The following is a 112,978-nucleotide window of genomic DNA, read 5'->3' on the forward strand; positions in this document are numbered from 1 at the left end:
CTACAAGGCCAAGACGGTGATCGTGAACAAGCGAAGCATGGCCGCGGGCTACGCGGGGCTGGACAACGAGCTGTTCTACATGGACAAGACCATGATGGTCTTCGGCGACGCCAAGAAGGTGGTCGAGGACATGGGCAAGGCGATCGAGTAGAGCCACCGCACACGGCCGCGATCAATCGCCCCCCGGCCCAACCGCGAGACCGTGGCGACACGGTCTCGCCGCATTTTTTCAAACCAAGAATTTCGCTTGAGGAGACTCACTGTGACTGATCGCCCCTGGCTCGGAAGCTACCCGCAAGGCGTGCCGGCCGACATCGATGCCTCGCACTATCCATCGCTCGTCGCGCTGATGGAGGAAAGCTTCACCAAATACGCCGACCGCACGGCCTACAGCTTCATGGGCAAGGACGTGACCTATGCCGAGGTCGACCACCAGAGCCGCGCTTTCGCCGCCTACCTGCAGGGTCTCGGCCTCGCCAAAGGTGACCGCGTCGCGGTCATGATGCCGAACTGCCCGCAATATCCGATCTCGGTGTCGGGCCTGCTGCGCGCCGGGCTGATCCTGGTCAATGTCAATCCGCTCTACACGCCGCGCGAACTAGAGCACCAGCTCAAGGACTCGGGCGCCAAGGCCATCGTGCTGATGGAGAACTTCGGCACCACGCTGCAGCAGTGTCTCGCGAACACGCCCGTCAAGCACATCGTGCTGGCCTCGATGGGCGACCGGCTGGGCTTGCTCAAGGGCGCGATCGTCAATTACGTGGTGCGCAACGTCAAGAAGATGGTCCCGGCGTTCAGCCTGCCCGGTGCGGTGCGTTTCAACGACGCGCTCGAGAAGGGCGCGACGCGCACGGTTCAGCCCGCAGCCATCGGACCCGACGACGTCGCGGTCCTGCAATACACGGGCGGCACCACGGGCGTGTCGAAGGGCGCGGTGCTGCTGCATCGCAATGTGATCGCCAACGTGCTCCAGTCCGAAGCCTGGAACGATCCGGTGATGCAGAAGGTGCCGGCCAACGAGCAGCCGACCAGCGTGTGCGCGTTGCCGCTGTATCACATCTTCGCCTTCACCGTGAACATGATGCTGAGCATGCGCACGGGCGGGAAGCTGATCCTGATCCCGAATCCGCGCGACATCGCGGCCGTGCTCAAGGAGCTGTCCAAGCACACCTTCCACAGCTTTCCGGCGGTCAATACGTTGTTCAACGGCCTCGCGAACCATCCCGACTTCAACACCGTGAACTGGAAGAACCTGAAGGTTTCCGTGGGTGGCGGGATGGCGGTCCAGGGTGCCGTGGCCAAGTTGTGGCTGGAGAAGACCGGCTGCCCGATCTGCGAGGGCTACGGCCTCTCGGAAACCTCGCCCTCGGTCACTTGCAACCCGACCACCAGCATCGCCTACACCGGCACCATCGGCGTGCCGTTGCCGAGCACCTACGTGAAGCTGCTCGATGACGACGGCAACGAGGTGCCGCTGGGCGCCGCGGGCGAAGTCGCCGTCAAGGGGCCGCAGGTGATGGCCGGCTACTGGCAGCGGCCGGACGAAACGGCGAAGGTCATGACCGCCGACGGCTACTTCAAGACTGGCGATATCGGCGTTGTCGACGAGCGCGGCTATTTCAAGATCGTCGATCGCAAGAAGGACATGATCCTGGTCTCGGGCTTCAACGTGTACCCGAACGAGATCGAGGATGTGGTGGCGCAGATCCCCGGCGTGCTCGAATGCGCGGCGGTGGGCATTCCCGATGACAAGACCGGTGAGGGCGTGAAGCTCGTCATCGTCAAGAAGGACCCCGATCTCACGGAAGCCGCGGTGCGCGAGTTCTGCCGCGCCAACCTCACCGGTTACAAGCAGCCGCGGGTGATCGAATTCCGCACCGACCTGCCCAAGACCCCGGTCGGCAAGATCCTTCGCCGCGAACTGCGCGACGTCAAGAAGTAACAGTAAGGGTTCCGCCGAGGACGCGAGCCGGCATCGCTCTTGCATATTGGGGATGAATGTTCCGATTCATCCTCACCCGAGCGAGCCTCCTCGTGCCGACCTTCATCGGCATGACCCTGCTTGCCTTTTTCATGATCCGGCTGGTGCCGGGCGACCCCATCGAGACGCTGGCGGGCGAGCGCGGCATCGACCCCGCCCGCCACGCGGTACTGCTCAAGGAGTATGGGCTCGACAAGCCGCTCTTCACGCAGTACGGCATCTATATCGGCCGAGTACTTCATGGCGACCTGGGCAAGTCCATCATCACGCAGGAGCCGGTGATGAACGAATTCCTCGCGCTGTTCCCGGCTACGGTGGAGCTTGCAGTCTGCGCGATCCTTTTCGCGCTGCTGCTCGGCATCCCGGCGGGGATTGTCGCGGCGGTGAAGCGCAACTCGCTGTTCGACCACGGGGTGATGGCGACCTCGCTCACCGGCTATTCGATGCCCATCTTCTGGTGGGGTTTGTTGCTGATCCTGTTCTTTTCGGTGCAACTCGGCTGGACGCCGGTGTCGGGCCGAATCTCCGTGCAGTACTACATCGAGCCGGTCACCGGCTTCCTGCTGATCGATTCGTTGCTTTCCGATGACAAGGGCGCCTTTCTTTCGGCCGTGCAGCACCTGATCCTGCCGGCGATCGTGCTCGGCACCAACCCCCTCGCCGTGATTGCGCGGATGACGCGCTCGGCCATGCTCGAAGTGCTCGGCGAGGACTACATCCGCACAGCGCGCGCCAAGGGCCTCGCGCCGCTGCGCGTGGTGGGCGTGCATGCCCTGCGCAATGCGCTGATCCCCGTGATCACGGTCATCGGCCTGCAGGTCGGCGTGCTGTTCACTGGTGCCATCCTGACCGAGACCATCTTTTCGTGGCCCGGCGTCGGCAAGTGGCTGATCGAGGCCATCGGCCGGCGCGACTATCCGGTGCTCCAGGGCGGCATGCTGCTGCTCGGCGTGATCGTGATGCTGGTCAACGTGCTGGTCGACCTGGCCTACGGATTCATCAATCCGCGCATCCGGCAGTCACGATGAGCGCCGTCACCGCTTCCACCGAAAAACAATCCGCGCCACCCGGTCCGTGGCGCGAGTTCTGGACTTCGTTCTCCGCCAACCACGGCGCGGTGATCGGGCTCGGCATCATCGTCTTCCTGCTCCTGGTGGCGTTGTTCGCGCCGTGGATCGCGCCGCATGCGCCCAACCAGACCGACAGCACGGCCTTCCTGCTGCCGCCTGCCTGGCAGGACGGCGGCTCGGTGACGCATTTCCTGGGTACCGATGCCATCGGCCGCGACGTTCTCTCCCGGCTCATGTTCGGCGCGCGGCTTTCGCTGTCGATCGGGGTTGCGGTGGTGGCGATTTCCGTCGCCGTGGGCATCGCGCTGGGCCTCGTCGCCGGCTTCCTTCGCGGCGTGCTCGAGATCGCGATCATGCGGTTCATGGACGTGATCCTCACGCTGCCGAGCCTGCTGCTCGCGATCGTGATCGTCGCGATCCTCGGGCCGGGCCTGATCAATGCCATGCTCGCGGTCGCGATCGTGGTGCTGCCTCACTACGTGCGCATTACGCGGGCGGCCGTCATCTCCGAGATTTCGCGCGACTACGTGACCGCCGCGCGCGTGAGTGGTGCCGGCATCTTGCGATTGATGTTCCGCGAGGTCCTGCCCAACTGCGCTGCGCCGCTGATCGTGCAGGCGTCGCTCGGCGTGTCGACCGCGATCCTCGATGCGGCGGCGCTCGGCTTTCTCGGCCTCGGCGCGCAGCCGCCGTCGCCCGAATGGGGAACGATGCTGGCGGACGCGCGTGAATTCGTGCTGCGCGCGTGGTGGGTTGTCACCTTTCCGGGCCTTGCGATCCTCGCGGCTGTGCTTGCATTCAACCTGCTCGGCGACGGCCTGCGCGACGCCCTCGACCCCAAACTGAAGCGCTGACATGCCGTTGTTGGACATACGCGATCTGCATGTGGAATTCCCCACGCAAGGCGGCACGCTGCATGCTGTCGATGGCGTGAGCCTGCGACTGGAGCAGGGCGAGGTGCTCGGCATCGTCGGCGAATCGGGCTCGGGAAAGAGCGTCACGATGATGGCGCTGATGGGACTCATCGGCTGGCCGGGGCGCGTGCGTGCCGAGCATCTGCGCTTTGCAGACCACGATCTGCTCGGCATCTCCGACAAGGCGCGGCGCGGTCTGGTCGGCAAGGACGTCGCGATGATCTTCCAGGAGCCGACGACCAGCCTTAATCCGTGCTTCACCATCGGCTGGCAGTTGATGGAGACCTTGCGCCTGCATCTGAATCTCGACAAGCGCGAGGCGAAGAAGCGCGCGACCGAACTGCTCGAACAGGTCGGCATTCCGGCAGCATCGTCACGTCTCGGAAGCTATCCGCATCAGCTCTCGGGCGGCATGAACCAGCGCGTGATGATCGCGATGGCCATTGCATGCAACCCGCGTCTGCTCATCGCCGACGAGCCGACCACGGCGCTCGACGTGACCATTCAGGCCCAGATCCTCGACTTGCTGCGCAGCCTCCAGAAGGAACGCGGCATGGGCTTGGTGCTGATCACGCACAACATGGGCGTGGTGAGCGAGATGGCGCAACGCGTGGTGGTGATGTATGCGGGACAGGTGATGGAAGAGCGCGACGTTGCCGATCTCTTCGCAGCGCCGCAGCATCCATACACATCGGCGCTGCTTGCGGCGCTTCCGGAGCGTGCGGCCGGCGAAGGGCGCCTCGCGACCATCGCGGGCGTGGTGCCCGGCGTGCACGACCGCCCGGAAGGCTGTCTCTTCGCGCCGCGCTGCACCTATGCCACCGCGCATTGCCGCGCGGAGCGGCCCGCGCTGCGCGAGTGGATGGGCGGACAGGTGCGTTGCCACTACCCGCTCGGCGACCTCCATCGCGATGAGGCGCGGGCGCGAGACGGTGCGCAAGTGGTGGAGTTCGTGCGATGAACGACATCGTCGTCGAAGCGCAAGGCTTGCAGCGGGTCTACGCCGTGCGGCGCGGGCTGTTTCACGCCCCGGCGCACCTGCAGGCGGTCGGCAACATTTCCTTCAGGCTCGAAAAAGGCCGCACCCTCGCCGTCGTCGGCGAATCGGGCTGCGGCAAGTCGACGCTCGCGCGCATGGTCGCGCTGATCGAGAAACCGTCGGCGGGTTCGCTGACGCTGGTCGGTACCGATGCCGTCAACCCGCCGCCCAGCCGCAAGCGCGAACTGCGACAGGCGGTGCAGCTCGTGTTCCAGAACCCCTACGGTTCGCTGAACCCGCGCAAGAAGATCTCGGCGGTGCTCGAGGACCCGCTCGCCATCAACACCACGCTGGGCAAGGCCGAACGCGCGTCAAGGGCCCGCGAGATGCTCGCCCGTGTCGGCCTGCGTCCGGAATACGCCAACCGCTATCCGCACATGTTCTCGGGCGGCCAGCGCCAGCGCATCGCGATCGCGCGGGCGCTCATGCTCGACCCGCGCCTGCTGGTCGCCGATGAGCCTGTGTCGGCGCTCGACGTGTCGATCCAGGCGCAGGTGCTGAATCTGCTTGCGGATCTGCAGGCGGAGCTGGGGCTGTCGTATCTCTTCATCTCTCACGACCTCGGCGTGGTGCGCCACATCGCGCACGATGTGCTGGTGATGTACCTCGGCCATGCGGTCGAGCAGGGCCCGAAGGCGCGCATCTTCGCGCGGCCGCTGCATCCGTACACACAGGCGCTGCTCGCGTCGACGCCGGGACTCGCCACCGAGCGGATCGTGCTCAAGGGCGAGTTGCCCTCGCCGCTGGCGCCGCCGCCGGGATGCGTCTTCAACACGCGATGCGCGCACGCCACGGAGCGCTGCCGTTCGGAGCGGCCGCTGCCGCGGCTGCTCGACGAGCGCGCGGTGGCCTGCCACCATGCCGAGAAGTTTCTTTCCCCGCCCGCGTCCGCGCGGCCACAAACCTGAAGGAGTCGAGTCCATGTCCCCCACTTCCAAACTCACGCGCCGTCTTCGCGCGGCTGCGCTGCTTGCTCCGGCGGCGCTGGCGCTGGCCTGCGGCGCCGCGTCGGCAAAGACGCTGGTTTTCTGCTCCGAGGGCAGTCCCGAGAACTTCTATGCGGCGGTGAACACCACGGGCACGTCCTTCGATGCCACCACGCAGGTCTACGACAACCTCGTCACATTCGAGCGCGGCACGACCAAGGTCGTCCCCGGACTCGCCGAAAGCTGGACCATCTCGCCCGACGGCCTGGAATACACCTTCAAGCTGCGCAAGGGCGTGAAGTGGCACAACACCTCGAAGAGCTTCAAGCCGACGCGCGACTTCAACGCCGACGACGTCATGTTCATGATCGAGCGACAGTGGAAGGAGGATGACCCGTTCTACAAGGTCACGAGCACGAACCACTCCTACTTCAATGACATGGGCATGCCCAAGCTGCTGAAGTCCGTCGACCGCATCGACGACTACACGGTGAAGTTCGTGCTCAACAAGCCGGAAGCGCCCTTCCTGGCCAATCTCGCGATGCCCTATGCCGGCATCCAGTCGAAGGAATATGCGATCGCGATGCTGAAGGCCGGCACGCCCGAGAAGATCGACCAGGACCCGATCGGCACCGGCCCGTTCTACCTCGTGCAGTACCAGAAGGACGCGATCATCCGCTTCAAGGCCTTTCCGCAATACTGGGGCGGCAAGGCCAAGATCGATGACCTGATCTTCGCGATCACGCCCGATGCCTCGGTGCGCTGGGCCAAGCTGCAGAAGGGCGAATGCCACGTGATGCCCTATCCCAATCCGGCGGACCTCGACGCGATCCGCAAGGATCCGAACGTGCAGGTGCTGGAGCAGCCGGGCCTGAACATCGGCTACCTCGCCTACAACACGCAGAAGAAGCCCTTCGACGACGTGCGCGTGCGCAAGGCGATCAACATGGCGATCAACAAGAAGGCGATCATCGACGGCGTCTACCTCACCACGGGCGTCGCTGCCAAGAACCCGATCCCGCCGACGATGTGGTCCTACAACGACGCGATCAAGGACGACCCGTACGACCCCGAAGCCGCGAAGAAGCTGCTGGCGCAGGCCGGCTACCCCGATGGCTTCACCACCGACCTGTGGGCGATGCCGGTGCAACGTCCCTATAACCCGAACGCCAAGCGCATCGCCGAGCTGATGCAGGCCGATCTCGCGAAGGTCGGCGTCAAGGCCGAGATCAAGTCCTTCGAATGGGGCGAGTACCGCAAGCGCATGCAGGCGGGAGAGCATCAGATGGGCATGCTCGGATGGACGGGCGACAACGGCGATCCGGACAACTTCCTCTACACGCTGCTGGGTTGCGCGTCGGCGCAATCGAACGGCAGCAACGTCGCGAAGTTCTGCTACAAGCCCTACGAGGATCTGGTCGTGAAGGCCAAGAACGTGCCCAAGCAGTCCGAGCGCGAGGCGCTCTACAAGCAGGCGCAGGTGATCTTCAAGGAGCAGGCGCCGTGGTTCACCATTGCACATGCCGTGCAGCTGAAGCCGGTGCGCAAGGAAGTCGTCGACTTCAAGCTCAGCCCCTTCGGCCGCCACACCTTCTACGGCGTCGACATCAAGCAGCCGTGAAGTCATGATCGCCATCGTTGCGGCGATGCATGAGGAGTTGGCTGCGCTGCTCGCGCTGATGCCCGACGAGCAGCGCATCCCGGTCGCCGGTCGCGACTTCTGGGCCGGCCACCTTCACGGGCAACCCATCGTTGCCGTTCTGTCGCGCATCGGCAAGGTTGCAGCGGCCACGACTGCGACGGTGCTGCTGGAGCGCTTCGGTGCAGAGGCGATCATCTTCACCGGCGTCGCGGGCGGCCTGGCGTCGGGCGTGGAGGTCGGCGACGTGGTCGTGGCCACCAAGCTTCTCCAGCACGATCTCGACGCCTCGCCGATCTTTCCGAAATACGAGGTACCCTTGACCGGCCACGCACGCTTCGCGGCCGACACCGCGATCAGCGATGCGTTGGCGGCCGTCGCCGCCGACGTGCTGCGCGATCCGGTGGCATTGCTGGGCCAGAAAGTCGCCGAGGACTTCGACCTGACTGCACCGAAGGTGCATCGCGGCCTGCTGGTGAGCGGCGACCGATTCGTGTCGACCGCCGCCGAAAGCGACGCGTTGCGCCGCGCGCTGCCCGATGCGCTCGCGGTGGAGATGGAGGGCGCGGCGGTGGCGCAGGTGTGCCACGACTTCGGCGTGCCCTTCGCCGCGGTGCGGACGATTTCGGATCGTGCCGACGACGAGGCTCACGGCGATTTCACGCGCTTCGTCTCGGCGGTGGCGAGCCGCTATAGCCTTGCCCTGGTCAGCACCTGGCTCGCGACGCTCTCACAGGAGTAAGCACCACCCCGTTTCCCGTTCCAGAGCACCCGAGGAACCGGCTTCGCCGGGCCGCCGGGTGCGCCCCCTTGAGGGGGAGGCGGCTACACGAAGTGAGCAAGCAACGGGGGTGGGCTATTTCAACCAGCCCCGCCGGCGGAAGTACCACATGGGCACCAGCGCGCTCGCGACCATCAGCACGATCGCGTAGGCGTATCCATAAGTCAGGTCGAGTTCGGGCATGAACTTGAAGTTCATGCCGTAGACGCTGGCGATCAAGGTCGGCGGCAGCAGCGCCACGCTCGCGACCGAGAAGATCTTGATGGTCTTGTTCTGGTTGATGTTGATGAAACCGACGGTCGCATCCATCAGGAAGTTGATCTTGTCGAAGAGGAAGGCCGTGTGGCTGTCGAGCGACTCGATGTCGCGAAGAATCTGCCGGGCCTCTTCGAACTGCTCGGCATTGAGCATGCGGCTGCGCATCATGAAGCTCACGGCGCGGCGCGTGTCCATCACGTTGCGGCGGATGCGGCTGTTCAAGTCTTCCTGTCGCGCGATGAGGCCGAGCACCTCGCCGGCCAGTTCGTCGCTCACGTTGCCCGACAGCACCTTCTTGCCGGCGGACTCCAGCTCGTCGTAGATGTTCTCGAGCGTGTCGGCGGAGTATTCGGCGTCGGCGTCGAACAGCTTCAGCAGCACTTCCTTCGCGTCCTCGATCAATCCCGGGGCGCGGCGCGCGCGCATGCGCACCAGGCGGAATACCGGAACGTCCTCGTCGTGAATCGAGAACAGCACGCCGCGGCTGCGCAGTTCGGTGTTGTGCTGGTTGAGGATGAAGGCGACGCGGACCGAACGGGGGTTTTCGTCGTCGTCGATCAGGAAGTCGCTGCGAATGTGAAGTTCGCCGTTGTCTTCCTCATAGAAGCGCGCCGACTCCTCGATGTCTTCGTCCATCGCGTCTTCCGGGATGGACAAGCCGTAGTACTGCTTGACCCAGCGCTTTTCCTCGACGGACGGCGACTCGAGGTCGACCCAGATCGGCTGGAACTTGGACAGCTCTTCGAGGGCCTCGATCTCTTCCTGGACGAGGCGGCCGTTGGCGAGCGTGAAGATGTTGAGCATGGCTCACTTCCTGAAATGTCTGGCGGTGGGGGCGAGGGGATGGGGCGCTTTCAATTCCCTCGTCCACGGCGCGTCAGAAGGGAAGTGAAAGCTGCCGAGACGGGACGATTTCCAAGGTGGTTTCTCCGGTTTGCAGCGAGGCGCGATTATGTCATTCGGGCCTGTCGGGATCATGTCTTCATCTGGATGGACATCCAGTACAGTTGCAGCGATGCACAGTGTTGCGACACCCGTATCCAAGAATCCGGCGGAGCGCCTTGCCGCGGCGCTCGCACAACTCAACGACGAGCAACGTGCGGCGGTGCAGCATGGGCTCGATGCCGCCATCGGCGGAACGCCGGAAGACGAGCGGCCCCTGCTCGTGATCGCAGGGGCAGGCTCCGGCAAGACCAGCACCCTCGCGCACCGTGTGGCGCACCTGATCGCCAGCGGCACCGATCCGCAACGCATTCTGCTGCTGACGTTCTCGCGCCGGGCGGCGCAGGAAATGGCGCGCCGCGCCGGGCAGGTGGTGGTCCGCGTGCTGGGGCTGGCCTCCGATGCGCCGCCGGCGCTGCCCTGGGCGGGCACCTTCCATGGCGTCGGCGCACGGCTCTTGCGCGAATACGCCGCGCAGATCGGGCTCGACGAGAACTTCACGATCCACGATCGTGGCGACGCGGAAGACCTGATGGGCCTGGTGCGCAACGACATCGGACTGTCCACGACGGCGCGGCGATTTCCGATGAAAGGCACGTGCCTGTCGATCTACTCGCGCACGGTCAATACTTGTGCGCCGCTGGCAGACGTGCTCAAGCAGGCCTTTCCCTGGTGTGCCGAATGGGAAGCCGAACTCAAGCGGCTGTTCGGCGCGTATGTCGAGGCCAAGCAGCAACAGCATGTGCTGGATTACGACGACTTGCTGCTTTATTGGGCCGAGATGATGGGCGAGCCGACCCTGGCCCGGCAGGTCGGCGAGCGCTTCGACCATGTGCTGGTCGACGAATACCAGGATACGAATCTGCTGCAGGCCGCCATTCTGCGTTCGCTCAAGCCCGATGGCCGCGGCGTGACGGTCGTGGGGGATGACGCGCAGTCGATCTACGCGTTCCGCGGCGCGACCGTGCGCAACATCCTCGACTTTCCGCAGCACTTCAGCCAGTCGGCGCGCATCGTCACGCTCGAACGCAATTACCGGTCGACGCAGCCGATCCTGGACGTGTCCAACGCAGTCATCGCCGCGGCCGCGGAACGACACGCCAAGACGCTCTGGACGGACAAGCCCTCGGCCGGACGGCCCCAACTCGTGCTGGTGCCCGACGAGGCCGAGCAGGCGCGGTGGGTGGCCGACCGCGTGCTCGCGCACCGTGAGGGCGGGCTGGCGCTGAAATCGCAGGCCGTGTTGTTCCGGACGTCGACGCACAGCGCGGCGCTCGAACTGGAATTGGCGCGGCGCAACATTCCCTTCGTCAAGTATGGCGGCCTCAAGTTTCTCGAAGCCGCGCACGTCAAGGACATGCTCGCCGTGCTGCGTTTCGCGCAGAACCCGCGCGGGCGCATGGCGGGCTTCCGCGTCACGCAGCTGATTCCGGGCATCGGTCCCGTGACCTCCACGCGCTTGCTCGACGCGATGGCCGAGGCGTCCGATCCGGGCGCGGTCGTGCAGTCTTTCGTACCGCCGGCGCCCGCGAAAGACGAGTGGGCGCGATTCGCCGGCATCTACGCGGCGCTGCGCGACCCCGCGCTGGCCTGGCCGGCGGACATGGACCTGGCGCTCGAGTGGTATCTGCCGCATCTGGAGCGGCTCCATGACGATGCCGGCCTGCGGCGCGGCGACGTGGAGCAACTCGCCCGGCTGGCCGCCGGCTACGCGTCGCGCGAGCGGTTCCTGACTGAACTCACGCTCGATCCGCCCGAGGCCACGAGCGACCGGCCTGGCCCGCCTTTGCTCGACGAGGACTACCTCATCCTTTCCACCATCCACTCGGCCAAAGGCCAGGAGTGGACGTCGGTGCACGTGCTTAACGTGGTCGACGGCTGCATTCCGGCCGACGTGGCCCAGGGCGCGCAAGAACTCGAGGAGGAGCGGCGGTTGCTCTACGTGGCGATGACCCGCGCGCGCGATCACCTGCATCTGCTGGTGCCCCAGCGCTTCTACGTCACGCAGCAGGCCGCGCGCGGCGACCGGCATCTGTACGCGGGGCGCACGCGTTTCATCACGGCGGCCGACGCCCAGCGCTTCGATCGGCAAACCTGGCCGCCGGCACCCGAGCGGGCGCCGCACGTTCCACCGCCCGCCGCCACGATCGATCTCCTCAGCCGCATGCGGGCTGCCTGGCGCTGAAAGCCTTCACGGCCCTCTCGTCGGCGGGGTCGCCCGGGCGTTCTTGACATGCCGGACGGAGTGTCGATGCGATCGGTCACGCCTGTACTGCGGGCGCCGAGTGCTATCAGATCGATAGCGATTCCACGTCGTGAATTGGCCTGCCACAAGGGCCAACCTCAAAGTGATTGCAATTCGATGACAGCATGGGCATAGTGAACCGACCTTCCCGCATTTCCCTCTCTCATTTCCCTCTCTCTTCTCTCCCTTTCTCTCCCACTGCCTTGATTCCCCGGCCACGCTTCTCTACCAAGGAGGCGCGGCTATTTCCCCAACCGTCAATTCCAGGAGGTCATTCATGAATTTGACGATCAGCGGTCATCACCTCGACGTCACCCCCGCCCTGCGCAACTACGTTACGAGCAAGCTGGACCGGATCACCCGCCACTTCGACCAGGTCGTCGATGTCAAGGTGATCCTCACGGTGGAAAAGCAAAAGGAAAAGGAACGCCGGCAACGAGCCGAGTGCAATATTCACGTCAAGGGCAATGACATGTTCGCGGAGTCGAGCCACGCTGATCTCTACGCTGCTGTCGACGAACTGGTCGACAAGCTCGACCGGCAGGTCGTTCGCCACAAGGACCGCCTGCAGGATCACCATCACGAAGCGCCCAAGCGTGTGATGTAGTTCCACACTTCGGGCAAATACTCTTGCGGGCCGCTTTCGAGCGGCCCTTTGCTTTTTGCGGGGTGGGTGCATAATCGCCCCCGCCCCGCATCAACATGAACCGACTCGCGTCCATCCTGCCGCCCGCTCAAGTGCTCGTGAGCGTCGACGCCACCAGCAAGAAGCGTGCTTTTGAAGAAGCCGGCCTGCTGTTTGAAAACCTGCATGGCCTCGGCCGCGCCCTCATCACCGACAGCCTCTTTGCGCGCGAGCGCCTGGGCTCGACCGGCCTGGGCCACGGCGTTGCCATCCCGCACGGCCGCATCAAGGGGCTCAAGTCTCCAATGGCCGCCGTGTTCCAGCTTGCCAACCCGATCGGGTTCGACGCGCCCGATGAGCAGCCCGTGGTCTTGCTCATCTTCCTGCTCGTGCCCGAAGCGGCAACCCAGAAACACCTCGAAATACTTTCCGAGATCGCCGAGCTCCTGAGCGACGCCAACCTGCGCGAGCAGATCAAGTCGAGCACGGACGCCGCGGCGCTGCATGCCCTGATCGCAGGATGGCAGTCCGCCCAGGTCGCCTGAAGCGGTCAAGCGCAGGACGGGCCGGGCCATGAAGCCGACCGTCATCAGCGCCGACGCGATGTTCGAGGAGTTCCGCGGGTCGCTCCGGTGGGAGTGGCTTGCCGGACTAGGCGCGTCCGAGCGCCAGTTCGACCCCGACGTCATCAGCCGCGCCCAGTCGGCCGCCGACCTGGTGGGCTATCTCAACTACATCCATCCGTACCGCGTCCAGATCCTCGGCGCCCGCGAGGTTGCCTACCTGACGCGCGGAACCCCGGACGACTGCGTGCGACGCGTCGCGCGCATCGTCACTCTCGAACCGCCGATGCTCGTGCTGGCCGACGGTCAGCCCGCGCCGGACGCGCTGCTGTCGATCTGCGAGCGTGCGCAACTGCCGCTGTTCGCTACGCGCGAGTCGTCGGCCTTCGTGATCGACCTGCTGCGCGCCTATCTCTCGAAGCATTTCGCCGAGCGGACCTCGATGCACGGGGTCTTCATGGACATCCTGGGTCTGGGCGTGATGATCACGGGCGAATCCGGGCTCGGAAAAAGCGAGCTCGGCCTGGAACTGATTTCGCGTGGCAACGGCCTGGTGGCCGATGACGCGGTCGATCTCTACCGCATCAACCAGACCACGCTGGAAGGCCGCTGCCCGGAACTGTTGCAGAACCTGTTGGAAGTGCGCGGAATCGGCCTCCTGGACATCCGCGCGATCTTCGGCGAGACGGCCGTGCGCCGGAAGATGCGGCTCAAGCTGATCGTGCACCTGGTGCGGCGGGACAGCTTCGAGCGCGACTACGAGCGCATGCCGTCGGCACCGCTGACGCAGGACGTGCTCGGCATTCCGGTGCGCAAGGTGATCATTCAGGTCGTGGCCGGCCGCAACATCGCCGTGCTGGTCGAGGCCGCCGTGCGCAACTCGATCCTGCAATTGCGCGGGATCGATACCTATGCCGATTTCGTCGCTCGCCACCACAAGGCGATGGAAAGCGCACGAGAGGATGACTAGCTCGCCCCCAGGTTGCCCGGCACTTTGTGTCCGGGCGCCCACCCCCTACCGGGGGCGCAGTCAGCGGCCCGGCGAAGCCGGTTCCGCGACTGCCCACGAAGGGGCGCGCTTCGCGCAGCCGAAGAAAAATACAAAACGCCTGTTCCCTCGGCCAGCGCAGCCAGGCCCGTTGGTGAAACACCGCGGAACCGGCTTCGCCGGGCCGCTGGTGTTGCCCCCGGTAGGGGGTGGGCGCCCGGACACAAAGTGCCGGGCAACCTGGGGGCGAGCAAGCTAGCGCTTGCTGACGCAGTCGCCGCAAAGGCCGTAGAGCGACATCGCGTGGTCTTGAAGGATCCAGCCCTTGTCCTTGGCGATCATCTGCTGGCGTCGCTCGATTTCGGCGTCGTAGAACTCCTCCACCTTGCCGCAGGACGTGCAGACCAGGTGGTCATGGTGCTTGCCTTCGTTGAGTTCGTAGACCGCCTTGCCACTCTCGAAGTGGCTGCGCTCCAGGATGCCGGCCTGCTCGAACTGCGTCAGGACGCGGTAGACCGTGGCCAGGCCGATGTCGGAGTGGTCGTTGAGCAGCACGCGGAATACGTCTTCGGCCGTCATATGGCGCTGGCCGCCGTTCTGAAAGATCTCGAGGATCTTGAGGCGCGGCAGCGTGGCCTTCAGGCCTGTGTTCTTCAGTTCGTCGATGTTGGTCATGATGTTTCGTGCGCCGTCCCTTCGGTCCTCGCGGAAAGGCCCCACAGAGGGCAACCGCTACAATGATTCGATCATATCGTCCATCCCTTTCCTCATGCCCGCCTTTCCACAACGCCGTCATTGGCTGCTCGCTGGCGCCATCGCGGCGAGCCTGTGCCTCGGCGCTTGCAGCAGCATCGGCAACAGCACGCGCGGTGCGCTGACCGCCGTGACGCCCTACAAGGTCGAGGTGGTCCAGGGCAATTTCGTGTCCAAGGAACAGGTCGCGGCGCTCAAGCCCGGCATGTCGCGCCAGCAGGTGCGAGAAATCCTCGGCACGTCGCTCCTGACCGATGTTTTCCATTCCAATCGCTGGGACTACGTCTTCACGATCCGGCGCCAGGGCGTTGAGCCTCAGCAGCGCCGCTTGACGCTTTTCTTCAACGGCGACGTGCTCGACCGCTTCGAGGGCGATCCCATGCCGAGCGAGGAAGAATTCGTCGCCACGCTCGACACCCGCGCACACAGCGGCAAGGCGCCGCCGCTTGAAGCGACGGAAGACCAGCTCAAGAAGTACGATCCCAAGGACAAGGACAAACAGTCCGAAGACGAGACCAAGGCGCCGCCGCCGTTGCCCGCAGCCTACCCTCCGCTCGAAACGCGCTGAGCGCGCGCCGGCCGGTTCGGCCGGCGTGCTTTTTTTGAATTCCGCATTTCCCGAGGCTGAAACGCGTGACTGACTCTTCCTCCCCCACCTCTTCCACCCCCCGGCGCGTCGCCATCGCGGGTGCCTCCGGGCGCATGGGCCACATGTTGATCGAAGCCGTGCGGGAGGCGCAGGACTGCTGCCTCGCCGGCGCGCTCGACATTGCGAGCAGCGCCGCTATCGGCACCGATGCCGCTGCGTTTCTGGGCTTCACGAGCGGCGTGCCGGTCGTGGCAGACCTGCGTACCGGCCTCAAGGACGCGCAGGTCCTGATCGACTTCACGCGGCCCGAAGGCACGATGGCGAATCTCGCCGCTTGCCGCGAACTCGGCGTACAGCTCGTGATCGGCACCACCGGCTTCAGCGATGCGCAGAAGGCCGAGATCGCCGCGGCCGCCAAGGACATCGCGATCATGCTGGCGCCCAACATGAGCGTCGGCGTCAACGTCACTTTCAAGCTGCTCGAAATGGCAGCCAAGGCGCTGTCGACCGGCTACGACATCGAGATCATCGAAGCGCACCATCGCCACAAGGTGGACGCGCCTTCGGGCACTGCGCTCAAGATGGGCGAGGTCATCGCCGAGGCGCTGGGCCGCGACCTCAAGACCTGCGCTGTGTATGGCCGCGAAGGCATCACCGGTGAACGCGATCCGTCGACCATCGGCTTCGCGGCGATCCGTGGCGGCGACATCGTGGGCGACCACACCGTGCTGTTCGCGGGCACGGGCGAGCGCATCGAGATCTCCCACAAGTCGGCGAGTCGCGAGAGCTATGCGCAAGGCGCCCTGCGCGCCGTTCGCTTCCTCGCGAACCAGCGCGCGGGCCTCTTCGACATGTTCGACGTTCTGGGCCTGCGCTGAGCGCCGGCATGAGTGTTCTGGAGCTGCTGACCCACGGCGACGGCGTGAGCCGTTCAGTGGCGGCTCTCCTGCTGCTGATGTCGGTGTCGAGCTGGGTGATGATTCTCTGGAAGGCCTGGCTGTTGCGCGGCGGCACGCGCGACGTGGTGCGCAGCATCGCGGCTTTCTGGCAATCGAGGTCACTGGAAGAGGCCGAGCTGAGCCTCAAGGCCTTCGATCGCGCGGCACTGGTATTGCCGGCGGTGAGCGCGGTCCGCAACCTCGCGGTGCGCCCCGACAACGCCACGCTCGGTGGTGCCGTCGACCGGGCCCAGCGTGTCACGCGGGTGCTTCGCGACGCCCTCCATGCCGCATTGCGGCGGCTGCAGGCCGGCCAGATCCTGCTCGCCACCGTGGGCGCCACGGCCCCGTTCGTCGGGCTGCTGGGGACGGTCTGGGGCATCTACCGCGCGCTGGTCGGCATTGCCGGGGAAACCGGCGGCTTCACCATCGACAAGGTGGCGGGCCCCGTCGGCGAGGCGCTCATCATGACCGCCTTCGGTCTGGCCGTCGCGATTCCGGCGGTGCTGGCCTACAACGTGTTCGGGCGCGTGGTCGGCCGCATCGAGGCCGAACTCGAAGGTTTCGCGCACGACCTGCTCGGCATGCTGGGTGAGCCCGCGCATCGCGAGGCTCCGTTGCCGCCGGCGCGGCCAATGCCCGTGTAAAGGCGGCAGACCATGGCCTTCGGTCGCACATCGCTCGGCAGCACGGCAACCGGCGGACGATCGACCGGCGCCGGCGGGCAGCGCCCTCTGTCGGACATCAACGTCACGCCGCTCGTGGACGTGATGCTCGTGCTTCTGGTGATCTTCATCATCACCGCGCCGTTGATGGCGAGCTCGATCAAGCTCGACCTGCCTCGCACCGATGCCGGGCAGCCTAACGAGACGCCGAAGTTTGTTTCGCTCGTGGTCGACGCTGCGGGCAAGGTGTTCCTGAACGACCGGCCGGTGACGACGGAAGAGCTGGCCGCCGGGCTGGCAAAGGCCGCGGCCGACAGCCGCGATACCGAAGTGCAGCTTCGCGCCGATCAGACCGTGCCCTACGGCAAGGTCGTCGAGTTGATGGGCATCGCGAACAAGGCCGGCTTGAGCCGCATCGGCTTCGTCACCGAAGCGCCTCGACCCAAGCCAGGGGGCTAGCTCAAGGCCACAGGTCTTGTTTTCCAGATTTCGTGGGCGTACTGCGCGATCGTGCGATCCGAGGAAAACGCCCCCATCCCGGCCACGTTGAGGATCGCCATGCGGGTCCACGCGTCCGGGTCGCGGTACAGCGCATCGACCTTTCCTTGCGCCTCGATGTAGCTCGCGTAGTCGGCCAGCAGCAAGTAGTGGTCACCCCAGCTCACGAGCGCGTCGAAGATCTCCTGGTAGCGCGCCGGCTCGCCGGGCGAGAACGCGCCGTCGCGGATGCTGTCGAGCACACGCTGAAGCTCCGGATTGCTTTCGTAGATGTCGCGCGGCTGGTAACCGCCGGCGCGGATTTCGGCCACCTGCGGCGTGGTGTTGCCGAAGATGAAGAAGTTGTCCGCGCCGACGTTGTCGCGCATCTCGACATTGGCGCCGTCGAGCGTGCCGATGGTCAGCGCGCCGTTCAGTGCGAACTTCATGTTGCCGGTACCCGAGGCCTCGGTGCCAGCCGTGGAGATCTGCTCCGAAAGGTCGGCCGCCGGCATGATGAGTTCGGCCAGGCTCACGCTGTAGTTCGGGATGAACACGACCTTCAGCAGCTTGCCCACGCGCTCGTCGTTGTTGATCGTGTGCGCGACGTCGTTGATGAGCCGGATTGCCAGCTTGGCCATCTGATAGGCCGAGGCGGCCTTGCCGGCGAACACCACCACGCGCGGCACGTGTGCTGCCTCCGGCGCGTCCAGGATGCGGTGATACCGGGTGATCACGTGCAGCACGTTGAGAAGCTGCCGCTTGTATTCGTGAATGCGCTTGACCTGCACGTCGAACATCGCGTCGGTGTCGACGTCGATGCGCAGGTGTTCGTCGATCCAGTTCGCGAGCCGCAGCTTGTTCTCGCGCTTCGCGTGGCGGAAAGCGCGCACGAAGGGATGCTGCTGCGCCATCGGCCGCAGCACCTCGAGCTGCGTCAGGTCGCGTCGCCAGCCGCGGCCGATGCGCGCGTCGATCAGGGCCGCGAGCGGCGGATTGGCCTGCGCCAGCCAGCGTCGAGGCGTGACGCCGTTGGTCTTGTTGTTGAAGCGCTCCGGGAACAGCTTGGCGAAGTCCGCGAAGATCGACTGCTTCATGAGTTCGGAATGCAGGCCCGACACGCCGTTGACCGAATGACTCGCCAGCACAGCCACGTAGGCCATGCGCACGCGGCGCTCGCCCGATTCGTCGATGAGCGACAACCGGCGCATCAGCTCGGTGTCGTGGCCGTGCGTCTGCGTCACGCTCGCGAGGAAGCGTGCATTCATGTCGAAGAGGATCTGCAGATGGCGCGGAAGAATCCGCCCGAACATCTCCACCGGCCAGGTCTCCAGGGCCTCATGCATCAGCGTGTGATTGGTGTAGCTGAACACCTTCTGCGTGTGGGCCCATGCCGTGTCCCAGGCCAGGTCGTGCTCGTCAATCAGCAGGCGCATCAGCTCCGGGACGGCCAGCACCGGGTGCGTGTCGTTGAGATGGATGCTGACTTGGTCGGGCAGCTCGTCGAAGCCGGTGTGATTGCGCAGGTAGCGGCGCACGAGGTCCTGCACGCTCGCGCTGACGAAGAAGTATTCCTGGTGCAGCCGCAATTCGCGGCCCGAGGGCGTGGAGTCGTCCGGGTAGAGCACGCGGGAGACGTTCTCCGAGTGGTTCTTGCTCTCCACCGCTTGCATGTAGTTGCCGCGGTTGAAGGCCGAGAGGTCGATTTCTTCCGACGCGCGCGCCGACCACAGCCGCAGCGTGTTGGTGGCCTGCGTGCCGTAGCCGGGGATGATGGTGTCGTAGGCGACGGCCAGGACGTCGTGGGTGTCGACCCATTTCGCCGCGCCGTAAGGCACGCCCTTGCCTTCGCGCCGCTGCACGTGGCCGCCGAAGCGCACGCGGTAGGTCACCTCGGGCCGCTGGAATTCCCACGGATTGCCGCGCGTGAGCCAGTAGTCGGGGGTCTCGACCTGCTGGCCGTCGACGATGCGCTGGCGGAACATGCCGTATTCGTAGCGGATGCCGTAGCCGAGGCCCGGCACGCCCAATGTGGCCATCGAATCGAGGAAGCAGGCCGCCAGCCTGCCCAGGCCGCCGTTGCCCAGGGCGGCATCGGGCTCGCGTTCGACGAGCGCCTGGATGTCGACGCCGAAATCGGCCAGCGCCTGCTTGACGGTGTCCTGGAGTTCCAGCGCGAGCAGCGCGTTTGTCAGGGTGCGCCCGATCAGGAACTCCATTGACATGTAGTAGACGCGCTTGAGCCGCTGCGCATAGATGGCGCGGGTGGTGCTCATCCAGCGCTCCACGATCTGGTCGCGCACGGCGAAGGCGGCGGCATGCAGCCAGTCGTCGGGGCTCGCGGCCACCGGGTCCTTGCCGACCGCGTAGATCAACTTGTTGGCGACGGCACGCTTGAAGGCGGCGACGTCGCGGTCGGGATGGTCGTACTTGAAGTCTTCGATGGTCATGATGGCAACGGGGTTGGTTCGCGGATGGACATCAGGCCAGGGCCTTGGCGTAGACGTCGAGGTAGCGCGCGGCGGCGGTGCCCCAGTCGGCGGGGCGGCTCATGGCATTCGCGCGAACGGCGCGCCAGTCGGTGGGCCGCCGGTAGAGCGCGAAGGCGCGGCGAACAGCGCGAGCGAAGTCCGCGGCGGCGAAGGTGTCGAACGAGAAGCCGGTGGCGTCACCGCTGGCCATGTCTTCGAGCGTGGCGTCGACCACCGTGTCCGCCAGGCCGCCTACGCGATGCACCAGTGGGAGGCTGCCGTACTTGAGGCCGTACATCTGCGTCAGGCCGCAAGGCTCGAAAAGCGATGGGACCAGCGTCATGTCACCACCGCCGAACAGGCGGTGCGCGAGGTCTTCGCTGTAGCCCAGCGTGACGCTGACCGCCTGCGGGGCATCGGCGGCGCGTTGGCGAAAGGCGGCTTCCAGATCGGCATCGCCGCTGCCGAGCAAGGCAAGCTGGCCGCCCTGGGCGATCAAGGCGTCGAGCCCTCCGAGTACCAGGTGCAGGCCCTTTTGCTCGGTCAATCGGCTCACCACGACGAAGAGCGGCGCGTCGGGCTGCGGTGCGAGACCCAGTTCTTCCTGCAGCGTGGACTTGCAGCGGGTCTTGCCTGCCATGCGGCGGCTGTCGTAGCAATGCGGTATCAGCACGTCGGTGGCCGGATTCCAGACCAGATCGTCGACTGCATTGAGGATGCCGCTGAGGACGCCGGATCGGGCACGCAGGAGGCCATCCAGCCCGCAGCCCTGTTCGGGCGTCTGAATCTCTCGCGCGTAGGTCGGGCTCACCGTCGTGATGCGATCGGCGAAGCACAGCCCGCCCTTCATGAAGGACAGCTGCCCATAGTATTCGAGCCCGTTGACGCCGAAGGCCGCTGCGGGCAAACCCAGTTCGGAGAAATGCCAGGGCGCGAACAGGCCTTGATAGGCGAGGTTGTGCACGGTGAACACGCTGCCCACGCGCGGGCGGCCGTTGGGCGGCGCAAAAGCGAGGTAGGCCGGCGCGAGCGCCGCGTGCCAGTCGTGCGCGTGCACGACCTCGGGCTGCCAGGCCGGATCAAGGCCCCGCCCGATCTGCGCGGCCGCCCAACCCAGCAGCGCGAAGCGGCGATGGTTGTCGCCGTAGGGCTGGCGGCTCGGGTCCTCGTAAGGGTTGCCGGGCCTGTCGTAAAGCAAGGGCGCGTCAATCACATAGGCTGGAATGCCCGCCGACCCGTTGACGGGTATTCGGCCGAAACGCAAATGCACCCGCTGGCCCCATGGCGCCGCGAACTCGGTGACAACGACCGTATCGCTGACGCCGGCGGCGATGGCCGGAAAGCCGGGCAGAAGCACCCGCACGTCCTGGCCCGCCGCCATCAGTGCCAGGGGCAGTGCACCCGCGATATCGGCCAGCCCTCCGGTCTTGAGCAAGGGAAAAAGTTCGGCGCTGACTTGAAGAACCCGCATGCCTTATTGCGGTGCCCCGAGGCGCTTGAGCATCTCGCGCGTGATCAGGACCACGCCGCCTTCCGTGCGTTCGAAGCGCGCGGCATCGGCCTCCGGATCTTCGCCGACCACCGTGTGCTCCGGGATGATGCAGGCGCGGTCGATGACGACCTTGTTGAGCCGGCTCCCCTGGCCGACCTGGACATCAGGCAGGAGCACGGCCTCGTTGATGACGCAGAACGAATGCACGCGAACGCCCGAGAACAATACCGAGCTGCTCACCTTGGAGCCCGAGACGATGCAGCCGCCGGAAACGATCGTGTTGACCGTCATGCCGTGCTTGCCGTCGCGGTCGAGGACGAACTTGGCCGGTGGCAACTGTCGCTGGTAGGTCCAGATGGGCCAGTCGGTGTCATAGATGTCCAGTTCCGGGGTGATCGAGGCCAGGTCCAGGTTGGCTGCCCAGAATGCATCAATCGTGCCCACGTCGCGCCAGTAGGCCTGCGCATCCGCGCCGCGCCGGGCACGCGTCACGCAAGACATGCCGAACGGATGGGCCACTGCGCGGCCCTCTGCCACTGCGCGCGGAATGATGTCCTTGCCGAAGTCGTGGTCCGAATCGGGGTTGACGCTGTCTTCCTCGAGCAGCTTGTAGAGGTATTCGGAATCGAAGATGTAGATGCCCATGCTCGCCAGGGCCGCGTCCGGATTGCCGGGCATCGCGGGCGGATCGGCGGGCTTTTCGAGGAAGCCGGTGATGTTGCGGTCCTTGTCGACCGCCATCACGCCGAAGGCGACCGCTTCCATGCGCGGCACCTCGATGCAGCCGACCGTGCAGCCGCGCCCATGCGCGACGTGGTCGGTCAGCGTGATCGAATAGTCCATCTTGTAGACGTGATCGCCCGCCAGCACGACCACGTAGTCGTGCGGCGTCGATCGGGTCTGGATGATGTCCAGGTTCTGGTAGACGGCATCGGCCGTGCCGCGGTACCAGTGCTCGTCGCCCACGCGTTGCTGGGCGGGAAGGACGTCGACCATCTCGTTGAGCTCGGCGCGCAGGAAGCTCCATCCGCGCTGGAGGTGGCGCATCAGGGAGTGCGACTTGTACTGCGTCACCACCGCCATGCGCCGTATGCCTGAATTGAGGCAGTTCGACAGCGCGAAGTCGATGATCCGGAACTTTCCGCCGAAGTAGACCGCCGGCTTGGCCCGCCGGTCGGTGAGCTGCTTCAACCGGGAACCCCGGCCGCCCGCCAGCACCAGCGCGATGGTGCGTCGAACGAGTTGGTGGGCTTGCAATGTCGGTTGCTCGATGTCGTCCATCAGTGGCCTCCGTTGGTTTTTTTCCCGGTGAGTCAGCCTAGCATCCCGGCGGGCGATTGGCTCCTATGTTTTTGCGATCCAGAGGCTTCCCGGAGGCAATCTCTCCAGGCTTTGGAGCGACCGCGCGTGCGCGTCATCGGTGTCCGCGTCGCTGGCCAGTCGGCGAATCCACGATCCCGCCGGCAGTTGGAATGCGACTTCGTGCGTCTCGGCATTCACCAGGACCAGCCAATTCACGCCAGGCATCGGCGCTTCGAAGAGGATTGCCAGCGCATTCAGGTCGCCGCGCTCCCAGTCAGCCGTCGTCATGGCGTGTCCGTCCGGGGCCAGCCAGTGCAGCGCTGTATCGCCGAGTGAGGGAGCCGCGGGCCACCACTGCGCGTGGCGCAACGGCTCGGCCTCGCGGCGCAGCGCCAGCAGGCGGGCGACATACGCGACGAGACTGGCGTCGGCATGGTTCCAGTCCAGCCAAGTCGTGTCGTTGTCCTGGCAATAGGCGTTGTTGTTGCCGCCTTGGGTCTGGCCGAGCTCGTCGCCGGCCAGCAGCATCGGCGTGCCTTGCGACAGGAGCAACGCCGCCAGTAGTACGCGTTGCAGGCGTCGACGCTCGGCCAGTACGTCGGGGTCGTCGGTGTCGCCCTCGACGCCGCAATTGCGGCTGAGGTTGTGACTGTGGCCGTCACGGTTGTTCTCGCCATTGGCGAGGTTGTGGCGCTCGTTGTAGCTCAGCAGGTCGCGCAGGGTGAAGCCGTCGTGCGCGGTGACGAAGTTGACGTTGGCGGTGGGCGCGCGGCCGTCGTGCTGGAATGCATCGCTCGACGCCGTAAAGCGACGCGCGAACTCGCCGACGCCGACGCTCTGGTGAAGCCAGAAGCCGCGCTGCGTGTCGCGGAAGCGGTCGTTCCACTCCAGCCATCCGGGCGGGAATTCGCCGAGGCGGTAGCCGCCGGCGCCGACGTCCCAGGGCTCGGCGATGAGCAGTGCCTGGGCCAATACGGGGTCTTGCGCGACGGCGGCGAAAAACGGGGCGCGAGGATCGAACGTGCCGCCTTCGCGGCGGGCGAGGATCGGCGCGAGATCGAATCGAAAGCCGTCGACGCCGAGCTGCGTGACCCAATGGCGCAGGCTGTCCATCACGAGCTGCACGACGCGCGGCTCGGCAAGGTTCAGGCAGTTGCCGCAGCCGGTCCAGTTCTCATAGAGCGCGGGGGCGTCCGGCCGCAGGTGGTAGTAGAGCGCGTTGTCGATGCCGCGCAGACTCAGGGTGGGGCCGAGTTCGTCGGTCTCGGCGCTGTGGTTGAAGACCACGTCGATCACGACCTCCATGCCGCGTGCGTGCACGGCGTCCGTCATGGCGCGGAACTCGCTCGTGGGGGTTGTTCCCGGGCGGCCGCTCCAGTAGCGGGTTTCGGGGGCGAACCAGCCGATGGGGCTGTAGCCCCAGTAGTTGCTGAGACCGAGCGCGAGGAGACGCGATTCGTCTGCGCGGTGCTGGACGGGCATGAGGTTCAGGGTTGTGATGCCGAGGCGCTGGAAGTGGTCCAGAACAGCGGGTTCGGCGAGGCCGGCGTAGGTGCCGCGCAGGTCGGGGGGGACGACTGGATGGCGCTGGGTCTGGCCGCGTACGTGGAGTTCGTAGAGGACGCGGTCGGCTGGTGTGATTCGGGGGCGTTCCGGGGCTGCTGGCGGTAAGGGGGCGACGACGCGGGCTTTGAGGGCGATGGCTGCGTTATTGCGCGGGTCGGGTTGGTTGGGGTGCGAAGGGTCGTGGCCCAGGAACAGGTCTTCGCCGTTGTAGCGGCCTGCTACTTCGCGGGCGTAGGGGTCCAGGAGTACCTTGGCTGGGTTGAAGCGATAGCCCTCGTGAGGGGACCAGGGGCCGTGGACTCGGTAGCCGTAGATGAGGCCTGGGCGGGCGCTGGGGAGGAGGGTGTGCCAGATGCCATTGGTGTTTGTTGTCAGCCTCAGGCGTTGTTGCTCGTGTTGGGCTGTGGGGTCGAAGAGGCAGAGGTCTACTGCTGTGGCTCTCGGGGCGGCCAGGGCGAAGTTGACTCCTGCTGGGCCTGGGGTTGCGCCTAAGGGGTAGGGGGTGCCTGGGGTCAGCATTTTGGGTTGTTGGTGAGGCTGTGGGCCGGGACTCGCCCCGGCGGGCGACTTACTTTCTTTTGCTTCGCCAAAAGAAAGTAAGCAAAGAAAAGGCGACCCTGCTGTGGGCGTCCCTTCGCTTCGCTACGGGCAACCTGCGGTGCTCGCTTTTCGTGGGGTCCGCGCAAACTCGCTGCGCTCAAACACGCGCGGCCCTGATCCACGAAAAGCTCCGCTCCTCGGCACCCCCAGAAGGGAGTGCTCGGGCCGTCGCTTCGCTCGGCCTGCCGAATACCAATACCAATACCAATACCAATACCAACAGCCAACCCCAAACCCAAACCAAAAACACAAGGACGCGCCACGGCGCGTTCTGCCTTGGTATTGGTCTTCGTGTTGGGGTCCCCTCTGTGCGTGCCGAGGAGCGCAGCTTCAGGCGGATCAGGGCTGCGCGTGTTTGAGCGTAGCGAGTTTCGCGCGGACCCCGCCTGAAGCGAGCACCGCAGGTTGCCCGAAGCGAAGCGCAGGGACACGCACAGTGGGGTCGCCTTTCTTTTGCTTACTTTTCTTTGGCGAAACAAAGAAAAGTGAGTCGCCCGCCGGGGCGAGACCCGGCCCCCCACCTCAAAGAGACCAGTCAAACCACCACCCACATCAAGGTCCCCAACGGAGGCACAGAAACCACAACAGACTGCCGCTGTCCATGCCAAGCCAAGTCCTCGCTCCCCACAACCCCATTCCCCATCCCACTCCCCCCATACACAGCGTTATCGGTATTGATGATTTCCCGATAAGCCCCCGCCGCAGGCACCCCCAACCGATACCCATGCCTCACCACCGGCGTGAAGTTGCAAACAGCCACCACAAAGCTCCCATCCCGAGCCCGACGCACAAACGCAAACACCGACTGATCCACATCGTCATGACACAGCCACTCAAACCCGTGCGGCTCGCTGTCCATCTCGTGCAGCGCCGGGAAATGCCGATATACGTTGTTCAGATCCCTCACCAGTCGCCAAATCCCTTGATGAGAAGCCTGCTCGAGCAGATGCCAGTCCAGGCTCCGATCGGCGTCCCACTCGGCCCATTGCGCGAACTCCCCGCCCATGAAAAGCAGCTTCTTGCCCGGGTAGGCCCAGAGATACCCATACAGATTGCGCAGTCCCGCAAACTTCTGCCAGAGATCCCCCGGCATGCGCCCGATCATCGAGCCCTTGCCGTGCACCACTTCGTCATGCGACAGCGGCAGCACGAAGTTCTCGCTGTGGGCATACATCAGCCCGAAGGTGATTTGTTGGTGGCGGTACTTGCGGAAGACGGGATCGACACCGGCATAGGCCAGCGTGTCGTTCATCCAGCCCATGTTCCACTTGTAGTGAAAGCCGAGGCCGCCGCTTTCGGGAGGACGCGTCACGCCAGGGAAGCTGGTCGATTCCTCGGCGATGGTCACGGTGCCCGGCCGTTCCACGCCCACCACGTGGTTCATGCGGCGCAAGAAGTCGATCGCCTCCAGGTTCTCGCGGCCCCCCTGCGCGTTGGGCACCCATTGGCCCGGCTCCCGGCTGTAGTCGCGATAGAGCATCGACGCCACGGCATCGACGCGCAGGCCGTCCACGCCATAGCGCTCCAGCCAGTACAGCGCGTTGCCGACGAGGTAGTTGCGCACCTCCGTGCGTGCGTAGTTGAAGATGAGCGTCTGCCAGTCGTTGTGGAAGCCCTCGCGCGGATCGGCGTATTCGTAGAGCGCGGTGCCGTCGAAGCTGCCGAGGCCGTGCGAATCCGTCGGGAAATGCGCGGGCACCCAGTCGAGGATCACGCCGAGTCCGGCGGCATGCGCCGCTTCGACGAAGGCGCGGAAATCACCGGGTGTGCCGAAGCGCGAGGTCGGGGCGTAGAGGCCGATCGGCTGGTAACCCCAGGAACCATCGAAGGGATGCTCGCTGATCGGCAGGAGCTCGATGTGGGTGAAGCCCATGTCGCGCGCATAGGGCACCAGCGTGTCGGCCAGTTCGCGGTAGTCGAGCCATTCGTGACCGTTCTTGCGTCGCCATGAGCCCATGTGCACCTCGTAGATGCTGATGGGTGCGTTGCGAGCGTTGGCTTGGGCCCGCCCGGCCGGCACTTTGGCCGGCGGCGGCAGCGGCTGGACGACGCAGGCGGTGTCGGGCCGCAGCCGGGCGGAGAAGCCGAAGGGATCGGCCTTGCGCAGCACGTGGCCGTGGGCCGACAGGATCTCGAATTCGTAGCTGTCGCCGGGCGCGAGGTGCGGCGCGAAGATCTCCCACACGCCGCATTCGCGCCGCAGCCGCATCATGTGACGGCGGCCGTCCCATTGGTTGAAGTCGCCGACCACCGACACGCGGCGCGCGTTCGGCGCCCACACCGCGAAGGCGACGCCGCGCACGCCGTCTATCTCGCGCAGATGCGCACCGAGTTGCTCGAAGGGGCGCAGGTGCGTGCCTTCCGCCAGCAGCCAGACATCGGTTTCGCCCAGCACGGGCGGGAAGCGATAGGGGTCTTCGAGCAGCGAACTGTGCGTGCCCCAGTCGACGTGAAAGCGATAGCCGAGCCGGGCTTCCGATGCGGGAACGAGCCCGGCGAACAGATCGCTGTCGCCTTGCCGGCCCAACTCCGCCAGCGGCCAGCCTGACTCGGACTGCATGACCGTCACGGACTTTGCGCCGGGCAACAGGGCGCGAACCCGCAAGCCCTCGTCCGTCCGATGCGGGCCCAGCACGGCGAAAGGATCGCCGTGCTCGGCGCGCATCAGGGCACGGACTTCGGAATCAGGAAGCATGGAGCGGTTCTCCGAAGAAAACGCCGAAGGGCGGCAGCATGAGGGTCGTGCCTTCGACCTGTGCGCCGGCAACGGGCGCGTCCGTCATCGGCTCGAGCGCTTGCGGCAAGGCCAGTGAGGTCGACTCGGCGGAGAGGTTGAACACCGCCTGGATGGCGGAATCGCCCAGACGCCGCTCGAACCAGAGCAATGGTTCGGGCGCATCGAGGAACTGCATGCTGCCCGTTTGGAGCAATGGCTGCCGGCGCCGCCAGCGCAGCAGGGCGCGGCTGAAATGGAGCATCGACTCCGAATCGTTCGCCTGGCGATCGATGGCCAGCGCAATATGCTTGTCGGAAACTGGCAGCCACGGCGTGCCGCTCGTGAAACCGGCCTGATGCAAATCGGCAACCCACGGTATCGGTGTGCGAGCGCCGTCGCGGCCCTTGAATTCCGGCCAGAACGCACGTCCGTACGGATCCTGCAGCAACTCGAAGGGCACCTCGGCCTCGGGCAAGCCGAGTTCCTCGCCCTGGTAGACGCTCGCGCTACCGCGAAGCGATAACAGCAGGGCGAGCCAGAGCCGGTCACGACGGGTGTCGTCCGGGCCGCCGGCATTCCAACGGGTGGCGACGCGCGGCACATCGTGATTCGACACGGCCCAGCAACCCCAACCGTTGGTTTTTGCCAGCGCGCGGTCGAGCGCCTCGACCTGCGTGCGCACATGGCGCGCGCTGTGCTCGCTCGTGAGCAGGCTGAAGCTGTAGGCCAGATGCAGGCGCTTGCCATGTTCCGTGTACTGCGCCATCACGGGCGGCGCGTCCTCGTCGCCGACCTCGCCGAGCGCCACGGCGCCGTATTCGTCGAGAAGGGCACGCAGCCGTTCGAGAAAGCGCAGGTTTTCCGGCTGGCTCTTGTCGTACAAGTGCTGCTGCATCGCATAGGGGTTGTCGGCGCGCACCGTGCTCACTGCGCCGCCGTCCGCCGGCGGGTTGTCGCGCAATTGCGGATCGTGGAACTGGTGGTTGCAGGCATCGAAGCGGAAGCCGTCGACGCCGCGTTCGCACCAGAAGCGCACCTCGCCGAGCAGGGTGTCCTGCACGGCGGTGCAGTGAAAGTTGAGGTCGGGTTGTTCGGCCAGGAAGCTGTGCAGGTAGTACTGCCGCCGCCGCGAATCCCATTGCCACGCCGACCCGCCGAAAACCGACAGCCAGTTGTTGGGCGGCGTGCCGTCGGGCCGGGGATCGGCCCAGACATACCAGTCGGCCTGTGGGTTCTGGCGGCTTGCCCGGCTGGCGGCGAACCAGGCGTGCTGGTCGGACGTGTGCGAAAGCACCTGGTCGATGATCACCTTGAGGCCCAGCGCGTGGGCGCGGGCGAGAAGTGCGTCGAAGTCCTCCAGCGTGCCGAACATCGGGTCGACCGCGCGGTAATCGGCGACGTCGTAGCCGAAATCCTTCATCGGCGACCGAAAAAAGGGCGAAACCCAGATCGCGTCCACGCCCAGCTCGGCCACATGGTCGAGCCGGGCAGTGATGCCCGGCAAGTCGCCAATGCCATCGCCGTTGCTGTCCATGAAGCTGCGCGGGTAGATCTGGTAGATCACCGCTCCGCGCCACCAGTCCTTGACCATGGGAAGCCTCTCGGGTTCGTAAATCATTGTGGCATGCGAGAAGTGGGCCATCTCAGTACCCGCGATAATCCGCCTTCCCCCGGCCGCCTGGCGCCGGGCCGTTGCCCAAGCCCAATGAACCCCAGCTACAAACCCAGTGACGTCGAGTCCGCAGCCCAGGCCTACTGGACGGCTGCCGACGCTTACCGCGTGACCGAGGACGCGCGCAAGAAGAAGTACTACGCCTGCTCGATGCTGCCCTACCCCAGCGGCAAGCTGCACATGGGCCACGTGCGCAACTACACCATCAACGACATGCTCACGCGCTACCTGCGCATGAGCGGCTACAACGTCCTGATGCCCATGGGCTGGGACGCCTTCGGGCTGCCGGCAGAGAACGCTGCGCTCAAGAACGGCGTTCCGCCGGCGCAGTGGACCTACGAGAACATCGGCTACATGAAGAGCCAGCTCCAGGCCATGGGCCTGGCGATCGACTGGAGCCGCGAGATCGCGACCTGCGATCCGAGCTACTACAAGTGGAACCAGTGGCTGTTCCTGAAGATGCTCGAAAAGGGCATCGCGTACCGCAAGACGCAGGTCGTCAACTGGGACCCGGTCGACCAGACCGTGCTGGCCAACGAGCAGGTGATCGACGGCAAGGGCTGGCGCACGGGCGCCACCGTCGAGCGGCGCGAAATCCCCGGCTACTACCTCAAGATCAGCGACTACGCCGAGGAACTGCTGGAGCACACCCAGCACAAGTTGCCGGGCTGGCCCGAGCGCGTCAAGCTGATGCAGGAGAACTGGATCGGAAAGAGCGAAGGCGTGCGCTTCGCCTTCATGCACAAGATCAAGGATGACAAGGGCAAGTTGATCCAGGGCGGCCGCATGTACGTCTTCACGACGCGCGCCGACACCATCATGGGCGTGACCTTCTGCGCCGTGGCGCCGGAGCATCCGCTCGCACTGCACGCCGCGAAGCACAACCCGAAGCTCGCCGCGTTCATCGAGGAATGCAAGGCCGGCGGCACCACCGAGGCCGAACTCGCCACCCAGGAAAAGAAGGGCGTGCCCACCGGCCTGACCGTGACGCACCCGATCACCGAGGAGCAGGTTCCACTCTGGGTCGGCAACTACGTGCTGATGAGCTACGGCGATGGCGCCGTGATGGGCGTGCCTGCGCATGACGAGCGTGACTTCGCGTTTGCGAACAAGTACGGCATCGAGATCATCCAGGTCGTGCTGGTCGACGACGAGCCGCACTTCGACTATCACCGCTGGCAGGACTGGTACGCCGACAAGCAGCGCGGCGTGACCATCAATTCGGACAACTTCAGCGGCATGTCGCACGTCGAGGCCGTCAAGGCCGTGGCGCATGCGCTCGAGCAGAAGGGCCTGGGTGCGATGCAGACCACCTGGCGCCTGCGCGACTGGGGCGTGAGCCGCCAGCGCTACTGGGGTACGCCGATCCCGATCATCCATTGCGAAGAGCATGGCGCCGTGCCGGTGCCGGCGCATGACCTCCCGGTCGTTTTGCCGACCGATTGCGTGCCCGACGGATCGGGGAACCCCCTCGCGAAGCACGAGGGCTTCCATGCGGGCGTCGTGTGTCCGGTGTGCGGCAAGGCCGCACGGCGCGAGACCGACACGATGGACACCTTCGTCGACAGCTCGTGGTACTTCATGCGCTACTGCGATCCGAAGAACGACGACGCCATGGTGGCCGAAGGCGCGAAGTACTGGATGCCGATGGACCAGTACATCGGCGGCATCGAGCACGCGATCCTGCACCTGCTCTATGCGCGCTTCTGGACCAAGGTGATGCGCGACCTCGGCCTCGTGAAGGTCGACGAGCCTTTCAGCAAGCTGCTCACGCAGGGCATGGTGCTCAACCACATCTTCTACACGCGCGGCGAGAAGGGCGGCAAGGAGTACTTCCCGCCCTCGGATGTGACGCCCGTGCTCGATGCGCAGGGCCGGATCACCGGCGGCACGCTGGCCGACGGAACGAAGCTGGAATACGGTGGCGTCGGCAAGATGGGCAAAACCGAGCGCAACGGCGTCGATCCGCAGGATCTGATCGAAAAATACGGCGCCGATACCGCGCGGCTCTACACCATGTTCACCGCGCCGCCCGAGGCGACGCTCGAATGGAACGATGCAGCGGTGGAAGGCAGCTACCGCTTCCTGCGCCGGGTCTGGAATTTCGGCGTGGCGCTTCAGGGGGCGACGTCCGGTGCAGGCGCCGCCACGCAAGCTCCCGTCTTCGGCAAGGACGCCAAGGCGCTGCGGCGCGAGGTGCACACGGTGCTGCGCCAGGTCGACTACGACTACCAGCGCATGCAATACAACACGGTGGTGTCGGGTGCGATGAAGCTGCTCAATGCGCTCGAAGGCTTCAAGCCCGAAGCCGCCGATGCGGGTGACCGCGCTGCCGTGCGCGAAGGCATGGGCATCCTGCTGCGGTGCCTCTATCCGGCGACGCCGCACATCGCGCACCAGCTGTGGCACGAACTGGGCTATGACAAGGACATGGGCGATCTGCTCGATGCGCCATGGCCCGTGGTCGACGTCGGTGCGCTCGAGCAGGACGAGATCGAGCTGATGCTGCAGATCAACGGCAAGCTGCGCGGCTCGCTGCGTGTTCCGGCGGCCGCGACGAAGCAGGAGATCGAGAAGCTCGCGCTCGCCAGCGAAGCCTTCATCAAGCACGCGGAAGGCGCTCAGGCCAAGCGGGTGATCGTGGTGGCGGGGCGGCTGGTCAACGTGGTGGTATGAGGGGCATGAACGCCGCTCGGCCGCCCGAAGGCGTTCGCACCGCAGTGCGAAGCACGAAGGTTACCCAATACACACGCCGTGCGCTGCCGCGCCGCGGGTTTCTCGCCGCCGTTTCGGCTTCGCTCGTGCTGGCGGGCTGCGGCTTCGAGTTGCGCAAGGCGCCGAACTTCTCATTCAAGACCATCGCCGTGCCGGGCAACACTGCCTTTGCGAACTACGTGCGTCGCAATCTGCGTTCGGCGGGTACCGTCGAGGTGCTGCCGGCGGATCAGGTGAACAAGGCCGAGGCCGTGCTTGAGATCCTGGCCGAGAACCGCGAAAACATCGTGATCTCCACCAACGCGGCAGGCCAGGTGCGCGAAATGCAATTGCGCCTGACGGTGCGTTTCCGGTTGCGCGGGCAGGGCGGCAAGGAATTGCTGGCTCCGGCCGAGATCGCGCAGACGCGCGACATCACCTACAACGAAACCGTTGCGCTGGCGAAGGAAGCCGAAACCGAACTGCTGTTCCGCGACATGCAGACCGATATCGCCCAGCAGATTCTTCGACGCCTCGCTGCCGCAAAGCCAGTGGCGTGATGATGCTCTCCCCCAGGCCTGGATCGGTATGCAACTGACGGCGGCGCAGCTTTCGGGGCATCTCGCGAAGCGGGTCGCGCCGCTTTACGTCATTCATGGGGATGAGGCGCTTCTCGCGCAGGAAGCAGCGGATGCGATTCGCGTGGCGGCGCGGGCGCAGGGGTACACCGAACGCAGTGCTTACACGGTGGCAGGTGCGCATTTCGACTGGAGTGCGGTGCTCGCTGCCGGTGGTTCGCTGAGTCTTTTCGCCGATCGGCAGATCGTGGAGATCCGCATTCCGTCCGGCAAGCCGGGCAAGGACGGCAGCGTGGCGCTCCAGCAGATCGCGGACGCGGCACAGGGCAATGAGAGCACGCTCACGCTGGTGATGCTGCCGCGCCTGGACAAGGCGACGCGGACGGGCGCATGGTTCTCGGCGTTGGAGAACAATGGCGTCAGCCTGCAGATCGAGACCATCGAGCGCGCCGCGTTGCCGCCGTGGATCGCGCAACGCCTCGCGCAGCAGGGCCAGCGCGTGAAGAGCGGCGAAGAGGGCCAGCGTACGCTGCAATTCTTTGCCGATCGCGTGGAGGGCAATCTGCTTGCTGCACATCAGGAGATTCAGAAACTTGCGCTGCTGTACCCGGAAGGCGAACTGAGCTGGGAGCAGGTCGAGGGCGCAGTGAACAACGTCGCGCGCTACGACGTCTTCAAGTTGTCCGAGGCCGTGCTGGCGGGCAATCCGCAGCGCGTGGCTCGGATGCTCGACGGCTTGCAGGCCGAGGGCGAAGCCGAGGTGCTGGTTCACTACACGCTGGCCGAGGACATCCGTGCGCTGAAGCGTGTCAAAGATGCCATGTCCGCCGGCCGGCCGCTGCCCATGGCGCTGCGCGAAAACCGGATATGGGGACCGCGCGAGCGCGCCTTCGAGCGTGTCTTGCCACGGCTGGACGACCGCGCGCTGGCGCGCATGCTGCGCGCGGCGCATGTGGTCGATGGCATCGTCAAGGGCTTGAAGCAGCCAGACTGGCCGGCCGACGGATGGCAGGCGCTACAGCGACTGGCGCTGATGCTTTGTCGGGCGTGCGCAAGTCCTGCTGCGGCTTCGCGGTGACAGATGCTCGGCGGCGCACAAAAATGGTGCGAACTCGCCCCTTCGTGACGATTGCCCTTTGGGGGCGCGGCACAATCCGGGAATGAATATGTTGAATGTCCCCGACTATGTGCGGGCTCTGGGTTCGCAGGCCAAGGAGGCCTCGACCCTGATGGCGCGCGCGGATGCCGCCACCAAGAACAAGGCTCTCAGGGCCTTGGCGCGCCGTTTGCGCGCCGCCGGCGACGTGCTGGCCGAGGCCAATGCCAAGGATCTTTCCCGCGCTGAAGGCGCCGGCCTCTCGGCGCCGATGGTGGATCGCCTCAAGCTGACGCCGAAGGTCATCGAGACCGTCGCCCTGGGTTGCGAGCAACTGGCGGCCATGCCCGACGTGATCGGCGAAGTCATCGGGATGAAGCAGCAGCCCAGCGGCATCCGTGTCGGCCAGATGCGCGTGCCCATCGGCGTGTTCGGCATGATCTACGAGAGCCGGCCGAACGTGACCATCGAGGCCGCAAGCCTGGCGATCAAGAGCGGCAACGCGGCGATCCTGCGCGGCGGTTCGGAGGCCATCGAATCGAACAAGGCGCTGGCCTTGCTCGTCGCCGAATCGCTCGCTGAGGCGGGCCTGCCGGCCGCCGCCGTCCAGCTCGTACAGACCACCGACCGCGAGGCTGTGGGCCAGCTGATTGCGATGCCCGAATTCGTCGACGTCATCATCCCGCGCGGCGGCAAGGGACTGATCGAGCGCATCAGCCGCGATGCCAAGGTGCCGGTGATCAAGCATCTGGACGGCAATTGCCACGTGTACGTGGACGACACAGCCGAACTCGACATGGCCTTGAAGATCGTCGACAACGCCAAGACGCAGAAGTACAGCCCCTGCAATGCCGCCGAGGGCCTGCTGGTGGCCGCGTCGATCGCCGAGACTTTCCTGCCGGAGATCGGCGCGATCTTCGCGGCCAAGGGCGTGGAAATGCGTTGCGATCCTGCCGCCGCGCGAATCCTGCGCGAAGGCCTGAACGCGCCCGGCAAGGCCGTGGTGGACGCCGTGGAGTCGGATTGGTCGGAGGAGTACCTCGCGGCGGTCATCAGCATCAAGGTCGTCGAGGGTGTGGACGAAGCGATTGCGCATGTCAACCGGTACTCGAGCCACCACACCGATGCAATCGTCACGCGCGACCACATGAACGCGCAGCGCTTCTTGCGCGAAGTTGACTCGGCCAGCGTGATGGTCAACGCGAGCACCCGGTTCGCCGATGGTTTCGAGTTCGGTCTGGGCGCCGAAATCGGCATCAGCACCGACAAGTTTCATGCGCGGGGCCCGGTTGGCATCGAAGGCCTGACTTCCTTGAAATACGTCGTACTCGGCCAAGGCGAAGTCAGGACCTGACCGCCCGGCCTCTTCTTGTGACTTGTCATTGGGGCGGCAGCCCCAAAATCTACAATTCCCTTTTGCCCCGATACAAATCCAAGAAGGCCGCCGCATGGTCCCCCACCTCGTCACCGCTCTGAACGGCCCGATCAACGAACTCGAGCAGCGCATTCTCGATTCCACGCCGGCCATCGAGCGCTGGTTCCGGCTCGAGTGGATGGAGCACACGCCGCCGTTCTACAGCTCGGTCGACATCCGGAACGCGGGCTTCAAGCTGGCGCCGGTCGACACCAATCTCTATCCTGGCGGCTGGAACAACCTGACGCAGGAGATGCTGCCGCTGGCCGTGCAGGCAGCGCAGGCCGCGATCGAGAAGATCTGTCCCGAGGCGCGCAACCTGCTCGTGATTCCCGAGAACCATTCGCGCAACACCTTCTACCTGGCGAACGTGGCGCAACTGGTGCGCATCTTCCACATGGCGGGACTCAACGTCCGGGTCGGATCGATCGATCCGGCGATCAAGTCGCCAAAGAAGATCGAACTGCCTAACGGCGAGACGGTGTGCCTGGAGCCTGTGGTCCGCAGCAAGCGGCGCCTCGGGCTCAAGCACTTCGATCCCTGCACGATCCTGCTCAACAACGACCTCGCGGCCGGCACGCCGGGCATCCTCGAGGACCTGCACGAGCAATACTTGCTGCCGCCGCTGCACGCCGGCTGGTCGGTGCGCCGCAAGAGCAATCACTTCCACAGCTACGAAGAGGTGTCCAAGCGCTTCGGCAAGCTGCTGGGCATCGACCCCTGGCTGATCAATCCGATGTTTGCCAAGGCCGGCGAGATCAGTCTCGCCACAGGCCAAGGAGTCGACGTGCTGACCAGCCACGCGGATGCCCTGCTGACCAAGATTCGCCGGAAGTACAAGGAATACGGCATCAACGAGAAGCCCTTCGTGATCGTCAAGTCCGACAACGGACAGGACGGCATGGGGGTCGTGACGGTGCGCGATGCCAAGGAAATCGAGGCGCTTGCCCGCAAGTCGCGCAGCAAGGCCGGCGCGTCCAAGGACGGGCAGGAGCCGAGCGAGGTGATCGTTCAGGAAGGCGTGCTCACCAATGAGCGCGTGCATGACGGTGTCGCCGAGCCCGTGGTCTACATGATGGACCGCTACGTGGTCGGCGGCTTCTATCGGGTGCACGCGGAACGCAGCCCCGACGAGACGCTCAAGCTGCCGGGTGCGAGCTTCGTGCCGCTGGCGTTTTCAGAGAGTGCGCACTTACCGCAGCCGGGCGCGAAACCCGGAGCGAGCGCGCCCAACCGCTTCTACATGTACGGCGTGATCGGGCGCCTGGCCATGGTGGCGGCCAGCTACGAACTCGAGGCTACCAACCCCGACGCCGAAATCTATGAATGATTTCGGACTACATCTTGCGGGCCCTCGCGGCGGCGGCAAAATAGCGACCCCATAGCAACGCAAAAACGAGGGCGGAGGCGATGCGGCGGCCAGGTAGGGCGGCCGACGCACCCGGGTGCATCACCCGGAACGCCGCCCTTTGCATCGACTTCGTGTCCGCCCCTAAATCCTCCTCCCTCGCGTTGATCCTCGCGGCGATCGGCGTCGTCTATGGCGATATCGGCACGAGCGTTCTCTATGCGGTCAAGGAGGTGTTCGGCCACGGCCACGTCCCCTTCACGATCGAGAACGTCTACGGCATCCTGTCGATGTTCTTCTGGACCCTGACGGTGATCGTCTCGCTCAAGTACGTCGTCCTCGTGCTCCGCGCGGACAACGAGGGCGAGGGCGGGCTGGTCGCGATGCTCGCCCTGGCGTCGCAGGCGGTGGTCGACAAACCCCGGTTGCGGCATGTGCTGCTGGTGGTCGGCATTTTCGGCACCTCGCTTTTCTACGGCGACGGCGTCATTACGCCGGCCATCTCGGTGCTGTCGGCGGTCGAGGGCCTGGAGGTCATCTCGCCGGAGTTCCGGCACTACGTCATTCCGATCACGCTGGTCGTGCTGTTCTGCCTGTTCGCCGTGCAGAAGCGCGGCACCGCGGGCATCGGGCGGTTTTTTGGACCGATCACACTGTTGTGGTTCGGGGCGATCGCGCTGCTCGGCGTGTCGCAGATCGTGACCCATCCCGAAATCCTGAAGGCGCTGAGCCCGTTCTATGCGCTGCGCTTCATGTGGGGCAACCCGCTCACCAGCTTCATCATCCTGGGTGCGACGGTGCTGTGCGTGACCGGCGCCGAGGCGCTCTACGCCGATCTCGGCCACTTCGGCAAGCGACCGATCCGCGTCGCCTGGTTCTCGGTGGTGATGCCCGCGCTCACGCTCAACTACTTCGGCCAGGGCGCGCTGCTGCTCGAGAACGCGGAGGCCGTGAAGAACCCGTTCTTCATGATGGCCCCTGAATGGGCGCTGCTGCCGCTGGTGTTTCTCGCCACCGCCGCCACGGTGATCGCGTCCCAGGCCCTCATCACCGGCGCCTTCAGCGTCACACGGCAGGTGATCCAGCTCGGCTACCTGCCGCGCCTGAACATCGAGCACACCAGCGTGCGCACCACCGGCCAGATCTACATGCCCTTCGTCAACTGGGGCTTGTTCGTCGCGATCGTGCTGGCGGTGCTGATGTTCCGCTCGTCGAGCAACCTGGCGGCTGCATACGGTATCGCCGTGACGACCGACATGCTGATCACGACGGTGCTGACCTTCTTCGTGATTCGTTATGCGTGGAAGTACCCGCTGATCCTTTGCATTGGCGCGACGGGCGCTTTCTTCGTGGTCGACTTCCTTTTCTTCGCATCGAACCTGCTCAAGCTGTTCGAGGGTGGCTGGTTCCCGCTCCTGATCGGCGGCTCGATCTTCATGCTGATGCTGACCTGGAAGGAAGGCCGGCGCCTCATGGGCGAAATGCAGTTGGCCGAGGCCATCGACCTGCGCAGCTTCCTGGATTCGGTGTTCGTCAGCCCGCCGGCGCGTGTCGACGGCACGGCGGTGTTCCTGACCGCTGAGCCGGGCGTGGTGCCGAATGCGCTTCTGCACAACCTCAAACACAACAAGGTGATGCACGACCAGAACCTCTTCGTCACGGTGCGCAACCACGAGGTGCCCTGGGTTCCCATGGACAAGCGCATCGAGATGGAGCCACTGGGGCATCACTGCTGGCAGGTCGTCGTCCACTACGGATTCAAGAACGACGTGGACCTGCCACGCGCGCTGGAACATGCCCGCCTGCGCGGCTGCCAGATCGAACCGATGGCGACCAGCTACTTCCTGTCGCGCGACGTGGTGATCCCCACGCTGGGCAGCGGCATGGCCCCGTGGCGTGAAAAGCTGTTTGCGCAAATGCACCACAGCGCGAGCGGAGCGGCGGACTTCCTGGGCCTGCCGAACAACGCCGTGGTCGAACTCGGATCGAAGATCGAGATCTAGCTCTGATCTAGCTCGCCCCCAGGTTGGCTCACTTCGTGTAGCCGCCCACCCCCTGCCGGGGGCAACACCAGCGGCCCGGCAAAGCCGGTTCCGCGGTGTTTCCCGAATGATTGCGACGGGCCGGCACAATCTGGACATGCGATTTTTCAAGGACCTGAGTCTTTCGGCCTTTACCGCGGGGTTTGTTGCGGTGCTTGTGGGTTTCACGAGTTCGGTGGCGATCGTGTTCCAGGCTGCACAGGCATTCGGGGCGACGCCCGAGATGATTTCCTCCTGGATGTGGGCGTTGGGCCTCGGCATGGGGCTGGCCTCGGCGCTGCCTTCGCTGTGGTGGCGGAAGCCGGTGATGATTGCCTGGAGTACGCCGGGTGCTGCGGTGCTGGCGGTGGCTGGCGCGGGCTATTCCATGAACGAAGCGGTGGGCGCGTTCATCGTTTGTGCGGTGTTGATGACGCTTGCCGGCGCGACTGGCTGGTTCGAGCGGGTGATGAACAAGATCCCGATGGCGCTCGCTTCTGCGCTGCTGGCCGGGGTGCTGGCCCGCTTTGGCTTGCAAGCCTTCCTGGCTGCCCAGACCGCATTGCCGCTGGTGCTCCTGATGCTTGGCACTTATCTGATCGGCAAGCGGATGCTGCCGCGCTACGCGGTTCCGCTCACGCTGCTCGTGGCGATCGCTTTCGTCGCCGCGCACGGCGAGCTCGCCTGGGGCGCGGTGCATTTCAGCTTGGCGATGCCGGTCTTCACGATGCCGGTCTTCAACTGGCACGCCGTGGTCAGCCTGGCGCTGCCGCTGTTCGTGGTGACGATGGCGTCGCAGAATCTTCCCGGCGTTGCAGCGATTCGGGCGGCGCGCTATGAATTGCCGGTGTCCAAGCTCATCACGATCAGCGGGCTGACGACGCTGGTGCTGGCGCCTTTCGGTGCGTTCGCGCTCAATCTCAGCGCCATCACCGCTGCGATCTGCATGGGCCGCGAGGCGCATGAAGACCCGGCGCGCCGCTACACCGCGGCAGTGAGTTGCGGCGCGATCTATGTGGTGATCGGGCTGTTCGGCGCGGCCGTCACCGGCCTGCTGACTGCATTTCCGAAAGAACTCGTCGCCGCGATCGCCGGGCTGGCGCTCCTGGGCACCATCGGCGGCGGACTTGCCACCGCGGTGCAGGACGAATCGCACCGCGAGGCCGCGTTGATCACCTTCCTCGTCACGCTCTCGGGCGTCACGCTCCTTGGCATCGGCTCCGCCTTCTGGGGTGTGGCGGCCGGCGCCGTCGCGCTGGGCATCCAGCAACTCGGGCGCAGACCCTTCGTCGGCAAGGACATCCCCACTGCCCGCAAGATCAAGTCCGACAACGCCGGAAAGACCTTCTGAAATGCACATCCTCTTCGTCGCCGACCCGCTCGCGCACTTCAAGATCTACAAGGACACGACCTTCTCGATGATGCGGGAGGCGCAACGGCGTGGCCACACCATCTCGGTTTGCGAACCCCGCGACATGAGTTGGCAACGCGGCCGACCGGTCACGGCCAGGATCCGTGCGATCACGCTGACCGGCTCGCCGGACGACTGGTTCCGCGAAGAGTCCGTCGAAGAGCGACCGCTGCGCGACTTCGACGTCGTGTTGATGCGCAAGGACCCGCCCTTCGACGCCGAGTACATCTACGCGACGCACCTGCTCGAACAGGCCGAGCGCGAGGGCGCGCGCGTGGTCAACAAGCCGCGTTCATTGCGCGATCACCCGGAAAAGCTCGCGATCATGGAGTTCTCGGAATTCACCACGCCCACGCTGGTGACCCGCGACGCCGCCGCGGTGCGCGCCTTTCACGCCGAGCACCAGGACATCATCCTGAAGCCGCTCGACGGCATGGGCGGCATGGGCATCTTCCGCGTCAAGGTCGACGGGCTGAACCTCGGATCGATCGTCGAGACGCTCAACAAGGAGGGTGCCGAAACGATCATGGTGCAGCGCTTCGTGCCCGAAATCTCGCAAGGCGACAAGCGCGTGCTGGTGATCGGCGGGCAGGCAGTGCCCTACAGCCTCGCGCGCATTCCGCAGGGGACCGAGGTGCGCGGCAATCTGGCCGCCGGTGGCAAGGGCGTGGCGCAGCCGCTGACGGATCAGGATCGCCGGATCGCCGAAGCCATCGGCCCGGTGCTGAGCGCCCGAGGGCTGCTGTTGATCGGTCTGGACGTGATCGGCGGCTCGCTGACCGAGATCAACGTGACCAGCCCCACGTGCTTCCAGGAGATCACCGAACAGACCGGCTTCGACGTGCCGGCCATGTTCATCGACGCGCTCGAAGCGGAGCTGAAGAAGGCGGCTTGACGGCGCCGGCGGGCTTGCCTGCCTTGCCCGGCTTTCGCCCTTTGCCGTGGCCGAGCTGCGCCTGGAGCAGGCGGGCGCGGCGTTTTCTTGCCCAGATGACGATGCCGGTGACCGACAGCATCGCCACCATCACACCCATGAACGACATCAGGATGCGCCCCGGCAGGCCGAGGATGCGTCCTGAATGCAAGGGGAACTGCAGCTGCACGAACACGTCGGCCGCGGTTCCTTCCCATGGTCGGTTCTGGCTCAGCACGCGTCCGTCCTGCGCGTCGATGTAGAGATTGCTCAGCCCCATACCGCCTTCGGCGTGGTCGTTGTCGGCCTGGAAGAACGAGACGTTGTAGAAGCCGCTGCGCTTCTCGTAGTAGATGCCGCCGAGCGGTGTCGTCCACCCGCGTGCCCGTGCCTCCGCATCGGCGATGCGCACCACCTCGGCGAAGCCGAGCTTCGGCGTCACTTCCTGCCCGAGCGGCACCATCGCGCGTGTCTCGTACGGGCCGGGCGTGGTCTTGGAGACCAGCGAGAGCACGGGATAGAAGACCTCGCGATAGAGGTTGAGGGAAAACGACGTGAAGGCGATCGCGATGATCGCCAGCCAGACCCACAGGCCGCCGGCGCGGTGCAGGTCGAAGTTGAGCTTGTAGCCACCGGCACGCCAGCGCATCAACCACGAGGGCTTCCATCGCGCCCACCACGTCGCGGCGTCTCGATGGTGCGGTGCGCGGGAGCCGGCCGGAACGCGCAGGCGGCGCGGCATGGTGAGGTATAGCGCTACGAAGCTGTCGAGCAACCACACCAGAGCGACGGTGCCCATGATCCAGTAGCCGATGCGGTCCGTGCCCCACATCGCTGGTATATGCAGGCTGTAGTGCACGGTGCGGAGGAAGGGCATCAGGTTCTCGCGCGACAACGAGACAGCGTGCGTGTCGCGCCGACCCTTGATCTCGCCCGTCACCGGATCGACGTGGACCTTGTCGTAGCCGAGGACGTAAGGCTGGCCCGTGGCGGGGTCGATGCGCGGCTCGACGAAGTAGCCCGCGGTGTGGCCTTTCTCGAAGCCGAGCGAGATGTAGGTCACCTTGGCGCGCGGGTCCGAGGCTTCCACCGCGGCAGCGAGTGCCATCGGATCGCGGAACGGACCCTGGCTGTCGGTCAGGTAGAGATCGCTGTTGAGCCACTCGTCGAGCTCATGATCCCAGGAGGTGACCGCGCCGGTGAGGCCGGCGACGATCAGGAACAGCGCGACCGCGAGACCCAGCCAGCGATGGACCACCGTCCAGATTGCGCGCATGGCTGTGCTCCCTCCCTGATCAGAACTCGACGGAAGCGGTCAGGCTGAAGGTGCGTGGGTTGCCGAGTACCAGGTAGCCCGCGCCCGGATAGCCACCGACCGAGGCCCAGTAGTCGCGATTGGCCACGTTGTTCACGCGCGCACGCACCGTCACCAGCTTGCCGGCCACGTCGGTGACGTAGCGCGCGCCGATGTCCAGGCGTCCCCAGCCAGGCACGCGCAGGGTGTTCAGGTCGTCCGCGTAGCTGGCGCCAGTTGCGATGACACGGCCGTCGAGCGTGAGACCCGGCACGCCCGGCACGTCCCATTCCAGCCCGATGGTGCCCTGCTGGTCCGGCACGCCGATGACCTTGTTGCCGTTCGTCGCGGGGTTGCCGGTGTCTCGCTGCACGGCGTCTAGGAAGGTCACTCCGCCCAGGACCCGGAAGCCCTTGATCGGCTCGCCGAAGACCGTGAGTTCGAGACCTTGGTGGCGATCCTGGCCCTCGGCCACGAACAGCCCTGCCGCATTGCGCAAGGCGCGCGGCTTCTCGATCGAGAACAGCGCAGCGGTGGCGCCGAGCCCTCCGGCTTCGTACTTGACGCCGATTTCCTGCTGCTTGGCGACGTAGGGATCCAGCGTCTGGCCCACGTTGACCACCGGAAGTCCGCCGACTTGCGCCGGCGCCGTTTCGCCCGGCGAGAGGTTTTCGACGTAGTTCGCGTACGCGGACAGTTCCTTGCTGAACTTGAAGACGACGCCTGCGGCAGGGCTGGTATGGCTCTCGTCGTTGCCGCCTGCGGGCGCGCCCGTGTCATAGGCGAAGTTGTCGATGTTGAGGGTCTGGCGACGCGCTCCCAGCGTGAACAGCAGTGTGTCGTCCAAGAAGGACATGGTGTCGCCGAGGACGTAGCTCGTCAGGCGCTTTTCCTGCGTGAGCGCCGGGGAGGCCAGGTTGTTGCCACCAAGCGCGAAGGGCCCGAACGCAGGCAGCGGTGAATAGACGGGGTCGTAGAGGTTCGTCGCCTGGGTGTTGAGGAAGTCGAAGCGATAGGCGTTCTTGCGCTCGGAATTGAAGTAGTCATAGGACGCGACCAGCGTGTGCTTGACCGGGCCCGTCCTGACGGTGCCGCGAATGCCGACCTGGGCCGCCTTCACGTCTTCCTCCGCCGTGTTGTCGAAGCGGTATGTGGTGCCCGCGCCCGTGAAAGCGTTGTCCACCGTGAGGTTGGCGAGCGAATTCGCTTCGCTGCCGTTGCGCGCGCCGGCGGCGAACCAGCCGGTGACGTTGTCGCTGAAGTCATACTCGCCCCGCAGGGTGCCGAAGGTGTCGCGTTCGTTCGAATAGGTCCACGGCTGCGCCCAATTGGTGGTGGCATCCGGCGGCGACGGCACGCGGGTGACGCCGCTTGCCAGCGTGACGTTCGTGCGCGTCTGGTTCAGGCGGTGGTCCTGATAGCCGATGTCCGCGGAAAGGCGCGCATTGCGACTGCGCCAGTCGAGACCGACGGATGCCACGTCGAGGTTCACGCCTTCGTAGTCGACACCCGTGCCGCCTTCGCGATGGGCCGCGTTGACGCGGATCCCCACACTGTCGTCCGGTCCGAAGCGGCGCGCGATGTCGGCTGCACCATAGAGTTCGGAGCCAGTGGCACCGCCCAGCGTGATTTGCGTGAGAGGCTCGTTGCCGGCGCGCTTGGGTGACAGGTTGACTGAGCCGCCGATGCCATCGCCGCCAGGTGCCGCGCCGTTCAGGAATGCGCTGGGGCCGCGCAGCACTTCCACGCGCTCGAAGAGTTCGGACGAGATGTATTGGCGCGGCAGCAGGCTGTAGATCCCGTTGTACGCGATGCTGTCGGAGCCCAGGAGGAAGCCGCGGATGAAATACGTTTCCTGGAAGTTGCCGAAACCGCGTGCGACGCGGACGGACGGGTCGTTCAGAAGCACGTCGCCCACGCTGCGGGCTTGCTGGTTCTGGATGAGTTCGTTGGTGTAGCTCGTCGCGCTGAAGGGCGAATCCATGTTGTCGAGCGTGCCCAGGATGCCGAAACGCCCGCCGCGGGCGACCTGCCCGCCCGCGAAAGGCTTGGTCAGGCCGGCTGCCGAGGCGTCTGCGCTGGCTTCGACCGTCACGGTGGCCAAGTTTCCGCCCGATTCGGCTGGCGATGCGGGTGCTGTTTGCGCCGTCGCGATCAGTGTCTGGAGCGCTAGGGTGGTGGCAAGGGCGACGGGACGGAGCGGAAACCGGACTGAAGGCATTGGGCTCTTGGGATGCGTAAATGAGAATGGTTATTATCTCCGTTGGCTTGGCAACGAAGGTTCTCATGCGCATGAAAAGAGCCGGCGTCGTTGTTTTCAGGTCAAACAGAGCCTCGGCTGCACCGTCCCGGTGCGCAGGCGTCAGCCCTTGCGGCGTCCGTCCACGAACACCGCCAACTCCTGCGGCGCGAAGGCCGTCCAGGTTTCGTTGGTCGTCAGCGGGGCCGTCACGACGACCGCGACGCGATCGTTCGGGGTGGTGTGCTGCGCGAAATCAATGCTGAGATCCTCATCGGACAATTCGGCCGTGAGGAAAGGATGCTTGCGCTCGACATACCAGAGATGCGTCGACGCGTGCGCCCACAGCGCCTGCCCGTTCGACAGCATGAAATTGAAGGTCCCATGGGTCGCGAGTCGCGGCGCGAGTTCGCGAAGTGTGAGCGTGAGTTCGTCAATGCTCGGAACGTCGGCATGGGACTTGGCGAGCTCTTGCATGATCCAGCAGAAGGCGTGCTCGCTGTCGGTGCTGCCGACGGGATGGAAGCTGCCGTGCAGGCGCGGTCTGAAATCCTTCAGGTCGCCGTTGTGGGCGAAAACCCAATAGCGGCCCCAGAGCTCCCGCACGAAGGGGTGGCAGTTCTGCAGGTTCACCGCGCCCTGCGTGGCCTTGCGGATGTGGGCGATGACATTGCGGCTCTTGATGGGATAGCGCCGGATCAATTCGGCCACCGGCGATTCGCAAGCCGGCTGATGGTCGACGAAGTGCCGCAGTCCCCGATCCTCGAAAAAGGCGATACCCCAGCCGTCCGCATGGTGGTCGGTGCGCCCGCCGCGCTGCGCGAAGCCCGTGAAGCTGAAGGTCACGTCGGTCGGCGTGTTGCAGTTCATTCCCAGGAGCTGGCACATCTTGCAAGCTTACCCCCAGGCTCGCGCACTTCGTGTCGCTCTCCACGGCGGTTCCCGAAGGCTGCGCGCTGCGCGGCCGCGCGATTTCGCTTATCGGGCGGGTTGTTCGCTCAGGTTCTTCGGGGCTTTTTCACGCAGTTGGAGGGCGGCGCAGATGGCCAGGGCGCAGAGGCCGGCCAGCATGGCGAAGACTTCGTTGAAGGCCTCGAGGCGAGCGGCGCTGCTGACGGGGTTGTTGAGCGAATCGCCGTGGGCTGCCAGGCGCCATTCGAGAATGACGGCGCAGAGGCTGACGCCGGCGGCGCCGCCGAGCATGCGCAGGAAATTGATCGCGCTCGCACCCTGCGGGATCAGCGGCTTGGCGAGCGGCCGCATCGATCCGAGATTGAGCGACGGGAGGATGAATCCCAGTCCGAGTCGGCCGACGATGGCGAAGGCGACGAGCAGCCAAATTCCGCTGTCGAGATGCAGCACCATCATCAGCGCGAAGGACGCGGCCAGCAGCGCCAGGCCGATGCTGACCAGCAGATAGGTCGGATGCCGGTCGGCCAGCCTGCCGACGCCGGCGATGGTCAGTGCGAGCACGATGCCGGCCGGCAACAGGATGGTGCCGACGTGCGAGGCCGAGAGTTGCAATCCGACCTGCATGTAGACGGGCAGCAGGTACGTCGATCCGAACAGCGCGGTGCCGTAGATGAAAGCCACGATGCTTCCCATGGCGAACTGCCGGTACTTGAAAAGCGACAGATTCATCAGCGGTGCCCCGCCGGCCGCCGCGAATCGGGCCTGCCATGCCAGGAAGGCGCCGAAGGAGATGCCTGCCGCCGCCAGCAGCGCGGTTGCCTGCAGCGGCGCGTCGCCGCGGAGTTCGACCAGTCCGTTCAGGAGGCACAGCGTGCCGACGGTGCCGAGCACCAGTCCGCGCCAGTCGAGTCCGCTGCCGCGCTCGGCGGCCACGCCGCCCGGTGCGGTGGTCGGCACGAACTTGAAGGCCAGCCAGATCGAGGCGATGCAGAACGGCACCACCATGAAGAAGATCGACCGCCATCCGAACAGGTCCACCAGCACGCCGCCGATGCTCGGCCCGATGGCCGGCGCGAGCACGACGCCCATGCCGAAAATGCCGCTCGCGCGACCTTGCTCGTGAGGTTCGAAGGCCCGCAGGATGATGATGGCCGGGATCGGCTGCACGACGCCTGCCGCCAGCCCTTCCGCCACTCGCGCAATCAGGACGAGGGAGAAGTTGGCCGCCAGACCGCCCGTCATCCCACCTGCCAGCAGCAGCACCATCGTGCCGACGTAAGTGCGGCGGTAGCCGTAGCGGGAGAGGAGCCACGGCGTGGTCAGCATCGAGACCGTCATCGCGACCATGAAGCCGGAACTGACCCACTGCGCGCGTTCTTGTCCGAGCAGGAAGTGGTGGCTCATGCCGGGAATGGCCACGTTCACGATCGTGGACGACATGATCGATGCCATGACACCGACCATCACGGACATCAGCAACAGCCAACGATATCGCTTGCCGTAGCGGCTGCTCAGGGTTTGTGGGAGAGGTTGATTCATGGAGCGGAGCCGATTCGGGCCGTCCTACAAGGATATCGGCGTTTGGGTGCCGGAACGGTGACGACGTCGCGGCCACAATGAGATATGCAATCCCAAGACGAGACCCAGGGCGGCATCCAGGATGTCCAGGATGCCGCGCCAGTGGACGCACAGGACGCCGCCCCTGCCCAGGCACTGGATCTCCAGGCCCCCACGCTCAGCCGTGCCTACCAGTGCCAATGCGGTCGGCCGGTGTTCCTGCGCAACAGCCAGTGCCTGGCCTGTCACACGCCGCTGGGCTACGTGATCGAAAAGCTCGGCGTGGTACCGCTGGCGCCGGCCACGCACGACGGCGCCGAACCGGACACCTTCACCGTGTTCGGCGACACCCATGGCAAGGCATACCGCCATTGCGCCAACCTGTTGACGGCGGCCGCATGCAACTGGATGGTGCCGGCGCCACGCGAAGGCGACGACCCGGCTTTCAACGTCGACGGCCTCGCACAGGGGTTCTGCCTGTCGTGCAGCGTCACGCGGACCATTCCTGACCTTTCCGTCGAAGGCAACGGCGATTTGTGGCGCAGCCTCGAACTGGCAAAGCGCAGGCTGATCTCGCAACTGCTTGCGCTGGGGCTGCCGGTGGTCACGCGCCTGAGCGATCCCGCGCACGGCCTCGCGTTCGACTTCCTCAGCAACACGCCCGGCGGCCCGCACGTGCTGACCGGCCACGAGATGGGGATCATCACGCTCAACGCCGAGGAGGCCGAGGACGCCGTTCGCGAGCGCATCCGTGCCGAGATGCGAGAGCCTTACCGCACATTGCTTGGCCATTTCCGCCATGAGATCGGCCACTACTACTGGGACTTGCTGGTCGCGCTCGCGTCGTGGATCGACGGCTTCCGAGCACTCTTCGGCGACGAGCGGGCGGACTACGCCGAAGCGCTTCGCAACCACTACGACAACGGGCCGCCGCCGGACTGGGCCATCCGTTTCGTGACCAGCTACGCCAGCTCCCATCCCTGGGAAGACTGGGCCGAAACCTGGGCGCACTACCTCCACATGGCCGACACGGCCGATACGGCGATGAGCTTCGGCGTGGACGCGCGGAACGTCGAGCTTGCCAGCGACCTGTTCGAATCCGCGGATCTCTGGCAGCCGGATCACCCGGAGGCCGGCAAATTCCTGGATTTCCTCAACGGCTGGGTTCGGCTCACGAACGTGCTCAATGAGTTGTCTCGCAGCATGGGGCAACCCGACTACTACCCTTTCGTCCTGCCGCGCGCGGCGGTCGGCAAGCTGCAGTTCATTCACCAGGTGATCACCGAGCAGCGCGAGCGCGGCGGCCTGCCGGCGGAGGCGCTTCCGCCTGAGCTCGCCACTGAGCCTGTCACTGAACCGATGCCGGCTCCGATGCCTCAGTCCTGAGCGAGGGCCAGCGCGGCGCAACGCGCGCAGATGCAAGCGAGTTGCCGCTTCTCCGTCGGCACCCGGGCGAGAAGCTCAGGGCTGAAGTCGACGTCCGTCGCCATGCACCAGCACCGCGGCTGCTTCAGGCCTGTTTCGCGCTCGACTTCCATCGCGCAGCGATTGGCCTCGCCGCACAGCGGGCAGCGGGATGGATCGACTCGCACCGCTTCAACCATCACGCGATCTCGAAGGCCGGCAGCTTCCTGGCGACCGCGTGGTTCCCCAGCGTCACATAGGCTGGCAGGCCGTCGCGGTAAGCCGGATAGTCCTCGCCCTGGATCAGCGGCAGCAGATACCGGCGGCATTTCTCGGTGATGCCGTAGCCGTCATCCGAGATGAAGTCGCGCGGCATGAACTTCTCGGCGTTGGCAACCGCATCGAGCGGGGCCGTGCCGATGCGGTAGGCATAGGGCTCGTCGGATAGGCGTTCGATCGTGGGCATGACCGAGTTCTTTCCTTCGAGCGCAAGTTCGACCGCACGCTGCCCGAGTTCATAGGCCTGCTTCACGTCGGTGGCCGAAGCGATGTGTCGCGCCGAGCGCTGCAGGTAGTCCGCCACGGCCCAATGGAACTTGTGACCCAGCGCTTCCTTGACCATCTGTGCCACCACCGGTGCCGCACCGCCGAGTTGCGCATGGCCGAAGGCGTCCTTCGTGCCCTGCTCGGCGAGGAAGGTGCCGTCCGGATGGTGGCAGCCTTCGGAGACGACAACCGTGCAGTAGCCGTGGTACTTCACCAGTGCGTCGACGCGTGCCAGGAAAGCCAGCTGGTCGAATGGAATCTCGGGGAAGAGGATCACCACCGGAATGCCATGGTCGCCCGCCAGTCCGCCGGCCGCGGCGATCCATCCCGCATGGCGACCCATGACCTCGATCACGAAGACCTTCGTGGAGGTGGCCGCCATCGAGCGCACGTCCATCGAGGCTTCGAGCGTCGACACGGCCACGTACTTCGCGACGGAGCCGAAGCCGGGACAGCAGTCGGTGATCGGCAGGTCGTTGTCGATGGTCTTCGGCACGTGGATCGCCTGCAACGGATAGCCCATCGACTGTGACAACTGGCTCACCTTGAAGCAGGTGTCCGCCGAATCGCCGCCGCCGTTGTAGAAGAAATAGCCGATATCGTGCGCCTTGAAGACCTCGATGAGACGCTCGTACTCGCGCCGGTTCTTCTCCAGCGACTTGAGCTTGTAGCGGCACGAACCGAACGCACCGGACGGCGTCGATCGCAAGGACGCGATCGCCTCGGCCGACTCGCGGCTCGTGTCGATCAGATCCTCGGCCAGCGCGCCGATGATGCCGTTGCGGCCGGCGTACACATTGCCGATGCGGTCGGGATGCCGGCGTGCTGTCTCGATCACGCCGCAGGCCGAGGCGTTGATCACCGACGTGACGCCGCCCGACTGGGCGTAGAAGGCATTGAGGGTGGGCATGCGGCATTGTCCCGCAGGCCACTTCTGGGCGCCAGTGGCCGGTCAGCGCCCCGGCAGCCCCATCGATCGCGTGATCACTTCTTTCATGATCTCATTCGTGCCGCCGTAAATGCGCTGCACGCGCGCATCCGCGTAGGCCCGCGTGACCGGGTACTCCCACATGAAGCCGTAGCCACCGTGCAGTTGCACGCACTCGTCCATGACCTTGCATTGCAGGTCGCTGGTCCAGTACTTGGCCATGCTGGCGGTTGCGGTGTCGAGCTTTTCCTGCATCAGCAACTCGATGCATTTGTCGACGAAGACCTGCGCGACCTGCACCTCGGTCTGCAGTTCAGCCAGCGTGTAGCGCGTGTTCTGGTACGCGCCCACGGGCTGGCCGAAGACCTTGCGGTCCTTCACGTAGGCCACCGTCTGATCGATCACCGACTGCGACGCTGCCACCGCGCTGATGGCAATCTGCAGCCGTTCCCACGGCAACTGCTCCATGAGACAGACGAAGCCGCGGTTCTCCTGTGCGGCACCACCGAGCAGCGCATCGGGCGGCAGGCGCACGTCGTTGAAGAAAAGCTCTGATGTGTCCTGAGCCTTCAGCCCAAGCTTCTTCAGTCGCTTGCCTTTCTCGAAGCCGGGCGTGCCGCGCTCCACCAGGAAGAGGCTGGTGCCCTTGGCGCCGCCGGCCGGATCGGTCTTTGCCACCACGATCACCACGTCTGCGTGCCAGCCGTTCGTGATGAAGGTCTTGCTGCCGTTCATCACGTAGCTGCCGTCCGGCTGCTTCATCGCGGTCGTGCGCACGGCCTGCAGGTCGCTGCCGGCGGCCGGTTCGCTCATCGCGATCGCGCCGATCATCTCGCCGCTGGCGAGCTTGGGCAGGTAGTGTTGCTTCTGCGCGTCCGTGCCGTAGCGCAGGATATAAGGCGCGACGATCTCGCTGTGCAGGCCGTAGCCGATGCCCGTGTAGCCGCGCGCCCAGAGTTCCTCGAACTGGATCACCGAATACAGCAGGTCGGCGCCGGAGCCGCCGTATTCCTCGGGCAACGACATGCAGAGAAAGCCGTTGTCGCCGGCCTTGTTCCAGACCTGTCGGTCGACGTAGCCCTGTTCTTCCCAGGCTTCGTGGAAGGGCGCGATCTCCTTGTCCATGAAGCGGCGGAAACTGTCGCGGAAGGCCTCGTGATCGGGCGTGAAGAGCGTGCGTTCGATCATCGCCGTCACCGCTTCGGAAACATAGGTGCGCGCTTCTGCAGGAAAGCCATCACGCCTTCGGCGAAGCTCGGCTGTTCGATCAACTCGCGTTGTCGCTCGCTCTCGTAGTGGAGCTGATCCGGCAACGTCTGGCGCTCCGACAACTCAAAAGCCTTGCGCGCTTCAATCACGGCATGCGTGGGCAACTGCGCGAGTCGCTGCGCGATCTTCTGAGCTTCGAGCAGCAGCAGGTTGTCGTCGATGCTGGCCCAGATCAGGCCCCATTGCGCGGCGGTCTCGGCGCCCAGTTTCTCGTCGAGCAAGGCCATGCCCATTGCGCGCGCAGGCCCGACGCGCCGTGGGATGAACCACGTGCAGCCCAGGTCCGGCACGATGCCCAGCTTGGGCAGGAAAGGCAGATAGAAGTACGCGCTGCGCGCCGCCACGACGATGTCGCATGCCAGCGCCAGCCCCACGCCGGCGCCGGCCGCCGGGCCGTTGACGGCGCAGACCACCGGCACGGGCAGCGAGCGCAGTTCCTCGATCAGCGGATTGCTCATCGACTGCATCCATTCGGCCGTCTGGTCGCCGAGCGTCTGGCCTTCGGCGGGCGACCTCATCGCGCCCAGGTCCGCGCCCACGCAGAAGGCCTTGCCCGCGCCCGTGAGCACCACGGCGCGCACGCTGTTGTCATGGCGAACTCGTGCGAGCGAATCGCGAAGCTCGCGTTGCAGTTCGATCGCGATCGGATTCAGCTTGGCCGGCAGGTTCAGCGTGAGCGTTGCGACGCCCTCGTCGACTTCGTTAAGGACGAAGCTCATGTCACAGCCGTTCGACGATGGTGACGTTGGCCATGCCGCCGCCTTCGCACATGGTCTGCAAGCCGTAGCGCTTGCCACGCTGCCCGAGCGCATTCACCAGCGTGGTCATGAGCTTGGTGCCCGATGCGCCCAGCGGATGGCCCAGCGCGATGGCGCCGCCGTTCACGTTGAGCCGCGCCGGATCGGCACCCAGCTTCTGCAGCCAGGCCAGCGGCACTGGCGCGAAGGCCTCGTTGACCTCGAAGAGATCGATGTCGTCGATCTTCATGCCGGCCTTGGCCAGCGCTCTCTCGGTGGCAGGGATCGGCGCCTCCAGCATGATGACCGGATCGTGCCCGATCACGCTCAGGTGGTGGATGCGTGCGAGCGGCTTCACGCCCAGGGCCTTCAGGCCACGCTCATTGACCACGAGCACGCCGCTCGCGCCGTCGCAGATCTGGCTCGCCGTGGCGGCGGTGCAGCGCCCGCCTTCGGCGATGAGCTTGACGCCGGCGATGCCTTCGAGCGTGACATCGAAGCGGATGCCTTCGTCGACGGTGTGCATCTCGCCGCTGGCCGAACCATCGGCGAGGCGGATTTCGACCGACACGATCTCGTCGTTGAACGCGCCTTCGCGGGTCGCCGCTATGGCGCGCTGGTGGCTTTCGAAGGCATAGCGGTCGAGATCGTCCTTCGAGATGCCGTAGTTCTTCGCGATCGCCTCGGCGCCGGTGAACTGGCTGAACTCCACGCCAGGGTAGCGCCGCTTCATCGCGGGGCTCATGTAGGTGCCGAGACCCGCCTTTGCCGGCAGCGCGTTGGGCGTGAACATCGGCACGCGCGTCATGCTCTCGACGCCGGCCGCGATCACCGCGTCCATGCTGCCGGACATCACGGCCTGCGCCGCGAAATGCAGCGCTTGCTGCGAGGAACCGCACTGGCGGTCGACGGAAGTGCCCGGCACTGATTCGGGAAGCGTCGACGCGAGCACCGCATTGCGCGCGACATTGGTGGCCTGTTCGCCGACCTGGCTGACGCAGCCGAGGATCACGTCCTCCACGGCTGCCGGGTCGACCCCGCTCCGCGCTACCAATGCGTCGATGACCTGTGCCGCCAGGTCGACGGGATGCCAGCCCGCGAGCTTGCCGCCGCGACGGCCACCCGCTGTGCGCGCGGTGGCCACGATGTATGCCTCTGCCATGGAAAGTCCTTCGTCGGAAATAGAAGGGCCCGGCTCGTTGCGTCCATGGCCCCCGGTCGTTGATGGTTCAACGCCGGGTACTTTCGGTCAAGCCGGGGACATCCCGTGGGACCACAGTCGCCAAGGCGACGGGGAATGTTGCGGACGTTCCGGCGCCGCGGCAATGGAGAGCCCCTCGGCGCTGAATCGCACGCACGACGGCTCGAGCGCGGCAACCAGCGCGCGCCGATGCGTGTCGCTGCGAAAGCGCTCGCCGCGTTCCAGCACGATGTCGCGCTGATCGTGGTCGAGCGTGATCCATACCGTGCCGCTCTGGCATTCGATGTCCACGTCGTGCGCATCGGGCACTGTGAAAATTGCTTTCTTCGGCAGGCTGAGACTGAGGCGTTGTGTGCTCATGGCGGACTCCTTGGCATTCACTCTGAGAATGAATATAGTCATCAGTCGCGCCAGTGTCATACGGTCGTTCGGAACTCGTTGCATGCGCCTGGAGAATGCGAAGCCGCCGTCGGCCGCGACCGACCTGCCACCCCTCGAACTGCTCAGAAGCTTCGAGGCGGCTGCGCGCACGCTGAGCTTCACACAGGCGGCGGGGGAACTTTTCCTGACGCAATCCGCCATCAGCCGGCAGATCCAGCAACTCGAAAGCAGCCTCGGCGTGATGCTTTTCGAGCGCCGTCATCGGGCGCTGGCGCTCACCGAGCCGGGGCGCGTCTTCCAGCGCGCGGTGGTCGAGGCCCTGGAGCGACTGCGCGACGCGGCGGCGCGCGTCCGGGCGGTGCCGGTGCTGCGCCAGGTCGCGCTCACCACCACGCCGGGCTTTGCCTCGTTGTGGCTCATTCCGCGTCTCGCGCGCTTCACGGCCGACCATCCGATGGTCGACGTCCGCATGTCCGCCACCCTCGAAGTGCTGGATCTCGAGCGCAGCCGACTCGATCTCGCGGTCCGTTTCGTCCCGATCGACCGGGGGACCGGGCCGACGCTGTTCGAAGAATCGGTCATGCCGCTCTGCGCGCCGCGCATCGCCGCAGCGCTGCACGCACCGAGCGATCTCGTCGAGCAAACCCTGCTGACCGTCGACATGCCCAACCACGCCGAAGCACCCACCGCCGATTGGGAGCCCTGGCTCGAAGTCATGGGCCTGACCGACCTCCGCATGAAGAACACCATGCGCTTCACGCAATACCCCGACGCGGTCGCTGCCGCGGTAGCTGGGCAGGGCGTGGTGATCGGGCGCCTGCCGCTGCTGCGCGAACTGGTCCGGACCGGGCAACTCGTGGCGCCTTTCGGCGAGGGTGCTGCGTCGCGCAGGGGGTATTTCATCGAGACCTCGCGCCGAGCCGCAGCCAATCCTGACGCGCAGGACTTTGTGCGCTGGTTGCGCGCAGAAGCCGAGGCCGCGCGCCGAGGCTGAACCCCAGGGGCATTAAAGTCGGGGGCTACGCACGCCCGATGTGCCACCGATTCCGCAGACAAGAAATTCCGATGACCTCGACGACCGAAAACGCCCCCGCGCCAACCGCTGCCAAGAAGGGCGACCGCGACCGGCAGAACACCCAACACAAGGGCGACAAGGGCGCCCAGCGCCCGCGCAAGGTCAACCCCGTGCTCGAAAAGCTCTTCGAGCTTTATCCCAAGATGTTTGGCGCGCGCTTCCTGCCGCTCAAGCTCGGCGTGTACCAGGACCTGCTGGCCCTGCATCCGGATGAGTTCAAGAAGGAAGACCTCAAGATCGCGCTCGGCCTGCATGCGCGCTCCACGCGCTATCTGGAGGCTGTGGCCACCGGTGAGAAGCGCCACGACCTGAACGGCGTGCCCGTCGAGCCCGTCGCGCCCGAGCATGTGCACCATGCGATTCTCGAAGTCTTCAAGCGCCGGCAGGCGCGCACCGAAGAAGACCTGCGGCCCAAGCTGCGCGCAAGGCTGGTCGAGGCCGTCGAGGCTTCGGGCCTGACGCGCGAGGAATACATGCTGACCGTTCGCACGAACGACGAGACTTCGAACGCCGTGCTCGACGAAGCGTTTGCCGAAGTCGGCGCACGGACGGCAAAGCGCGAAGCCCTGCTGCGCGCCTTCGAGGCCAGCGGCCGTACGGTCGCGGAGTTCGCCGAGATGTACGGGATGGATCCTGCCGAAGTCGGCAGGACCCTGGAGCGCGCGCGGGCCGGTCGGCCGGGCTGATCAGGTCGCCGCTGCCTTCACCTTGAGGCGCCATGCGTGCAGCAGTGGCTCGGTGTAGCCGCTGGGCTGCTCGATGCCCTTGAACACCAGGTCTTGCGCCGCCTTGTAGGCGAACGAGGTGTCGAAGTTGCCGGCCATGTTCTTGTAGAGCGGGTCGCCGGCGTTCTGCTGGTCGACCACCGCGGCCATGCGCTGGAAGGTCGCATCGACTTGTTCGCGCGTCACCACGCCGTGCAGGAGCCAGTTGGCGATGTGCTGGCTGGAGATGCGCAGGGTCGCACGGTCTTCCATCAGGCCGATGTTGTGGATGTCCAGCACCTTGGAGCAGCCCACGCCCTGGTCGATCCAGCGCACGACGTAGCCCAGGATGCCCTGTACGTTGTTGTCGAGCTCCTGCTGGCGCTCGGCATCGGTCCAGTTCACGTGCGCTGCGACAGGCACCTTCAGCAGGTCATTGAGGATGTTGTCGCGCTCGGCGTTGGCGTCGATCTGCTCCAACTGCTTCTGCACGTCCGCGACACTGACCTGGTGGTAGTGCAGCGCGTGCAGCGTCGCGGCCGTGGGCGAAGGCACCCATGCTGTGTTCGCGCCGGCCTTGGGATGCCCGATCTTCTGTTCGAGCATCGCGGCCATCAGGTCGGGCATGGCCCACATGCCCTTGCCGATCTGCGCCTTGCCGCGCAGGCCGCACGAGAGGCCGACCAGCACGTTGTTCTTCTCGTAAGCCTGGATCCACGGCGTGGTCTTCATGTCGCCCTTGCGCAGCATCGCGCCGGCCTGTATGGCGGTGTGCATCTCGTCGCCCGTGCGGTCGAGGAAGCCGGTGTTGATGAAGGCCACGCGCGACGCAGCTTCGGCAATGCAGGCCTTGAGGTTCACGCTGGTGCGGCGCTCCTCGTCCATGATGCCGAGCTTGACCGTGTTGGCCGGCAGGCCCAGCAGTTCTTCGACGCGACCGAACAGCGCGCTCGCGAAGGCCACTTCGGCAGGACCGTGCATCTTCGGCTTGACGATGTAGACACTGCCCGTGCGGGAGTTGCCCTTGCGCTTGAGGTCGACGGTCGCGATGGTGGTGGTGATCACCGCGTCCATGATCCCTTCGGGGATCTCCTTGTCGCCCGCATACAGGATGGCCGGATTGGTCATCAGGTGGCCCACATTGCGCACGAACATCAGCGAGCGGCCGTGCAGCTTGACCGGTTTGCCGTCGGCGCCGGTGTATTCGCGGTCGGGGTTGAGGCCGCGCGTGAAGGTCTTTCCGCCCTTGGCGACTTCCTCGGTCAGCGTGCCTTGCAGGATGCCGAGCCAGTTCGCATAAGCGAGCACCTTGTCCTCGGCATCGACCACCGCCACGGAGTCTTCGAGGTCGAGGATGGTCGAGAGCGCGGCTTCGAGCACGACGTCGCTGACTCCCGCCGCGTCGCTCTTGCCGATGGCGGTGCTGCGATCGATCTGGATGTCGAGGTGAATGCCGTTGTGCTTGAGCAGCACCGATTTCGGCGCGGCTGCGTCGCCCTGGTAGCCGATGAACTGCGACGGATTCTTGAGGCCGGTGCTGCTGCTCTGAAGCGCGATCACCAGCTTGCCGTGCTCGACCTTGTAGCCGGTCGCGTTCTTGTGCGAGCCGTTTTCCAGCGGCGCGGCCTGGTCGAGCACGTTGCGCGCGAATTCGATGACCTTCGCGCCACGTGCTGGGTTGTAGCCCTTGCCCTTTTCGGCGCCACCGGTTTCCGGAATGGCGTCGGTGCCATAGAGCGCGTCATACAGCGAGCCCCAGCGTGCGTTCGCGGCATTGAGCGCGTAGCGTGCGTTCAGGATCGGCACCACCAGTTGCGGGCCGGCTTGCAGCGCGAGTTCGGCGTCGACGTTGGTGGTGGTCGCCGTCACGTCCTTCGGTTGCGGGAGCAGGTAGCCGATCGATTCGAGGAAGGCGCGGTAGGCCGGCATGTCGGCGATCGGGCCGGGATGCGCCTTGTGCCACTTGTCCATTTCCGTCTGCAGGCGGTCGCGCTCGGCCAGCAGCGCCACGTTCCTGGGCGCGAATTCGCTGACGATGGCGTCGAAGCCCTTCCAGAAGACGTCGCTCGCCACACCGGTGGCGGGCAGGACTTTTTCTTCGACGAAGCGGTGGAGTTCGGTGGCGACCTGGAGGCCGTGGACGTTGGTGCGGGCGGTCATGTTCGTTTCTCCTTGAAGGCTGAGGCGGGCGCAGCCGGTAACTTTATTCGATACCTCACTGGCCAGTAATAACGAAAAGCGGGTTTTATCAATGACAAAAATGAAGGTAATCGGCCCACGCCGCAGCTTTTGTCAAAGGGTACGCCCTGACAAGCGGCGCGAACATCCTCCTTGCCCTCGAAATCGCCAGCACCTATCTCGACAACAACGCCATTGCGCTGTTTCTGGCCTTAGACCTGGCCTGTGAGGCGGTGGGCGGCGGTGCGCACGGGGTCGATGTACCGCTCGTCGTAGCGGTGCGCGGGCATGGTGAGGGTGACTGCGGCGGCGAGGCGGCCATCGGCGTGGAACACGGGGGCCGAGATGCCGCCTAGTTCGGCCGTGCGGTCGCCGACGAGGGCGCAGTAGCCCTGGGCGCGGATCGATTCGTAGAGCTTGCGGTCTTTTGCGCTGCGCGGCCATTCGGCGTGGGGGCCGAATGCGATGAGGACGCGGGCGCCTGCGCCGCGATCGGCGGGCAGCAAGTCGCCGGCGCGCACGTGGTCGCGCACGATGTGTGGGGAATCAACGCGGTAGAGGCATAGGCGCGCCCAGACGCCGGCTTGCTGCTGGCGCACGTGGTAGGCCGCGCTCTCGCCTGTGGCTGCGACGAGGTCGCGCAGGACCGGCAACACCACGTCGTCCAGCGAGAACGAGGCTGCATACAGGGCATTCAGCCGCGCGATCTCGCTCCCCAATGCGTAGCGGCCGTCGTCTTGCCGGCGTATCAGGCGCGCGTGTTCCAGCGAAGCCAGCAGGCGCAAGGCGGTACTCTTGTAGAGTTGCGTCCGCTCCGCCAGTTGCGCCAGCGACAGCGCTTCGTCGCCGGGCTGGAAAGCGGAAAGAAGGCTCAGCGCGCGGTCGACCGCTGCCGCGCCGCCGGGCGCTGCGTTATGGTCTGACATCGATTCGGTTTGGGCTTTGCGGGGCATGGCTTTCTTGACGGGAAGGACGATTGCCGGGTTTAATTCTGTTCTACGGAATGTAGTTCGATCAGACAGAACTGTCAAATAACCCTCGCCCCTTTCAGGAGACAAGAATCGTGACAGTCCCCGATGTCCTCATCAGCGAGGTCGGCCCGCGCGATGGCCTGCAGTCGGTCAAGGCGACCATGCCGACGCCCGACAAGCTCCGCTGGATCGCCGGCCTGCCGGGCGAACCGGTCTACGGCATGACGCCCGAGGCCGGCCTGCCCAAGGGCTTCACGCAAGGAATGCAAGGAACCCAAGGAACCGCCCATGTCTGAATCCACCCCGCTGCCCTACGCGGGCGTCCGCGTCATCGAGTTCACCCACATGGTGATGGGCCCCACCTGCGGCATGCTGCTTGGCGATCTTGGCGCCGAGGTCATCAAGGTCGAGCCGATCGAGGGCGACAGCACGCGGCGCCTGCTCGGCTCCGGCGCGGGCTTCTTCCCGACCTTCAACCGCAACAAGAAGAGCATCGCCCTCGATCTGAAGAAGCCCGAGGGTGTGGAAGCGGCGCTGCGGCTCATCGCCACGGCCGACATCATGAGCGAGAACTTCAAGCCCGGCACGATGAAGAAGCTCGGGCTGGATTACGACAGTCTCCGCAAGCTGAACCCGCGCCTCATCTACGTGAGCCACAAGGGCTTCCTGCCCGGCCCCTACGACCACCGGACCGCGCTCGACGAAGTGGTGCAGATGATGGGCGGACTCGCCTATATGACGGGCCGCTCGGGCGATCCGCTGCGCGCGGGCACCAGCGTGAACGACATCATGGGCGGCATGTTCGGTGCCATCGGCGCGATGGCCGCGCTGCGTCAGCGCGAACGCACGGGCGAGGGCTGCGAAGTGCAATCCGCTCTGTTCGAGAACAACATCTTCCTCGTCGCGCAGCACATGATGCAGTTCGCCGCCACCGGCAAGGCTGCCGACCCGATGCCGAGCCGTATCTCGGCCTGGGGCGTGTACGACGTCTTCACCGTGAAGGACGGCGAGCAGATCTTCCTGGCCGCGGTGAGCGACAAGCAGTGGGCGATCTTCTGCAAGGCCTTCGGGCTCGACGACCTGCTGGCGGACCCGCGCCTGAAGACCAACAACGACCGCGTGCTGGCGCGCGACTGGATGATGCCCATCCTGCGCTCGCACATGGCGAACCACAGCGCCGCGGAACTCAGCGCGGTGTTCGAGAAGAACGAACTGCCCTTCGCGCCCATCACCAAGCCGCAGGACCTGTTCGACGACCCGCACCTCAATGCCACGGGCGGGCTCGCACCGGTCCGAATGAACGACGGCAGCCAGTCGAAGGTGCCGCTCATGCCTTTCACGCTCGGCGGCGAACGCCCCGGCATCCGCCTGCAGCCGCCGCTGCTCGGCGAGCACACGAATGCGTTGCTCAAGGAGGTGGGCTACAGCGATGCGCAGATCGCCGCGCTCAAGGCGCAGAACATCACCACCGGAGAGTGACGCTCATCTCAGGTCTTCATGAAGGCACAGGATGTTGCCTTCGGGGTCCTCGAACCAGGCTGCCTTCTCCGACCCGAGCACGCAGACGTGCTCGACCGTCTTGAGCCCGGGCAGGTCGTAATCGGCGAAGCGCACGCCGCGTTCCTTCAGCGCAGCCACGGATTCGCCGATGTCCGCCACGCGAAAACTCACTGCCGTGTGTTCCGCCTTGGTGCCTTCGGGCTTCGGGAACAGGGCCAGTTCGGTGCCGCCGCAACGGTAGATGAACTTGCCGTCCGGTTTGGCGCCGAGCGGCTCCAGCCCAAGGGCGTCTTCGTAGAACCGTCGCGCCCGGGCGAGATCCTTCACGGGCAGCATGCAAGTGACGTGGCTGGACGCGAGTGGGCTCATGGTGGTGCTCCACACAGTTCTCGACAGGCTCCTTGTAGGCCGTTCGGGTCCACTTCGCCATGCGCAGGAAGGCCTACGCCCATTGGTCGATGCTTCTCAGCGAAGCCCGGGGACGACCAGGGTGATCGCCAACCCTGCAACTGCGCAGACGCCGAGCAGCGGCATCACGCCGACCTTGAACCGGAACAGCGCCACGACCGCGGCGACGGCAATGACAGCCGACACCGCATCGAAGCGCCCGCCGAAACCCTTCGGCCAGAACACGTGGTACGCGAAGAACAGCGCGAGATTCAGGATCACGCCCACCACGGCGGCCGTGACCGCCGACAGCGGTGCGGTGAAGCCGAGCTTCCCGTGCGTGGCCTCGACCAGCGGCCCGCCGACGAGGATGAAGACGAACGAAGGCAGGAAGGTGAAGAAGGTGACCACCGCGGCGGCCAGTGCACCGCCCAGGAAGACGGCGTCCGGCCCGAGCACCCGCTGGGTCCAGCCGCCCACGAATCCGACGAAGGCCACCACCATGATCAGCGGGCCGGGCGTGGTTTCGCCGAGGGCCAGGCCATCGATCATCTGCGCGCCCGACAGCCAGTGATGCTGTTCGACCGCGCCCTGGTAGACGTAAGGCAATACCGCGTAGGCACCGCCAAAGGTCAGCAGCGCGGCCTTGGTGAAGAACCAGCCCATCTGCGTGAGCGTTGCCTGCAGGCCTTGGCTGGCGATGAGTGCGCCCATCGCCGCGGCCCACAGCCCGATCCCGACGGCCAGCAGTCTTGCCAGATGACCGCGCGAGAAGCGCGCATGAGGTGGCGTCGGCGTGTCGTCGTCGATCACTGCGGGCCCGTAGCGCTTGTCCCCGTTTCCATGGCTGCCGCCTGTCGCGAAAACGCCCGGTGCCTGGCGCGCGCCGAAATGGCCGATCAATCCTGCGGCGGCAACGATGGCGGGGAACGGCGTGTCGAAGACAAAGATCGCGACGAAGGCTGCCCCGGCGATGCCCCACATCCAGGCATTCTTCAGCGCGCGGGTGCCGATGCGGTGCGCGGCATGCAGAACGATGGCCGTGACGGCGGGTTTGATGCCGTAGAAGATGCCCGCCACCAGCGGCACGTTGCCGAAGCGCAGGTAGATCCACGACAGCGCGATCAGGATGAACAGCGACGGCAGCACGAACAGCGCCCCGGCGATGATGCCGCCCCAGGTGCGATGCATCAGCCACCCGATGTACGTGGCCAGTTGCTGGGCCTCCGGGCCGGGGAGCAGCATGCAATAGTTGAGCGCATGCAGAAAGCGCTTCTCGCTGATCCAGCGTCTGCGCTCCACCAGTTCGGTGTGCATGATCGCGATCTGCCCGGCCGGGCCGCCGAAGCTGATGAACCCCAGCTTGAGCCAGAAACGAAAGGCTTCCGCGAAGCTGATGGGTGCCGGCGGCTTGGAAGGATTCATGTCCCGAGCCTAAGCGACTTGCCCCGGCAGCGGCGCGTGAAGGCATCATTGGCGCCTGCCATGGACAGACTCAAGCAACTCGAATCCTTCGTCTCGATCGCCGCGCGCGGCAGCCTCACGGCGGCGGCCAAGGCGGAGGGCGTGGCCCCGGCCATCATCGGGCGCCGCCTCGACGCGCTCGAAGAACGCCTGGGCGTCAAGCTGCTGCTCCGCACCACGCGGCGCATCACCCTCACGCACGAGGGGAGCGCTTTCCTGGAGGATTGCCAGCGCCTGCTGGTCGAACTCGCGAATGCGGAGGCCAGCGTCAGCGCGGGCGGCGTCAAGGCCAGCGGCCATCTGCGCGTGACGGCGCCGGCAGGCTTCGGCCGGCGGCACGTGGCGCCCCTGGTGCCGCGTTTTCATGAACAGCATCCGGAGGTGACCATCTCCCTGAACCTGAGCGATCGGCTCGTCGACATGGCGGGCGAGAGCTTTGACTGTGCGGTGCGCGTCGGCGACCTGCCCGATTCGTCGCTGGTGAGCCTGCGCCTTGCCGACAACCGGCGCCGCTGTGTCGCGACGCCCGATTTCGTGCGCCGGCATGGCGCGCCGCGTCATCCGGGCGAATTGGCGCGCTTCGCCTGCCTGAGCCTGTCGAGCGACGCATCGCAAACACGCGGCTGGGCCTTCCGCGTGCCGACCGGCGACGGAGACCACGAGGTGATCCATCTCAAGCCGACCGGACCGCTCGACTGCTCTGACGGCCAGGTGCTCCACGATTGGTGCCTGGCCGGCCACGGCATTGCGTGGCGCAGCACCTGGGAGGTCGAAGCAGAAATCGACGCCGGCTTGCTGATGCCGCTGCTCGACGAATTCGCGGCGCCGCCGAACGGCATCTACGCGGTGTTTCCGCAGCGCAAGCATTTGCCATTGCGGGTGCGCCTGTGGCTCGATTTTCTGAAGGCGCAGTATGCGCGGCCGGAGTTCTGGGGCGGCACAATCGCTGCGCCGTCGACAACGAAGGAAACGAAGGAATCTCCACGATGACGCTCGAAGCCATCCTTGCCTACCTGCATTTCCTTGCCATCCTGACCATGGTGGTCTTCATTTCCAGCGAGGCGGCCCTGTGCCGGGTCCAGTGGCTCAACGCGGCGGTGGTCGAACGGCTGGCGAGGGTCGACATGGTCTACGGCATCGCGGCCGTCGCGGTGCTTGCCACGGGCGTCGCGCGCACCTGGTGGGGCATCAAGGGCACGGTCTGGTACTGGACCAATCCTTTGCTTCACGTGAAGCTGGCTCTTTTCATCATCATCGGCGTGATTTCCATCTTCCCGACGCTCACCTATGTCCGCTGGCGCAAGACGCTGCGGTCGAGCGGCACGCTCCCGCCCGAGGCTGAAATCCGCAAGACGCGCAAGCTGGTGATGATCCAGGCGCACATCATCGCGGTGATCCCTTTGGTCGCCGTGTTCTTCGCGCGCGGCTTCGGCGCAAGGAGCTAGCCTCCGATGCGGCCGGCAAGCATCAAGGCGCTGTTTGCGGGCACCATCTTCACCAGCGCCTTCCTGCTTTTCCTGGTCCAGCCGCTGATCGCCAAGCAGATCCTGCCCTGGTTCGGCGGGTCAGCGGCGGTGTGGTCGATCTGCATGGTCTTCTTCCAGGTCGTGCTGCTCGCGGGCTATGCGTATTCCGACTGGACCACCCGCCGGCTCGGCACGCGCGCGCAAGCGAGGCTGCATGTCGGGCTGTTGCTGGCGAGCCTGGCCTTCCTGCCGATCGTGACCAGCGCGCGCTGGAAACCGACCGGCGCCGAAGACCCCACGCTGTGGATCCTCGGGCTGCTGCTCGGCACCATCGGCCTGCCGTACTTCCTGCTGTCGACCACGGGTCCGCTGGTCCAGTCGTGGGTCGCACGCACGCCCTGGGGCGCGCAGGTGTACCGCTACTTCTCGCTTTCCAACTTCGCCTCGCTCGCGTCGCTGCTGAGCTATCCGGTGCTGATCGAGCCGCGCAGCACGGTGGTGCAGCAGGCTTGGGGTTGGTCGATCGCCTATGGGGTGTTCGTGGTGCTGTGCGCCGCCACCACGCTGTACGTGGCGCGACACTGGGCAGCAGCCGCGCTGCCGGCCACCGGAAGGCCGAGCGTCGAAGCGGCGAGCCCGACCACGAGGCCGGGACTCGCCGATCACCTGATGTGGCTCGCCCTGCCCGCGCTCGGCTCGTGGCTGCTGCTCGCCATCACGAATCACATCACGCAGAACGTCGCGGCCATCCCTTTCCTGTGGGTGCTGCCGCTATCGGTCTACCTGCTGAGCTTCGTGCTGACCTTCGAGAGCGACCGCTGGTATCGCCGCGCGGTCTTCGTGCCGCTCGCGGCGGTGATGTTGGCGCTGTGCGCGTTCGGGCTGCAGGACAACCTCGGCTCCAACCTCCGGACGGCGCTGCCGATCTACGTCGTCGGCCTGTTCGCGCTGTGCATGTTCCTCCATGGCGAGATGGCGCGGCTGCGGCCCGGCAGCGCGTACCTGACGCGCTTCTACCTGATGCTGTCGCTGGGCGGCGCGCTGGGTGGTGTGAGCGTGGGGCTGGTCGCGCCGCATGTGCTGCCGGCGTACTACGAACTCGGCGTCGGCCTCACGCTGTGCGCGCTGATCGCGGCCGTGCTCTGGCGGCAGCGGCGCGTCGGCATGGCCGCCTCGCTCGCGTTGGCGGGCGCCTGCGCGTGGTTCCTCGTCCTGCAGGTGGAAGGTGATGCGACGGGTGCGCGGCGCATGCAGCGCAATTTCTACGGCACGCTGGTCACGCTCGACACGCTGCGCGGCGTAGCCAAGGACCGCGTGCGGCAGATGTACCACGGCTCGGTCAAGCACGGCGAACAGTACCTGGCGCCCGGCCGTCGTCGCGAACCCACCACCTACTACGGGCGCAGCTCCGGCATCGGTCTGGCCATCGCGGCGGCACCGGCCAGACCGCGACGCATCGGCCTCATCGGACTGGGCGCCGGTACGCTGGCCACCTACGGACGGCCGGGTGACATCTACCGCGTTTACGAAATCAATCCGGAAGTGTTCGACCTGGCCGACAGCGAGTTCAGCTTCCTTGCCGACAGCCCGGCCCGTATCGAACGCGTGCTCGGCGATGCACGGCTGGCCCTGGAGCGCGAACCGCCGCAGGCCTTCGACGTACTGGCGGTCGATGCGTTCTCGGGCGATTCGGTGCCGATCCACCTCATCACGTGCGAGGCGATGGATGTCTACCTGAGGCACATGCGCCCGGAAGGCATCGTCGCCTTTCACGTCACCAATCGATTCCTGGCACTCGCGCCTGTGGTGGAGAAGATCGCGCTGGCCAAAGGCCTGCACGTAGCGCTGGTGCACGACGAGCCGGCCAACCCGGGCCTGCGCAACACCGACTGGGTGCTCGTCGCGCGCGACCCCAAGGTGCTCGCGCGCGACGCCATCCGACTGGCCAGTTCAAAGATCGAGCAGATCGCCGGCCTGGAACCCTGGACCGACGACTACAACAACCTCTTCGGCGTCTTGAAGTAGCGGGCTAGCCTTTCGCGTCGGCCTCACACTTTTTCATGAAGCTGTTCTTCGCGGCACCCGCCAAGGGCTTGCCGTTCTTGTCGATCGCCTTCGTGGCGCAAGTAGTCTCCACGGCAGCCTTGGCGTCTTTTTCGCACTTCTTGACGAAACTGGTCTTGGCGGCGCCATTCAGCTTCTTGTCCGCGGCCTGGGCGTCACAGGATTGCGCGTGTGCTGCACCGAACGACAGGGAGGCGCCCAGAGCCAACAGGGAAAGGAGCTTTTTCATGGTGTATGAATCCTTGAGGACGGGTTGTGACTGGTTTGCCCCACCCAGGGGCTGTCCATCCTAACGGCCGACGTTCACCGTTGGATGACGTTCATTGACGATCGTTAGGGTTCGTGGTTTTGACCCCGGTAAAATCCCGCGATGCTATTGGTCAAACAGGAGCTGCTCGCGGCGCTCGCGAACACGCTCGAATCCCTCTCGCCCGGCGCCGGCAGCAAGGCCGCGTTCGAGTCGCCCAAGGTGGCGGCCCACGGCGACTTCGCAAGCACGGCCGCCATGCAGCTCGCCAAGCCGCTCCAGCGCAAGCCGCGCGAACTGGCTGAAGAGCTCAGCACCGCCTTGCGCGCGACGCCGGCCTTCACTCAATGGGTCGAGGCCATCGAAATCGCCGGTCCCGGTTTTCTCAACATCCGCCTCAAGACCGCCGCCAAGCAACAGGTCGTCCGCGAGGTGCTGGCGGCGCGCGACGCTTTTGGCCATCAGGCCTCCGGCGGTGAACGCGTCCTGGTCGAATTCGTATCCGCCAACCCCACGGGCCCCCTGCATGTGGGCCACGGGCGCCAGGCGGCGCTGGGCGACGCCATCTGCAACCTGCTCGCGACGCAGGGTCAGAGCGTCTATCGCGAGTTCTATTACAACGACGCCGGCGTGCAGATCCAGACGCTCGCGAACAGTACGCAACTGCGCGCCAAGGGCCTCAAGCCGGGCGACCCGCAATGGCCCGAGCAGGCCTATAACGGCGAATACATCGCCGACATCGCCGAGGACTTCAAGGCGAAGAAGACAGTCCGCTCGGACGACCGCGAATACACCGCCAGCGGCGATGTCGAAGACATCGATTCGATCCGCCAGTTCGCCGTCGCCTACCTGCGCCACGAGCAGGACCTGGACCTGAAGGCCTTCCAGGTGAAATTCGACAACTACTACCTGGAGTCCAGCCTCTACACCAGCGGTCGCGTCGAGGCGACGGTGAAGAAGCTCATCGACGCCGGCAAGACCTACGAGCATGACGGCGCGCTGTGGCTCAAGTCCACCGAATACGGCGACGACAAGGACCGCGTCATGCGCAAGGGTGACGGCACGTACACCTACTTCGTGCCCGATGTGGCGTATCACATCGCGAAGTGGGAGCGTGGCTTCCACAAGGTCGTCAACATCCAGGGCACAGACCACCACGGGACGATCGCACGCGTGCGCGCCGGCCTGCAGGCCGCGGGCGAAGGCATCCCGGCCGGCTACCCTGACTACGTGCTGCACACCATGGTGCGCGTGATGCGCGGCGGCGAAGAGGTCAAGATCAGCAAGCGCGCCGGCAGCTACGTCACGCTGCGCGACCTGATCGAATGGACCAGCACCGATGCGGTGCGCTTCTTCCTGTTGAGCCGCAAGCCCGACACCGAATACACCTTCGACATCGATCTCGCGCTGGCGCAGAACAACGACAACCCCGTCTACTACGTGCAGTACGCGCATGCGCGCATCTGCTCGGTGCTGGCGGCCTGGGGCGGCGATGTCGCCACGCTGAATGATGTCGACCTGTCGCCGCTGCAGAGCGCTGCCTCGCAGGCCTTGCTCCTGCAGATCGCCAAATATCCGACCATGCTCACCGCCGCGGCCAAGGATTTCGCGCCGCACGACGTGACCTTCTATCTGCGCGAGCTGGCCGCGAGCTACCACAGCTACTACGATGCCGAGCGCATCCTGGTCGACGAGGAGCCCGTGAAACTGGCCCGCCTGGCCCTCGTCGCCGCCACCGCACAGGTGCTGCACAATGGCCTCGCTGTTCTCGGCGTCAGCTCGCCGCAGAAGATGTGATTACCTTCCACCATGAAAAAAAGACATAGCAGCGGCAACATCGTCATCGGGTTGATCATCGGCCTCGTGCTCGGGCTCGGCGTGGCCCTCGGCATCGCGGTCTATGTGACCAAGGTGCCGATCCCGTTCATGACGAAGACCCAGCGCAGCGGCCCCGAGCAGGACGAAGCCGAGGCGCGCAAGAACCGGGATTGGGATCCGAACGCGCCGCTCGCAGGCAAGGCGTCGGCGCCCGCCCGTCCGCCGGCAGCGGCAGCCACCGCGACGGCGACGCCACCCCAGCCGGCGACGGTCGGCCCGCTCAATCCGCCGACCTCGGCGCCCGTGCCGGTGGTCGTGGCGCCCAGCGCCCGAGGCAGCGATTCGGCAACGCCGACACGCCCGGCGCGCACCGCGCCGGTGCCGGCCGAGGCCAATGCGACGCCATCGAGCGACCCGCTGGGCGATCTGGCCCGCGCGCGGTCGGGGATGGGGTCGAGCACGACTGCGAGCGCAAGTTCATCTGGCGCCAGCGGCGATCCTTTCGTGTACTTCGTGCAGGCCGGCGCCTACCGCACCCCGGAGGATGCCGAGGCCCAGCGCGCCAAGCTGTCGCTGATGGGCGTCGAAGCCCGCGTGACCGAGCGCGAGCAGGCAGGGCGCACCGTGTACCGTGTGCGTGCCGGCCCGTTCAACAAGAAGGACGACGCCGATCAGCTCAAGGAGCGACTGGACAGCGGCGGCCTCGAGTCCGCCCTGGTACGCGTCCAGCGTTGAGCTTTGCCATTCTTTACCTCGACAGGTCCGGGAACTCCACCCGGACCCCGGGCTCTTTCAGCCGCATAGGAGAATTTCATATATGAAACGTCGTGACTTTTCGCTGGCCGCAGCTTCGCTGGGTCTTCTTCCGCTGGTTGCCCCTTCGTACGCGCAGCAGCAGCCACCCAAGGCCGGCAAGGACTACATCGTCCTGGGCAAGCCTGCGCCGGTCGACACGCCGGCCGGCAAGGTCGAGGTGATCGAATTCTTTTCGTACAACTGCCCGCACTGTGCGGCGTTCGAGCCACAACTGGAAGCCTGGGCCAAGAAGCTGCCACCTCACGTCGCGTTCAAGCGCGTTCCGGTTCCCTTCGTGGGCAACGACACCGAAGCCAAGCAGCGCCTCTACTACACGCTCGAAGCCATGGGCAAGGTGGACGAGTTCCAGCCGATCCTGTTCGACGCCATTCACAAGCAGCGCCAGCCCATCATGGGCGACGCGGCCATCCTGGCCTGGGCCGAGAAGCAGCCGGGCCTGGACGCCAAGAAGTTCGCCGAACTGTTCAAGTCCTTCTCCGTGGTCGGCAAGGCCAAGCGCGCCAGCCAGCTCACGAGCGACTTCCAGGTGGCCGGCGTGCCGGCATTCGGCGTGGCCGGGCGCTGGTATGTCGATGGTGAAACGGCCGGTTCCATGGAACGCGCGCTGCAGGTCGTGGATTCCCTCGTCGCCGAAGCCCGAAAGGGCTGACAAGGTCGGGCCGACCCGACTTCCTTCCCCCGAAAGGCCCGCTTTGGCGGGCTTTTTCGTCAAGGCCGCGCAAGGCCGCATCCCCCGGGGGCATACAATCGCAGAGCAAGTTTCGTGCCTCTATGAAATCGCCCCTCACCTCCACTCCCTTTCGTCATGCCGGTCGCGCTCTGTGGCTGGCTCTGGCCCTGACCGGCATGGCCTCGGTCGCGCAGGCCGAAAAGGCCGACCGCGCCAAGCCCATGAACATCGAAGCGGACTCGATGCGCTACGACGATCTCAAGCAGACCAGCGTGTTCACCGGCAATGTGGTGGTCACCAAGGGCACGATCGTCGTTCGCGGCGACCGCATCGACGTGCGGCAGGATCCCGAGGGCTACCAGTACGGCGTCGTCACTGCTGCGCCCGGAAAGTTGGCATATTTCAAGCAGAAGCGGGATGCCGGCACCGACGAGTGGATCGAAGGCCAGGGCGAGACCATCGAATACGACAGCCGCGCCGACAACGTGAAGTTCATCCGCCAGGCGGTGATGCGTCGGCTGATCGGCGCCACCGTCAGCGACGAGAGCAGCGGGCCGCTGATCGTCTACGACCAGAGCAACGACACCTTCACGGTCAATGGCTCGTCGCTGCCACCGAACGCTGGCGTGGCAAGCCAGCCCGGCGGCCGCGTCCGGGCCATCCTCACCCCCAAGACCGCCGCGGCGCCGGGCGCCGCCCCTGGTGCCAAGCCGGCGCCTGCCGCAGCCGCCAAGCCGGCCGAGGGCAAGGGCTTGCGGTCCACCACCACGCTGGGCGGAGAAGCAAAGAGTGATTGAAACCGCTGGTATGAGCGCAGGCGCGGACATGGCGGAAAGCCGCCTCGAGGCGCGTGGCCTGCAAAAGAGTTACGGCAGCCGCACGGTCGTCAAGGACGTGTCCCTGGGCGTGCAGAAGGGCGAGGTCGTCGGCCTGCTGGGCCCCAACGGCGCAGGCAAGACGACGTCCTTCTACATGATCGTCGGCCTGGTTCGCGCCGATGCCGGCGACATCACCATCGACGGCGAGCCGATCGCCCACATGCCGATCCACCGGCGCGCGCGCATGGGGCTGAGCTACCTGCCGCAGGAAGCGTCGATCTTTCGCAAGCTCACGGTCGAGGAAAACGTCCGGGCCGTGCTCGAGTTGCAGTACGAACCCGACGCCCACGGGCGACCGGCGCCCCTGAGCAAGCGGCGCATCGAGGAGCATCTGGCCGAACTCCTGGCCGACCTGCGCGTCGACCACCTGCGCGATTCCCCGGCCCTGGCCCTGTCCGGCGGCGAGCGCCGCCGCGTCGAGATCGCCCGCGCCCTCGCCACGCAGCCGCGTTTCATCCTGCTCGACGAACCGTTCGCGGGCATCGACCCGATTGCGGTGATCGAGATCCAGCGAATCATCAGCTTCCTGAAGGAGCGCGGCATCGGTGTGCTGATCACCGACCACAACGTCCGTGAAACGCTGGGCATCTGCGATCACGCTTTCATCATCAGCGACGGGCATGTGCTCGCCCAGGGCACGCCTTCGGAGATTGTCGACAACGCCGATGTGCGGCGCGTCTACCTCGGCGAGCATTTCAGAATGTGATCGCGTTCCATGAAGCAGGGTCTTTCGCTGCGTGTATCGCAGCATCTCGCGCTGACACCCCAACTCCAGCAATCGATCCGACTGCTGCAGCTTTCCACGCTCGAGCTTTCGCAGGAAGTCGAGCAGATGCTCGACGACAACCCGTTTCTCGAGCGCACCGCCGAAGAGGCCGCGCGCGAGGAATTCGGTCTCGATGCCGCCGACGCACCCGTCCGCGATGACGACCGGATGGCCGAGGTCGATGGTGACTTCGTCGCCGGCGCGCCCGGCTCGGCGGCGGAATCCGCCACCGCCGTCAACGGCGAAGCCGAAGTCGCCGTCGCCGAAGGCGTGGACTCCGAACCCGACTGGGAAGGCGACGGCACCGTCGATCTTGCGCCCGACGACAGCGAATGGGGCGGCGATGCCCCGGCCCGCGCCAACAACCTCGGCGACGACGAGCGCACCGACGCGACCGAACTCGCGCGCAGCCAGGAGTCGCTCCAGTCCTTCCTGCATCGCCAGGCCTTGGGCCTTCGCCTGAGCGACACGGACAGCGCGGCACTGCGCTTCCTGATCGAATCGCTCAACGACGACGGCTACCTCGAAGATTCGCTGCCCGCGCTCGCATCCGGCCTTGCTGGAGACGACAACGATCAGTTCGACGACCTGGTGCATCACTTCCAGGTTGCGCTCGGCCTGCTGCAGAGCCTGGAACCGGTCGGCGTCGGCGCGCGCAGCCTCGGCGAGTGCCTCACCATTCAACTGCGCGCCCTTGCGAGCGAGGACGAGACCGAAGAGGAAGCACAGATCCGAAAGACGGCCATCGCCATCTGCAAACAGCCGATGGAATTGCTCGCCCGGCGCGATATCAAGCGACTGGTCACGCTCACGCGAAGCAATGAGGACGAGGTTCGCGCCGCGCTGCAGCTCATCGCCAGGCTCGAACCCAAGCCGGGCCGCCGTTTCGTGGACGTCGAACGCAACGTGGTCATTCCGGACGTGATCGTTTCGCGCGTCGGCAACGGCACGAACACCAAGTTCCGCGTCATGCTCAACCCCGAAGTCATGCCGCGTCTGCGCGTGCACGACATCTATGCCAGCGCGCTCAAGCAGCACAAGGGCGAAGGCAGCCAGGCGCTGTCGCAGCGGCTGCAGGAGGCGCGCTGGTTCATCAAGAACATCCAGCAGCGCTTCGACACCATCTTGCGTGTGTCCAACGCCATCGTCGAGCGGCAGAAGAGCTTCTTCGTACACGGCGAACTCGCGATGCGACCGTTGGTGCTGCGCGAAATCGCCGACGAACTGGGCCTGCACGAATCGACCATCAGCCGCGTGACCACGGCCAAGTACATGGCGACGCCCTACGGCACCGTCGAGCTCAAGTACTTCTTCGGCTCGGCGCTGGGCACCGAGACCGGCGGCAACGCTTCAAGCACGGCGGTGCGGGCGTTGATCAAGCAGTTCGTGAGCGCCGAGGATCTCAAGAAACCGCTGTCCGACAGTCAGATCTCCGAGATGCTCAAGGAGCAGGGGATCGAATGCGCCCGCCGCACGGTCGCGAAATACCGCGAGGCCTTGCGCATCGCGCCGGCGAATCTCCGCAAGGCGCTCTAGATTCGCCTTTGAGCCCGCAGCAGCAGCGCGCGCAGGTCGGCGGGCTGCACCGGTTTGCGCAGCGCCTGCCAGCCGCGTTCGCGGGCCAGTTCGAGCGTTGCGTCGTCGATGTCGGCGGAGATCAGCGCGATCGCCAGGTTCGGGCTTCGCCGCTGCAGTTCCTTGGCGAGCGCAATGCCATCCAACTCACCCGGCAGCCGGATGTCGCACAGCGCGATCTCGAAAGCGGGAAGGTTCGGCAACGCCAATGCGTCCGCCGCGCTGATGCAGACGTGCGGGCGCGCCCTCCAGAGGCGCAGCAGCGCCGCAACGCTGTCGGCGACCACGGTGTTGTCCTCGACCACCAGCACCCCAAGGCCCTGCCGCAGCGTTCCCGGGGCGGCGGCTTCGGTAGCCGAGACCATCGAAGGCACGACCGGCGCGCCCAGCGGTGCGGCCGGCAATTCGAAGCCGAACACCGATCCGCGCCCGGGCGCCGAGCGCAGCGTGATCTCAACGCCGAGTCGAGCAGCCAGCCGTCGCACGATGGCGAGTCCCAGTCCGTGGCCACGCTGCAGGTTGCGTTCGATGTTGCCGATCTGCTCGAAGTCGCCGAACACGCGCTCCTGTGCTTCAGGCGCGATGCCGACGCCCGCGTCGCGCACTTCGACGCGCCATGCATCAGGGCGGCGCCGGCATGCCAGCAGCACGCGCCCCCGGGGCGTGAACTTGAGCGCGTTGTCGACAAGGTTGCCGAGGATGCGGCGCAGCGCAACCGCGTCCGTCCAGACCACCACGTCCGGCGGGCATCGCACACGCACGCGGCCGCTGCCGGCTTGGCGCGCCAGTTCGTTCAGCAAGGGCGCGAGCGCGACGGCGACCGGCGTGATCGGGTCGGCCGCGGCCTCGATGCGTCCGATCTCCAGCAATTGATTGGTAAGACCTTCGAGCGCCTGCTGCGCGCGCGATAGCGCGGCGACGGTGTTCTGCACGGTCAGCCGGTCTTCGCCGGCATCCAGCTGATGGCGCAGGACCTCAGCTTGCAAGCCCATCGCCATCACCGGCTGGCGCAGATCATGGTTGGCGGCCGAGAAGAAGCGCAGCCGCTCGGCCTGCGCTTCCTGCGATTCGCGCAGGCCCGCCAGCGCCTGCGCGCGCAGCGCACTTTCGTTGTGGCGCAGGCCGATGTTCTCTTCGAGCTGCCGCGCACGCTCGCCCACCAGGCGCCAGACCATGGCGAGCAGCCCGATGCCGAGCACCGCCATGACCATCATGGACGGGGCGCCGAATCCGATGCCCATGACGATCACCGGCGCCAGCAGCAACGTGATCGCCAGTTGCATCGCCGGCGTGTAGTACGAGACGGAAAACACCGACGACAGCGTCATCGCCATGACCACCAACCCGATCATCAACTGTGAGGTGGCATTGGCCGGGTCGAAAAGAAGGATGCCCGCAGCGCCGTGAGCGCCCTCGTGCACCGCGATGCGCAGCGTGTGCAGGCGCAAGGCCGGCTTGATGTTCTCGGGCGTCAGCGGGTCGGGCAGCCGCTGCGGAAAAAAACCGCGATAGGCTGTGGTGGCCGCAATCATGGCGATCCAGATGGCCGCATGCGACACCGAGTACTGCCACGCGAAAAGCGCCGCCACGCCGCAATCGAGCAGAAACTGAACGAGCAGAACAGGTCCGCTCGGCTGAGTGCTGAGCCTGAGGACCTCGCAATGCACGGCAAACCGGTCGGCTGCCGAAGTCTCTGTTTGAGCTGGGACGGTCGGGGAGCTCATCTGCGAGCCACTATAGAGCAGCATCGAGACAAGGCGACAATCGGCGTGTGAACGATCTTTCGCTTTTTCTTCCCTGCGCCGCTGGCGTCGAGGATTTCCTCGCACAGGAAGTGCACGCGCTGACTGGCCGTGTCGGCCAGGACCTGCTGACGCTGCGCGGCGGCGTGCGCGTGCGGGCCGATTGGCGCGATGCGCTGAAGCTCAATCTCCACAGCCGGCTGGCGCAGCGCGTGCTGATCGAGCTCGCCCATGCACCATATCGGAGCGAGAACGACTTGTACGCGATCGCGAGTGGCGTGGCTTGGGAGATCTGGTTCACACCCAAGCAGACCTTCAAGATCGAGACCACCGCCCAGCACAGCCCACTGCAGAGCCTGAACTTCGCCACCCTGCGCATCAAGGACGCGATCGCCGACCGCTTTCGCGCCAAGGCGGGGGGCGTGCGGCCCAGCATCGAGACCCAGTGGCCCGACACCCGCGTGTTCGCGCACCTGACGACCGACGAGTGCACCCTCTACATCGACACTTCCGGCGAGCCCCTCTTCAAGCGCGGCTGGCGGCAGGACAAGGGTGATGCGCCCCTCAAGGAAACGCTGGCCGCCGCCATGCTGGCCGCCAGCGGCTGGTGGAACCCCGAGACGGGCGTGGTGTCGACGCAACCCCTGTACGACCCCTGCTGCGGCAGCGGGACCATCGCCATCGAGGCCGCGCAGATCGCATCCGGCATGGCCTCGGGCTCGCTGCGGCGATTCGGGTTCGAAAAGCTGCTGCCGTTCCAGGCGCATGTGTGGGCCGCGCTCAAGACCGAGGCCGTGCCCAAGGAGCGCGTGCAGGCGCCCGCCGTCTTCGGCTCGGACGTCTCGCACCGCATGGTGGATTTCGCCGAGCGCAACGCCGAGCGCGCCGGTGTCGCGCAGTTGGTGCAGTTCCGCGGAGGCGATGCGTTGCAGCGCATGCCGCCGGCCGAATCGGGCGTGATCGTGCTGAATCCACCCTACGGCGAGCGCATCGAGGTCGGCGGCGTGTCGCGCGGCCGCGAGCAGGCGCAGACCGAAGACGGCGGCCAGTTCTTCACCCAGTTGGCCAGCCACTGGAAGAAGAACTACGCCGGCTGGACCGCTTGGGTGCTGACGCCCGATCTGCAACTGCCCAAGCGCATGCGGCTGAAGGAGTCGCGCCGCGTGCCGATGTGGAACGGGCCGATCGAGTGCCGCCTGTTCCGCTTCGACATGATCGCCGGCTCGGCACGCGCACGGCCCGATCCCGGCTCGCCTGCGAAGGCGTAGCGCCTGGGACAGAATGCAGGCCTTCTCGTCCCAACCTCCCATCACGCCATGACAGACCTGTTGTCCGCTTTCCCCATCACCAAGAAATGGCCCGCGCAGCATCCGGAGCGCCTTCAGCTCTATTCGCTGCCGACGCCGAACGGCGTGAAGGTGTCCATCGCGCTCGAAGAGACGGGGCTGCCCTACGAGCCCCATCTGGTCAGCTTCGAAACGCAGGACCAGGTGTCGCCGGAATTCCGCTCGCTCAATCCCAACAACAAGATCCCGGCCATCATCGATCCGAACGGACCCGGCGGGAAGCCGCTGGCGTTGTTCGAATCCGGCGCCATCCTCATCTACCTGGCGGACAAGACCGGCAAGCTGCTGCCGAAGGATCCGGCGGCGCGCTACGAGGCGATCCAGTGGCTGATGTTCCAGATGGGCGGCATCGGTCCCATGTTCGGCCAGGTCGGCTTCTTCCACAAGTTTGCCGGCAAGGCCTATGAAGACAAGCGCCCGCGCGACCGCTACATCGAGGAATCGAAACGCCTGCTGCGGGTGCTGGATCAGCGCCTCGAGGGCCGCGCATGGCTCATGGGCGACGACTATACGATCGCCGACATCGCGACCTTCCCGTGGGTGCGCAACCTGATCGGCTTCTATGAGGCGGGGGACCTCGTCGGGATCGCCGGCTTCCCGCAAGTGACCCGGGTGCTGGAGGCTTTCATCGCCCGCCCCGCGGTCGTGGCCGGCCTTGGAATCCCGCGCCGCAATTGAGCGCGCCCGCCGTGCCTTCCGGCAGCGTCGTCCTCGACACCAACATCGTCCTGGACCTCCTGGTGTTCGACGACCCGGAACGGGCGCAGCTTGCGGCTGCGCTCGACGCCGGAGAACTGTGTTGGCTTGCCACCGCCGAGATGCGCCGCGAACTCGCGCGCGTGCTCGGCTATCCGCTGATCGCGAACCGGCTGGCTGCCCTGGGGCGTGAGGCGTCGGAGGTGCTCGCCGCCTACGACGCGCGAGCGCGACTGGTCGAAGGCACGCCGGCGCGTGCGCCCTGCGTCTGCAGCGATCCGGACGACCAGATGTTCATCGACCTCGCGGTGACGCACCGTGCGCGGCTGGTGAGCAAGGACCGCGCGGTGTTGACGATGCGCAAGCGGCTGGCGGCGCTCGGCGTCGAGGTGGTCGGGGCTTAGCGATTTTCACGCCGGAACGGACCATCCGGTGGTACACCACGTCCTCGCGCTCGATGTGAAAAGCGCGACCATCGGAAGCGATCGTTCACCATCAAGGAGTCCATGACCATGGCAGTTTCGAAAAACACGAAGGATGCGAAGAAGCGGCGGCTGGCGCCCCTGAAGACACCCAGTCCCTTGGGCGCAGATGCCGTCCGCGACATTTCGGGGGAACTCAACGCGCTCCTGGCCGACACCTTCGCGCTGTACCTGAAGACCAAGAACTTCCACTGGCACATGTCGGGTCCGTACTTCCGCGACTACCACCTGCTGCTGGACGATCAGGCCGACCAGATCTACGCGACCGCCGACCCCATCGCCGAACGCGTGCGCAAGCTCGGCGGCACGACGCTGCGCTCCACAGGCCACATCACGCGGCTGCAGCGGATCTCGGACAACGACGCCGATTTCGTCACGCCGGCCGACATGCTTGCGGAACTGCGCGAAGACAACCAGCGGCTGGCAGGCTTCATGCGCGAGACACACTCCCTGTGCGACGACAGCGGCGACGTCGCTACTGCCAGCCTGCTGGAAGTGTGGATCGACGAAGCCGAACGGCGGACCTGGTTCCTCTTCGAATCGGGCCGGCAGACCTGAGGACCTGAGCTAACTGCCGTACCACCGCGCCAGCAGGCTCGCCACGGCACGCACGCGCTGCGTGTCGCGGCCCCAGCGACGTCCGGACGGCAGGTGCCGCAGCCAGCGCATGCGGCGCGCGGCCACCGCGAGACGTTCCCGCACTTCGTCGCTCGCGTCCGCCAGTGTCCTGTGCCAATGCGCGGCAGCGGCATGCGGCGAGGCGGCATCGACCAGCATCGCGGTGGAGTGCAGGTAGCTGAGCCAGTCGCGCGCCTGGCATTCGGCCAACGGAAGCGTTTCGCCGGGGTCGTCCTCGAAGTCGATGTAGCCGATGGCGCCGTCCGGGCACTGCACCAGATTGCGGTCGAAGGCCTGGCTCAGATAGGCATCGCGGGCATGGACGTGGGCGATGGCGGCGAGGCCTTCGTTCCAGACGGCAAGCAGCGACGCCGGGCCCGCGGCTGCGGCTTGATCGAGCCGTTCCTGCAGCACGACAGCCGGCCGGCCGCTTTCGCCGAGGTCGGAAATCATCAGTCCGTCAGGCTGCTGTGCCAGTACCGTCGGAACGCGCAGTCCCGCCAGACCCAACTGATACAGCCGGCGCGCCTCGATCACCAGCGCCGCCTCGCCGCCCGGGTTGGGCACGGGCGCCAGCACATCGAGCCGCAGGATGCTGGAGATCACCGCCTGCAGGCGGTAGCGCAACATGCCGTGACGCGGCCCCGCCTTCTTGATCCATACGCGCTCCGCGCCGAATCGGTGGCTTGCGACAGCCTTTGCCTGCTGCGGCAGCATCGTCCGAAGGAACTCGGCGTAGTCGTCAGGCTGGGGCGGCGTCGCGCCCGTCTCGAGCGGCGCCGGCGCGGAGGAAAGCCCCTTGCGCATGTGTACGCGGGTGGACATCCCACCTCTTCTCACTGGATTCATACGAAAAAGCCGGCCGCGCAGAGGGCAAAGGCGGTGTAACGCGCCGGAAACGGCGGATTCAGCGGGGTAGAAATAACGAGTCTCCGGGAACCTTGCTGCATCATAGAGGGCTCCTTGCGCAACGACATGACAACCCTTCCCGACCCCCAGACCCCCGCCCAGCCCGACAACGCACCGCTCGGACCCGACGATTTCGACGCCCAGGACGAGGCGCTCGACGCCATGCGCGAGCATGACGAGGAGATCCCGCAATGGGAATTCTGCGAGGGCTTCATGGCCGCGCTGGTGTGCACGCGCCGCCCGATCGAGCCCGCCGAATACTGGCCTGTGCTGCTCGGCGACAGCTTTGTGCCCGCGCAGCACATGGAATTCGTCTGGCGCTGGAAGCAGCGCTGGCGCGAGATCGAAACCGGCCTCGACGCCGACGTGCAGTCGCTGGACGACGAGCGCACCTGGCAGCCCGAGGTACTCGATACCCGCGGCGCGATCGCGGCCCTGCCCGAGGAAGAGCGCGGCGAGATGGAGGGCGAGGCCATTCCGTCGTTCGCCCAGGTCTGGGCGCTGGGCTTCATGTATGCGGTCGAGAACTGGCCCGACGAGTGGACGCCGCCCCGCGACAAGGAGGGCGCACAGATGCTCGATGAGGCGCTCGACGCCATCGTCACGCTGGCCGACGACGACAAGGGCAAGCCGGTGCTCTCCATGTACAGCGAAGACGGCCCGCCCAGCGTGAGCCAAGAACGGATCGACGATTTCGGCGCCGCGATCTGGGCCGTGTACGACCTGCGCCAGCTCTGGCGCAGCATGGGCCCGCGCATCGAGACCATCCGCAAGGAGGCCACGCCTGGCCGCAACGACCCATGCCCTTGCGGCAGCGGCAAGAAATACAAGAAGTGCCACGGTGCCTGAGGCAACGCTCAGGCACGAAGCCGCGCCCGCGGCGCTGACTGCCCGCACCGCCTGGGCCATGGTGCTGGCCCTGTGCACGGCCTTTGCGCTGAGCCAGGCCTATCGCACGGTCGGCGCCATCATGGCGAGTCCGCTGCAGAACGAGTTCAAGCTCTCGGCGCAGGCGCTCGGCATTTTTTCGGGGTCGTTCCATTTCGCCTTCGGTGCCATGCAGCTTTTCATGGGCATCGGCATCGACCTGCATGGCATTCGCCGCACGGTGCTCACGGCGTTTCCGCTGGCAATCGCCGGCGCGGTCCTCTCCGCGATGTCGACCAGCTACGGCGTTCTGGTGGCAGGCCAGGTGCTGATCGGCATCGGCTGCGCACCGGCCTTCCTCGTGTGCACGGTTTTCATTGCGCGGCATTTTCCGGCGGCGCGTTTCGCGACGATCTCGGGCCTGGTGCTCGCGATCGGTGGCGTGGGCATGCTGGCGACCGGCACGCCGCTCGCGTGGCTGGTTCAGGAGCGCTCGTGGCGCATGGGCTTCGTCGTGTTGGCGGTCGCTTCCGTGCTGGCCTGGCTGTCGATCTGGCGCTGGGTGCGCGAGCCTGCCCGGCAAGACACGCGATCGAAAGAATCGATGGGCGAGGCGCTGCGCCAGTTCGGCGCGCTGTTCGCGATGCGGCACACGCTCGGCATCATGGTGCTCGGCGCGGTGACCTATGCGGCCTTCATCTCGCTGCGCGGGTTGTGGCTCGGGCCGCTGCTGATCCAGCGGCACGGTTTCTCCCTGGTGCAGAGCGGCAACGTGGCCTTGATCGTCTCGGTCATCTCGCTGATCGGCGCGCCGCTCTTCGGGCGCCTCGATCGCGACGGGCTTGTGCGTCGTCGGCGCATCGTGGCCTGCAGCCTGGTCTATGCCGCGCTCTTTGCCGCCATTGCCGTTTTCACCCAGGCATGGATCGATGTCGGGGGCAGCATCCTGATCGGGCTCGTGTCGGGCTTCATCGTCTGGCAGTACGCCGACGTGCGGGTCGCCTATCCGGCGGCCATCACGGGGCGCGCGATGGCGGTGTTCACGATGGCGATGTTCCTTGGCGTGGCACTGATGCAGTGGGTCACCGGCATCGCCGCTTCGGTGGCGCAGGCGCACGGCATGGAGCCCTTCAGGGCCGTGCTCGCGACCATTGCCGTGCTGCTGGTCGGGGCGACGATCGCGTTTGCGTGGCTGCCTGCACCGACTCCGCGATCGGGGCTGGGCCAATAGTGCGCAGCGTTCAGTAAGGAGGCGCCTTGCGCGCCCGCTGTTCGCGAGCGGCCTCCGTCCACCAGGCCAGATCGTCGGCAAAGCGGCCGAACGAGCGCTCCAGCGCTTCGCCGGCGCCGCCGGTGGGGTGGCCATCGGCGTCGAGCGTCTGGGAGATTGGCCCGACGGCCAGGGTGCTCGACACCACGACCATCCCCATCTCCGACAGGATCGAATGCCAGATCGTGCCCGACCGAACACCGGAGAAGCGGCCCGCCGAGTAGCTTGCGACGGCGGCGGGGCGCCAGAACCACTCTTCGAGAAAGTGGTCCGTCAGGTTCTTCAAGCCGGGTTGCGGTCCCCAGTTGTATTCGCCGGTCACGAAGACGAAGGCGTCGGCCTTGCGGATCTTGTCCGCCAGCGCTTCCATCGGCGCGGGCGCGGTGCCTTTCGGGTACTCCTTGTACATCCGGTCCAGCATGGGCAATCCGACGGCCTGGGCATCCACCAGCTCCACGTCGGCGCCGCGCGCCTGGAGGCCCCTGACGACATAGTCCGCCAGCCGAATGCCCATCCGGTCGGACCGGTAGGAGCCGTAGAACACCAAAACCTTGTCGGCCATGCTCGCTCCTTGCTTCAGATCTTGAAAGCGCGCTGGATGTCGGGCCGCACAAGGTCGGCATAGTCGCGGTGCTTGCGGATCCAGCCCGCGATGAACTGGCACACCGGGATGACGTGCTTGCCCTGTGCCCGCGCCTCGTCGAGCACATGCTTCGCGATGGCCGAGCCCACGCCCTTGCCTTCGAAGGCGGGCAGCACCTCGGTGTGCGTGAACATGATGGCTTCGCTCAGCAGGTTGTATTCGCAGTAGCCGGCGAGTTCGCCGCCGATGGTGGCTTCGTAGCGATGCGCGGCCGGGTTGTTGGTGATGGTGATGTCGGTCATTGGGCTTCCGGAGGTTTCAGGATGTGCGCGCCAGAAAGGTCGCAAGATTGGCCGCCGCCGTGGCCCGCACCTTCTTCTTGAGCATCGGCGACCAGCCCAGCAACAGGCCCGGCGTGCCGAGTGCCTGCCGTGACCAGCGCCAGAAATCGAAGCTGTCGCGCTGCGTGGCGATCAAGCCCTCGGGCGTGAAGGTGAAGCGCGAGTCGATCGCGTTGTCGACGATGCGCCCGGTGGCACTGAAGAGGTAGTGCGCATCCCAGTGCGCCTGGCCGGTCGCGGCGTCGGCCTGTACGTCCCGGTAGGTGAGCTTCCAGACCGCTGCGCCCTTGGCCTTCGTGCCGCTGCAGAGCATCTTCCACATGCCGCCGACCTCGCGCGCGCCGCGCAGGGAGAAGGCTTCGTCGTCGAAGGTGGCGTCCGGCGCGTAGCAGGCGGCCATGGTGTGGGCGTCGAGCTGCGCGAACGCGTCGTAGAAGCGGCGGAGGGTCTGTTCGTTGCGCATCGGCGGCATCGTAGCCGAGCAAGCCTCGCGCGTGGGCGCTAGGCTTGGACCATCGTCGCGAGCGTCTGCAGCGCGTAGTGGACTGTCGCGGCCCGCACCGCGGCCCGGTCGCCGTCGAATCGGCGCCGCTCGGTGCGCACATGGCCGTCCACCGACCAGCCGAACCACACCGTGCCGACCGGCTTTTCTGGCGAGCCGCCGGTCGGGCCGGCGACACCGGTCACCGCCACCGCGACTTGCGCTTTCGAGCGCGCGACGGCGCCTTCGGCCATGGCGCGCGCGACTTCCTCGCTGACCGCGCCGTGCGCCGCGATCAACGCCGCATCGACGCCGAGCATCTCGGTCTTGGCCTCGTTCGAATACGTGACGAAGCCGCGCTCCAACCAGTTGCTCGATCCCGAAAGATCGGTGCATGCGCCGGCGATCAGGCCGCCGGTGCAGCTTTCGGCCGTGGCCATCATCCAGCGCTTGCGTTGCAGCAGGTCAGCCAGCAGCTCGACGAGCGCGGGCGTGTCGAGTTCGGAAGGGGATGGGTTCATCGTTTCACCATGCGCGCAATGCGGCGATCACCAGCAGCGTGCAGAACGCGGCCACCAGGTCGTCGAACAGGATGCCGAATCCGGCCGCGCGCCATCGCATCGTCTCGGGCGTGGCGCCGCGTTGCTTGAAGAGCCGGTCCGCCCAGCCCACCGGGCCGATCTTGACGGCGTCGAAGAAGCGAAACAGTGCAAAGGCAGCGATCTGCCCGAAGAGCCCTGCGGGCATCACCAGCCACAGGATGATCCAGAAGGCGACCACTTCGTCCCACACGATGGAACCGGGGTCGGCCACGTTCATGTGGCGAGCGGTCACGGTGCAGGCCCACCAGCCGACCGGCAGCGACACCAGGATCACCCAGCCGATCGTTGCGGCTGAGAGCCAGTGGTTCATGATGAGGTACGCGGCCCAGGCCCACAGCGTACCGACCGTCCCCGGCGCCCGGCGCGGCAGGCCCGAACCGAAGCCGAGGGCGATGACGTGCGCAGGGTGCGAGAACATGAAACGCAGCGTGGCGCGGCGCGGCGAAAAATCCGGTGCGGCACCGGAAGGAGAAGCAACTGGCATGGGGCGACAGTGTCGCGCATCTCCGGCGATGCCGGTCGGGAGGGAAGGTCAGGCGGTCGCCGTCTCCCGCGCGGCCTGTCCACGAAGCCGGGCCACGAGGTCACCCACGTCCCCCGGAAGGCGGTCGCCCCGCCATGCGACGTGCTGGTCTGCGCGGCAGAGCACCAGTCGATGCCTGTACGCCGGAGGGATCTCCGCCGCATCGACGTCAACCACCGCCAGCGGCATGTCGCATGACTTCGCGCCCTGTACCAGCGCCGAAACATCGATCCCGCGATCGAAACGCAGCAGCGTGTAGCCAGGCCCGAATGCGTCGTACAGCGACCGTCCGCCCGCGAGCCAGAAATGCGGCGCGCGGCATCCCGGCACGGTCGAAGGCGTGAAGCTGCCCATCGAGTAGGTCGGCGGTTCCTCGCCGTCGGTCGCGATGATCGGCGAGCCGGTATAGAAGTAGCCGAAGTTCAGTCCGGCGCAGCAGAACTGCTGCACGTTGAGTTCGTAGGCCTCGCGTCCGATCTCGGCACGCAGTGCATCGCCCTTGGCGCCAGGCGCTTCGATGTCGGCGGGCACCGCGCGGCGGGCGCGGATCATCTTCTGCGCGTGGTCCATCGCGAAGTGCGACACCTGCTCGGTGATCGGCTGCCGCTCGGCCTCGTAGGCGTCGAGGATGCGCTCATCGGCCCAGCCCTGGACGCAGGCCGAGAGCAGCCACGACAGGTTGATGGCATCGGCGATCCCCGCATTCATGCCGTAGCCCGCGTAGGGCACCCACAGGTGCGCCGCGTCGCCCGCCAGGAACACCCGGCGGTCGCGGAAGCGGTTGGACAAGAGGCGGCGGCCGACCCAATCTTCCTTGCTGATCACCTCGTAGCGGAAATCGGGGCCGACGCCGAGGATTTCGCGGATGGATCGATCGCGGTCGACCGAATCGAACTCCGGCTCTTCGGCGTTGAGGTGGTTGTGCACGAGCCAGGTCTCGTGCCCGTCGATGGCGAACATGGTGCCGCACCGGCGCGGGTTCACCGAGTAGTACGACCAGGCCGGCTTGCCGGGGATCATTGCGCGCAGTTCCGGCGCGCGGATGAAGGTCGACTGCACGCGCTGGATCACCGCAGTGCCTTCCAGCTTCGCGCCGATCTTCTTGCGCACGCCCGAGCCGCCGCCGTCGCAGCCCACCATGTAGCGGGCTCGGATGGTGCGCGAGGCTCCCTGGTCGAGATCGGTCGCGGTGGCGCGCACGCCGTCGTCGTCCTGCTCGAAGTCCGTCACCTGCGTGCGGTTGAGCAGTGTCACATGGGGCAGCGCCGCTGCGTGCTCCAGAAGGATCGGTTCCAGGAAGATCTGGTTGATGCGATGCGGTGGCTCCGGCGTCGGCCACCAGGCGTCCGGCCCCTCGGTCTCGGTGTAGCGGTCACGACGGCACGGGATCGGAATGCGCGTGAGCTCGATGCCCGTCACGCTGGTGCGGAACACCACGTCGTTGGGGTGATCGGCCGGCAGCCCGGCATCGCGCAGCTTCTGCGCCACGCCCAAGCGACGGAACTGCTCCATCGTGCGTGCCGACACATGGTTGCACTTCACGTTGGGCGGCTCGGCGTAGCGGCGAATTTCCGCGATGACGACCTTCACGCCGCGCGAGGCCAGGTCCATGGCCAGGGTCAGGCCCACGGGGCCGGCGCCGACGATGAGGACATCGGCTTGGAGTTCTGTGTTCGTCATGCGGTTTTCAGTCCAGCTTGATGCCAGCGGTCTTGATGACCTTGGCCCATTTCTTTGTCTCTTCACGGATGTAGTTGTCGAAATCCTTCGGTGTGCCGGGTGCAGGCTCCACGCCGAGGGTGCGCATGGACTCTTTCACCTTCTCGTCATTGAGCGCGGCGACGATCTCCGCGTTCATCCGCGCGACGATCGGCGCGGGCGTATCGGCCGGCGCCACCACGCCGAACCAGCCGGTAGAGTCGTAGCCCGGCAATCCGGCCTCGGCCACCGTCGGCACGTCGGGCAGCATCGGCAGGCGCTTCGGGCTGGTCACGGCGTAGGCAATCAACTTGCCCGCCTTGATCTGCTGCAACGCCGAAGGCAGATCGACCACCGCCAGCGGTATCTGGCCCGCCATCGCGTCGAGCGCGGCCGGTCCCGATCCGCGGTAGGGCACCTCGACCAGCTTCACGTCCGCCATCTGGCTGAAGAGCGCCGCCGACAGATGCATTGCAGTGCCGTTGCCGCCGTGGCCGATCGACAGCTTGCCCGGCTCGGCCTTCGCCAGCGCGATCAGTTCTTGCTGCGTCTTCGCGGCAACCGACGGGTGCCCGACGATCACGAACGGAATGGCGGCGAGCATGCCGACCGGCTTGAAGTCCTTCAGCGGATCGAAGGGCATGTTGGGGTAGAGGCTCACGTTCGCCGACAGCGCACCGGCCGCGCCGACGCCCAGCGTGTAGCCGTCGCCCGGCGCCTTCGCCACCGCGGTGAGGCCGACGTTGCCACCGGCGCCCGGCCGGTTGTCGACGATCACCGCCTGCCCGAGCTTTTCGTTGAGCTTCGGCACCAGCATGCGGACCACCGCGTCGGCGCTTCCTCCCGGCGGGAAGGTGACGATCATGCGGATCGGCTTGGTGGGGAAGTCGCTGCTGTTGCTGGCGGCCTGGCCGTGCGCGGGGCCTGCGAGCAGGGCGCAAGTTGTGCCGAGCAATGCCAGGGCGCGGGCGAAATTCTTCATGGATCGGTACCTCGTGTTGTCTCCAGCGCGCATTGGACGCCAGGGATATTCATTCGTAAATCAATAAATTCCGAATGAAATATGATGATTTCTGATGAATCAGAAGTTCACCCCCACGATTCGGCAGCTGCGTGCCTTTCTCGCCGTGCATCAGCTGCGCAAGCTCAGCGCCGCGGCCGAGAAGCTGTTTGTCACGCAGTCGGCCGTGAGCATGCTCATCCGCCAGCTCGAGGAGGGGCTCGGCGCCAGGCTCTTCGACCGCACCACCCGCTCGCTGCAGCCCACGGCGGCGGCTGAAGAGATGCTCGCCACGGCGGAGCGCATCCTCCGCGATGTCGATTCATTGAGCGCCGGATTCCGCGAGCTCTCCACGCTGCAGCGCGGCCGGGTCAGCCTCGCCATCACGCCGACGCTGGCTTCGTTCCTGATGCCGGCGGCGATCCGCCGCTTCGGCGAAGCGCATCCGCAGGTGCGTGTCGTCGTCGACGACTGCGCGCCCGAACAGTTCGTCTCGCGCATCATCGGCGAGCACGTCGATTTCGGCATTGGCACGCCCGAGCGGCCTGGCGCCGAGGTCGAGACGCAGACCTTGCTGCGCGATCACCTGAGCCTGGTGTGCCTGCGCGACCATCCGCTGGCAGGGAAGAAGGCAGTGCGCTGGGCCGACCTGGGCGGCCATCCGCTCATCACCGTGCGGCCCGGCTACGGCATCCGCCCCTTGATCGACGGTACGGCCACGGGGGCCGGCGTGGTGCTCAACGTGGTCAACGAGGTGTCGTTCCTGTCGACCGCGATCTGGATGACGGCGAGCGGCATGGGGGCGTCGATCATGCCTTCGGCCTTCGCGAAGGCGGCGGGCGACCCGGAATTGGTGATCAAGCCCATCACCGCGCCGCGCGTGTCGCGCGACATCTCGGTGGTCACCAAGCGGGGGCGTTCGCTGTCGGCAGCGAGCCGCAGCTTCATCGACGCGCTGCGCCGCGGGCTGAAGGAAAGCTGAGAAAGCCTCAGGAAGGCCGGCCCGTTCAGGCCGGCTGGAAATGCTGCTCGATGCGCTGGGCCACGGCCTTCGGGCGGTTGCGCAGGGCTTCGGTGGCGCAGGCGCCGAGGAACATGCCGTCGAAATTCATCTCCACGCTCTCGAAGTAGTGATCGAGCGACGATCCTGCGTCGAGCACGCACTGCTCCAGCGACGTGAAGGTGCCGCCGGAATCCTGCGCGTCAGATCCTTGGGCGCTGATGCGATAGGAATAGGCGCCAGTTGCGATGCGCCGGAATTCGATCAGGGGTTTCATGGCACTCGGATGATTGCGGCGATGGCGCATCCGGTAAATAGTCCATTTGGACCGGACGGACTTCGCGCAGAATTCGCAGGTCATGCTTCCGCCCCGCATCCTTCTCATCGACGACCATGCGCTCTTCCGGTGCGGACTCCGGATGGTGCTGTTGTCCGGCATTCCCGACCTCGAAGTGGCCGAAGCCGCATCACTGGAAGAGGCGATGAAGACCGCCATGGCGGAGCCGGCCCTGGTCCTGCTCGACATCCAACTGCACGGGCTCAACGGCCTCGAAGGCATTGCGCTGGTCAAGCGCAAGTGGCCGGATGCGGCGGTGGTCATCCTTTCGTCCGACGCCGCACCGCAGAACGTGAGAATGGCCCTGGAACGCGGCGCCGCCGCCTTCGTCTCGAAAGCCGACACGGCGGACAACATCCTGGCGGTGATCGAGCAGTTGCGGCGCGGCCAGGAGGTCGTGTCCCCGGTTCAGGCCAACGCGCAGGCCGGCAGCGGAGACGGAACTCGCCAGTTGCTGACGCCGCGCCAGTTCGAAGTGCTCGACCTGCTGTGCCAGGGCCTGCCCAACAAGGTGATTGGCCGCCGCCTCAACCTGTCGGAGAACACCGTGCGCGGCCACGTGCAGGCCGTGCTCGCCGCGCTGCATGTGTCGAGCCGCTCCGAGGCAGGCTTCGCGGCCCGCCGCAGGGGACTGGTCGCCTGATGAAGAATCCGCTGCGCCTCGCCGACGGGCGCACGCTGATCGAGCAACTGCGGCTGCTGTGCGGCAACGTCGGCAGCTCGGTCATCCCCACCATCCTCGTCGCGCTGCTGCTGGTATGGGTGCTTTCCAACGAGAGCAACGTGCTCGCGCTGCGTGCCTGGGCCGGGGCGGTGATTCTCATGAAGCTCATTTGCGCGCGCGAGGCGCGGCGCACGCTGGCATCGGTGATATCGCCCGAGCTCGCAGAGCAGTTCGTCTTGCGGCAAATGGTGCTGAATGCCGTCGACGGCGCCGTGTGGGGTTCGCTCGCGTGGGCCACCCTGGGCACGACGACGGTGGCCGGCTCGGTGCTCGTGGTGGCGGTGCTCGCGGGCGTCGCCGGCAGTTCCATGTCGTCGCTGGCGCCGGTGCTGCCGGTCTTCCTCGTGTTCGGCGCGACCGAGCTGATCCTCCTCGCGACGAAGCTGTGGACGCTTGGCGACCCGGCCTACAACGCGCTGGGCGTGGCCGGCGCGCTGTACGTGGTCACGCTGCTCGGGCAAGCTCGCAACAGCGCCAAGGCGGCGCGCGCAGCCATCGACTTGCGCTTCGAGAACGTCGAACTGATCGAGCGCCTGCGCGTGGAAACCGAACACGCGCAAGCGGCACAGCAGAAGGCCGACGAGGCCAATCTCGCCAAATCCAAGTTCCTCGCCGCGGCCAGTCACGACCTGCGCCAGCCGATCCATGCGCAGGGGCTGTTCCTGGAAGTGCTGGCGCGCAGCAAGCTCTCCGCCGCGCAGTACGACGCGCTCGCCAATGCACGCGCCACCTGGCAGGCTTCCGCCGAGATGCTCGACACGCTGCTCGACTTCTCGCGCATCGAGGCCGGCGTCGTCGAACCGCAGATGCAGGTCTTCCATCTGCAGCCGCTGCTCAACAAGATCGAGAACGAACTCGCGCCGCAGGCCGATGCCAAGGGCATCGTCTACCGTTCGCGCGAAACCCATGTCGCCGTGCGGTCAGACCCCGCCCTGGTGGCGCTCATCCTGCGCAACCTGGTCTCGAACGCCATCCGCTACACCGAGCGCGGCGGCGTGCTCGTGGCCTGCCGCGTGCGCGGCGCCGAAGTGCAGATCGAAGTGTGGGACACCGGCATCGGCATCGAGGCTTCGCAGCACGAGGACATCTTTCGCGAGTTCCATCAACTCGGGAATGCAGAGCGCGACCGCCGCAAGGGCCTGGGGCTTGGCCTCGCCATCGCGCACGGACTGGCGCGCACGCTCGGCCACGGCCTGTCGCTGGTCTCGCGGCCGGGACGCGGCAGCGTCTTCAGAGTCAGTTTGCCGATCGCGCAGATGGGCGTCGCGAGCGGCGCCGTCCAAGTCGTGCCGAGCCATGCGCGGATCTTCGATGTGCGCGTGCTCGTGATCGACGACGACGACTCCGTGCGCGCAGGTATGCGCCAATTGCTGGGCGCATGGGGCTGCGAATGCGACGTCGCCGATTCGATCGAGGAAGCGCTGGCCCTGGCCCGCGTTCACCCGCCGGGCCTGGTGATCAGCGACTACCGCCTGCGTGAACTGCGCACCGGCGCCGAGGCCATTTCCGCGCTGCGCGCAGAGTTCGGTGAATCGCTTCCTGCGTTGTTGATCACCGGAGACACCGCACCGCAGCGCCTGCGCGAGGCTCGCGCGAGCGGTGTGCCGTTGCTGCACAAGCCGGTGTCGCCGAACCAGCTTTACCACGGGCTGATGTGCGTGCTGAACGAGGTCGAGATCGATTCGTCGTTCGCGCGGCTCGAAGCGGCGCCGGGCGAGAGCCTTCGGCGCGCCTGACGTCGCTGCGGTGCCGCTCAGGCGAAGTGATCGAAGGAAGTGAAGCGCTGCGCGACAGCCTTGCCTTGCGCATCGACGATGCGAAGCCCTGATTCCGATTCGATGCGGCCGATCCGCGCCACCGGTGTGCCCGATGCGCGCCCGGCCTGCTCGACAGCATCGCGAGCCGAGGTCGGCGCGGTGAAGGCGAGTTCGTAGTCGTCGCCACCGGCGAGCGTGCAGGTGCGCCGCACGTCGAGACTCAGCGGCGCAGTCGTTCCCATGGCGAGTAGGTCGGCCGCCGCATCGGCATCGACCTGCGCCCCGACACTGCTGGCCTTCAGGATGTGCCCGAGGTCCCCGACCAGCCCGTCGCTGATGTCGATCGCCGCGGTCGCGATGCCGCGCAGTGCCTGCCCCAATGCAACACGCGGTGTGGGTTGTTCCATTCGCCCGCGCGCCAGCTCGAACGCCTCGGCCGGCAGCGCAAGCGTGCCGCGAAACACTTCGAGCGCGAGCCGCGCGTCGCCGAGCGTGCCGCTGACCCAGATGTCGTCACCCACCTTCGCGCCCGAACGCAGCAGCGCGCCGCGTGCGGGCACTTCGCCGAACACCGTGATGCAGAGATTGAGCGGTCCGCGCGTCGTGTCGCCGCCGATCAACTCGCAACCGTGCGCATCGGCCAGTGCAAAGAGCCCGCGCGAAAACCCCTCCAGCCAAACCTCATCGACCGCAGGCAACGCGAGCGCGAGCGTGAACGCCAGCGGCTTGGCGCCGCACGCCGCCAGATCGCTCAGATTGACGGCCAGCGCCTTGTGCCCGAGCCGCTCGGGACTGACAGTGGAAAGAAAGTGCCGCCCCTCGACCAGCATGTCCGAAGAAACCGCAAGCTGCATGCCCGCAGCCGGTGCGAGCAGGGCGCAATCGTCGCCCACGCCCAGCGGCGAGCGCTTCACGGGCCGCGTGAAATAGCGCGCGATGAGATCGAATTCGCCAGTGCTCATGTCAGGACGGCCTCAGACGGCGGCGGTGCGGAAGCGCAGGCCCGATTGCCGGACCACCTCGGCAAGCAACCTCTCCTTGCCCTGCAACTCCCGCAGCCAGCGCGCGTCGTTGCGATTGGCCTCGACGCTGGTGCGCAGTTCCGACAGCGCCTTCGTGGCGTTGAGCGCCTCACTGTGCCATTCGAGCTGCGTCATGGTCATCAGGATATGGTCGCGCAGCGACATGTGCTCCCCGCTCGCCGGATCGACGTAGACCGCATCGAGACCGAAGCGGCACGCCTGGAAGCGGTTGTAGGTATAGACGAGGTAGTCGTCCTCGGTCGGCGTGAAAGGCTGCTCCTGCAGGAACCACGCGGCCAGCGACTGCACATAGCCGGCCAGCGCGGCGGCGCGTTCCACGGTCAGCGGCGTGTCGAACACGCGGATCTCGATGGTGCCGAATTCGGGCTTGGGCCGGATGTCCCAGTAGAAGTCCTTCATGCTCCGGACCACGCCGGTGCGCGTCATGCGCATGAAGTAGTTCTCGAACTCCTTCCACGACAAGGTGAACGGCGCGCGGCCCGACAACGGAAACGCGAACACCGAATTCAGCCGCGCCGAATCGAACTGCGTGTCCTGCCCCTGCACGAAAGGCGACGAGGCCGACAGTGCGATGAAGTGCGGGATATAGCGCGACATGCGGTGCAGCATCAGCAGCGCCCCATTGGCATCGGGGCAGCCGATGTGCACGTGCTGGCCGAAGATGGTGAACTGCTTCGACAGATAGCCGTAGAGCTCCGACAGCTCCCGAAACCGCGGCTTGTCGTAGATGCGCCGTTCGTGCCACTGCTGGAAGGCATGCGTGCCGCCGCCCACCACCGCGATGTTGAGCTTGTCGGCGTTCTTCACCAGCGCGTCGCGGATCGGCGTGAGCTGCTCGATCACGTCCTGCGCCGAATGGCACACGTCGGTCGAGATCTCGATCATGCTCGACGTCATCTCCGGCACCACGCTGCCGGGCAGCGGCGTCTGCGCCATCAGCCGCAGCATGTCCGCGGCATAGGGCGCGAGGTCGTAGTCGTGGGTGTTGACGAGCTGCAGCTCGAGCTCGACGCCGAGCGACAGCGCGACGGACTTGTTGAAGCGTTCCAGCGGCACGATGCGGCTTGCCGGCGTAGCGGGCGTGCCGTCGGCTTGAAGTTCCATCGGACGTGATGTCATGTCGACCCCCACTCTCGGCACGGCGCTGCACTCATCGCTGTGTCTCCTCCACCCTGCCGAAGGCTTCGGGCAGCCAAGGCATGGAACTCTCGCCGGCGCCGTGAATGGCAGCGGTGGCGATCACCGCCCCGAGCACTTCCATCAGCAGGATGGCCGGCAGGGCGATCTGCGTGATCATCGCACCCAGCAGGGGTGATGCGGAAACGAAAGCCGACGAGATCAGCAGTGCGATCGACGACAGCGGCGACATCGCGCAGCCGACCCAGAAGGCCTGTTTCCAGCTTGCGCCGCTGCCGGGGTTCGCGATGGCGACGCCCGCGATCTTGGAGAAGGCGCGCACGCCGATCATGGTGAGCACCACGCTCGCAACCGGCAGGTTCCAGTCGGCCTGCGCCGCCACGATCGAGACCAGCACGAACATCAGCATCGTGATGAGGGAGGCGGCGGTGCCGAGCTGGCGGGGCCAGGTCCACGGCCTGGGATTGAGCGCCTTGAGCAGCACACCGCCGATCAATGCCGCGAGGGGCGCCGAGCCGCCGAAGTGCGCCGCCAGCGCAGCGCCCGCGCCGATGATGGCCAGCAGCAGGATCGAGGTGTTCTCGCTCGTCGGGCTCATCACGCGCAGTGCCGAGCGCAACGAAAGCGCCATCAGCGCCCCGACCACGAAGGACATCCCCAGCACCACCAGGACAGGAGACAGCTTCTGCAGCAGCCCCGTCGGCGCATGCTCGATGAGCCCCGCCTGCGCATAGCCGAGCGCGAGCGCATAGAAGGTATTGAGCGTCGCCAGCGTCATCGCGCGCTCCGTGACAGGCCCCGAGGCGCGCGTGTCGATGATGACCCGGCTCAGCACCGCCGGGGACGCGACGATCGCCATCAGCGCGATCGGATTGGCCACCGGATCGGGCACGTCCAGCCAGTGCAGCACCCAGAACACCGCGAAATAGGTGAGCGTCGATTCGAGCAGGCTCTGCACCAGCACCATCGGGTTGTGGCGGAACCAGCGCACCGGCAGGCGCCCGCCGGCCTCGAACAGCACGATCGCCACGCCCAGTTCGATCAGGAAGAGGCTGATGCCCTGCAGCGGCCAGATCGCGCCTTCGAAGCCGGCGAAGCCCACCACGGTGCCGACGATCGAATAACCGATCACCTTGGGCATCCCCAAGTAGCGTTGCACCAGATGGCCGGAGGCCGCCGCTGCCGCCAGCAGCAATGCCCACAGCACGGTCGGCAGGCCGGCCGAGGGACGGACCCACTCAGACCAGAAACCCAGCAGATCGTTGGAAAAGAAATTCATCAAGCAGATTCAATCAAGGCGGGGGTCGGCCGCGCTGCCCGATGAGGTGCGCAGCCACCCTCCGGGGCGGAGCTCAGTGCAGCACTCGCGAGGAGGGAATACCCCCCGCATCGGCTTCCAGCACGAACATGGAAATCGGAACGTCGAAGCGCTCCGCACGTTCTGTCACGATCAAAAAGCTCCCGTGCATGGTACCGCTCGGTGCCTGGAGGCGGCAGCCGCTGGTGTAGCGAAAGGATTCCCCAGGCGCCAGGAGGGGTTGCTGGCCGATCACGCCGAGCCCGTCGACTTCCTGCGTGTTTCCCTCGGTGTCATGGATGACCCAGTGCCGGGCGATCACCTGGGCCGCCACCTTGCCGTTGTTGGTGATCGTCACCGAATAGGCAAAGGTATAGACCCGGTCTTCGGGCGAAGACTGGTCGGGCAGGAATCGAGGTTCGACCTGCACGGTCATCGGGAAGTTGGACATCGCGTGGATGGTAGTACATCGCCCCCGGCCCGAAGCTGCAATCCGAAGGCACTGCTGCGACAATCCGAGCCCATGAGCAGCCCCTTCCGCATCGCCCCTTCCATCCTTTCCGCCGATTTCGCACGCCTGGGCGCCGAAGTGAGCGACGTCATCGCCGCCGGTGCCGACTGGATCCATTTCGACGTGATGGACAACCACTACGTGCCGAACCTGACGTTCGGGCCGATGGTGTGCCAGGCGCTCAAGCCGCACGCGCAGAAGCCCGATGGCACGCCCGTGCCCATCGACGTGCACCTGATGATCCAGCCGGTCGACGCGCTGGCCGCGGCCTTCGCGCAAGCGGGCGCCGACTTCATCAGCTTTCACCCGGACGCGTCGCCGCACATGCACCGCAGCATCCAGGCCATCAAGGCCGCAGGGTGCAAGGCCGGGCTGGTGTTCAACCCCGGCCTGGGGCTCGAAGCGCTCGACTGGGCCATCGACGAGATCGACCTCATCCTGATCATGAGCGTGAACCCCGGCTTCGGCGGCCAGAGCTTCATCGATTCGGCGCTGCGCAAGATCGAGCTTGCGCGCAAGCGCATCGACGACACCGGACGCGACATCCGGCTCGAAGTCGACGGCGGCATCAAGGTCGACAACATCGCGCGCGTTGCCAGCGCCGGCGCCGACACCTTCGTGGCCGGCAGCGCGATCTTCGGTGCGAAGGATTACAAGAGCGTGGTGACAGCGATGCGCGAGCAACTCGACGCCTCGCTCAAGGCTTGACCTTGTCGTTGTAGACGCGGTCCGCCACCGGGCCGCGATCGGTGTCGACGAGACCGCGCTCGACATCGTCGAAGGCCTGCTTGCCCACGCGCGGAGGCTTGCCGTCCTTGGTCTCCTGACTGTCCGAAGACTGGTCATGCTCGTGCGGCAGGCGGGGCACGGCTTCGCCCTCCTGTTCGATCCTGGTCTTGCCGCCGCCCGCATCTTTCGATGCGTCGGTCTTCACGGAATCCTGCTTGCGCGTGGCCATGCTTCGCTCCTTTGTCATCCCGTCGTTTGTCGCATCGCATCGAGGCAAACACGGTAGGACCGCCGTTCGCCGCGTTGTAGGATGGCCGACCAGATGACATACCCAAGCACTGAGCCCATCGAGCCCACTGACCTCATCTCCAACGACACCTTGCGCGTTCACGGCTTCGCATCCCCGGCGCCGGGACCGAAGCTGATCGTGCTCGGCGGTGTGCATGGCGACGAGACCTGCGGCACCGTGGGCATCGAACGCGTGGTGGCGGACTTCGACGCGTGCAAGCTGCAACTGCTGCGCGGCCAGCTGACGATGGTGCCGGTCGCGAATCCGCTCGCACGTCGCCGGATGCGGCGCGAAGGCGAGCGCAACCTCAACCGCCTGTTTCAGCCGACCGAGCCGGGTGTCGAGCCCGCCGACTACGAAGCACGCATCACGAACCTGCTGTGCCCGCTGCTCGATCGGCACGATGTGCTGCTCGACCTGCATTCGTTCCAGAGTGCTGGGGAGGCTTTCGCGATGATCGGCCCGCGGGACAACAACGGAACGCTCGAACCTTTTTCGCGCGCCTTCGAGGAAGGGCAGCTTGCGCTGCATCTCGGCACGCCGCGTGTCGTTGAAGGCTGGCTTGATATCTACGCAGCCGGCCTGGCCCAGCGCGCGGGCGGGCAGCCGGCGGATGAGGCGGAAGTCGCCTTTGGGCGCGGGACCAATGAATACATGCGAAGCCGCGGCGGCTACGGGGTCACGCTTGAATGCGGGCAGCATGAGGATCCGGCTGCGCCTGACGTGGCGTATGCGGCGATTCTTTCCTCGCTGCGGTTGCTGGGGATGATTGCGGGTGATCCGCAAGTCAAGCCGCCGGCGCCGCCGTCGTTGCTACGGCTGGTGAGCGTGACGGATCGGCTGCATGAGGACGATCAGTTCGTGCGGGAATGGGCGACGTTTGATGCGGTTGCGCAGGGCGAGGCTATTGGGGTGCGCGAGGATGGGCACGTGCTGCATGCGCATCGGGATGGGTTCATCGTGTTTCCGAATGCTGAGGCGTTGCCGGGGACTGAGTGGTTTTATTTTGCGGTGGCTAGCGATCGGGATTTGGGGTGGGTAGGCAGGTAGGGTTGGACTGCTTCAGACTGAGTGCAGTCCTTTGGTCCGTTGCTGGCTTGAGACTGCTTCATGCCGCTTTGCGGGCAAAGTAGCTCCAGGTCGACCGCTCAGCCCATTGAAGACTGATTCCCGCCACACGAAGCCAGGCTCCCAAATGACCAGTCTCGACGAAACGAGACGCGGGCCCTACTGGCAAACGTGCAAGCCAAGGTGCGAGGGCGTGAATACGATCCAGTGATGACTTTGCTCGTGCTCCCAATCGGGGGGGTCAGCGTCCTGCAGCCGTGGCACGAACGCGGCCGTCCGATCCGCTGACGCGCGCCACCGTGCCGGAAGCACGCTAGAACTTCGATTCTTCCATTTCGTTCGACCGACCCGTCGTGTAACTCACCTCGAGCGACGCACTCATCCGGATGACAGCGGTGGTATGCCAGTAGCGGCTGCGCTCTATGCCGTGGCCTCTGTCGTGGCGGCGCAGGCGCACTAGCCACATCAGGTCGGCGTCGCGGGCCTCCAAGTACGCACGCACGACGTCAGTGCGGCACCACAGGCGTGAGCCCTCGCTCGCGCCTTCCTCATGTCGGCGGGATTCGATCCACGCCTCGGCCCGCACCACGGTCTCGCAGGAGGCGTTTTCCCACGTCCGGTCGAATGGATCGACAGATCGCAGCTTTGCGAACGCGGTGACGTCCTGGCTCAAGCGCGGGCGCTGCAACGCGCCATCGGCGCCTAGGGCATCGGTCTCGTCCAGATGCGCATAGGATTCCTTGCGCACGATCCATGACAGGTAGGGCGCGTCGCGATTCGAGGCCATCCCGTCGTCTTCGTACGTTTCTAGCTGCGGCAAGTAGGCTTGGAAAGGCCCCTCAGCGGCCAGCACCTCGGCCAATGCGGCGCTTTGGTTCCGCGGCGCCAGCGCCGACAGCACCCGGATCTCGACGTTCTCGTTGGAGTGCCAACTGCCATCGACGGTGAGCCAATCTCCCACCGAATCGCCGATCCCGAGCAACGACTTCAATGCGGCCGGATCGGCGGTGAGGTCCATTGCGGTGTCGCCCATGACCATCAAGGAGACCCAGGTGTCCAGGGGTTGGAGGTCCATGCCGTCCGCGAGCCACCAGCCCGCCGGATGCGTCACGACCTCGCGCGAGAGCCAGTCCTCCCACGGATCTTCCTGCTCGTAGCCGCGCCAGACCACCGGGTGCGCGGCGAGCAGATCGCCGGCCACCGAGAACAAGGCGTGCCAGGCCAGCTGCTCGCCGTGAGTTTGGTACTCGGCGTCGATGCCACGCGTGTAGTGGTCACGCCCCGGTCGGGACCGCCCTTTGCGATCGCTCATGAACTCGATATCGGCGTCGTGTTCACGCATCTTGGCGACGAGGGCATCCACCGTTTCCCAATGCGGCCGTCGGAACAGGTTCGCCAGCTGCGCAACGTCGTCCTTGCTGAAGTCGTAGTCCAGATGCAGTTCCGGCTGGGGCTCGGCCATGCCCTTGGGGCGCATGGGGGAGAAGTCGCTCCCGTAGTAGTCCTTCTCCTTCCGGGCCGCGAATCTCGGTCGATTGACGCGCTGCAGCTTCTGGACCCGTGCCTTCGACAGGCGCACCTCACCTGCAGTCACACAGGCCAGCAGGGCCTGCGCCGCGAAATGCCGCCGAAGCACGTGGCGGTCCACGGCGTCCAACGCGATCGCTTCGAGAAAATCGGCGTGCCGAGCGACGACCGCGGGCGCCTCCAGTGCGATGCGCGCCATCGTGATTAGCAACCAGAGCTGCGCGTGCTGGTAGAAGAACGGCAACTCCGGCGCCTGGAAGGGGATCGCGTCGCGGCGCCAATACTTCGCAACGACCCCGTCCACCACCTCGGCACGTCCGAGGAGGACCGCCGTGCGCAGGCTATGGGCGGCGAACCACCGCTGCCGGGTGACCGGAGAACCGAGCTGGAACCAGATGATTGCCGCGATGGCCTCAACCGCATCCCCGGTAAAGGTCATCGCGTCCTGCCACGCCCCGTCCTCCGTGTTGGCCGCGAGCTTCGCCGGCCCGCTCTGCAGCAGGCGCGTCAGCGCCGCCTCGCCCACGCCGTGCGACGTCTTTTCGTTAAACTCCGCCGCGAAGTTGAGCCACACCGAGGCCGGCACCGGCATCTTGGGACGGGTGAACTCTTGGATGAGGAGCATCAGCACATCGCGGCGCGACAGACCACAGATATCCTCAAGGGCGCGGACGTGTGAGCCCGACAGGTAGTCGAAGGAAATGTATTCGCGTGCATTCACCCGTGCGATGACCGGTGCGCATGCCTTGAGCGCGTCGGCTACGGCGAGCGAGGAACCGATCCATTGCTCCTTGCACGTGCGCAGCTCCCGTTCTTTCTCATACAGGTCCAACATCTCGAGCCGCGCGATCAGCGCGAGATAGTCAGGCCATTGCTTGAATGCCACCTTCGCTCGCAGCGCATTGAGGACATCGCCAGAGAAGCGCATGTTCCGGTGCTGCGTGCGAGCCGCATCGAGGACGCGCCCCACCGCGACCTCCTCGAGCGGATCAGTGCCCGCGGCGAGCTGTAGAACGTGCGCCTTCGCTTCAGTCTGCTCGTCTTCCCAGGTTCGAGGCGCGGCGTCGGCTCCGGGCGCGCGCCAGTTGGCGCGTCTGTTGTAGTCATCGCGCTTGACGTCGATCCGGTCCGCCGCCGCTTCCAGGTACTTCCGTTGCCATGCGTCCTGGCCCAGCACAGCGCCGGCGAAGCGGGCGAGTGCGCGGGGCGTTTCCGAGCCCAGAGAACCAGGGTTGTTCTGCAGGTATTGCGCGACGAGCTCGTTGGCAACGGCGGGCACGCGTGCGGACGGCTTGGATTCGAGGGTGGCGACCAACTGCGTGGTCCCGCACACGTAGAGCTCGGCTGGATTCGACAGTCGCAACAGAGTCAGGGCGAGATCGGCGTCGAGCTTGTCGTCCTCTAGCAAGGCGCGCACGTACGGCAACAGTGTGTAGTCCAACGAGATTCGCCCGCGGTCCTGCCACCGCGCCAGCCTCGCGAGCCCGGCCACACCGGATACCCGGCTCATCGCGGCGCCGTAGGAGCCCCAGTCGAACTTCTGCTCCTCGCCGAAGTTGAGCTCGCAGATGTTGGACAAGGTGTGGCTCCCGTCCTGGCCGAGACCTTCGCCGGTCAGCGCGCTGGCGAAGTGCATCAGCCCCTCGACGAAGCGGTAGTCGCCCGAGCCGATCGCGTCCATCTGCTCTAGCCCCTTTCGGAAGTACGCGACAGCTTCGGCGGGGCTGGCCAACGCGATCGCCTGCCCGAGTCGCGCGAAGTGCGCGGCGCGATCGGTGACATCGTGCTCCTTCTCCGTGGCCGCGCTTGCCTTGATCGCGAGCGTGCCGGCCATAGCATGGAACGCTGGGCGGGAGGCGAGCAAGGCGACGAGCCCGATCAGGTGGGACACAGGCGCGGTATCCGGTTCGCTGGCCACCTTGATGTAGGCCGCAACCTCGTCAGCAGGAAATGCGTCGTTCGCCGTGAGAGCCAGCGCCAGCAAGCGCTCGCCGACCGTGTTGTGCTGCTGTTGCGCCGAGCGGCCACCCCAAAGGTAATCGTCGCTATTGCGCAGCATGATCCAGCGGGCCGTCAGCGGCGCCAAGCTCGGCGGTGCCGTACCAGAACTGACGACAGCCTGAGCGAAGTCATGCGCGATATCGAGCCAGCGCGGCAACCGCTCCTTGAGGAATCGCGCGGCCGACTCGTGGTGGCTGTAGTGGTGGCGCATATCTTCCTTGGCGTCCCGGGCGGCTTTAGTCTTCGCTTGGTAGTCCGCGTCCAACGCCTCCTTAAGCGCGGTGAGAAACTCCGCGTCCGGCAGACCCGGAGGCAACGTCGCAGCGTGCTCGGCCAGTTCGTGCGGCAGCAGATCGCGGGGACCGACCGGGGTGCCGTTTGCGCAGCGCCTGATGACCTGCCGCGCAATGTACGTGGTCACCTCCCCGGTCCAGTACGATGAGTCCATGAACACGTGAAGGCGCGGCGCCACCAAGGGTAGCGCCGCGAGGATCGCGGTGGCCTGGGCGGGCATCCCCATGCGCACCGCCTTCGCTGCCGCCTCCACCATGCCTTGCACCAACGGGCGTTCGTCGGGTCGGTAGTGATCCTGAAGCTTCACCGGGCCGTCCGCCCTGCATGCCGCCGCGAGCGATTCGAGTTGGGTGCGTTGCTGCTCCAGGCTGGCGGCGGTATAGCGAACTGCAGCGGCGATCGGCCCGATCGCCGCCAGCGCATTGACACAGGCCCGGATCACCTCGGGTGGGAGCAAGGGAGCAGCCTCTGGACGGCGCGCCAGCTGGAACATCGCTTTGGCGGTGTCGTACCCGTACTCTGCGCTCACCCAACCCGATAGATCTCGAGCCGCCGACTTGGCGTCACCCCTGAGCAGATAACAGAACGGGAGTGCCGCAAAATCCAGCACCGTCGGGTGCGCGCGATCATGCGCGTCGCTCGTTTGATCGAAGTAGTGCTGCCGCCACTCGGCGACCCATCTGGCGTGCCAGATTGCCTCGGCTGTCTCGCCCATCAGCCCATGCGCGATCGCCAGGCGGGCGTGGCGGGAGCCGGGCCACGGGGTTCGTGCCTCGAAGATGCGCCGAAGCGAGTCCGGATCGGCCGAGGCGACCACGAGATCAGGGTAGTCCAGCAGATACGTCATTCCCCGCTGGTCCATCGCGGCGAGGGTCGACAATTCGACCAGCAACGGCACGAGGTGGTCGAGGTCGTTGACGCGAACGGCGTGTGCCACGGCGGCGCGAAGTCGCGCATGGCGAATTGTCTGCTGGCCCACGGTGCCGGTGATGCTCGCGGGCAGCCGCTTGTCGAAGGCCAGCTGGAAGAGCTTCTCGCCATCCTCCAGCTGCAGCAGCAGGTCGGGAAGCGTCGTGGCGGCATAGACCGACTCGCCCTGCATGGCGAACAGGTTCGTCGCCAGCTCACGCAGCGGCGCCGCGTCGCCAGCGTACTTGCGCCGGATGAGGGTTTCGGTGGGCTCGTCACGGAACATCAGGCCATGCTTGGTCTGCTCTAGCAGCGGCGACAGGTCTGCCGCGAAGCTGATGACCGCGCCTTCGGCGATGCCGTTGACTTGCGCGAACTCCTTGAGCGGCACGGGCGGCGGCAAGGTGGCCAGACCCGCGAGGAAAGCGCGGATGCTGCGATCGGCATTGCCCAGCTTGCGTGCCTCCACCAAGGCCTGGTCAATGCGGTGCTGGATCAGATCGTCCAGCGCGATGGGCTTGTCGATCTCGCTCGGCGCCAGCAGGCTAGGTTCCGCGGCCAAGTGTTCCAGCACACGAGCATTGCCTTTGGACCTCGCCTGGCCCACCTGGACCATCGTCTCGGTCAGCTTGCTCACGCGGCTGCGCAGGAACGCACGTGTCTCTCTCTCGACGAACGGTGCCAGTTCGAGCTCCTCGGCGGAGATCTCGCCGGTTGCGGCGAGCTGCCGGTGCGTTCGGGCACTGACGACAACCTGCAGACCGGCGATCGCTGCGCCATGCTCCAAGCTCTGCAGCAACAGGCGCGGGAACGAATCCTGATTGCGATCGCGAGCGATCTCGCTGGCGTTATCGATCGCGTCGAGCAGCAGGACCAGTTGCCGGTCCGTCGAGCCGCGGCGCAAGGTCGCGACGGCCTGTTCCAGGCGCACGCGGAAGGCGCGAAGGATGTCTTCGCTGTTGCTGGTCGAGGGCAGCATGGGGTCGCACAAGCCTCGACAGGCGAGCTCATTGGCGATATGCACTAGACCGCGGCTTGGCAGGTGCCTGCTATCGTCGGCGCCACGGTATTGGCCCATGCCGAAGCAGTCGAACAGGATCGTCTCGTGCTCCTGGCCCAGGCGGGCGGCCAGCGAGTTCATGAAGACCGTCTTTCCGAACCCACCTTCGGCATGCACGACCAACGGCCGGGTGAGCCGCGGAATGCGGTTGACGGTGTCGTCCAACTGCACGCGATCAACCACCTTTCCGATCTTCGGAAAGCTCGCCGGCGCCGGGAGCAGGTCCTTGTCGTCGGACAGGCCCAATGCAGCCAGCACGTCCGTGCGCACGATGACGTTGCGGTGCTGCTTGATCAAACCGGCCTTGTCGCGTGCCATCTCCCGGATATCCGCTAATCGGCGGCGGGCCATGTGGTCCCGCGCGTCGGACCAGTCCACCAAGGTGAGTGCGAGCTGCTGCTTGTTCTCGCGCAGGTCGCCGGTCAGGCCGATCATTTCTAGCCGCGCGGCGAACTCGGCAAGGTCCTTGCCAGTCAGCTTGCAGGCATCCGCCACCTGCTTCGCCTGCGTTTTCGCGTCGCCCTTTAGCGGGCTTTGCGCCGCCAGACCTTCGATGGCCTCGAGCAGCGCGGGCTCGATCGGCCGGTTGGTGACCAGCTCGAACCGCAACTTTGCCCGCGCCTTGTCGGTCCCAAGCGACGTCTTGCAGGCGCGATACGTGCGCGCGAACTTGCCGATGGTCTTCTTCGCATCCGCCGCCCGAAACGGCTTGTGCTCGGACGCCTTGGAGTACTTCACTTGGACCACGATCACGCGCTTGGCGTGCTGCAGATTGGCCCGGCCTCCGAAGTACAGGACCGCGTCGGCGATCTCATTGCCTTCGTTCGAGACGCCACGCTGGTCCTCGTTGGCGAACCCTTCCACCGCAATGCCGACCAAATCGGCCCCGGGCAGGAGCAAGCCCAGGCACTTTCGAGCGACCCAGGCTTCGTGGAACTCGTGGCCGTCGCGGGAGGCGCGGACGGTGTCTACCGCCGGGCGCGTTCGGGGGGTGGCCTTCCTCGTGGAGCTGGGCAACGCCTTGGGTGTCCGCGGAGTTGCCGTCCTGCGCGTTGCCGTCAACTTCTTCATCGCCTTCGCCATTGCCCTTTCCGCCGACCTGATCCAAGGATACCCGGGCGGCACCGGCCAGGATCGACGTTGAGCAGTAATTGGCGTGCCTCGGGGCCGTGGCGATTCGGCGCCATGTCTGGCTCACTCACAAGCGAGAAGAGAGGCAAACGACTAGGCCGAAGATTGCTTCGATTGCCCCGGATTTGGCGGCGCCATTGAAGCTGCGTAGCAAGCAACCTTGGACTCATGGGCGCCCGTGGAGATGTTGGCCAATCGCGCCACCCCCCATACTGCCAATAGTCCGAAAAGATTGACCCATCGAAGCAGTTCCACAACCTCGCTGTCGGGGTGCTGAGCCGAGATCTCTCCATCGGAAACCCATTTCTCGAGCTGAAGAAGGCCCCCATGGGCGTAGTCTGACATTGCTCCGTACGACTTGGCTTTGAAGGTGGCGTAGATCTTGTCGTTCGAATACTCGTCGAGCTGTTGAACGATCTTTTCGAGCTTGGGAAACGCCTTGGTGGTGATGAACTGCTTAAGCTTTGCCTCATTCAAAAGACAGCGCTCAGCCCAAAGTCCGCGCATGAGGGATTCGTATACGCTCCTCAGCAAGGCGTAGGCGGAAGTCCGAGCGTTGTGGTCAATCAGTAGGAGGATTGCCTCTCGATGGTCCATCGCGATGCCGTAACAGGGACCGGCGACCATCGACGACTTGGTTTGGTAGATCTGTTCCGGGTGGTGTGCCCCGATCCAATCCGAGATGGCCGCTGATTCACGCAGGGCGGCAGCAATCTCATCATTTGCCTTAAGCGTTTCCATAGTCGTGTTGGTCAGTTGAACGGCCGATCCAGGCGTTTGATTTCCCGGGGCGCAGCTGAGCATGACGCAGGTCACCAGAGTGACCTATCGACATGATTCAACCACTCTAGCTCGAAATAGCGTCCTGAAGGTGTGGGGACGGTGTTGGCAGCGAGCTTCAAAGCCCAAGCCACATCCAAGCGCAAAAGCCTAGAACCGGCGGGCGCGCGCCGGGAATGAATTGAGTGCGAAGGACTTTAGTCGTCGCGAGCTGATGTGAGACTCAATTGCTAATCGCAGCGGACATGCAAGTTCGCTATGCCGCTATTTTTCTCGCCAACGCCTGCTGTGCAGGGTAGGTGCAGCGACCCAGCAGTTCATCGAAGTCTTCCAACCAGTCAGCCAAGGAGTTCAAGTGCACTGCCGCGAAGGGGATCCCAACGCCGCCATAGAGTTGCTGATTCACCAATTGCAGGTTGTTGACAGTTCGGACTGGGTTGTACGCGAGCGAACCGGACGGGGAGTCGTCGCCGTTGCCACGGCCACCGTATGCGTGCACGACCAGGAAGAAAGGCGAGTGCGCGCCGCGTTGATAGAGTTGATTGAGTAAGACGTACTGCCCAACCAGTAGCTTGGCCATGTTCCCGGAGTCGATCTCCACTAGGTATTCCGTTCCTTTGTGCAAGAGCGATTCGTCTACCGAGATGCTCACATCGCCAGCAGCGAAGCGGCGTTTACCAAGCAATTGCACGCCGCTTGCCCGGGAGCAAAGTTCCTTGAAACGTCGTTCGTTGTCTCCTGAGCGAGCGCGATCCGTCATGTTTTCTTTTCTATCTTTGTCTTAAACGAGCGACGAGTGAATACCAGGTTGTATCCGACCGAAGGCGGCCTGGTCACTGCAGCAGCGAGCGTCCAATTTACTCTGTCCGGGTAGCGCAGGTCAGCGGAAGTTCGTTAGTTGGAGGTCGAATGACCGCTGTCGCTGCGGAACGATCTACCAAGCCCGATAGGGTGCATTTGACAGGTAAACGTGGGCACTCTCTCCGTTTCCCAACTTCGCAAGCAACATGGATGTTGAAAGTTGTGCCAGGTCCGGGTGAGGCGTCGGTCCCACAGTCACTGAGCAAAGATAAGCGCGCAATTCGTCGCCCAATGAGAAGGGCAGGTAGGGAGTTAGCATCGAGATGCCGGGTCGAAACGACAAGGTTCGAACATCGACCCCTCGAGCCGAAACCAGGCGCCACTCGTTCTCTTCACTGAATGCTCCGTTCTTGATTTTCGGGGCGAGTTGCGCAAAATCCTTGGCGAAGTCTCCTCCCACGGCAAGCGCTTGAATTGTCCTGGGCCTTGTCTTGTCGATTCGGGAGGGCTGGGTGTTGAAGTCCTTGTCAAGCGATTCCAGAACGAGACGTTCCACAAGTTCTTCTTGAACCTTCTGATCGTAGATGCATTGAACGAGTTCGAACCCTTGTTTGGATGCCTGTCCTTCTAACGCCCGGCGGTCTAGTCCGATTGCAAATCCCGAAGTACCTCCGCCGTAGGCACGCCATTGACTTAATACGTCATCTCGAGCGGACAGCGAGCAGACACAGACATTCAAGTGCCTGATCTGCCGCAGATTGCTCTGAAGCGCTTCGATCTTTCGACGCTTCTTTGCATTCTTCTCCCCGTTGATCAACCTAGCGAGTACCGAAGATGCCAAATCTAAGGCGAGCTGAAACTCCGAAGCGTCGTTCAGGTACTGAATCTTGGTCGCCCACAACGTATTGGAGCCAAGAATACCCAGAAGCCCTGATTGATTCGTGTAGTGATATAGCGTCGCGGGAGCCTTTGGCATTAAAGTGTTCCGAGTCCTGAGTCATCTGATAAATTCGATCGTATCGGTTTCTTGGGGCCCGAACAGCGAAAGGCTCGCCTAGGGAGATGCCGATCTATTCAGCGTCGCGCCCACGCAGACGGCGAGCGATGCGTTGTTGATCAAAACGCCCAAGGGGCCAGTGCAACGCTGAGCCAACGCAGCTTTCCCAGCGCCGAGTTCGCGATGAAGGGGAAGCGCACGCGGCGCGAGTAGTTTCTCGCCGAGATGGCGCGCATCGTGCCCTGGGCACGTTTGATAGCGGTGATCGAACCGCTGTACCCCAAGAGCGGCCACGCGGGTCGGCAACCAAATCGGCTTTCCAAAGATGCTGCGCATGGACTGGCGTCATCAGTGGTGCGGCCTGGCCGACGAGGCGCTCGAAGACGCGCGGTACGACAGACAGGCGCTGCGCGTCTTCGCGGGCTCGACCGCCAAGGAGGGGGAGGCTGGACAGGTCGACTTGCCTCGCTGCGTTGAGCGTCCTCAATGGTCGTGAGCCGTTGACGCCGAAGCCTTTGGACTCGCGTCGATCAGTACGATGTCCTTGCAGTCGACGAGCTTCAACCGCCTGAGAATGTCCTTGACTCGCTGCAGCTCCGAGTCATTGAAGTACATGATGACTTTGATCGATGCCTTCGCCTCGCTGGCTTTCTCGTATATGGCAACTTGATGCTGTAGGTTCTTCTCCAAGGCCGTGTTCTTGGCGAGCTTGAACTCGACGAGGTTCGAGTTCCTCTTGCCCTTGGAGACCTTGAAATCCACCGGACCACGTCCGTTGTTGACTTCGGCGTTTAGATCGAGGTCGGCGGAGTTATCGAACCACGTGAGCCTGAACATTACGTGCAGGTCAACCTCGCGCTGGATCGGCTGCCCGTTTACGTAGAAGAGTCGGTGCCCGCCCTGGTCTTCGATGACATGCTTCAGGTACAAGACTCGCTTCATGCTCTGCTCGTACGACGAATCGTACTTGTAGAACTCGGTGCCGGCCAGGTGCTCACTGACCAAGGCTTTGATGTTCTCGACGAATTGCTGGTGCGTCTCACGCACCTTCGTGTCTGCGGATCGGTGGGCTTCAGACCCGTGCTCTTCCTTCCAGCGAATATAGTAGTCGAGCAGTTCGCGGAACTGCTCAATGGTTCTCATGGCTGCTGCGCGCTTCTCCTTCTCTTTTGTCCGCTGCTTGATCTGTTTGTAGAAGTGATCGTTTACCTGTGCCCGCAGATTTTCATCGGGAAGCGAGACGCAGATGTCGGGGAAGCGATCAAGCAGGTCGGTCTGGTTGATCCAGGCCTCATCGCGCGTCAGGATCTCCTTCGGCGTCAGGATCACGTAGTCGCCATTGGCGACCGGCAGCTCGAAGTATTCAGCTTGCCATCGCTGAATGTCGTAGTCGAACCGGACGCGCTCGACACGGAAACGCGCACGTTGCTCCGGTCGAACATGTTTAAGGGCGAAAGCCTGCGTGTATTCCAGCAGGTAGCTCTTGATCAGGTTTGTGGTGAAGTCGCTGAGGTGATCTCGACCCACGCCGCCGCTTAGTAGCCCGAGCTTTTCCAAGTGGCTGCCGTGCGAAATCGTCTCGTTGCCGAAGTCTTTGAAGGCGGTCGTGAGGTTACGAGCGAGAGCACGCGCGAAGTTAGGTCCAAGGCCGGTGCCGACGTTGCCCGTCTTGCTGAAGCCGAGCCAGTTCTGCTTAATCTCTTTGAACAACAGCCACTGTGAGATCGAGCCAAGAGTCAGCTCGCCAGCGACGGCCCGATCCCGGAGGAAGCAGAGGTACGTGATGATCCCGTCATGCAGTTTCCGGTAGACAGAGTTCTGGCTGTCATAGAGAAGGAAGGGATCAACAAACAGGGGCAGGTCGTTGACCAGCGCGACGTTGAAGGCACCGTATTCGTCGAGGACTTCCGTCGGCACGCTGAATACATCCGAGAAGTAGATGTTTGGAACTCGGTCTCCTCCGGCCATGAGCACCCTTGAAGTTTCAGCGGGGATCTTATATCGCACCGCTTGAACTGCCACTTTTCTGGGACGGGCAGGCGGCGGCAGTACACCGACGACAGCAAGGTTGCTGATGAGGGTGTCCGGTTTCTTCGCAGACAGATTTCGACTATGGGCCCCACTGCGACTGCTGAGGGTGACAGCGGAGTAGGATGCTGAAACGTCCGCAGAGCGCCACCTTGCGGGCGTCCGCGCCTGCGAAGTTGGAGGGCCGCTTACGCTGCAACCAAGACAATCGTCGCAGACGCAGTCAGCGACACCACTGCTTCTCACAAGGAACTCCGTCTCCGTTGCCATCCATCTTGACCCCGGGGCAGTTCTTCAAGAAGAAGGTAGCTTCTGCACACGACGTCATCTGCGAGCAGCGCGTCCGGCCGTCACATCTGAAAGATGAACCCGTGACGTCGGCCTTCGGGCGGCTTGGCACCGAAGGACTCCATTCCTTGTCCGCAACCAATTGCCGGACACCTTGCTGTCGCTGGTCGAAATGGGTGTATGCCTTCCAACCGATGAAGCACAGGATCAGCACGACGACCAGGTTCTTCAAGCGGTTCCCCTGCATTTCGGATATGCAACACATCCCCAGAATGAGTTCCCCGCGTGGGGGCCTTTCTTGGCAGTTCTGCGCACCATGGCGCCCGTGCATTTAGGACAAGTTGGAGGCTGCACGGTCGACACTGGGGTGTCGGCGGACGCGGAATTCTGGTCCGCTGCTCGCGTCGGCACGTTCCGCTCGACGCCTCGTGCAGATCGCATCAAGCCCAACAGCGCTTCGCCATCCAACAACCTGACGTTTCGTCCCTCGGCAAAGGCTCGTGCTTCATCGGTGAATCGTCCAGAGGTCACGACGAAACCGCCCGCCGCACCCTCAGCCGCCATCACGCCATACAGTTCACGCACGACTTGCACGCCCACCTTGTAGGCGCGCCATTGCTTGCACTGAACGAGATGCTTCTCGCCAGCCTTGCGCAAGACGAGGTCGACGCCGCCATCGGCCCCGCCGCCGCCCAACTCTTCGACTTGGTAGCCCCTCCTTCTGAACCCTTCGCCGACAAGGATTTCGAACTCATGCCAACTCATCTCCCCGAGGATGTCCGGCGCCTTCGCTGCGGCCACGTTGTCCGCCAGTTCCTTCCTGCGATGGCGACGCCACGCAGATACGGCCGCGCCGACGAGGCACACGAAGGGCAGCAAGAACTGGCCGGCCGATGCCAACGCGTAGTAGAGGCTCGAGGTGACTTGCGGCCGGGTCGTCATGTCGGCAGCGATCCGGACAGCCCATGCATGCATAAGGAAGTAGCTCACAGGGGCCAGTGCAACGCCGAGCCACCAGGGCAGCATCGACACCAGGTCGATCATGTCCTCAAGCGGGCTGGACTTCTTGCGTCGCGCCATGTCTTCTCCTCGTTGTTCTTTTCCCGTACGGCAACGCCGCACGTGATGCGCTATTGCGAAACCTTCTTCCGCTGGAATTCGAAGATGGAAGTCGTGCCGTTTGCGGTCACTTCAAATCGAAGCGTGTCGTTCGGATTGGGATAAGGATCGCAGCAGTCCTTCAGCATGAGTTCGCCGGCGACCATGTGGAGCGGGTCCACCGTGTTTTCCTGAAGTATCGAGTTCGCTGCGCGTTCCTGGTTTTGGGCATTGAATTCAATCTGGCTGATGCCCAGGCCGGTCGCCCCGCCGACAGCAGCACCGGCGACGATTCCAGCCAGAGGGTCGTACACCTGAACGGTGTTGGTCCCGGCGAACGTCGTAACGCCATGTCGCCCGGACACGAATCCTGAGTAATTGTTTTGATAGGTCTGATGAGAGGCACCATACGCGGCGGCACCTGCAGCCAGCCCGCCAACGATCGCGAGCGCAATCTGCTTGCTTTGCTTTTCGCTTTGAATCTCCGCGACGCGTTGTGTGTAGGTATAGATCGAGACTGGTTGTCCGCGGAAATAGGCCTTGATGTTGTCAGGCGTGAAATTGACCGGCTGGGTGCCGTTGTTTGCATACCCGATCGTGAAGGTCGGCATCGCAGTGCCCTGCGTCCTGAAAGTCGGGTACATGAAGACTTCGTGAGTCTCATGTTTCTCGATGACAGTACCGACACCTTGCGCATATCTCACCGTCTGCACGGGTTCATGCGGCTTGGCCGAGTAGGCGACCATCGTTGTGCATCCGCTCGTTCCGAGCGCCGCTGAAAGGGCGATAAGGAGTGCTTTTGCTGGGTGAGACTTATCGTCTTTCGTGTTCACGCGGGGTCCTCGTTTGTTTTTGTAACTGGATTATTGCCGTGACCCTCAGGCCGAGAGCGGAAGTAAGTCGCAAGGTTGCTTCAAAACAGCTCATCAAAATTGAAGATGTTCGTTCGGACGCTTCCTGCTTGGCCGAGCTTTTTGTCCAGGCGCAATGACAACTGCATCCGCTCACGCAGTAGCGCCCGCGTTCAAATGGGCGAAGGTTTCACCTGTGATCGCGTCGGCAGCATCCATACGGCTGCACTTGCAATCCAGCGGATGGGTGAGATCAGCAGCGTCGCACCACGCAACACGGGAATGATCGCGAGCATCGCGAGAGCAGCCGCGCCCCACCAGCCGATCAGGATCGACAACCACGCGGGTAACCCGACCAGTTGTCCCAGCGCGCCGAAGACGCCACTAAGCAAGCCGGGGTGACGCACCACGAGGTAAACCGCGGCGGCCTTGGCGCCCACGCGGGCAATGCGCCTACCGACCGCCTCACCCAGAAGAACGCTTCGGCCCATCACCGTTGTGCGCCGCACGACTGCGGCTTCTTCGACAGCCTTGCCGGAAATGCGGGCCTGGCCGAGAAACTTCAGCGCCTTGGTTGCGCCGAAGACAGAAAGCACATCGGCGCCGGCCCAGGCGACGTCTGTCGGTTCGATTCGAGCGCCCGATCGATACTTCCACTCCAAATCGGTCACACCACCAGCAAGGATCTTCTTCAATGTTTCGAGGATGTGATCTGTCTGGACGCGCTGAATGTGATTGCTCGGATCAAGTACGAATTGCCCCAGGAAGTGATGTCCATCCATCCGGATCGCCTCGATCGCATAGATGCCCCGGGATCGGGGACCATAGACGATGGGGTCCACCTTGGTGGACCCAGATCCCTTGTCCGAATTGACTTTGCTTATCGCTGCCAAAAATTCTTGCAGTTTTCCAAGCGCCCAGTCTCTCCCTTTGAGAGTCAGCAAATCGGTAGACATGAAGTAGTCGATGATTGGTATCACTCCTTCGCCATGCTGGCGAAGAACCTCCTGAAACTGCGGATCGTCGCCGAACATCTCGATGACGGCGCGCGCACGGTCTGCGTATTTGAGCAACCCGAGTTCCAGTTTGAGCGTGAGCTCGCGATCGTCGGCCGCGTCGAGAAATAGCTCCTTGAGCACCGCCGAACTACCCGCGGCCTCGTAGGCTTCCTTGGAAAGGCCGCGCGAAGCTGCAATATCGGCCAGCCGTTCTTCATAGGTTGCTGTACCACTTACATAGGTTATGCAGGCCGACGCCAGGAGGGCGGTGCAGAGCAGTGCGCTCCAGCGAGTGCGGCGAGGGGCCGGACTTTGAATTGGCCGCGTCGCGCTCGTAGCGCTTGATGGCTGGCCGCCTGGAACAGTCTCGTTGCCGTTCATTGATTCTTTATGTCCTTGATGAGGTAGAAGATCCGGACGAACACGGTCAAGGCTATCGCCGGAGAGATCGCGTCTCGCAACGATGAATGATCGAGAAACACCAGCACCGTGAGGCATATCACGTACTGCGTGACAAACGACCAGCACCACGACGAGAGTTTTCCAGGCGGCAGGGCGGCCAATACTGCTCGGGCGACATGCTGGCTCACGGCGAGCCCGCAAACGATAAGGAAGACTTGAAGCATCGAGGTTCCGGGAGTTTGGACACCTTCGAGACTAGATACCGACCGCGACGAAATGTGTCGCACCCGAGCGCGTGGGCACGGAAGAGAAAGAGTCAACAGCCCTCAGCTTGCATAGCGTGTCGCGGCTACAGACAGTGACTCTCCGATTTCGGAACGAAGGTCCAATGGGGCGAGCACTTCGATATCGCCGGTCTTCGACAGAATCCACCAACGTAGTTTCCAACTGCTCGTTACTGTGGCTTTGAGCAAGAAGCCTCCTTCTACCGGTTCGAGCTGTTGTTGGGCATCGAGCTTGGCATCCGCCATCACTGCGCCGAGCCGATGCGAGATCCACGCCTTGAAGCGAATGCGTCGTCCGTCTCCGAACTGCAAACCTCCCTCGTGGATATACGCCTGCAAGGAAAAATATGGAGGCAACTTCGCCGGCGTGTAGAGGCGTCGCGCCTCGCGGACGCGGTGCATTGCATAGAGGCGCGGCGACGTATGACGGAATGCAGTGGCGACCAGATAGGTCGTCGGGCCGCAGAGCACCAGCCCCAATGGGTGGAGGGTCTGGTTCTTCGGAACCTCGGCGTCGGCCCGCAGGTACGCGACCTCGACCTGTTCGCTCAGCATCAGGGCCTCTTGCACGGTACGGAGCACTGCCGTCTCGATTGGCGCAGGAACGACCGTCAAGCCTGTGTTGACGACGGCCACCTTGGCGGGCCAGCCACCCATCGGGTTGCTCTTCGCCTGGGACTCCAGCTTTGCCGCCGCCAGCTCGAATGTCGGCTTTAGCTGATGTCGAACCGCTTCGGGAAGGATCGGCTGAAGGTAGCGTTCAAGAAGGTGAAGAGACAGAGCATCAGTGATCGACAGGCCGAGTAGCCCGAATGCGCCACCTTTCATCCAGTGCCAGTCAAAGGGGGGCGTCAATCCATGGGTGATCGGGAACATGCCCGCCAAGGCTTCGAGATCGCGTTCAATCGTTCGCTTCGTGACTTGGTATCCGGCGTCGGCAAGCTCTGCCCGGATTGCGGCCGCACTTTTCCCGGGTGCATGCGACGGAAGACATCTGAGAAGCTCCCATTGCCGGGCAATGGCATTGCGGGGCGATTCAGCGGGCATGGATCTTCAACAGGTCTCTTTTCATCCGATCGAGGCTAACAAATCCCGCCTACCCGTCCTGACCACTCCCGCCGCCCCCTCGCAGACGCACGTTGAACAGCTTCTGGTCAGCAAGCATCGTGGTTATCCCACTCACACCTCATCGCTATACTCCGCCCGATCACGTCAAAAAAAGACGTGATCGGGTTTGGAAGCCCGAAGCAAGCAACAGGAACGCGAGCCGCAGTTGACCCGAACAGGGTCCGCGGCTTCGTTGTTCGTGCCACCAATTTTTGGCGGCTCGAGCGGGGAGCCGCAAGGCTCGCCGGTTCTCCCTGGAGCTGCCCGGTCTTCCAACCCGTTCGAGCTGCCGCCCTCGTTTGGAAGCGGGCGCGGCGGTTGTAGCAAAACCGCAGTTTCAGGAGGCCCTCATGGTCCACCCTACTTGCGCGCTCGCGCGCCCCCTAAACGTTCCCCCCGTCAGCGAAGACTCGCTCAATTCCGTCGACGATCTCGTCGCGGCGGCCACCAAGGCCGAAGCCGATCTCAGCGCATTGAGAGAGGCATATCGCGCCACCGCATGCGTGCACGACCTGCTTCTTCTCGCACAGAGATCGCCCAAGTCTGAGCGCAACATCGGCCGCACCGAAGTGGAATCGCTCGTGGCATTGGTCAACGCAGAATTCGAGCGCCGCATTCAGTGCGCCAAGGCGAGCATTGCATCGATGCAGGTGACTTCAGAGATCTGAAATCAATCCTCGGAGAGGCTGCTGATGTCCGCAGCCCTGACCCGAGGTTCAACCTTCAGACAGATTGCACTGACAAGATTCCCAAGGGTAAAGTTGGATTCAGCCCGTCGCCTGAGATCTCCAACTCAAACCCGCCCAAAGGGCAAATGCGATGAATTTCAACATTCGCACGAAGATCGCCCAGGCCTTCAAGGTCGTGTTGGGCCCTTTGGGATTGAACAAGCCAACGCGGGAGCCGTGGCCCAAGATTTTTCAAGTCGCAGCAGTCATTGCTCTGCAGACACTCGCGTACGGCATCGAGCAGCAAATCGAACACCAAATTCTTGGCGAAAGGGTCGCCAACGTCGTCATCGCTGGTCAAAGCTGGTATCAACTGATGGTGTCGGCGTACCCACGAGCGCTTTCGCCAAAGTTCAGCACCGTGGTGCACATAGACCCGAGGTCGGACCCGACCGCGGAATATTTTCCGAACAATTCATGTGTGCAAAGAAAATATTTTGCGGATCTCTTGCCGGTTCTGGCGGGCTTTGCGCCGCATGTCATCGTGCTCGATCGGCGCTTTCTGCCGCTTGGATGCGAACGAATGGCGTCAAACGATCCGACCGAAAGGCTGCAGCAAGCGATATCGCACGTCACAACGGTGTTGCACGTCCCGATCATTCTCGGGATGGGTATCGAAGAGGCTCCTCCGACACCGAGCGGCGATAGAACTGCGGCCCATGTCATTCCGTCGTTGGGTTTCGCGCCATCCCCGCTGCTGACGGTTGGCATCCTCAATACAGACCGTACGCCCGAAAGGCTCGCTCTCGGATGGACCGTCAAAGCGCAGCCTGGGGGATCCGAGGAATGGGTCAACGGACTTGCCCTGCAATCGGCGCTCGTCCGCGAACCCAGGCTTCTGGATGACTCCTCCGTCCTCAAGCACCTCAAGGGGAGCGGCGAATCACCCTATATGAGCCTGATACGGCCC

General features: G+C 65.2%; 100 protein-coding genes and 2 pseudogenes (1 of these 102 cut by a window edge). 53 read left to right on the forward strand and 49 right to left on the reverse strand.

Annotation, left to right across the window (positions count from 1 at the left end):
* The 8 genes from AC1DN9_RS15825 to AC1DN9_RS15860 all read left to right on the forward strand — a co-directional run.
* Positions 1 to 151: NAD(P)(+) transhydrogenase (Re/Si-specific) subunit beta (locus AC1DN9_RS15825; protein ID WP_235507861.1), on the forward strand; the 151-nt coding region annotated here is incomplete at its 5' end.
* Between the two features lie 111 nt (positions 152 to 262).
* A complete protein-coding gene (locus AC1DN9_RS15830; protein ID WP_478101754.1) occupies positions 263 to 1,942 on the forward strand; it encodes a long-chain-fatty-acid--CoA ligase in 1,680 nt (559 codons plus the stop codon).
* 56 nt (positions 1,943 to 1,998) lie between these two features.
* A complete protein-coding gene (locus AC1DN9_RS15835; RefSeq protein ID WP_478101756.1) occupies positions 1,999 to 3,009 on the forward strand; it encodes an ABC transporter permease subunit in 1,011 nt (336 codons plus the stop codon).
* Positions 3,006 to 3,905, forward strand: a complete 900-nt coding sequence (locus tag AC1DN9_RS15840; protein WP_478101758.1) for an ABC transporter permease subunit — start codon at positions 3,006 to 3,008, stop codon at positions 3,903 to 3,905. Before AC1DN9_RS15835 ends, AC1DN9_RS15840 begins: the two co-directional genes overlap by 4 nt.
* 1 nt (position 3,906) lies before the next feature.
* Positions 3,907 to 4,926: an ABC transporter ATP-binding protein gene (locus tag AC1DN9_RS15845; protein WP_478101760.1), complete on the forward strand. Its 1,020-nt coding sequence runs from the start codon at positions 3,907 to 3,909 to the stop codon at positions 4,924 to 4,926.
* Entirely contained in the window at positions 4,923 to 5,912 is a 990-nt protein-coding gene (locus AC1DN9_RS15850; RefSeq protein WP_478101762.1) for a dipeptide ABC transporter ATP-binding protein, read from the forward strand. The genes AC1DN9_RS15845 and AC1DN9_RS15850 overlap by 4 nt, the downstream gene beginning before the upstream one ends.
* 13 nt (positions 5,913 to 5,925) lie before the next feature.
* Positions 5,926 to 7,551: an ABC transporter substrate-binding protein gene (locus tag AC1DN9_RS15855; protein WP_478101764.1), complete on the forward strand. Its 1,626-nt coding sequence runs from the start codon at positions 5,926 to 5,928 to the stop codon at positions 7,549 to 7,551.
* Positions 7,552 to 7,555: 4 nt separating this feature from the next.
* The gene (locus AC1DN9_RS15860) at positions 7,556 to 8,311 is read left to right on the forward strand and encodes a 5'-methylthioadenosine/adenosylhomocysteine nucleosidase (protein WP_478101766.1); all 756 of its coding nucleotides are present in this window, start codon (positions 7,556 to 7,558) and stop codon (positions 8,309 to 8,311) included.
* A gap of 114 nt (positions 8,312 to 8,425) precedes the next feature.
* On the opposite strand, the gene corA is transcribed toward AC1DN9_RS15860, so the two are convergent.
* Positions 8,426 to 9,412: a magnesium/cobalt transporter CorA gene (corA, locus tag AC1DN9_RS15865; protein WP_478101768.1), complete on the reverse strand. Its 987-nt coding sequence runs from the start codon at positions 9,410 to 9,412 to the stop codon at positions 8,426 to 8,428.
* Between the two features lie 211 nt (positions 9,413 to 9,623).
* On the opposite strand from corA, the gene AC1DN9_RS15870 reads away from it, so the two are divergent.
* The 4 genes from AC1DN9_RS15870 (at position 9,624) to hprK (ending at position 13,953) form a co-directional block, all read left to right on the forward strand.
* Positions 9,624 to 11,735, forward strand: a complete 2,112-nt coding sequence (locus AC1DN9_RS15870; RefSeq protein WP_478101770.1) for an ATP-dependent helicase — start codon at positions 9,624 to 9,626, stop codon at positions 11,733 to 11,735.
* Between the two features lie 337 nt (positions 11,736 to 12,072).
* Positions 12,073 to 12,402: a ribosome hibernation-promoting factor, HPF/YfiA family gene (gene hpf, locus AC1DN9_RS15875; protein WP_068640485.1), complete on the forward strand. Its 330-nt coding sequence runs from the start codon at positions 12,073 to 12,075 to the stop codon at positions 12,400 to 12,402.
* A 95-nt stretch (positions 12,403 to 12,497) separates the two neighbouring features.
* Positions 12,498 to 12,965, forward strand: a complete 468-nt coding sequence (locus AC1DN9_RS15880; protein WP_088958292.1) for a PTS sugar transporter subunit IIA — start codon at positions 12,498 to 12,500, stop codon at positions 12,963 to 12,965.
* 28 nt (positions 12,966 to 12,993) lie between these two features.
* Complete coding sequence (gene hprK, locus AC1DN9_RS15885) at positions 12,994 to 13,953, forward strand: HPr(Ser) kinase/phosphatase (RefSeq protein ID WP_478101772.1); 960 nt, start codon at positions 12,994 to 12,996, stop codon at positions 13,951 to 13,953.
* A 273-nt stretch (positions 13,954 to 14,226) separates the two neighbouring features.
* Here the strand turns inward: hprK and fur are convergent, their stop codons facing one another.
* Positions 14,227 to 14,646: a ferric iron uptake transcriptional regulator gene (gene fur, locus AC1DN9_RS15890; RefSeq protein ID WP_478101773.1), complete on the reverse strand. Its 420-nt coding sequence runs from the start codon at positions 14,644 to 14,646 to the stop codon at positions 14,227 to 14,229.
* A 94-nt stretch (positions 14,647 to 14,740) separates the two neighbouring features.
* On the opposite strand from fur, the gene AC1DN9_RS15895 reads away from it, so the two are divergent.
* From AC1DN9_RS15895 to AC1DN9_RS15910, 4 genes are all read left to right on the forward strand, one after another.
* Entirely contained in the window at positions 14,741 to 15,292 is a 552-nt protein-coding gene (locus AC1DN9_RS15895; RefSeq protein WP_478101774.1) for an outer membrane protein assembly factor BamE, read from the forward strand.
* A 65-nt stretch (positions 15,293 to 15,357) separates the two neighbouring features.
* A complete protein-coding gene (dapB, locus tag AC1DN9_RS15900; RefSeq protein ID WP_478101776.1) occupies positions 15,358 to 16,191 on the forward strand; it encodes a 4-hydroxy-tetrahydrodipicolinate reductase in 834 nt (277 codons plus the stop codon).
* 8 nt (positions 16,192 to 16,199) lie between these two features.
* The gene (locus AC1DN9_RS15905; protein WP_478101785.1) at positions 16,200 to 16,898 is read left to right on the forward strand and encodes a MotA/TolQ/ExbB proton channel family protein; all 699 of its coding nucleotides are present in this window, start codon (positions 16,200 to 16,202) and stop codon (positions 16,896 to 16,898) included.
* Between the two features lie 12 nt (positions 16,899 to 16,910).
* Positions 16,911 to 17,375, forward strand: coding sequence for an ExbD/TolR family protein (locus AC1DN9_RS15910; RefSeq protein WP_478101789.1), 465 nt, complete (start codon positions 16,911 to 16,913; stop codon positions 17,373 to 17,375).
* Here AC1DN9_RS15910 and AC1DN9_RS15915 read toward each other — a convergent pair.
* From AC1DN9_RS15915 to AC1DN9_RS15940, 6 genes are all read right to left on the reverse strand, one after another.
* A complete protein-coding gene (locus AC1DN9_RS15915; RefSeq protein WP_478101791.1) occupies positions 17,372 to 19,843 on the reverse strand; it encodes a glycogen/starch/alpha-glucan phosphorylase in 2,472 nt (823 codons plus the stop codon). The genes AC1DN9_RS15910 and AC1DN9_RS15915 overlap by 4 nt on opposite strands.
* A gap of 31 nt (positions 19,844 to 19,874) precedes the next feature.
* Complete coding sequence (gene glgA / locus AC1DN9_RS15920; protein ID WP_478101793.1) at positions 19,875 to 21,335, reverse strand: glycogen synthase GlgA; 1,461 nt, start codon at positions 21,333 to 21,335, stop codon at positions 19,875 to 19,877.
* 3 nt (positions 21,336 to 21,338) lie between these two features.
* Complete coding sequence (glgC, locus tag AC1DN9_RS15925; protein WP_478101794.1) at positions 21,339 to 22,637, reverse strand: glucose-1-phosphate adenylyltransferase; 1,299 nt, start codon at positions 22,635 to 22,637, stop codon at positions 21,339 to 21,341.
* A 63-nt stretch (positions 22,638 to 22,700) separates the two neighbouring features.
* Complete coding sequence (gene glgX, locus AC1DN9_RS15930; protein WP_478101796.1) at positions 22,701 to 24,743, reverse strand: glycogen debranching protein GlgX; 2,043 nt, start codon at positions 24,741 to 24,743, stop codon at positions 22,701 to 22,703.
* 616 nt (positions 24,744 to 25,359) lie between these two features.
* The gene (gene glgB / locus AC1DN9_RS15935; protein ID WP_478101797.1) at positions 25,360 to 27,519 is read right to left on the reverse strand and encodes a 1,4-alpha-glucan branching protein GlgB; all 2,160 of its coding nucleotides are present in this window, start codon (positions 27,517 to 27,519) and stop codon (positions 25,360 to 25,362) included.
* On the reverse strand, positions 27,509 to 29,158 hold the full coding sequence (locus AC1DN9_RS15940) for an alpha-glucosidase (RefSeq protein ID WP_478101799.1): 1,650 nt from the start codon (positions 29,156 to 29,158) through the stop codon (positions 27,509 to 27,511). Before AC1DN9_RS15940 ends, glgB begins: the two co-directional genes overlap by 11 nt.
* A gap of 87 nt (positions 29,159 to 29,245) precedes the next feature.
* Between AC1DN9_RS15940 and leuS the strand changes: the two genes are divergently transcribed.
* The 8 genes from leuS to gshB all read left to right on the forward strand — a co-directional run bounded on the left by leuS (position 29,246) and on the right by gshB (position 40,669).
* Positions 29,246 to 31,888, forward strand: coding sequence for a leucine--tRNA ligase (gene leuS / locus AC1DN9_RS15945; protein WP_478101801.1), 2,643 nt, complete (start codon positions 29,246 to 29,248; stop codon positions 31,886 to 31,888).
* Between the two features lie 5 nt (positions 31,889 to 31,893).
* Positions 31,894 to 32,466, forward strand: coding sequence for an LPS-assembly lipoprotein LptE (locus AC1DN9_RS15950; protein ID WP_478101803.1), 573 nt, complete (start codon positions 31,894 to 31,896; stop codon positions 32,464 to 32,466).
* Between the two features lie 28 nt (positions 32,467 to 32,494).
* A complete protein-coding gene (gene holA / locus AC1DN9_RS15955) occupies positions 32,495 to 33,562 on the forward strand; it encodes a DNA polymerase III subunit delta (protein ID WP_478101805.1) in 1,068 nt (355 codons plus the stop codon).
* 82 nt (positions 33,563 to 33,644) lie between these two features.
* Entirely contained in the window at positions 33,645 to 34,934 is a 1,290-nt protein-coding gene (locus tag AC1DN9_RS15960) for a glutamate-5-semialdehyde dehydrogenase (RefSeq protein WP_478101807.1), read from the forward strand.
* A 94-nt stretch (positions 34,935 to 35,028) separates the two neighbouring features.
* Positions 35,029 to 36,324 (forward strand): glutamate--cysteine ligase, encoded by a 1,296-nt coding sequence (gene gshA / locus AC1DN9_RS15965; RefSeq protein ID WP_478101808.1) that lies wholly within the window; start codon positions 35,029 to 35,031, stop codon positions 36,322 to 36,324.
* Positions 36,325 to 36,476: 152 nt separating this feature from the next.
* Positions 36,477 to 38,345 carry a potassium transporter Kup gene (locus tag AC1DN9_RS15970; RefSeq protein WP_478101810.1) on the forward strand — a complete coding sequence of 623 codons (1,869 nt, stop codon included), beginning with the start codon at positions 36,477 to 36,479 and terminating at the stop codon, positions 38,343 to 38,345.
* A 52-nt stretch (positions 38,346 to 38,397) separates the two neighbouring features.
* A complete protein-coding gene (locus AC1DN9_RS15975) occupies positions 38,398 to 39,714 on the forward strand; it encodes a benzoate/H(+) symporter BenE family transporter (protein ID WP_478102048.1) in 1,317 nt (438 codons plus the stop codon).
* 1 nt (position 39,715) lies between these two features.
* Entirely contained in the window at positions 39,716 to 40,669 is a 954-nt protein-coding gene (gene gshB / locus AC1DN9_RS15980) for a glutathione synthase (protein ID WP_478101812.1), read from the forward strand.
* Here gshB and AC1DN9_RS15985 read toward each other — a convergent pair.
* The 4 genes from AC1DN9_RS15985 to AC1DN9_RS16000 form a co-directional block, all read right to left on the reverse strand.
* Positions 40,629 to 41,963 (reverse strand): PepSY-associated TM helix domain-containing protein, encoded by a 1,335-nt coding sequence (locus AC1DN9_RS15985; RefSeq protein ID WP_478101814.1) that lies wholly within the window; start codon positions 41,961 to 41,963, stop codon positions 40,629 to 40,631. The genes gshB and AC1DN9_RS15985 overlap by 41 nt on opposite strands.
* A gap of 19 nt (positions 41,964 to 41,982) precedes the next feature.
* Positions 41,983 to 44,202 (reverse strand): TonB-dependent receptor, encoded by a 2,220-nt coding sequence (locus tag AC1DN9_RS15990; RefSeq protein ID WP_478101816.1) that lies wholly within the window; start codon positions 44,200 to 44,202, stop codon positions 41,983 to 41,985.
* Positions 44,203 to 44,343: 141 nt separating this feature from the next.
* Positions 44,344 to 45,108, reverse strand: a complete 765-nt coding sequence (locus AC1DN9_RS15995) for a class II glutamine amidotransferase (protein WP_478101818.1) — start codon at positions 45,106 to 45,108, stop codon at positions 44,344 to 44,346.
* Positions 45,109 to 45,198: 90 nt separating this feature from the next.
* Complete coding sequence (locus tag AC1DN9_RS16000; protein WP_478101820.1) at positions 45,199 to 46,671, reverse strand: DHA2 family efflux MFS transporter permease subunit; 1,473 nt, start codon at positions 46,669 to 46,671, stop codon at positions 45,199 to 45,201.
* Between the two features lie 84 nt (positions 46,672 to 46,755).
* On the opposite strand from AC1DN9_RS16000, the gene AC1DN9_RS16005 reads away from it, so the two are divergent.
* The gene (locus AC1DN9_RS16005; protein ID WP_478101822.1) at positions 46,756 to 48,075 is read left to right on the forward strand and encodes a zinc-binding metallopeptidase family protein; all 1,320 of its coding nucleotides are present in this window, start codon (positions 46,756 to 46,758) and stop codon (positions 48,073 to 48,075) included.
* On the opposite strand, the gene AC1DN9_RS16010 is transcribed toward AC1DN9_RS16005, so the two are convergent.
* From AC1DN9_RS16010 to AC1DN9_RS16035, 6 genes are all read right to left on the reverse strand, one after another.
* Positions 48,066 to 48,293 (reverse strand): cysteine-rich CWC family protein, encoded by a 228-nt coding sequence (locus AC1DN9_RS16010; protein WP_478102050.1) that lies wholly within the window; start codon positions 48,291 to 48,293, stop codon positions 48,066 to 48,068. The two genes, AC1DN9_RS16005 and AC1DN9_RS16010, sit on opposite strands and share 10 nt — an antisense overlap.
* The gene (locus AC1DN9_RS16015; RefSeq protein ID WP_478101824.1) at positions 48,293 to 49,549 is read right to left on the reverse strand and encodes a 6-phosphofructokinase; all 1,257 of its coding nucleotides are present in this window, start codon (positions 49,547 to 49,549) and stop codon (positions 48,293 to 48,295) included. Before AC1DN9_RS16015 ends, AC1DN9_RS16010 begins: the two co-directional genes overlap by 1 nt.
* A 42-nt stretch (positions 49,550 to 49,591) precedes the next feature.
* Positions 49,592 to 50,755 (reverse strand): acyl-CoA dehydrogenase family protein, encoded by a 1,164-nt coding sequence (locus tag AC1DN9_RS16020; protein ID WP_478101826.1) that lies wholly within the window; start codon positions 50,753 to 50,755, stop codon positions 49,592 to 49,594.
* Positions 50,756 to 50,760: 5 nt separating this feature from the next.
* Complete coding sequence (locus AC1DN9_RS16025) at positions 50,761 to 51,555, reverse strand: enoyl-CoA hydratase-related protein (protein ID WP_478101828.1); 795 nt, start codon at positions 51,553 to 51,555, stop codon at positions 50,761 to 50,763.
* Between the two features lies 1 nt (position 51,556).
* A complete protein-coding gene (locus AC1DN9_RS16030; protein ID WP_478101830.1) occupies positions 51,557 to 52,735 on the reverse strand; it encodes an acetyl-CoA C-acetyltransferase in 1,179 nt (392 codons plus the stop codon).
* An 87-nt stretch (positions 52,736 to 52,822) separates the two neighbouring features.
* The gene (locus AC1DN9_RS16035) at positions 52,823 to 53,134 is read right to left on the reverse strand and encodes a DUF2917 domain-containing protein (RefSeq protein WP_478101832.1); all 312 of its coding nucleotides are present in this window, start codon (positions 53,132 to 53,134) and stop codon (positions 52,823 to 52,825) included.
* 82 nt (positions 53,135 to 53,216) lie between these two features.
* On the opposite strand from AC1DN9_RS16035, the gene AC1DN9_RS16040 reads away from it, so the two are divergent.
* Together AC1DN9_RS16040 and AC1DN9_RS16045 are read left to right on the forward strand one after the other, a co-directional pair.
* Complete coding sequence (locus AC1DN9_RS16040) at positions 53,217 to 54,149, forward strand: LysR substrate-binding domain-containing protein (RefSeq protein WP_478101834.1); 933 nt, start codon at positions 53,217 to 53,219, stop codon at positions 54,147 to 54,149.
* Between the two features lie 71 nt (positions 54,150 to 54,220).
* Positions 54,221 to 54,916, forward strand: a complete 696-nt coding sequence (locus AC1DN9_RS16045; protein WP_478101836.1) for a ProQ/FINO family protein — start codon at positions 54,221 to 54,223, stop codon at positions 54,914 to 54,916.
* On the opposite strand, the gene AC1DN9_RS16050 is transcribed toward AC1DN9_RS16045, so the two are convergent.
* Positions 54,917 to 57,094, reverse strand: a complete 2,178-nt coding sequence (locus tag AC1DN9_RS16050; protein ID WP_478101838.1) for a malate synthase G — start codon at positions 57,092 to 57,094, stop codon at positions 54,917 to 54,919.
* Between the two features lie 230 nt (positions 57,095 to 57,324).
* Entirely contained in the window at positions 57,325 to 58,065 is a 741-nt protein-coding gene (locus AC1DN9_RS16055; RefSeq protein WP_478101840.1) for an IclR family transcriptional regulator, read from the reverse strand.
* Positions 58,066 to 58,175: 110 nt separating this feature from the next.
* On the opposite strand from AC1DN9_RS16055, the pseudogene AC1DN9_RS16060 reads away from it, so the two are divergent.
* Positions 58,176 to 58,283: pseudogene (locus tag AC1DN9_RS16060) on the forward strand (hydroxymethylglutaryl-CoA lyase); the annotation flags it as partial.
* A gap of 88 nt (positions 58,284 to 58,371) precedes the next feature.
* Entirely contained in the window at positions 58,372 to 59,562 is a 1,191-nt protein-coding gene (locus AC1DN9_RS16065; protein WP_478101842.1) for a CaiB/BaiF CoA transferase family protein, read from the forward strand.
* A 3-nt stretch (positions 59,563 to 59,565) separates the two neighbouring features.
* Here AC1DN9_RS16065 and AC1DN9_RS16070 read toward each other — a convergent pair whose 3' ends face one another.
* Positions 59,566 to 59,952: a VOC family protein gene (locus tag AC1DN9_RS16070; RefSeq protein ID WP_478101844.1), complete on the reverse strand. Its 387-nt coding sequence runs from the start codon at positions 59,950 to 59,952 to the stop codon at positions 59,566 to 59,568.
* 96 nt (positions 59,953 to 60,048) lie between these two features.
* Complete coding sequence (gene chrA / locus AC1DN9_RS16075; protein WP_478101846.1) at positions 60,049 to 61,395, reverse strand: chromate efflux transporter; 1,347 nt, start codon at positions 61,393 to 61,395, stop codon at positions 60,049 to 60,051.
* A 60-nt stretch (positions 61,396 to 61,455) separates the two neighbouring features.
* On the opposite strand from chrA, the gene AC1DN9_RS16080 reads away from it, so the two are divergent.
* From AC1DN9_RS16080 to AC1DN9_RS16090, 3 genes are read left to right on the forward strand one after another with little or no spacing between them, the layout of a single operon-like run.
* Positions 61,456 to 62,424: a LysR family transcriptional regulator gene (locus AC1DN9_RS16080; RefSeq protein WP_478101848.1), complete on the forward strand. Its 969-nt coding sequence runs from the start codon at positions 61,456 to 61,458 to the stop codon at positions 62,422 to 62,424.
* Positions 62,421 to 62,879: a DUF2214 family protein gene (locus AC1DN9_RS16085; RefSeq protein WP_478101850.1), complete on the forward strand. Its 459-nt coding sequence runs from the start codon at positions 62,421 to 62,423 to the stop codon at positions 62,877 to 62,879. The genes AC1DN9_RS16080 and AC1DN9_RS16085 overlap by 4 nt, the downstream gene beginning before the upstream one ends.
* A 6-nt stretch (positions 62,880 to 62,885) precedes the next feature.
* Positions 62,886 to 64,925 carry a fused MFS/spermidine synthase gene (locus tag AC1DN9_RS16090; RefSeq protein ID WP_478101852.1) on the forward strand — a complete coding sequence of 680 codons (2,040 nt, stop codon included), beginning with the start codon at positions 62,886 to 62,888 and terminating at the stop codon, positions 64,923 to 64,925.
* 4 nt (positions 64,926 to 64,929) lie between these two features.
* Here AC1DN9_RS16090 and AC1DN9_RS16095 read toward each other — a convergent pair whose 3' ends face one another.
* A complete protein-coding gene (locus AC1DN9_RS16095; protein ID WP_478101854.1) occupies positions 64,930 to 65,193 on the reverse strand; it encodes a hypothetical protein in 264 nt (87 codons plus the stop codon).
* Positions 65,194 to 65,334: 141 nt separating this feature from the next.
* On the opposite strand from AC1DN9_RS16095, the gene argS reads away from it, so the two are divergent.
* From argS to AC1DN9_RS16125, 6 genes are all read left to right on the forward strand, one after another.
* Complete coding sequence (argS, locus tag AC1DN9_RS16100) at positions 65,335 to 67,008, forward strand: arginine--tRNA ligase (RefSeq protein WP_478101856.1); 1,674 nt, start codon at positions 65,335 to 65,337, stop codon at positions 67,006 to 67,008.
* A gap of 12 nt (positions 67,009 to 67,020) precedes the next feature.
* Positions 67,021 to 67,764 carry an SPOR domain-containing protein gene (locus AC1DN9_RS16105; RefSeq protein WP_478101858.1) on the forward strand — a complete coding sequence of 248 codons (744 nt, stop codon included), beginning with the start codon at positions 67,021 to 67,023 and terminating at the stop codon, positions 67,762 to 67,764.
* An 82-nt stretch (positions 67,765 to 67,846) separates the two neighbouring features.
* The gene (locus AC1DN9_RS16110; RefSeq protein WP_478101860.1) at positions 67,847 to 68,494 is read left to right on the forward strand and encodes a thiol:disulfide interchange protein DsbA/DsbL; all 648 of its coding nucleotides are present in this window, start codon (positions 67,847 to 67,849) and stop codon (positions 68,492 to 68,494) included.
* A 122-nt stretch (positions 68,495 to 68,616) separates the two neighbouring features.
* Positions 68,617 to 69,312 (forward strand): lipopolysaccharide transport periplasmic protein LptA, encoded by a 696-nt coding sequence (gene lptA, locus AC1DN9_RS16115; protein ID WP_478101862.1) that lies wholly within the window; start codon positions 68,617 to 68,619, stop codon positions 69,310 to 69,312.
* Positions 69,313 to 69,322: 10 nt separating this feature from the next.
* Positions 69,323 to 70,099, forward strand: coding sequence for an LPS export ABC transporter ATP-binding protein (gene lptB, locus AC1DN9_RS16120; RefSeq protein WP_478101864.1), 777 nt, complete (start codon positions 69,323 to 69,325; stop codon positions 70,097 to 70,099).
* A gap of 9 nt (positions 70,100 to 70,108) precedes the next feature.
* The gene (locus tag AC1DN9_RS16125; protein WP_478101866.1) at positions 70,109 to 71,695 is read left to right on the forward strand and encodes an RNA polymerase factor sigma-54; all 1,587 of its coding nucleotides are present in this window, start codon (positions 70,109 to 70,111) and stop codon (positions 71,693 to 71,695) included.
* On the opposite strand, the gene AC1DN9_RS16130 is transcribed toward AC1DN9_RS16125, so the two are convergent.
* Complete coding sequence (locus tag AC1DN9_RS16130) at positions 71,692 to 73,458, reverse strand: sensor histidine kinase (protein WP_478101868.1); 1,767 nt, start codon at positions 73,456 to 73,458, stop codon at positions 71,692 to 71,694. The two genes, AC1DN9_RS16125 and AC1DN9_RS16130, sit on opposite strands and share 4 nt — an antisense overlap.
* A gap of 47 nt (positions 73,459 to 73,505) precedes the next feature.
* On the opposite strand from AC1DN9_RS16130, the gene AC1DN9_RS16135 reads away from it, so the two are divergent.
* The 4 genes from AC1DN9_RS16135 to AC1DN9_RS16150 all read left to right on the forward strand — a co-directional run bounded on the left by AC1DN9_RS16135 (position 73,506) and on the right by AC1DN9_RS16150 (position 76,558).
* Positions 73,506 to 74,744, forward strand: coding sequence for a THUMP domain-containing class I SAM-dependent RNA methyltransferase (locus tag AC1DN9_RS16135; protein ID WP_478101870.1), 1,239 nt, complete (start codon positions 73,506 to 73,508; stop codon positions 74,742 to 74,744).
* A gap of 48 nt (positions 74,745 to 74,792) precedes the next feature.
* The gene (locus tag AC1DN9_RS16140; protein ID WP_478101872.1) at positions 74,793 to 75,500 is read left to right on the forward strand and encodes a glutathione S-transferase N-terminal domain-containing protein; all 708 of its coding nucleotides are present in this window, start codon (positions 74,793 to 74,795) and stop codon (positions 75,498 to 75,500) included.
* Positions 75,497 to 75,922 carry a putative toxin-antitoxin system toxin component, PIN family gene (locus AC1DN9_RS16145; RefSeq protein WP_478101874.1) on the forward strand — a complete coding sequence of 142 codons (426 nt, stop codon included), beginning with the start codon at positions 75,497 to 75,499 and terminating at the stop codon, positions 75,920 to 75,922. Before AC1DN9_RS16140 ends, AC1DN9_RS16145 begins: the two co-directional genes overlap by 4 nt.
* 108 nt (positions 75,923 to 76,030) lie before the next feature.
* Entirely contained in the window at positions 76,031 to 76,558 is a 528-nt protein-coding gene (locus AC1DN9_RS16150; protein WP_478101876.1) for a Dps family protein, read from the forward strand.
* A gap of 9 nt (positions 76,559 to 76,567) precedes the next feature.
* Here the strand turns inward: AC1DN9_RS16150 and AC1DN9_RS16155 are convergent, their stop codons facing one another.
* Positions 76,568 to 77,467, reverse strand: coding sequence for a BUD32 family EKC/KEOPS complex subunit (locus AC1DN9_RS16155; protein ID WP_478101878.1), 900 nt, complete (start codon positions 77,465 to 77,467; stop codon positions 76,568 to 76,570).
* A 126-nt stretch (positions 77,468 to 77,593) separates the two neighbouring features.
* Here AC1DN9_RS16155 and AC1DN9_RS16160 point away from each other — a divergent pair, with 126 nt between their 5' ends.
* Together AC1DN9_RS16160 and AC1DN9_RS16165 are read left to right on the forward strand one after the other, a co-directional pair.
* Entirely contained in the window at positions 77,594 to 78,376 is a 783-nt protein-coding gene (locus AC1DN9_RS16160) for a UPF0149 family protein (RefSeq protein ID WP_478101880.1), read from the forward strand.
* A gap of 58 nt (positions 78,377 to 78,434) precedes the next feature.
* Positions 78,435 to 79,625 (forward strand): MFS transporter, encoded by a 1,191-nt coding sequence (locus tag AC1DN9_RS16165; protein WP_478102052.1) that lies wholly within the window; start codon positions 78,435 to 78,437, stop codon positions 79,623 to 79,625.
* A gap of 10 nt (positions 79,626 to 79,635) precedes the next feature.
* Here the strand turns inward: AC1DN9_RS16165 and AC1DN9_RS16170 are convergent, their stop codons facing one another.
* The 7 genes from AC1DN9_RS16170 to AC1DN9_RS16200 are packed head-to-tail and all read right to left on the reverse strand — an operon-like array spanning position 79,636 to position 84,874.
* On the reverse strand, positions 79,636 to 80,226 hold the full coding sequence (locus AC1DN9_RS16170; RefSeq protein WP_478101882.1) for an NADPH-dependent FMN reductase: 591 nt from the start codon (positions 80,224 to 80,226) through the stop codon (positions 79,636 to 79,638).
* 14 nt (positions 80,227 to 80,240) lie between these two features.
* Positions 80,241 to 80,549: a GNAT family N-acetyltransferase gene (locus AC1DN9_RS16175; protein WP_478101884.1), complete on the reverse strand. Its 309-nt coding sequence runs from the start codon at positions 80,547 to 80,549 to the stop codon at positions 80,241 to 80,243.
* A 16-nt stretch (positions 80,550 to 80,565) separates the two neighbouring features.
* Complete coding sequence (locus AC1DN9_RS16180; RefSeq protein WP_478101886.1) at positions 80,566 to 81,051, reverse strand: nuclear transport factor 2 family protein; 486 nt, start codon at positions 81,049 to 81,051, stop codon at positions 80,566 to 80,568.
* A gap of 38 nt (positions 81,052 to 81,089) precedes the next feature.
* A complete protein-coding gene (locus AC1DN9_RS16185) occupies positions 81,090 to 81,590 on the reverse strand; it encodes a CinA family protein (protein WP_478101888.1) in 501 nt (166 codons plus the stop codon).
* Positions 81,591 to 81,594: 4 nt separating this feature from the next.
* Entirely contained in the window at positions 81,595 to 82,155 is a 561-nt protein-coding gene (locus AC1DN9_RS16190) for a phosphatidylglycerophosphatase A family protein (protein WP_478101890.1), read from the reverse strand.
* A gap of 48 nt (positions 82,156 to 82,203) precedes the next feature.
* Positions 82,204 to 83,874, reverse strand: coding sequence for an FAD-dependent oxidoreductase (locus tag AC1DN9_RS16195; protein WP_478101892.1), 1,671 nt, complete (start codon positions 83,872 to 83,874; stop codon positions 82,204 to 82,206).
* 7 nt (positions 83,875 to 83,881) lie between these two features.
* Positions 83,882 to 84,874, reverse strand: a complete 993-nt coding sequence (locus AC1DN9_RS16200) for a Bug family tripartite tricarboxylate transporter substrate binding protein (RefSeq protein WP_478101894.1) — start codon at positions 84,872 to 84,874, stop codon at positions 83,882 to 83,884.
* A 94-nt stretch (positions 84,875 to 84,968) separates the two neighbouring features.
* Here AC1DN9_RS16200 and AC1DN9_RS16205 point away from each other — a divergent pair, with 94 nt between their 5' ends.
* Positions 84,969 to 85,874, forward strand: a complete 906-nt coding sequence (locus tag AC1DN9_RS16205; RefSeq protein WP_478101896.1) for a LysR family transcriptional regulator — start codon at positions 84,969 to 84,971, stop codon at positions 85,872 to 85,874.
* Positions 85,875 to 85,899: 25 nt separating this feature from the next.
* Here the strand turns inward: AC1DN9_RS16205 and AC1DN9_RS16210 are convergent, their stop codons facing one another.
* Positions 85,900 to 86,169, reverse strand: a complete 270-nt coding sequence (locus tag AC1DN9_RS16210; protein ID WP_478101898.1) for a hypothetical protein — start codon at positions 86,167 to 86,169, stop codon at positions 85,900 to 85,902.
* 82 nt (positions 86,170 to 86,251) lie between these two features.
* On the opposite strand from AC1DN9_RS16210, the gene AC1DN9_RS16215 reads away from it, so the two are divergent.
* Positions 86,252 to 86,872 (forward strand): response regulator, encoded by a 621-nt coding sequence (locus AC1DN9_RS16215; protein WP_478101900.1) that lies wholly within the window; start codon positions 86,252 to 86,254, stop codon positions 86,870 to 86,872.
* Positions 86,872 to 88,689: an ATP-binding response regulator gene (locus AC1DN9_RS16220; protein ID WP_478101902.1), complete on the forward strand. Its 1,818-nt coding sequence runs from the start codon at positions 86,872 to 86,874 to the stop codon at positions 88,687 to 88,689. The genes AC1DN9_RS16215 and AC1DN9_RS16220 overlap by 1 nt, the downstream gene beginning before the upstream one ends.
* 17 nt (positions 88,690 to 88,706) lie before the next feature.
* Here AC1DN9_RS16220 and thiL read toward each other — a convergent pair whose 3' ends face one another.
* From thiL to apaG, 4 genes are all read right to left on the reverse strand, one after another.
* A complete protein-coding gene (gene thiL, locus AC1DN9_RS16225; RefSeq protein WP_478101904.1) occupies positions 88,707 to 89,672 on the reverse strand; it encodes a thiamine-phosphate kinase in 966 nt (321 codons plus the stop codon).
* Positions 89,673 to 89,684: 12 nt separating this feature from the next.
* Complete coding sequence (locus tag AC1DN9_RS16230; RefSeq protein ID WP_478102054.1) at positions 89,685 to 90,809, reverse strand: YbdK family carboxylate-amine ligase; 1,125 nt, start codon at positions 90,807 to 90,809, stop codon at positions 89,685 to 89,687.
* Between the two features lie 94 nt (positions 90,810 to 90,903).
* A complete protein-coding gene (locus AC1DN9_RS16235; RefSeq protein WP_478101906.1) occupies positions 90,904 to 92,169 on the reverse strand; it encodes a cation:proton antiporter in 1,266 nt (421 codons plus the stop codon).
* Between the two features lie 73 nt (positions 92,170 to 92,242).
* Positions 92,243 to 92,638, reverse strand: coding sequence for a Co2+/Mg2+ efflux protein ApaG (apaG, locus tag AC1DN9_RS16240; RefSeq protein ID WP_478101908.1), 396 nt, complete (start codon positions 92,636 to 92,638; stop codon positions 92,243 to 92,245).
* 72 nt (positions 92,639 to 92,710) lie between these two features.
* Here apaG and rpe point away from each other — a divergent pair, with 72 nt between their 5' ends.
* On the forward strand, positions 92,711 to 93,406 hold the full coding sequence (gene rpe / locus AC1DN9_RS16245) for a ribulose-phosphate 3-epimerase (protein WP_478101910.1): 696 nt from the start codon (positions 92,711 to 92,713) through the stop codon (positions 93,404 to 93,406).
* On the opposite strand, the gene AC1DN9_RS16250 is transcribed toward rpe, so the two are convergent.
* Positions 93,396 to 93,656: a hypothetical protein gene (locus AC1DN9_RS16250; RefSeq protein WP_478101912.1), complete on the reverse strand. Its 261-nt coding sequence runs from the start codon at positions 93,654 to 93,656 to the stop codon at positions 93,396 to 93,398. The two genes, rpe and AC1DN9_RS16250, sit on opposite strands and share 11 nt — an antisense overlap.
* A gap of 93 nt (positions 93,657 to 93,749) precedes the next feature.
* On the opposite strand from AC1DN9_RS16250, the gene AC1DN9_RS16255 reads away from it, so the two are divergent.
* Positions 93,750 to 94,766, forward strand: coding sequence for a succinylglutamate desuccinylase/aspartoacylase family protein (locus tag AC1DN9_RS16255; RefSeq protein WP_478102056.1), 1,017 nt, complete (start codon positions 93,750 to 93,752; stop codon positions 94,764 to 94,766).
* Between the two features lie 331 nt (positions 94,767 to 95,097).
* Here the strand turns inward: AC1DN9_RS16255 and AC1DN9_RS16260 are convergent, their stop codons facing one another.
* Positions 95,098 to 101,475: an NACHT domain-containing protein gene (locus tag AC1DN9_RS16260; RefSeq protein ID WP_478101914.1), complete on the reverse strand. Its 6,378-nt coding sequence runs from the start codon at positions 101,473 to 101,475 to the stop codon at positions 95,098 to 95,100.
* A 91-nt stretch (positions 101,476 to 101,566) separates the two neighbouring features.
* Between AC1DN9_RS16260 and AC1DN9_RS16265 the strand changes: the two genes are divergently transcribed.
* Entirely contained in the window at positions 101,567 to 101,719 is a 153-nt protein-coding gene (locus AC1DN9_RS16265) for a hypothetical protein (protein ID WP_478101916.1), read from the forward strand.
* 80 nt (positions 101,720 to 101,799) lie between these two features.
* On the opposite strand, the gene AC1DN9_RS16270 is transcribed toward AC1DN9_RS16265, so the two are convergent.
* The 3 genes from AC1DN9_RS16270 to AC1DN9_RS16280 all read right to left on the reverse strand — a co-directional run bounded on the left by AC1DN9_RS16270 (position 101,800) and on the right by AC1DN9_RS16280 (position 104,263).
* Positions 101,800 to 102,447 (reverse strand): DUF6988 family protein, encoded by a 648-nt coding sequence (locus AC1DN9_RS16270; protein WP_478101918.1) that lies wholly within the window; start codon positions 102,445 to 102,447, stop codon positions 101,800 to 101,802.
* Between the two features lie 295 nt (positions 102,448 to 102,742).
* The gene (locus AC1DN9_RS16275) at positions 102,743 to 103,246 is read right to left on the reverse strand and encodes a hypothetical protein (protein WP_478101920.1); all 504 of its coding nucleotides are present in this window, start codon (positions 103,244 to 103,246) and stop codon (positions 102,743 to 102,745) included.
* 174 nt (positions 103,247 to 103,420) lie between these two features.
* Positions 103,421 to 104,263: a DUF2971 domain-containing protein gene (locus AC1DN9_RS16280; protein ID WP_478101922.1), complete on the reverse strand. Its 843-nt coding sequence runs from the start codon at positions 104,261 to 104,263 to the stop codon at positions 103,421 to 103,423.
* Between the two features lie 168 nt (positions 104,264 to 104,431).
* Here AC1DN9_RS16280 and AC1DN9_RS16285 point away from each other — a divergent pair.
* Positions 104,432 to 104,708 (forward strand): annotated as a pseudogene (locus AC1DN9_RS16285) (transposase); the annotation flags it as partial.
* A 59-nt stretch (positions 104,709 to 104,767) separates the two neighbouring features.
* Here AC1DN9_RS16285 and AC1DN9_RS16290 read toward each other — a convergent pair.
* The 7 genes from AC1DN9_RS16290 to AC1DN9_RS16320 all read right to left on the reverse strand — a co-directional run bounded on the left by AC1DN9_RS16290 (position 104,768) and on the right by AC1DN9_RS16320 (position 111,280).
* Positions 104,768 to 106,252 (reverse strand): hypothetical protein, encoded by a 1,485-nt coding sequence (locus tag AC1DN9_RS16290; RefSeq protein WP_478101924.1) that lies wholly within the window; start codon positions 106,250 to 106,252, stop codon positions 104,768 to 104,770.
* Between the two features lie 283 nt (positions 106,253 to 106,535).
* Positions 106,536 to 106,832, reverse strand: coding sequence for an excalibur calcium-binding domain-containing protein (locus AC1DN9_RS16295; RefSeq protein ID WP_478101926.1), 297 nt, complete (start codon positions 106,830 to 106,832; stop codon positions 106,536 to 106,538).
* On the reverse strand, positions 106,829 to 107,680 hold the full coding sequence (locus AC1DN9_RS16300; RefSeq protein WP_478101928.1) for a restriction endonuclease: 852 nt from the start codon (positions 107,678 to 107,680) through the stop codon (positions 106,829 to 106,831). The genes AC1DN9_RS16295 and AC1DN9_RS16300 overlap by 4 nt, the downstream gene beginning before the upstream one ends.
* 50 nt (positions 107,681 to 107,730) lie before the next feature.
* On the reverse strand, positions 107,731 to 108,531 hold the full coding sequence (locus AC1DN9_RS16305; protein WP_478101930.1) for a hypothetical protein: 801 nt from the start codon (positions 108,529 to 108,531) through the stop codon (positions 107,731 to 107,733).
* A gap of 191 nt (positions 108,532 to 108,722) precedes the next feature.
* Positions 108,723 to 109,928, reverse strand: a complete 1,206-nt coding sequence (locus tag AC1DN9_RS16310; RefSeq protein WP_478101931.1) for a hypothetical protein — start codon at positions 109,926 to 109,928, stop codon at positions 108,723 to 108,725.
* Positions 109,925 to 110,173, reverse strand: coding sequence for a hypothetical protein (locus tag AC1DN9_RS16315; protein ID WP_478101933.1), 249 nt, complete (start codon positions 110,171 to 110,173; stop codon positions 109,925 to 109,927). The genes AC1DN9_RS16310 and AC1DN9_RS16315 overlap by 4 nt, the downstream gene beginning before the upstream one ends.
* Before the next feature lie 102 nt (positions 110,174 to 110,275).
* The gene (locus AC1DN9_RS16320; RefSeq protein WP_478101935.1) at positions 110,276 to 111,280 is read right to left on the reverse strand and encodes a helix-turn-helix transcriptional regulator; all 1,005 of its coding nucleotides are present in this window, start codon (positions 111,278 to 111,280) and stop codon (positions 110,276 to 110,278) included.
* A 410-nt stretch (positions 111,281 to 111,690) separates the two neighbouring features.
* On the opposite strand from AC1DN9_RS16320, the gene AC1DN9_RS16325 reads away from it, so the two are divergent.
* Together AC1DN9_RS16325 and AC1DN9_RS16330 are read left to right on the forward strand one after the other, a co-directional pair.
* The gene (locus tag AC1DN9_RS16325) at positions 111,691 to 112,008 is read left to right on the forward strand and encodes a hypothetical protein (protein ID WP_478101937.1); all 318 of its coding nucleotides are present in this window, start codon (positions 111,691 to 111,693) and stop codon (positions 112,006 to 112,008) included.
* 151 nt (positions 112,009 to 112,159) lie between these two features.
* On the forward strand, positions 112,160 to 112,978 hold the 5' portion of the coding sequence (locus AC1DN9_RS16330) for a CHASE2 domain-containing protein (RefSeq protein WP_478101939.1). Its footprint extends 561 nt past the window's final position; the window shows 819 of its 1,380 coding nt (coding positions 1-819); the start codon lies at positions 112,160 to 112,162; the stop codon falls past the right edge of the window.

The sequence above is a fragment of the Variovorax sp. 05L425 genome (assembly GCF_056397705.1).

Excerpts from the sequence above, each read along its gene's own strand:
- AC1DN9_RS15835 (WP_478101756.1), top strand. The coding sequence starts at position 1,999 with ATGTTCCGATTCATCCTCACCCGAGCGAGCCTCCTCGTGCCGACCTTC.
- AC1DN9_RS15840 (WP_478101758.1), top strand. The coding sequence starts at position 3,006 with ATGAGCGCCGTCACCGCTTCCACCGAAAAACAATCCGCGCCACCCGGT.
- AC1DN9_RS15845 (WP_478101760.1), top strand. The coding sequence starts at position 3,907 with ATGCCGTTGTTGGACATACGCGATCTGCATGTGGAATTCCCCACGCAA.
- AC1DN9_RS15850 (WP_478101762.1), top strand. The coding sequence starts at position 4,923 with ATGAACGACATCGTCGTCGAAGCGCAAGGCTTGCAGCGGGTCTACGCC.
- AC1DN9_RS15855 (WP_478101764.1), top strand. The coding sequence starts at position 5,926 with ATGTCCCCCACTTCCAAACTCACGCGCCGTCTTCGCGCGGCTGCGCTG.
- AC1DN9_RS15860 (WP_478101766.1), top strand. The coding sequence starts at position 7,556 with ATGATCGCCATCGTTGCGGCGATGCATGAGGAGTTGGCTGCGCTGCTC.
- corA (WP_478101768.1), bottom strand. The coding sequence starts at position 9,412 with ATGCTCAACATCTTCACGCTCGCCAACGGCCGCCTCGTCCAGGAAGAG.
- AC1DN9_RS15870 (WP_478101770.1), top strand. The coding sequence starts at position 9,624 with ATGCACAGTGTTGCGACACCCGTATCCAAGAATCCGGCGGAGCGCCTT.
- hpf (WP_068640485.1), top strand. The coding sequence starts at position 12,073 with ATGAATTTGACGATCAGCGGTCATCACCTCGACGTCACCCCCGCCCTG.
- AC1DN9_RS15880 (WP_088958292.1), top strand. The coding sequence starts at position 12,498 with ATGAACCGACTCGCGTCCATCCTGCCGCCCGCTCAAGTGCTCGTGAGC.
- hprK (WP_478101772.1), top strand. The coding sequence starts at position 12,994 with ATGAAGCCGACCGTCATCAGCGCCGACGCGATGTTCGAGGAGTTCCGC.
- fur (WP_478101773.1), bottom strand. The coding sequence starts at position 14,646 with ATGACCAACATCGACGAACTGAAGAACACAGGCCTGAAGGCCACGCTG.
- AC1DN9_RS15895 (WP_478101774.1), top strand. The coding sequence starts at position 14,741 with ATGCCCGCCTTTCCACAACGCCGTCATTGGCTGCTCGCTGGCGCCATC.
- AC1DN9_RS15905 (WP_478101785.1), top strand. The coding sequence starts at position 16,200 with ATGAGTGTTCTGGAGCTGCTGACCCACGGCGACGGCGTGAGCCGTTCA.
- AC1DN9_RS15910 (WP_478101789.1), top strand. The coding sequence starts at position 16,911 with ATGGCCTTCGGTCGCACATCGCTCGGCAGCACGGCAACCGGCGGACGA.
- AC1DN9_RS15915 (WP_478101791.1), bottom strand. The coding sequence starts at position 19,843 with ATGACCATCGAAGACTTCAAGTACGACCATCCCGACCGCGACGTCGCC.
- glgA (WP_478101793.1), bottom strand. The coding sequence starts at position 21,335 with ATGCGGGTTCTTCAAGTCAGCGCCGAACTTTTTCCCTTGCTCAAGACC.
- glgC (WP_478101794.1), bottom strand. The coding sequence starts at position 22,637 with ATGGACGACATCGAGCAACCGACATTGCAAGCCCACCAACTCGTTCGA.
- glgX (WP_478101796.1), bottom strand. The coding sequence starts at position 24,743 with ATGCTGACCCCAGGCACCCCCTACCCCTTAGGCGCAACCCCAGGCCCA.
- glgB (WP_478101797.1), bottom strand. The coding sequence starts at position 27,519 with ATGCTTCCTGATTCCGAAGTCCGTGCCCTGATGCGCGCCGAGCACGGC.
- AC1DN9_RS15940 (WP_478101799.1), bottom strand. The coding sequence starts at position 29,158 with ATGATTTACGAACCCGAGAGGCTTCCCATGGTCAAGGACTGGTGGCGC.
- leuS (WP_478101801.1), top strand. The coding sequence starts at position 29,246 with ATGAACCCCAGCTACAAACCCAGTGACGTCGAGTCCGCAGCCCAGGCC.
- AC1DN9_RS15950 (WP_478101803.1), top strand. The coding sequence starts at position 31,894 with ATGAACGCCGCTCGGCCGCCCGAAGGCGTTCGCACCGCAGTGCGAAGC.
- holA (WP_478101805.1), top strand. The coding sequence starts at position 32,495 with ATGCAACTGACGGCGGCGCAGCTTTCGGGGCATCTCGCGAAGCGGGTC.
- AC1DN9_RS15960 (WP_478101807.1), top strand. The coding sequence starts at position 33,645 with ATGAATATGTTGAATGTCCCCGACTATGTGCGGGCTCTGGGTTCGCAG.
- gshA (WP_478101808.1), top strand. The coding sequence starts at position 35,029 with ATGGTCCCCCACCTCGTCACCGCTCTGAACGGCCCGATCAACGAACTC.
- gshB (WP_478101812.1), top strand. The coding sequence starts at position 39,716 with ATGCACATCCTCTTCGTCGCCGACCCGCTCGCGCACTTCAAGATCTAC.
- AC1DN9_RS15985 (WP_478101814.1), bottom strand. The coding sequence starts at position 41,963 with ATGCGCGCAATCTGGACGGTGGTCCATCGCTGGCTGGGTCTCGCGGTC.
- AC1DN9_RS15990 (WP_478101816.1), bottom strand. The coding sequence starts at position 44,202 with ATGCCTTCAGTCCGGTTTCCGCTCCGTCCCGTCGCCCTTGCCACCACC.
- AC1DN9_RS15995 (WP_478101818.1), bottom strand. The coding sequence starts at position 45,108 with ATGTGCCAGCTCCTGGGAATGAACTGCAACACGCCGACCGACGTGACC.
- AC1DN9_RS16000 (WP_478101820.1), bottom strand. The coding sequence starts at position 46,671 with ATGAATCAACCTCTCCCACAAACCCTGAGCAGCCGCTACGGCAAGCGA.
- AC1DN9_RS16005 (WP_478101822.1), top strand. The coding sequence starts at position 46,756 with ATGCAATCCCAAGACGAGACCCAGGGCGGCATCCAGGATGTCCAGGAT.
- AC1DN9_RS16010 (WP_478102050.1), bottom strand. The coding sequence starts at position 48,293 with ATGGTTGAAGCGGTGCGAGTCGATCCATCCCGCTGCCCGCTGTGCGGC.
- AC1DN9_RS16015 (WP_478101824.1), bottom strand. The coding sequence starts at position 49,549 with ATGCCCACCCTCAATGCCTTCTACGCCCAGTCGGGCGGCGTCACGTCG.
- AC1DN9_RS16020 (WP_478101826.1), bottom strand. The coding sequence starts at position 50,755 with ATGATCGAACGCACGCTCTTCACGCCCGATCACGAGGCCTTCCGCGAC.
- AC1DN9_RS16025 (WP_478101828.1), bottom strand. The coding sequence starts at position 51,555 with ATGAGCTTCGTCCTTAACGAAGTCGACGAGGGCGTCGCAACGCTCACG.
- AC1DN9_RS16030 (WP_478101830.1), bottom strand. The coding sequence starts at position 52,735 with ATGGCAGAGGCATACATCGTGGCCACCGCGCGCACAGCGGGTGGCCGT.
- AC1DN9_RS16035 (WP_478101832.1), bottom strand. The coding sequence starts at position 53,134 with ATGAGCACACAACGCCTCAGTCTCAGCCTGCCGAAGAAAGCAATTTTC.
- AC1DN9_RS16040 (WP_478101834.1), top strand. The coding sequence starts at position 53,217 with ATGCGCCTGGAGAATGCGAAGCCGCCGTCGGCCGCGACCGACCTGCCA.
- AC1DN9_RS16045 (WP_478101836.1), top strand. The coding sequence starts at position 54,221 with ATGACCTCGACGACCGAAAACGCCCCCGCGCCAACCGCTGCCAAGAAG.
- AC1DN9_RS16050 (WP_478101838.1), bottom strand. The coding sequence starts at position 57,094 with ATGACCGCCCGCACCAACGTCCACGGCCTCCAGGTCGCCACCGAACTC.
- AC1DN9_RS16055 (WP_478101840.1), bottom strand. The coding sequence starts at position 58,065 with ATGCCCCGCAAAGCCCAAACCGAATCGATGTCAGACCATAACGCAGCG.
- AC1DN9_RS16065 (WP_478101842.1), top strand. The coding sequence starts at position 58,372 with ATGTCTGAATCCACCCCGCTGCCCTACGCGGGCGTCCGCGTCATCGAG.
- AC1DN9_RS16070 (WP_478101844.1), bottom strand. The coding sequence starts at position 59,952 with ATGAGCCCACTCGCGTCCAGCCACGTCACTTGCATGCTGCCCGTGAAG.
- chrA (WP_478101846.1), bottom strand. The coding sequence starts at position 61,395 with ATGAATCCTTCCAAGCCGCCGGCACCCATCAGCTTCGCGGAAGCCTTT.
- AC1DN9_RS16080 (WP_478101848.1), top strand. The coding sequence starts at position 61,456 with ATGGACAGACTCAAGCAACTCGAATCCTTCGTCTCGATCGCCGCGCGC.
- AC1DN9_RS16085 (WP_478101850.1), top strand. The coding sequence starts at position 62,421 with ATGACGCTCGAAGCCATCCTTGCCTACCTGCATTTCCTTGCCATCCTG.
- AC1DN9_RS16090 (WP_478101852.1), top strand. The coding sequence starts at position 62,886 with ATGCGGCCGGCAAGCATCAAGGCGCTGTTTGCGGGCACCATCTTCACC.
- AC1DN9_RS16095 (WP_478101854.1), bottom strand. The coding sequence starts at position 65,193 with ATGAAAAAGCTCCTTTCCCTGTTGGCTCTGGGCGCCTCCCTGTCGTTC.
- argS (WP_478101856.1), top strand. The coding sequence starts at position 65,335 with ATGCTATTGGTCAAACAGGAGCTGCTCGCGGCGCTCGCGAACACGCTC.
- AC1DN9_RS16105 (WP_478101858.1), top strand. The coding sequence starts at position 67,021 with ATGAAAAAAAGACATAGCAGCGGCAACATCGTCATCGGGTTGATCATC.
- AC1DN9_RS16110 (WP_478101860.1), top strand. The coding sequence starts at position 67,847 with ATGAAACGTCGTGACTTTTCGCTGGCCGCAGCTTCGCTGGGTCTTCTT.
- lptA (WP_478101862.1), top strand. The coding sequence starts at position 68,617 with ATGAAATCGCCCCTCACCTCCACTCCCTTTCGTCATGCCGGTCGCGCT.
- lptB (WP_478101864.1), top strand. The coding sequence starts at position 69,323 with ATGAGCGCAGGCGCGGACATGGCGGAAAGCCGCCTCGAGGCGCGTGGC.
- AC1DN9_RS16125 (WP_478101866.1), top strand. The coding sequence starts at position 70,109 with ATGAAGCAGGGTCTTTCGCTGCGTGTATCGCAGCATCTCGCGCTGACA.
- AC1DN9_RS16130 (WP_478101868.1), bottom strand. The coding sequence starts at position 73,458 with ATGAGCTCCCCGACCGTCCCAGCTCAAACAGAGACTTCGGCAGCCGAC.
- AC1DN9_RS16140 (WP_478101872.1), top strand. The coding sequence starts at position 74,793 with ATGACAGACCTGTTGTCCGCTTTCCCCATCACCAAGAAATGGCCCGCG.
- AC1DN9_RS16150 (WP_478101876.1), top strand. The coding sequence starts at position 76,031 with ATGGCAGTTTCGAAAAACACGAAGGATGCGAAGAAGCGGCGGCTGGCG.
- AC1DN9_RS16155 (WP_478101878.1), bottom strand. The coding sequence starts at position 77,467 with ATGAATCCAGTGAGAAGAGGTGGGATGTCCACCCGCGTACACATGCGC.
- AC1DN9_RS16160 (WP_478101880.1), top strand. The coding sequence starts at position 77,594 with ATGACAACCCTTCCCGACCCCCAGACCCCCGCCCAGCCCGACAACGCA.
- AC1DN9_RS16165 (WP_478102052.1), top strand. The coding sequence starts at position 78,435 with ATGGTGCTGGCCCTGTGCACGGCCTTTGCGCTGAGCCAGGCCTATCGC.
- AC1DN9_RS16170 (WP_478101882.1), bottom strand. The coding sequence starts at position 80,226 with ATGGCCGACAAGGTTTTGGTGTTCTACGGCTCCTACCGGTCCGACCGG.
- AC1DN9_RS16175 (WP_478101884.1), bottom strand. The coding sequence starts at position 80,549 with ATGACCGACATCACCATCACCAACAACCCGGCCGCGCATCGCTACGAA.
- AC1DN9_RS16180 (WP_478101886.1), bottom strand. The coding sequence starts at position 81,051 with ATGCGCAACGAACAGACCCTCCGCCGCTTCTACGACGCGTTCGCGCAG.
- AC1DN9_RS16185 (WP_478101888.1), bottom strand. The coding sequence starts at position 81,590 with ATGAACCCATCCCCTTCCGAACTCGACACGCCCGCGCTCGTCGAGCTG.
- AC1DN9_RS16190 (WP_478101890.1), bottom strand. The coding sequence starts at position 82,155 with ATGCCAGTTGCTTCTCCTTCCGGTGCCGCACCGGATTTTTCGCCGCGC.
- AC1DN9_RS16195 (WP_478101892.1), bottom strand. The coding sequence starts at position 83,874 with ATGACGAACACAGAACTCCAAGCCGATGTCCTCATCGTCGGCGCCGGC.
- AC1DN9_RS16200 (WP_478101894.1), bottom strand. The coding sequence starts at position 84,874 with ATGAAGAATTTCGCCCGCGCCCTGGCATTGCTCGGCACAACTTGCGCC.
- AC1DN9_RS16205 (WP_478101896.1), top strand. The coding sequence starts at position 84,969 with ATGAATCAGAAGTTCACCCCCACGATTCGGCAGCTGCGTGCCTTTCTC.
- AC1DN9_RS16210 (WP_478101898.1), bottom strand. The coding sequence starts at position 86,169 with ATGAAACCCCTGATCGAATTCCGGCGCATCGCAACTGGCGCCTATTCC.
- AC1DN9_RS16215 (WP_478101900.1), top strand. The coding sequence starts at position 86,252 with ATGCTTCCGCCCCGCATCCTTCTCATCGACGACCATGCGCTCTTCCGG.
- AC1DN9_RS16220 (WP_478101902.1), top strand. The coding sequence starts at position 86,872 with ATGAAGAATCCGCTGCGCCTCGCCGACGGGCGCACGCTGATCGAGCAA.
- thiL (WP_478101904.1), bottom strand. The coding sequence starts at position 89,672 with ATGAGCACTGGCGAATTCGATCTCATCGCGCGCTATTTCACGCGGCCC.
- AC1DN9_RS16235 (WP_478101906.1), bottom strand. The coding sequence starts at position 92,169 with ATGAATTTCTTTTCCAACGATCTGCTGGGTTTCTGGTCTGAGTGGGTC.
- apaG (WP_478101908.1), bottom strand. The coding sequence starts at position 92,638 with ATGTCCAACTTCCCGATGACCGTGCAGGTCGAACCTCGATTCCTGCCC.
- rpe (WP_478101910.1), top strand. The coding sequence starts at position 92,711 with ATGAGCAGCCCCTTCCGCATCGCCCCTTCCATCCTTTCCGCCGATTTC.
- AC1DN9_RS16250 (WP_478101912.1), bottom strand. The coding sequence starts at position 93,656 with ATGGCCACGCGCAAGCAGGATTCCGTGAAGACCGACGCATCGAAAGAT.
- AC1DN9_RS16255 (WP_478102056.1), top strand. The coding sequence starts at position 93,750 with ATGACATACCCAAGCACTGAGCCCATCGAGCCCACTGACCTCATCTCC.
- AC1DN9_RS16270 (WP_478101918.1), bottom strand. The coding sequence starts at position 102,447 with ATGGAAACGCTTAAGGCAAATGATGAGATTGCTGCCGCCCTGCGTGAA.
- AC1DN9_RS16275 (WP_478101920.1), bottom strand. The coding sequence starts at position 103,246 with ATGACGGATCGCGCTCGCTCAGGAGACAACGAACGACGTTTCAAGGAA.
- AC1DN9_RS16280 (WP_478101922.1), bottom strand. The coding sequence starts at position 104,263 with ATGCCAAAGGCTCCCGCGACGCTATATCACTACACGAATCAATCAGGG.
- AC1DN9_RS16290 (WP_478101924.1), bottom strand. The coding sequence starts at position 106,252 with ATGGCCGGAGGAGACCGAGTTCCAAACATCTACTTCTCGGATGTATTC.
- AC1DN9_RS16300 (WP_478101928.1), bottom strand. The coding sequence starts at position 107,680 with ATGGCGCGACGCAAGAAGTCCAGCCCGCTTGAGGACATGATCGACCTG.
- AC1DN9_RS16310 (WP_478101931.1), bottom strand. The coding sequence starts at position 109,928 with ATGAACGGCAACGAGACTGTTCCAGGCGGCCAGCCATCAAGCGCTACG.
- AC1DN9_RS16315 (WP_478101933.1), bottom strand. The coding sequence starts at position 110,173 with ATGCTTCAAGTCTTCCTTATCGTTTGCGGGCTCGCCGTGAGCCAGCAT.
- AC1DN9_RS16320 (WP_478101935.1), bottom strand. The coding sequence starts at position 111,280 with ATGCCCGCTGAATCGCCCCGCAATGCCATTGCCCGGCAATGGGAGCTT.
- AC1DN9_RS16325 (WP_478101937.1), top strand. The coding sequence starts at position 111,691 with ATGGTCCACCCTACTTGCGCGCTCGCGCGCCCCCTAAACGTTCCCCCC.